This is a genomic window from Microbacterium excoecariae (assembly GCF_011326725.1).
GTDB lineage: Bacteria > Actinomycetota > Actinomycetes > Actinomycetales > Microbacteriaceae > Microbacterium > Microbacterium excoecariae.
This window is the reverse complement of the sequence record NZ_JAANCO010000001.1, coordinates 1,649,115-1,763,610: the sequence shown is the minus strand read 5'-3', so window position 1 is coordinate 1,763,610 and position 114,496 is coordinate 1,649,115. Positions and strand designations below refer to the sequence as shown.

At 72.1% G+C, this 114,496-nt stretch carries 102 protein-coding genes and 6 tRNA genes (1 of these 108 running past the window's edge); 86 read left to right on the top strand and 22 right to left on the bottom strand.

Annotated features, from left to right (window positions below; genetic code table 11):
* On the bottom strand, window positions 1-958 hold the 5' portion of the coding sequence (locus tag G8E01_RS08225; RefSeq protein ID WP_166318336.1) for an HRDC domain-containing protein. Its footprint begins 293 nt before the window's first position; the window shows 958 of its 1,251 coding nt (coding positions 1-958); its start codon is at window positions 956-958; its stop codon lies beyond the left edge, outside the window.
* A gap of 24 nt (window positions 959-982) precedes the next feature.
* Window positions 983-1,558 carry a DUF3000 family protein gene (locus G8E01_RS08220; protein WP_166318333.1) on the bottom strand — a complete coding sequence of 192 codons (576 nt, stop codon included), beginning with the start codon at window positions 1,556-1,558 and terminating at the stop codon, window positions 983-985.
* A gap of 22 nt (window positions 1,559-1,580) precedes the next feature.
* Between G8E01_RS08220 and G8E01_RS08215 the strand changes: the two genes are divergently transcribed.
* Complete coding sequence (locus tag G8E01_RS08215; protein WP_166318329.1) at window positions 1,581-2,780, top strand: alpha/beta fold hydrolase; 1,200 nt, start codon at window positions 1,581-1,583, stop codon at window positions 2,778-2,780.
* Here G8E01_RS08215 and G8E01_RS08210 read toward each other — a convergent pair.
* Window positions 2,777-3,220 carry a SufE family protein gene (locus G8E01_RS08210; protein WP_166318326.1) on the bottom strand — a complete coding sequence of 148 codons (444 nt, stop codon included), beginning with the start codon at window positions 3,218-3,220 and terminating at the stop codon, window positions 2,777-2,779. The two genes, G8E01_RS08215 and G8E01_RS08210, sit on opposite strands and share 4 nt — an antisense overlap.
* A 58-nt stretch (window positions 3,221-3,278) precedes the next feature.
* On the opposite strand from G8E01_RS08210, the gene zapE reads away from it, so the two are divergent.
* The 4 genes from zapE to G8E01_RS08190 all read left to right on the top strand — a co-directional run bounded on the left by zapE (window position 3,279) and on the right by G8E01_RS08190 (window position 6,798).
* Window positions 3,279-4,325, top strand: coding sequence for a cell division protein ZapE (gene zapE / locus G8E01_RS08205; RefSeq protein WP_166318324.1), 1,047 nt, complete (start codon window positions 3,279-3,281; stop codon window positions 4,323-4,325).
* A 208-nt stretch (window positions 4,326-4,533) separates the two neighbouring features.
* On the top strand, window positions 4,534-5,778 hold the full coding sequence (locus tag G8E01_RS08200; RefSeq protein WP_166318321.1) for an ammonium transporter: 1,245 nt from the start codon (window positions 4,534-4,536) through the stop codon (window positions 5,776-5,778).
* Between the two features lie 88 nt (window positions 5,779-5,866).
* Window positions 5,867-6,355 carry a type II toxin-antitoxin system PemK/MazF family toxin gene (locus tag G8E01_RS08195; protein ID WP_166318318.1) on the top strand — a complete coding sequence of 163 codons (489 nt, stop codon included), beginning with the start codon at window positions 5,867-5,869 and terminating at the stop codon, window positions 6,353-6,355.
* Between the two features lie 20 nt (window positions 6,356-6,375).
* Entirely contained in the window at window positions 6,376-6,798 is a 423-nt protein-coding gene (locus G8E01_RS08190) for an A1S_2505 family phage non-structural protein (RefSeq protein ID WP_166318315.1), read from the top strand.
* A gap of 4 nt (window positions 6,799-6,802) precedes the next feature.
* Here the strand turns inward: G8E01_RS08190 and G8E01_RS08185 are convergent, their stop codons facing one another.
* Window positions 6,803-7,639 (bottom strand): hypothetical protein, encoded by an 837-nt coding sequence (locus G8E01_RS08185; RefSeq protein WP_166318312.1) that lies wholly within the window; start codon window positions 7,637-7,639, stop codon window positions 6,803-6,805.
* Window positions 7,640-7,774: 135 nt separating this feature from the next.
* On the opposite strand from G8E01_RS08185, the gene G8E01_RS08180 reads away from it, so the two are divergent.
* Window positions 7,775-8,404, top strand: coding sequence for a hypothetical protein (locus tag G8E01_RS08180; protein ID WP_166318309.1), 630 nt, complete (start codon window positions 7,775-7,777; stop codon window positions 8,402-8,404).
* An 86-nt stretch (window positions 8,405-8,490) separates the two neighbouring features.
* Here G8E01_RS08180 and G8E01_RS08175 read toward each other — a convergent pair whose 3' ends face one another.
* Window positions 8,491-10,359, bottom strand: a complete 1,869-nt coding sequence (locus G8E01_RS08175) for an alkyl/aryl-sulfatase (RefSeq protein ID WP_166318306.1) — start codon at window positions 10,357-10,359, stop codon at window positions 8,491-8,493.
* Window positions 10,360-10,556: 197 nt separating this feature from the next.
* Here G8E01_RS08175 and G8E01_RS13050 point away from each other — a divergent pair, with 197 nt between their 5' ends.
* Window positions 10,557-13,031 carry a winged helix-turn-helix domain-containing protein gene (locus tag G8E01_RS13050; protein WP_166318303.1) on the top strand — a complete coding sequence of 825 codons (2,475 nt, stop codon included), beginning with the start codon at window positions 10,557-10,559 and terminating at the stop codon, window positions 13,029-13,031.
* 28 nt (window positions 13,032-13,059) lie between these two features.
* Here G8E01_RS13050 and G8E01_RS08165 read toward each other — a convergent pair whose 3' ends face one another.
* Window positions 13,060-13,446 (bottom strand): SHOCT domain-containing protein, encoded by a 387-nt coding sequence (locus G8E01_RS08165; RefSeq protein ID WP_166318300.1) that lies wholly within the window; start codon window positions 13,444-13,446, stop codon window positions 13,060-13,062.
* A 222-nt stretch (window positions 13,447-13,668) separates the two neighbouring features.
* On the opposite strand from G8E01_RS08165, the gene G8E01_RS08160 reads away from it, so the two are divergent.
* From G8E01_RS08160 to G8E01_RS08150, 3 genes are read left to right on the top strand one after another with little or no spacing between them, the layout of a single operon-like run.
* Window positions 13,669-15,339, top strand: a complete 1,671-nt coding sequence (locus G8E01_RS08160; RefSeq protein ID WP_166318297.1) for a SulP family inorganic anion transporter — start codon at window positions 13,669-13,671, stop codon at window positions 15,337-15,339.
* A complete protein-coding gene (locus G8E01_RS08155) occupies window positions 15,336-15,767 on the top strand; it encodes a DUF6325 family protein (protein WP_166318294.1) in 432 nt (143 codons plus the stop codon). Before G8E01_RS08160 ends, G8E01_RS08155 begins: the two co-directional genes overlap by 4 nt.
* Window positions 15,768-15,769: 2 nt before the next feature.
* Window positions 15,770-16,084 (top strand): SHOCT domain-containing protein, encoded by a 315-nt coding sequence (locus tag G8E01_RS08150; protein ID WP_166318291.1) that lies wholly within the window; start codon window positions 15,770-15,772, stop codon window positions 16,082-16,084.
* On the opposite strand, the gene G8E01_RS08145 is transcribed toward G8E01_RS08150, so the two are convergent.
* Together G8E01_RS08145 and G8E01_RS08140 are read right to left on the bottom strand one after the other, a co-directional pair.
* Window positions 16,081-17,190 (bottom strand): ATP-binding protein, encoded by a 1,110-nt coding sequence (locus G8E01_RS08145; RefSeq protein WP_166318288.1) that lies wholly within the window; start codon window positions 17,188-17,190, stop codon window positions 16,081-16,083. The genes G8E01_RS08150 and G8E01_RS08145 overlap by 4 nt on opposite strands.
* Before the next feature lie 104 nt (window positions 17,191-17,294).
* Window positions 17,295-17,368: transfer RNA gene (locus tag G8E01_RS08140), tRNA-Val, on the bottom strand.
* Between the two features lie 200 nt (window positions 17,369-17,568).
* Between G8E01_RS08140 and G8E01_RS08135 the strand changes: the two genes are divergently transcribed.
* From G8E01_RS08135 to G8E01_RS08105, 7 genes are all read left to right on the top strand, one after another.
* Window positions 17,569-17,641: transfer RNA gene (locus tag G8E01_RS08135), tRNA-Gly, on the top strand.
* A gap of 53 nt (window positions 17,642-17,694) precedes the next feature.
* Window positions 17,695-17,765: transfer RNA gene (locus G8E01_RS08130), tRNA-Cys, on the top strand.
* A gap of 42 nt (window positions 17,766-17,807) precedes the next feature.
* Window positions 17,808-17,879: transfer RNA gene (locus tag G8E01_RS08125), tRNA-Val, on the top strand.
* Between the two features lie 32 nt (window positions 17,880-17,911).
* Window positions 17,912-17,984: transfer RNA gene (locus tag G8E01_RS08120), tRNA-Gly, on the top strand.
* Between the two features lie 61 nt (window positions 17,985-18,045).
* Complete coding sequence (locus G8E01_RS08115) at window positions 18,046-18,372, top strand: ankyrin repeat domain-containing protein (protein ID WP_166318285.1); 327 nt, start codon at window positions 18,046-18,048, stop codon at window positions 18,370-18,372.
* Between the two features lie 85 nt (window positions 18,373-18,457).
* Window positions 18,458-20,389 (top strand): threonine--tRNA ligase, encoded by a 1,932-nt coding sequence (thrS, locus tag G8E01_RS08110; protein WP_205827489.1) that lies wholly within the window; start codon window positions 18,458-18,460, stop codon window positions 20,387-20,389.
* On the top strand, window positions 20,386-20,958 hold the full coding sequence (locus tag G8E01_RS08105) for an HIT family protein (RefSeq protein ID WP_338100771.1): 573 nt from the start codon (window positions 20,386-20,388) through the stop codon (window positions 20,956-20,958). The genes thrS and G8E01_RS08105 overlap by 4 nt, the downstream gene beginning before the upstream one ends.
* A gap of 21 nt (window positions 20,959-20,979) precedes the next feature.
* On the opposite strand, the gene G8E01_RS08100 is transcribed toward G8E01_RS08105, so the two are convergent.
* Entirely contained in the window at window positions 20,980-22,326 is a 1,347-nt protein-coding gene (locus tag G8E01_RS08100; protein ID WP_166318279.1) for an aminotransferase class I/II-fold pyridoxal phosphate-dependent enzyme, read from the bottom strand.
* A gap of 79 nt (window positions 22,327-22,405) precedes the next feature.
* On the opposite strand from G8E01_RS08100, the gene pdxS reads away from it, so the two are divergent.
* Together pdxS and pdxT are read left to right on the top strand one after the other, a co-directional pair.
* Entirely contained in the window at window positions 22,406-23,299 is an 894-nt protein-coding gene (gene pdxS / locus G8E01_RS12765) for a pyridoxal 5'-phosphate synthase lyase subunit PdxS (protein WP_166318276.1), read from the top strand.
* Entirely contained in the window at window positions 23,289-23,885 is a 597-nt protein-coding gene (gene pdxT, locus G8E01_RS08090) for a pyridoxal 5'-phosphate synthase glutaminase subunit PdxT (RefSeq protein WP_166318273.1), read from the top strand. Before pdxS ends, pdxT begins: the two co-directional genes overlap by 11 nt.
* A 4-nt stretch (window positions 23,886-23,889) precedes the next feature.
* Here pdxT and pdxY read toward each other — a convergent pair whose 3' ends face one another.
* Window positions 23,890-24,741 (bottom strand): pyridoxal kinase PdxY, encoded by an 852-nt coding sequence (pdxY, locus tag G8E01_RS08085; protein ID WP_205827251.1) that lies wholly within the window; start codon window positions 24,739-24,741, stop codon window positions 23,890-23,892.
* 26 nt (window positions 24,742-24,767) lie between these two features.
* Here pdxY and G8E01_RS08080 point away from each other — a divergent pair, with 26 nt between their 5' ends.
* The 9 genes from G8E01_RS08080 (at window position 24,768) to G8E01_RS08040 (ending at window position 34,347) form a co-directional block, all read left to right on the top strand.
* Window positions 24,768-25,658 (top strand): L,D-transpeptidase, encoded by an 891-nt coding sequence (locus G8E01_RS08080; RefSeq protein WP_166318267.1) that lies wholly within the window; start codon window positions 24,768-24,770, stop codon window positions 25,656-25,658.
* A 112-nt stretch (window positions 25,659-25,770) separates the two neighbouring features.
* Window positions 25,771-26,532, top strand: coding sequence for a YebC/PmpR family DNA-binding transcriptional regulator (locus tag G8E01_RS08075; RefSeq protein WP_155048710.1), 762 nt, complete (start codon window positions 25,771-25,773; stop codon window positions 26,530-26,532).
* A 63-nt stretch (window positions 26,533-26,595) separates the two neighbouring features.
* A complete protein-coding gene (gene ruvC, locus G8E01_RS08070) occupies window positions 26,596-27,180 on the top strand; it encodes a crossover junction endodeoxyribonuclease RuvC (RefSeq protein WP_166318264.1) in 585 nt (194 codons plus the stop codon).
* A 9-nt stretch (window positions 27,181-27,189) separates the two neighbouring features.
* Window positions 27,190-27,807 (top strand): Holliday junction branch migration protein RuvA, encoded by a 618-nt coding sequence (gene ruvA, locus G8E01_RS08065; RefSeq protein WP_166318261.1) that lies wholly within the window; start codon window positions 27,190-27,192, stop codon window positions 27,805-27,807.
* Entirely contained in the window at window positions 27,800-28,828 is a 1,029-nt protein-coding gene (ruvB, locus tag G8E01_RS08060) for a Holliday junction branch migration DNA helicase RuvB (RefSeq protein WP_166318258.1), read from the top strand. The genes ruvA and ruvB overlap by 8 nt, the downstream gene beginning before the upstream one ends.
* Window positions 28,829-28,924: 96 nt before the next feature.
* Window positions 28,925-29,302, top strand: coding sequence for a preprotein translocase subunit YajC (locus G8E01_RS08055; RefSeq protein ID WP_166318255.1), 378 nt, complete (start codon window positions 28,925-28,927; stop codon window positions 29,300-29,302).
* Window positions 29,303-29,367: 65 nt separating this feature from the next.
* Window positions 29,368-31,071, top strand: coding sequence for a protein translocase subunit SecD (gene secD, locus G8E01_RS08050; RefSeq protein WP_166318252.1), 1,704 nt, complete (start codon window positions 29,368-29,370; stop codon window positions 31,069-31,071).
* Window positions 31,071-32,051, top strand: a complete 981-nt coding sequence (secF, locus tag G8E01_RS08045; protein ID WP_166318249.1) for a protein translocase subunit SecF — start codon at window positions 31,071-31,073, stop codon at window positions 32,049-32,051. The genes secD and secF overlap by 1 nt, the downstream gene beginning before the upstream one ends.
* Window positions 32,052-32,097: 46 nt before the next feature.
* Complete coding sequence (locus tag G8E01_RS08040) at window positions 32,098-34,347, top strand: RelA/SpoT family protein (protein ID WP_166318246.1); 2,250 nt, start codon at window positions 32,098-32,100, stop codon at window positions 34,345-34,347.
* Here G8E01_RS08040 and G8E01_RS08035 read toward each other — a convergent pair.
* Together G8E01_RS08035 and G8E01_RS08030 are read right to left on the bottom strand one after the other, a co-directional pair.
* On the bottom strand, window positions 34,334-34,888 hold the full coding sequence (locus tag G8E01_RS08035) for a hypothetical protein (protein ID WP_166318243.1): 555 nt from the start codon (window positions 34,886-34,888) through the stop codon (window positions 34,334-34,336). The two genes, G8E01_RS08040 and G8E01_RS08035, sit on opposite strands and share 14 nt — an antisense overlap.
* 53 nt (window positions 34,889-34,941) lie before the next feature.
* Window positions 34,942-36,336: a DUF349 domain-containing protein gene (locus tag G8E01_RS08030; RefSeq protein WP_166318240.1), complete on the bottom strand. Its 1,395-nt coding sequence runs from the start codon at window positions 36,334-36,336 to the stop codon at window positions 34,942-34,944.
* Window positions 36,337-36,470: 134 nt separating this feature from the next.
* Here G8E01_RS08030 and G8E01_RS08025 point away from each other — a divergent pair, with 134 nt between their 5' ends.
* The 25 genes from G8E01_RS08025 (at window position 36,471) to G8E01_RS07905 (ending at window position 63,998) form a co-directional block, all read left to right on the top strand.
* Complete coding sequence (locus tag G8E01_RS08025; protein WP_166318237.1) at window positions 36,471-37,793, top strand: replication-associated recombination protein A; 1,323 nt, start codon at window positions 36,471-36,473, stop codon at window positions 37,791-37,793.
* A 145-nt stretch (window positions 37,794-37,938) separates the two neighbouring features.
* A complete protein-coding gene (gene rpsD / locus G8E01_RS08020) occupies window positions 37,939-38,568 on the top strand; it encodes a 30S ribosomal protein S4 (RefSeq protein WP_155048702.1) in 630 nt (209 codons plus the stop codon).
* Window positions 38,569-38,682: 114 nt separating this feature from the next.
* Window positions 38,683-38,862, top strand: a complete 180-nt coding sequence (locus tag G8E01_RS08015) for a hypothetical protein (protein ID WP_155048701.1) — start codon at window positions 38,683-38,685, stop codon at window positions 38,860-38,862.
* A gap of 72 nt (window positions 38,863-38,934) precedes the next feature.
* Window positions 38,935-41,595 (top strand): alanine--tRNA ligase, encoded by a 2,661-nt coding sequence (gene alaS / locus G8E01_RS08010; protein WP_166318234.1) that lies wholly within the window; start codon window positions 38,935-38,937, stop codon window positions 41,593-41,595.
* 5 nt (window positions 41,596-41,600) lie between these two features.
* Entirely contained in the window at window positions 41,601-42,071 is a 471-nt protein-coding gene (gene ruvX, locus G8E01_RS08005) for a Holliday junction resolvase RuvX (protein WP_166318231.1), read from the top strand.
* Between the two features lie 9 nt (window positions 42,072-42,080).
* A complete protein-coding gene (gene mltG / locus G8E01_RS08000) occupies window positions 42,081-43,676 on the top strand; it encodes an endolytic transglycosylase MltG (protein ID WP_166318228.1) in 1,596 nt (531 codons plus the stop codon).
* The gene (locus G8E01_RS07995; RefSeq protein ID WP_166318225.1) at window positions 43,669-44,472 is read left to right on the top strand and encodes a shikimate dehydrogenase; all 804 of its coding nucleotides are present in this window, start codon (window positions 43,669-43,671) and stop codon (window positions 44,470-44,472) included. Before mltG ends, G8E01_RS07995 begins: the two co-directional genes overlap by 8 nt.
* A 43-nt stretch (window positions 44,473-44,515) precedes the next feature.
* Window positions 44,516-45,724, top strand: a complete 1,209-nt coding sequence (gene aroC, locus G8E01_RS07990; RefSeq protein WP_155048697.1) for a chorismate synthase — start codon at window positions 44,516-44,518, stop codon at window positions 45,722-45,724.
* A complete protein-coding gene (locus G8E01_RS07985) occupies window positions 45,717-46,265 on the top strand; it encodes a shikimate kinase (RefSeq protein WP_166318222.1) in 549 nt (182 codons plus the stop codon). The genes aroC and G8E01_RS07985 overlap by 8 nt, the downstream gene beginning before the upstream one ends.
* Window positions 46,262-47,383, top strand: a complete 1,122-nt coding sequence (gene aroB, locus G8E01_RS07980; RefSeq protein WP_166318219.1) for a 3-dehydroquinate synthase — start codon at window positions 46,262-46,264, stop codon at window positions 47,381-47,383. Before G8E01_RS07985 ends, aroB begins: the two co-directional genes overlap by 4 nt.
* Window positions 47,384-47,447: 64 nt before the next feature.
* On the top strand, window positions 47,448-48,011 hold the full coding sequence (efp, locus tag G8E01_RS07975) for an elongation factor P (RefSeq protein WP_155048695.1): 564 nt from the start codon (window positions 47,448-47,450) through the stop codon (window positions 48,009-48,011).
* A gap of 1 nt (window position 48,012) precedes the next feature.
* Complete coding sequence (gene nusB / locus G8E01_RS07970; protein ID WP_166318216.1) at window positions 48,013-48,423, top strand: transcription antitermination factor NusB; 411 nt, start codon at window positions 48,013-48,015, stop codon at window positions 48,421-48,423.
* A gap of 65 nt (window positions 48,424-48,488) precedes the next feature.
* Window positions 48,489-49,031: a bifunctional pyr operon transcriptional regulator/uracil phosphoribosyltransferase PyrR gene (gene pyrR / locus G8E01_RS07965; protein WP_166318213.1), complete on the top strand. Its 543-nt coding sequence runs from the start codon at window positions 48,489-48,491 to the stop codon at window positions 49,029-49,031.
* Window positions 49,031-50,002, top strand: a complete 972-nt coding sequence (locus G8E01_RS07960; RefSeq protein ID WP_166319806.1) for an aspartate carbamoyltransferase catalytic subunit — start codon at window positions 49,031-49,033, stop codon at window positions 50,000-50,002. The genes pyrR and G8E01_RS07960 overlap by 1 nt, the downstream gene beginning before the upstream one ends.
* A complete protein-coding gene (locus G8E01_RS07955) occupies window positions 49,999-51,300 on the top strand; it encodes a dihydroorotase (RefSeq protein WP_166318210.1) in 1,302 nt (433 codons plus the stop codon). The genes G8E01_RS07960 and G8E01_RS07955 overlap by 4 nt, the downstream gene beginning before the upstream one ends.
* On the top strand, window positions 51,297-51,800 hold the full coding sequence (locus G8E01_RS07950; RefSeq protein WP_166318207.1) for a PH-like domain-containing protein: 504 nt from the start codon (window positions 51,297-51,299) through the stop codon (window positions 51,798-51,800). The genes G8E01_RS07955 and G8E01_RS07950 overlap by 4 nt, the downstream gene beginning before the upstream one ends.
* Window positions 51,797-52,975: a glutamine-hydrolyzing carbamoyl-phosphate synthase small subunit gene (gene carA / locus G8E01_RS07945; RefSeq protein ID WP_166318204.1), complete on the top strand. Its 1,179-nt coding sequence runs from the start codon at window positions 51,797-51,799 to the stop codon at window positions 52,973-52,975. The genes G8E01_RS07950 and carA overlap by 4 nt, the downstream gene beginning before the upstream one ends.
* Window positions 52,968-56,249 carry a carbamoyl-phosphate synthase large subunit gene (carB, locus tag G8E01_RS07940; RefSeq protein WP_166318201.1) on the top strand — a complete coding sequence of 1,094 codons (3,282 nt, stop codon included), beginning with the start codon at window positions 52,968-52,970 and terminating at the stop codon, window positions 56,247-56,249. The genes carA and carB overlap by 8 nt, the downstream gene beginning before the upstream one ends.
* Window positions 56,246-57,127: an orotidine-5'-phosphate decarboxylase gene (pyrF, locus tag G8E01_RS07935; protein WP_338100770.1), complete on the top strand. Its 882-nt coding sequence runs from the start codon at window positions 56,246-56,248 to the stop codon at window positions 57,125-57,127. The genes carB and pyrF overlap by 4 nt, the downstream gene beginning before the upstream one ends.
* Window positions 57,120-58,028, top strand: coding sequence for a guanylate kinase (gmk, locus tag G8E01_RS07930; protein WP_166318198.1), 909 nt, complete (start codon window positions 57,120-57,122; stop codon window positions 58,026-58,028). The genes pyrF and gmk overlap by 8 nt, the downstream gene beginning before the upstream one ends.
* 34 nt (window positions 58,029-58,062) lie before the next feature.
* On the top strand, window positions 58,063-58,320 hold the full coding sequence (gene rpoZ, locus G8E01_RS07925) for a DNA-directed RNA polymerase subunit omega (protein WP_155048687.1): 258 nt from the start codon (window positions 58,063-58,065) through the stop codon (window positions 58,318-58,320).
* A 105-nt stretch (window positions 58,321-58,425) separates the two neighbouring features.
* A complete protein-coding gene (metK, locus tag G8E01_RS07920) occupies window positions 58,426-59,616 on the top strand; it encodes a methionine adenosyltransferase (protein ID WP_166318195.1) in 1,191 nt (396 codons plus the stop codon).
* Between the two features lie 8 nt (window positions 59,617-59,624).
* Complete coding sequence (locus G8E01_RS07915) at window positions 59,625-61,616, top strand: primosomal protein N' family DNA-binding protein (protein ID WP_166318192.1); 1,992 nt, start codon at window positions 59,625-59,627, stop codon at window positions 61,614-61,616.
* A 43-nt stretch (window positions 61,617-61,659) separates the two neighbouring features.
* Complete coding sequence (gene fmt, locus G8E01_RS07910) at window positions 61,660-62,577, top strand: methionyl-tRNA formyltransferase (protein ID WP_166319802.1); 918 nt, start codon at window positions 61,660-61,662, stop codon at window positions 62,575-62,577.
* Entirely contained in the window at window positions 62,574-63,998 is a 1,425-nt protein-coding gene (locus G8E01_RS07905) for an RsmB/NOP family class I SAM-dependent RNA methyltransferase (protein WP_166318189.1), read from the top strand. Before fmt ends, G8E01_RS07905 begins: the two co-directional genes overlap by 4 nt.
* Window positions 63,999-64,005: 7 nt before the next feature.
* Here the strand turns inward: G8E01_RS07905 and G8E01_RS07900 are convergent, their stop codons facing one another.
* Entirely contained in the window at window positions 64,006-65,472 is a 1,467-nt protein-coding gene (locus tag G8E01_RS07900) for a hypothetical protein (protein WP_166318186.1), read from the bottom strand.
* Window positions 65,473-65,534: 62 nt separating this feature from the next.
* Here G8E01_RS07900 and rpe point away from each other — a divergent pair, with 62 nt between their 5' ends.
* From rpe to G8E01_RS07820, 16 genes are all read left to right on the top strand, one after another.
* Entirely contained in the window at window positions 65,535-66,230 is a 696-nt protein-coding gene (gene rpe / locus G8E01_RS07895) for a ribulose-phosphate 3-epimerase (protein WP_338100769.1), read from the top strand.
* Entirely contained in the window at window positions 66,227-66,490 is a 264-nt protein-coding gene (locus G8E01_RS07890) for a phosphoribosyl-ATP diphosphatase (protein ID WP_166318183.1), read from the top strand. Before rpe ends, G8E01_RS07890 begins: the two co-directional genes overlap by 4 nt.
* 46 nt (window positions 66,491-66,536) lie before the next feature.
* Window positions 66,537-67,379, top strand: coding sequence for an ATP phosphoribosyltransferase (gene hisG / locus G8E01_RS07885; protein WP_166318180.1), 843 nt, complete (start codon window positions 66,537-66,539; stop codon window positions 67,377-67,379).
* On the top strand, window positions 67,379-68,176 hold the full coding sequence (hisF, locus tag G8E01_RS07880; RefSeq protein WP_205827249.1) for an imidazole glycerol phosphate synthase subunit HisF: 798 nt from the start codon (window positions 67,379-67,381) through the stop codon (window positions 68,174-68,176). Before hisG ends, hisF begins: the two co-directional genes overlap by 1 nt.
* Entirely contained in the window at window positions 68,173-68,556 is a 384-nt protein-coding gene (hisI, locus tag G8E01_RS07875) for a phosphoribosyl-AMP cyclohydrolase (RefSeq protein WP_166318177.1), read from the top strand. Before hisF ends, hisI begins: the two co-directional genes overlap by 4 nt.
* The gene (locus G8E01_RS07870; protein WP_166318174.1) at window positions 68,553-69,149 is read left to right on the top strand and encodes a Trp biosynthesis-associated membrane protein; all 597 of its coding nucleotides are present in this window, start codon (window positions 68,553-68,555) and stop codon (window positions 69,147-69,149) included. The genes hisI and G8E01_RS07870 overlap by 4 nt, the downstream gene beginning before the upstream one ends.
* A gap of 54 nt (window positions 69,150-69,203) precedes the next feature.
* Window positions 69,204-69,434, top strand: coding sequence for an HGxxPAAW family protein (locus G8E01_RS07865; RefSeq protein ID WP_155048683.1), 231 nt, complete (start codon window positions 69,204-69,206; stop codon window positions 69,432-69,434).
* Window positions 69,434-70,222, top strand: a complete 789-nt coding sequence (gene trpC / locus G8E01_RS07860; protein ID WP_166318171.1) for an indole-3-glycerol phosphate synthase TrpC — start codon at window positions 69,434-69,436, stop codon at window positions 70,220-70,222. The genes G8E01_RS07865 and trpC overlap by 1 nt, the downstream gene beginning before the upstream one ends.
* Window positions 70,222-71,430 carry a tryptophan synthase subunit beta gene (gene trpB / locus G8E01_RS07855; protein ID WP_166318168.1) on the top strand — a complete coding sequence of 403 codons (1,209 nt, stop codon included), beginning with the start codon at window positions 70,222-70,224 and terminating at the stop codon, window positions 71,428-71,430. Before trpC ends, trpB begins: the two co-directional genes overlap by 1 nt.
* On the top strand, window positions 71,427-72,230 hold the full coding sequence (gene trpA / locus G8E01_RS07850; RefSeq protein WP_166318165.1) for a tryptophan synthase subunit alpha: 804 nt from the start codon (window positions 71,427-71,429) through the stop codon (window positions 72,228-72,230). The genes trpB and trpA overlap by 4 nt, the downstream gene beginning before the upstream one ends.
* 46 nt (window positions 72,231-72,276) lie before the next feature.
* Window positions 72,277-73,302 carry a prolipoprotein diacylglyceryl transferase gene (lgt, locus tag G8E01_RS07845; protein ID WP_166318162.1) on the top strand — a complete coding sequence of 342 codons (1,026 nt, stop codon included), beginning with the start codon at window positions 72,277-72,279 and terminating at the stop codon, window positions 73,300-73,302.
* A 108-nt stretch (window positions 73,303-73,410) separates the two neighbouring features.
* The gene (gene gltB / locus G8E01_RS07840) at window positions 73,411-77,985 is read left to right on the top strand and encodes a glutamate synthase large subunit (RefSeq protein WP_166318160.1); all 4,575 of its coding nucleotides are present in this window, start codon (window positions 73,411-73,413) and stop codon (window positions 77,983-77,985) included.
* Window positions 77,978-79,435: a glutamate synthase small subunit gene (locus G8E01_RS07835; protein ID WP_166318157.1), complete on the top strand. Its 1,458-nt coding sequence runs from the start codon at window positions 77,978-77,980 to the stop codon at window positions 79,433-79,435. Before gltB ends, G8E01_RS07835 begins: the two co-directional genes overlap by 8 nt.
* A gap of 173 nt (window positions 79,436-79,608) precedes the next feature.
* A complete protein-coding gene (pyk, locus tag G8E01_RS07830) occupies window positions 79,609-81,051 on the top strand; it encodes a pyruvate kinase (protein WP_166318154.1) in 1,443 nt (480 codons plus the stop codon).
* 38 nt (window positions 81,052-81,089) lie between these two features.
* Window positions 81,090-81,172 (top strand) — tRNA-Leu (locus G8E01_RS07825).
* 64 nt (window positions 81,173-81,236) lie between these two features.
* A complete protein-coding gene (locus G8E01_RS07820) occupies window positions 81,237-81,860 on the top strand; it encodes an ANTAR domain-containing response regulator (protein WP_155048677.1) in 624 nt (207 codons plus the stop codon).
* 52 nt (window positions 81,861-81,912) lie between these two features.
* On the opposite strand, the gene G8E01_RS07815 is transcribed toward G8E01_RS07820, so the two are convergent.
* Entirely contained in the window at window positions 81,913-82,338 is a 426-nt protein-coding gene (locus G8E01_RS07815) for a PaaI family thioesterase (RefSeq protein ID WP_166318148.1), read from the bottom strand.
* Between the two features lie 54 nt (window positions 82,339-82,392).
* Between G8E01_RS07815 and polA the strand changes: the two genes are divergently transcribed.
* The 3 genes from polA to G8E01_RS07800 are packed head-to-tail and all read left to right on the top strand — an operon-like array spanning window position 82,393 to window position 88,090.
* Window positions 82,393-85,017: a DNA polymerase I gene (polA, locus tag G8E01_RS07810; RefSeq protein WP_338100768.1), complete on the top strand. Its 2,625-nt coding sequence runs from the start codon at window positions 82,393-82,395 to the stop codon at window positions 85,015-85,017.
* A gap of 33 nt (window positions 85,018-85,050) precedes the next feature.
* Window positions 85,051-86,724 carry a DUF885 domain-containing protein gene (locus G8E01_RS07805; RefSeq protein WP_166318142.1) on the top strand — a complete coding sequence of 558 codons (1,674 nt, stop codon included), beginning with the start codon at window positions 85,051-85,053 and terminating at the stop codon, window positions 86,722-86,724.
* A gap of 43 nt (window positions 86,725-86,767) precedes the next feature.
* Window positions 86,768-88,090 carry an MFS transporter gene (locus G8E01_RS07800; RefSeq protein WP_166318139.1) on the top strand — a complete coding sequence of 441 codons (1,323 nt, stop codon included), beginning with the start codon at window positions 86,768-86,770 and terminating at the stop codon, window positions 88,088-88,090.
* A gap of 108 nt (window positions 88,091-88,198) precedes the next feature.
* Here G8E01_RS07800 and G8E01_RS07795 read toward each other — a convergent pair whose 3' ends face one another.
* Entirely contained in the window at window positions 88,199-88,489 is a 291-nt protein-coding gene (locus G8E01_RS07795) for a hypothetical protein (RefSeq protein WP_205827248.1), read from the bottom strand.
* A 308-nt stretch (window positions 88,490-88,797) separates the two neighbouring features.
* On the opposite strand from G8E01_RS07795, the gene G8E01_RS07790 reads away from it, so the two are divergent.
* The 3 genes from G8E01_RS07790 to G8E01_RS07780 all read left to right on the top strand — a co-directional run bounded on the left by G8E01_RS07790 (window position 88,798) and on the right by G8E01_RS07780 (window position 91,193).
* Complete coding sequence (locus G8E01_RS07790; RefSeq protein ID WP_166318133.1) at window positions 88,798-89,217, top strand: hypothetical protein; 420 nt, start codon at window positions 88,798-88,800, stop codon at window positions 89,215-89,217.
* A 148-nt stretch (window positions 89,218-89,365) separates the two neighbouring features.
* On the top strand, window positions 89,366-90,136 hold the full coding sequence (locus G8E01_RS07785; protein ID WP_166318130.1) for a GDSL-type esterase/lipase family protein: 771 nt from the start codon (window positions 89,366-89,368) through the stop codon (window positions 90,134-90,136).
* A gap of 34 nt (window positions 90,137-90,170) precedes the next feature.
* Complete coding sequence (locus G8E01_RS07780) at window positions 90,171-91,193, top strand: LLM class flavin-dependent oxidoreductase (RefSeq protein WP_166318127.1); 1,023 nt, start codon at window positions 90,171-90,173, stop codon at window positions 91,191-91,193.
* Window positions 91,194-91,209: 16 nt separating this feature from the next.
* On the opposite strand, the gene G8E01_RS07775 is transcribed toward G8E01_RS07780, so the two are convergent.
* On the bottom strand, window positions 91,210-92,700 hold the full coding sequence (locus G8E01_RS07775; RefSeq protein WP_155048673.1) for a deoxyguanosinetriphosphate triphosphohydrolase family protein: 1,491 nt from the start codon (window positions 92,698-92,700) through the stop codon (window positions 91,210-91,212).
* 79 nt (window positions 92,701-92,779) lie between these two features.
* Between G8E01_RS07775 and helR the strand changes: the two genes are divergently transcribed.
* Window positions 92,780-94,945: an RNA polymerase recycling motor ATPase HelR gene (gene helR / locus G8E01_RS07770; RefSeq protein ID WP_338100767.1), complete on the top strand. Its 2,166-nt coding sequence runs from the start codon at window positions 92,780-92,782 to the stop codon at window positions 94,943-94,945.
* Here helR and G8E01_RS07765 read toward each other — a convergent pair.
* Genes G8E01_RS07765 through hrpB form a run of 3 tightly spaced genes read right to left on the bottom strand, consistent with a single transcriptional unit; the run spans window position 94,932 to window position 99,479 of the window.
* A complete protein-coding gene (locus tag G8E01_RS07765; protein WP_166318124.1) occupies window positions 94,932-95,204 on the bottom strand; it encodes a metal-sensitive transcriptional regulator in 273 nt (90 codons plus the stop codon). The genes helR and G8E01_RS07765 overlap by 14 nt on opposite strands.
* A complete protein-coding gene (locus tag G8E01_RS07760) occupies window positions 95,201-96,901 on the bottom strand; it encodes an FAD-dependent oxidoreductase (RefSeq protein WP_166318121.1) in 1,701 nt (566 codons plus the stop codon). Before G8E01_RS07760 ends, G8E01_RS07765 begins: the two co-directional genes overlap by 4 nt.
* A 52-nt stretch (window positions 96,902-96,953) precedes the next feature.
* Window positions 96,954-99,479, bottom strand: a complete 2,526-nt coding sequence (hrpB, locus tag G8E01_RS07755; RefSeq protein ID WP_166318118.1) for an ATP-dependent helicase HrpB — start codon at window positions 99,477-99,479, stop codon at window positions 96,954-96,956.
* Window positions 99,480-99,708: 229 nt separating this feature from the next.
* Between hrpB and G8E01_RS12975 the strand changes: the two genes are divergently transcribed.
* From G8E01_RS12975 to G8E01_RS07730, 5 genes are all read left to right on the top strand, one after another.
* A complete protein-coding gene (locus tag G8E01_RS12975; RefSeq protein WP_166318115.1) occupies window positions 99,709-100,395 on the top strand; it encodes a LysM peptidoglycan-binding domain-containing protein in 687 nt (228 codons plus the stop codon).
* A 97-nt stretch (window positions 100,396-100,492) separates the two neighbouring features.
* Complete coding sequence (locus tag G8E01_RS07745) at window positions 100,493-103,045, top strand: excinuclease ABC subunit UvrA (protein ID WP_166318112.1); 2,553 nt, start codon at window positions 100,493-100,495, stop codon at window positions 103,043-103,045.
* Window positions 103,042-103,551, top strand: coding sequence for a GNAT family N-acetyltransferase (locus G8E01_RS07740; RefSeq protein ID WP_166318109.1), 510 nt, complete (start codon window positions 103,042-103,044; stop codon window positions 103,549-103,551). The genes G8E01_RS07745 and G8E01_RS07740 overlap by 4 nt, the downstream gene beginning before the upstream one ends.
* Window positions 103,552-103,578: 27 nt before the next feature.
* On the top strand, window positions 103,579-104,802 hold the full coding sequence (locus G8E01_RS07735) for a Fic family protein (RefSeq protein ID WP_166318106.1): 1,224 nt from the start codon (window positions 103,579-103,581) through the stop codon (window positions 104,800-104,802).
* Window positions 104,803-105,035: 233 nt separating this feature from the next.
* Window positions 105,036-105,524, top strand: coding sequence for a hypothetical protein (locus tag G8E01_RS07730; RefSeq protein WP_166318103.1), 489 nt, complete (start codon window positions 105,036-105,038; stop codon window positions 105,522-105,524).
* A gap of 36 nt (window positions 105,525-105,560) precedes the next feature.
* On the opposite strand, the gene G8E01_RS07725 is transcribed toward G8E01_RS07730, so the two are convergent.
* Window positions 105,561-105,881, bottom strand: a complete 321-nt coding sequence (locus G8E01_RS07725; RefSeq protein WP_166318100.1) for a hypothetical protein — start codon at window positions 105,879-105,881, stop codon at window positions 105,561-105,563.
* Window positions 105,882-105,996: 115 nt separating this feature from the next.
* On the opposite strand from G8E01_RS07725, the gene G8E01_RS07720 reads away from it, so the two are divergent.
* Together G8E01_RS07720 and G8E01_RS07715 are read left to right on the top strand one after the other, a co-directional pair.
* Window positions 105,997-107,322, top strand: a complete 1,326-nt coding sequence (locus G8E01_RS07720; RefSeq protein ID WP_166318097.1) for a M20/M25/M40 family metallo-hydrolase — start codon at window positions 105,997-105,999, stop codon at window positions 107,320-107,322.
* Window positions 107,319-108,755, top strand: coding sequence for an MFS transporter (locus tag G8E01_RS07715; RefSeq protein ID WP_166318094.1), 1,437 nt, complete (start codon window positions 107,319-107,321; stop codon window positions 108,753-108,755). Before G8E01_RS07720 ends, G8E01_RS07715 begins: the two co-directional genes overlap by 4 nt.
* Before the next feature lies 1 nt (window position 108,756).
* On the opposite strand, the gene G8E01_RS07710 is transcribed toward G8E01_RS07715, so the two are convergent.
* Entirely contained in the window at window positions 108,757-111,126 is a 2,370-nt protein-coding gene (locus tag G8E01_RS07710) for an ATP-binding cassette domain-containing protein (protein WP_166318091.1), read from the bottom strand.
* A gap of 15 nt (window positions 111,127-111,141) precedes the next feature.
* On the opposite strand from G8E01_RS07710, the gene G8E01_RS07705 reads away from it, so the two are divergent.
* Window positions 111,142-112,131, top strand: a complete 990-nt coding sequence (locus tag G8E01_RS07705) for an AEC family transporter (protein ID WP_166318088.1) — start codon at window positions 111,142-111,144, stop codon at window positions 112,129-112,131.
* 16 nt (window positions 112,132-112,147) lie between these two features.
* Here the strand turns inward: G8E01_RS07705 and G8E01_RS07700 are convergent, their stop codons facing one another.
* Window positions 112,148-112,918: an SDR family oxidoreductase gene (locus tag G8E01_RS07700; protein ID WP_166318085.1), complete on the bottom strand. Its 771-nt coding sequence runs from the start codon at window positions 112,916-112,918 to the stop codon at window positions 112,148-112,150.
* Window positions 112,919-113,048: 130 nt separating this feature from the next.
* Here G8E01_RS07700 and G8E01_RS07695 point away from each other — a divergent pair, with 130 nt between their 5' ends.
* On the top strand, window positions 113,049-113,852 hold the full coding sequence (locus G8E01_RS07695) for a glycerophosphodiester phosphodiesterase family protein (protein WP_166318082.1): 804 nt from the start codon (window positions 113,049-113,051) through the stop codon (window positions 113,850-113,852).
* Window positions 113,853-114,021: 169 nt separating this feature from the next.
* On the top strand, window positions 114,022-114,414 hold the full coding sequence (locus tag G8E01_RS07690; RefSeq protein ID WP_166318079.1) for an RNA polymerase-binding protein RbpA: 393 nt from the start codon (window positions 114,022-114,024) through the stop codon (window positions 114,412-114,414).
* Window positions 114,415-114,496 lie beyond the last annotated feature (82 nt).

Here is a 114,496-nt window from a genome sequence, read left to right as displayed (position 1 = left end):
TGACGGGCGGAAGTGCGTCGCTCGGGACCCGCTCCGCCGGAAGATCGGTCGTGGTCCGCCCCTCCTCGAAGGCCGCCCACCACACGGCCAGATCGGTGCGGCTCGCCCGCCCCGTGAACGCCTTCACGCCGGAGAGCGCGCCCTGCGACGACGGCTGCGCGGCGACAGCCGCGAGAAGGGAGCGGTCGGGGAAGAGGCGTCCCGGCGCCACGTCCCGCTCCCGCGCGACCCGATCCCGCGCGAGCCACAGCGCGCGCGCGATCGCGAGGTTGCGGCGCCCACGCAGGCGGGAGACGCCCGTGACGCGGCGCCACGGCTCGGCGGGCAGCGGCTTCGGGGCCCGGGTGCGGACCTCCTCGAACTCTTCCTCGGCCCACTCGCGCTTGCCGGTCGCGTCGAGCTCCTCGGCCACGATGTCGCGCACGTCCACGAGGTGTTCCACGTCGAGCGCGGCGTACTCCAGCCAGTCCTGCGGCAGGGGCCTGGTCGACCAGTCGGCGGCCGAGTGCTCCTTCTTCAGGACGATCCCGAGCGTGCGTTCGACGACGGCGCCCAGGCCCACCCGCGGCCACCCGAGGAGCCTGGCCGACAGCTCCGTGTCGAAGATGGTGGGAGGCATGAGCCCTAGCTCGTTCAGCGACGGCAGGTCCTGGCTCGCGGCATGAAACACCCACTCGGCGTCCCCGATGGCCCGCTGCAGCGGCGACATGTCGCCGATCGCGGGCGGGTCAAACAGGAAGACGCCCGCCCCGCGCCGAAAGACCTGGACGAGGTACGCCTTGGCGCTGTAGCGGAACCCGGAGGCACGCTCCACGTCCACGGCGACCGGGCCCGTGCCGGACTGCAGAGCGGCGCACGCGGCCTCCAGGCCGGCGACGGTGTCGATGACGCGATAGGCGATGACTGTTCTCCTCGATCGGGCGGTGCGCCTTTGGGCGCTCCGAGTGCTCGGTCCCATCTTCTCAGGACCGCCGCCGCGCGATTATCCGCGGCGGGGGCCCGGGTGCAGGAGCGCGATTCCTTCGGATCCGGGCGGGAGACCCGCAAGCATGCAGACGAACTCCGCCCAAGCGTCGAGGTGCGCCGGCGTGGGCACGACGGGGCTCCAGGAGGCGCGGACCTCGATCTGGGCGCCATCCCCGTCGGCGGCGAGGGAACCAAATCCCCGTGACACGGTCTTCGTCGCCGTGCCCGAACGCTGCCGGTGATCGGCGCCGTGCGCCTGGAGCGCATCGCCGAGCCAGGACCACGCGACGTCCGCGAGGAGCGGATCCGTGCCGATCTCGGTCTCGAGCGGCGCCTGGGCAAAGGCGACGATGCGCCACGGGCCGCCCCAGCCCGGGGGCTCGTCAGGGTCGTGCAGGAGGACGAACCGCCCGGTACCGCCGGAGGAATCGCCGTGAGAGTCCGGCCGGACGTCCGCCGCGAAGGCGATCGCCTCGGGGGCTATGCCGCGCGGCGCGGGGATCTCCGCGACGCTCAGGTCGGCCCGAAACCGTACACGGCGAAGGGACTCCGCGGCGGCGGCGAATGCGCCGCCCGTCTCGTCCTCGTCCACGCGCTCAGACTAGGGTGGGAACGTGGTCAGGGGATCCAGGCACGCCGCGCCGCCACGAGCGCGCGCGCTCGAGGCGCTGAGCATCGCGGCAGCGGGCGCGTTCGGCATCGTCGTCGGCGGCACCGCGGCCGCATTCGCGATCGCGCGGAAGGCCGTCACACCGCTCACGCGCCGCATCGCGGACACGGAGGTCCTCTCGATCGACCGGGGCGCGCAGACGATCACCCTCGGTCGGACACCCGACACGGTGCTCCCCGGGCGATACGGGTTGTTCGTCAACGGCTCTCGCACGTACCTCCAGCTGGGAGCCGTTCTGACGTCCACGCCGACGTCGGTGACGCGAAAGCTCTTGACGCACGTCGCGGAAGGGGACGAGATCGGTCGCGACGCGACGTTCAGCGGCTGGTACTTCACGGTGCCGGAGCAGCTCCACCTCCCGTACGCGGACGTCGTGGTCGACGCGCCCGTCGGCGCGTGCCCCGCGTGGCTGTTCCCCGCGGAGGGCGGGTCGGACACCTGGGTGATCGCCGTGCACGGCCGCGGTACGACGCGCTCCGAGGTGTTGCGCGCCGTGCCGGTCTACCGGGCGGCCGGCCTCACGACGCTCGCGGTGTCGTACCGCAATGACTCCGAGGCGCCGCGCTCCGGATCGGGTCGTTACGGCCTCGGGGCCACCGAATGGCGCGACATCGATGCCGCCATTCGGTTCGCGCTCGCGCGCGGCGCGGAGCGCGTCGTGCTCATGGGGTGGTCGATGGGGGGCGCGATCGTCCTGCAAACCGTCCTGAACTCCCCGCGCGCCGATCGCGTCGCGGGGGTCATCCTCGACTCGCCCGTCGTGGACTGGCGGCTCGTCCTCGACTATCAGGCGCGCGCGCTCCGGCTCCCCGTTCCCCTCACGCACATCGCGCTTCGCCAACTCACCCTGCCCTCGTGGTCGCGGGTCGTGCGATCGGGGAACGCGATCTCCCTCAACGATCTCGACGTCGTGCGCCGCGCCCCCGAGCTGACTCACCCCATCCTCCTGCTGCACAGCGACGACGACGGATTCGTCCCCTCCGGCGCCTCGCGGGCGCTCGCCGACGCGCGGCCCGACCTCGTCGAGCTCGTCTCCTACGAAGAGGCCCGCCACACCAAGCTGTGGAACTTCGACGAGCAGGGTTGGTCCGCGCACATCGCGGACTGGCTGTCGGCCCGCGGTCTCTCGCGGCCGACGGGCTAGGAGCCGAACGCCGCGCGAACCTGTCGCTGGGTGCGCGTGAGCAGCCCCGTCATCCCCGCCAGTCGGAGCGGCGATACCACCCGGTCGAGTCCCAGGGTGCGCGGAAAACCCGCGGGAATCGCCAGCACGTCGGCGGGGCTCGCGCCCGCGACGCCCTGCGCCAGCAGGCTCGCGAAGCCGCGGGTCGTCGGCGCGGATGCGGGCGCGACGGCGTGCAGGATGACGGCTCCCGCGCGATCCGTCTCCACCGCGATGAACACGGGCGACTGGCACTCGGAAACGCGCTCGAGCGCCGCCGGGTCATCGCGGATCCGGGCCGGCACCTTGGGAAGCTCCTCGCCGATCTCGACGAGGAGCGCCAGGCGGTCGGGCTCCTCAAGCGCGAGGAGCTCGTCGCGCAACTCGGCGAGCGCGAGGGGAACGGTGGACGGGGTGGTCATCGCCCCCACGATACGGGGGAGCGAACGCCCGGCGCGCGCCCCGACTATCCTGGGACGGATGACTCCCGCCCCCGCCGCCACGATCGTTCACCTCGCCGAGCGCGACCCGCAGCTCACGGGCGAGGAGATGCTCGCGAGCCTGACACCCCCTCCCCAGTTCGAGGGCGCGACGTTCGAGACGTACCGGGCGGATCCGGCCCATCCGTCTCAGCAGGAATCGAAGGAGCTCCTGCAGCGATTCGCGGCGGGCCAGATCGCCGCGCCGCGCGCGGGCCTGTTCGGCTTCGGACGCAAGAAGCGCCAGCCGGCGGACGAGCCGATGCTCCCGGGGGTGTACCTCGACGGGGGGTTCGGCGTCGGCAAGACCCACCTCCTCGCGGCGATCTATCACGCCGTTCCGGCCCGGCGGAAGCTCTTCGGCTCGTTCATCGAGTACACCGCCCTCGTCGGCGCCCTGGGCTACCAGAACACGGTCGACCTGCTCCGTGGAACGGCGCTCATTTGCATCGATGAGTTCGAGCTCGACGACCCGGGCGACACCATGGTCATGACCCGCCTGCTGGGCGAGCTGGTGCGCACAGGGACCCGGCTCGCGGCCACGAGCAACACCCCACCGAACGCGCTCGGCGAGGGGCGCTTCGCCGCGCAGGACTTTCTCCGCGAGATTCAGTCGATGTCGTCGAGCTTTCAGACGATCCGCATCGATGGCGTCGACTACCGCCAGCGCTCGCTCGAGGAGGGCGCGAAGGCCGAGTCGGAGGCCGACTACGCCGCCGCCCTCGCCTCGGCCTCGCACGGCGGCACGGCATCGGACGACTCCTTTGCGGGGCTCGTCGCGCATCTGGCGCGCGTGCACCCGTCGCGGTACATCCGCCTCATCGAGGGCGTCGAGGCCATCGGGCTGCGCGACGTGCGCACCCTGACGGACCAGTCGGAAGCGCTCCGGTTCGTGGCCTTCGTCGACCGCGTCTACGACGCGCAGCTCCCGCTGGTCGCGACCGGCGTGCCCCTGGATCGCGTGTTCGCGGAGGAGATGCTGGGCGGCGGTTACCGCAAGAAGTACCTGCGCGCCATCTCGCGCCTGGTCGCGTCGACGCACGCCTGACGTACGCCACCTTCATGCGGGACGCATTCCCGCCATTCAGGTCGACGAAACACAGGGTTTACACGAGGGCGGATCCCGCAACCTGTTCGTAACGCGCCGCGGTCGTCGGGCGAAATCCTGCCCGGACACCATGGGGACATCCGGTCGAGCGCACCACATCGACCCGAGCTCACCGGGTTCCCTCGTTACCCGAACCGTTAGGAATCCCATGGATAGCGGCAACCTCGCGTGGCTGATGATCGCCACCGCGCTCGTGCTCTTCATGACGCCCGGCGTCGCCTTCTTCTACGGCGGCCTCGTCAAGGCGAAGAGCGTCGTCAGCATGATGATGATGAGTTTCGGCGCCCTCGGCCTCGTGGCCGTGCTCTGGGTGCTCTACGGCGCCAGCATGAGCGCCGTCGGCAGCACCTGGGGCTTCGCCGGCAACCCCTTCGGCGACTTCGCCCTGTCGAACACGATCGCCGATGACCCGACCGGGGAGGCGACGATCGGCATCGCCTTCGGCGCCACCTTCGCGATCATCACGGTCGCGCTGATCTCCGGCGCCATTGCCGACCGCGCCAAGTTCGGCGCCTGGATGGTCTTCGCCGGTGTGTGGGCCACCCTCGTGTACTTCCCCGTCGCCGCCTGGGTCTGGGGCGGTGGCTGGATCTTCAACCTCGGCAGCACGATGTTCCCGGACGCCGGCGTCGAGGTCATTGACTGGGCCGGTGGAACCGCCGTCCACATCAACGCAGGTGCCGCGGCGCTCGCCCTCGCGCTCGTCCTCGGCAAGCGCGTCGGCTTCCAGAAGGGCATACAAAAGCCCCACAACGTCCCGCTCGTCATGCTCGGCGCGTCGATCCTGTGGTTCGGCTGGTTCGGCTTCAACGCGGGCCTCACCTTCGCGCCGCTCGGCGAGGAGGGCAACCTCCAGACCGGCCTGATCATCGTCAACACCCTCGTCTGCCCGGCTGCGGCGATCCTCGGCTGGATCATCGTGGAGAAGCTGAAGGACGGTAAGGCCACGTCGATCGGTGCCGCTTCGGGCGCCGTCGCCGGTCTCGTTGCCATCACCCCGGCCTGCGCGAACCTCGAGCCGATCTGGGCGATCGTCCTCGGCATCGTCACCGGCGCGCTCTGCGCCCTCGCGATCGAGCTCAAGTGGAAGCTGGGCTACGACGACTCGCTCGACGTGGTTGGCGTCCACCTCGTCGGTGGCCTCATCGGAACGATCTACCTGGGCTTCTTCGCGATGGACACCGGCCTGTTCACGGGCGGCGGCGTGGAGCAGCTCGTCATCCAGGTGATCTCCGCGGTCGCCGTGCTCCTCTACTCGTTCGTCGTCGCGGCGATCCTCGGCTTCGTCATCCAGAAGACCGTCGGCTTCCGCATCAAGAACGAGGACGAGCTCGCCGGCGTCGACACCGCGGTGCACGGCGAAGAGGGCTACGCGCTCACCGAGCAGCGCTAACCCACACCCTCACTCACAGCACCCTTCGGGGCGTCGCCTGCACAAGGCGGCGCCCCGAAGGCGTTGTGCGGGCCCCTAGGCTGATCACATGGCGAATTCCTCCCTCCTCCGGTCGCTTGTTCGCGGGGCGCGCGCGCTCTTCCGCCGGGGTCGTGGGCGCACGACGGAGGTGGATCCGCGCCGCGTGCGGGGCCTGCGGCTCGCGTACGCGCCGCGGGCGGACGGGCGCGCGGACGCGGGCGAGATCGTGTGGACCTGGGTCCCGTACGCCGAGAACGACGGCCGCGGGAAGGACCGCCCCGTCCTGGTGATCGCGCGCGCGGGAGGCGACGCGGTGTATGCCGTCAAGCTCACGAGCCGCGACCGGGACGGCAACCGCGAATTCGTTCCCGTCGGATCCGGAGGATGGGACGCTCGCGGCCGGGCGTCGTGGGTCGACGTCGATCAGCTGTACCGCGTGCCCGATTCCGCGGTGCGCCGGGAGGCGGCGGCGCTCGATCTCGACCGGTTCGTCCTCGTGGCGCGGGAGCTTCAGCGCCGCTACGGGTGGAGCGCGACCGCGGGGCGCGGCCGGTAGGCCCGGGGGAAGGGATACGCATGGACATCTTTTCGGCGATGCTGGCGCGGCTCGACACCGAGGCGCGCGATCGCCTCATGCGCGCCATGCGCACCCCCGCGGTCGTGTCCGGGCTCGAGCCCCACGAGATCCTCGTCTACGGCGCCGGGGAGGACGGCCGCGCGGCCGTCATCGCGCGCGAGCGCTTCGGGGCGGACCCCGAGGTCCTCGCCGGGCGGACGGGCCGCGCGTACGCCCTCGACGCCGGCCACGGCTGGTACGCCCTCGCTGAGAGCGTGCGCGGGCTCCTCGCCCAGGCACGGCGGGAGCCGTCCACCGTCTTTCTGCTTACCCCCGTGGGGCTGGGGGAGCACGCGCCCGGGAGCATCGCGGCGATGTTCGCCCACGCCCCGGCGAACATCGTGCTCCCGGCGCTCTACGCCGACGCCCTCGGGCGCCGCTGAGGGCTCATGTCCCCGGCGTGAACCGGAGCTCCACGGGCTCATCGAGCGCGCTGGGCACCGTGAACTCGAGGTGACTCCCATCGGCGCGCTCCAGCAATGCGTGGTACCAGGTTTCCTGCGACTCGTCGGAGACCAGGTCCCACTCCGCCAGGGAGGAGGGCCACGTTCGAAGTGGTTCGCGCTGCTCGTACCCGATTCCTGCGAGGTACGCCACGGTCGAGATGTCGGCGGTGTTGGTGGAGTACTCGGTGGACCAGTTCTGCACGTATATCCCGTCCATGTCGGGGAGTGGCGCATCGAATTCGTCGGGGAGCTCGCGCGGCTCCGGGGAGCCCATGTTGAGGCCGTTTTCCCAGTACGCCCGCGTGGCCAGGCCGTAGGTGTAGCCCCAGACGCCGTCGTTCACGACGACACGGCGGTCGTAGTCGATCATTCTCGCATCGTCCACTTCGCCCAGCACGACGCCGTCATGCTCAAACACTGACGGTTCCTCGCCGAATTCGTCGCCCACTCCTTCAAGCCACGCACGCACATCCGATCCCGCCGCCGCGCGTGCGGGCCAGAGGACGGTGCTCCGCACATCGCCGAAACTGTCGACTGCGACCCGCGCGTTGACGATATCGCCCGGAGGAACCGGGGCGTCCCAGGTACTCGGGATCCCCTCGCTGTTGGTGGGGAAGGGGAACGCGTCCGGTGATGTCGTGGGCGTCGGGCTGGGAGACGGAGCGGCGGGAGGTGTCGACGTCGCGGCCGCGGGTTGCGGTGTCTCGCCCGACGAAGTGGCGCAGCCCGCAAGCCCGAGAATGACGACGACGGCAGACGCGAGGAAGAAGTTGCGCATGCTCCGACGCTATCGCCCGCGCCCCGCGCCGCGGGCGCGGCGCCGCTCACGATTCGGCAACGGGTTGCGGCGCCGCTCACCCGTGGAGGGTGAGCGGCGCGGCGGGCGCCCGAGCGGGCGCCGGAAGATGTGCCTATGACAGAAGAGACCGCCGCGCGGCGACCCTCCGCCAGCCGCGTGACGGAGATTGCGATCGTCCTCACGCTCTCGATCACCGCGGTGTTAACGGCGTGGTGCGGGTTCGAGGCGTCCAAGTGGGGAGGCGAGATGTCGATCGCCTTCAGCGAAGCCTCCAGCGCGCGGATCCAGGCGTCGGCGGCCGAGTCGCGGGCCGCCGCCGCGCGCCAGTACGACCTGAGCATCTACACGGAGTGGGTGCGCGCCACGGCGGAGGACGACGAGGCGCTGGCGGACTACGTCGAGGACCGATTCTCGCCGGAGCTCGCCACGGCCTTCGCCGCCTGGGACGCCGCGGGCCGGGCCGAGAACGGACCGCTGGTGGTGGCGGAGTACGTCCCGCCGGGGTCCGCCGAGGCCGAATCGCTCTCCGCGCGCGCGGACGAGCGGTTCGCCGACGCGCTGGAGAACAACCAACGCGGCGACAACTACTCGCTGCTCACGGTCCTCTTCGCGCTCGTGCTGTTCTTCGCGGCCCTGTCGCAGGCGCAGCGCGTGGTCTGGCGGCAGCGCACGTTCCTCGCCAGCGCGCTGGTCCTCGCGGCTATCGGCCTCGCGTGGCTCGCGACGTTCCCGATCAAGATCTAGGGCTGGGCCGGCCCGGCGGGCCGAGACAAAGGGAGGCCGGTCCGCGGATGTTCGCGGGCCGGCCCCCCTTTTGTCACGTCGCCGCGTTACGGCGTCACGATCGCGAAGGCGTCGTCGCCCGGGTCCAGGACGCTCACCAGCTCGCGAAGGACGGAGGCGTCGCCGACGACGTCAAGCCCCTCCGAATCCACGTCGCCGCCCACGAGCGCCAGGAAGCGTCCCTTGGTCACGGACACCTCAAGCTCCGCGTCGCCACGCCCGTCCTCGAGGTACACGAGGACACCGTGGCGGATCGACACGCGGAACGCGCGGTCGAGATCCGTGAAGGTGATGCGCATCGTCACGTCCATGTGCCACGCGCGCGGTGCGTCGATGCGGATCGCGATGGAGTCCAGGAGCTGCTCGGGGGAGAGCTGGGCGAGCATCGTGACGGCGTTGGTCTTCGTCGGCGTGCCGAAGATCTCGCCGCGCAGCTCGGCCGCTCCCGAGAGGAAGAAGTTTCGCCAGGTGCCGTTCTCGGATCCGTATCCGAGCTGCTCGAGGGTGTCGGCGTACTGGGCGCGTCCGGCCGCGTGGTGCTCGTCGACGAACACGACGTGGTCGAGGAGCGTCGCGGCCCAGCGGTAGTCGCCCCCGTCGAACGCGGCCTGGGCGAGCTCGACCGTGCGGTCGAGGCCGCCGAGCGCGTCGACGTACCGCGTCGCGAGCGCTGCGGGCGGGTGCGGCCACAGCCGCGCCGGGTTCCCGTCGAACCAGCCGAGATAGCGCTGGACGATCGCCTTGACGTTGTGATTGACGGATCCGTAATAGCCGCGCGCGTGCCAGGCGTTCTCGAGCGCCGGGGGCAGGACAAACGATTCCGCCGCCTCGGCGGCCGTCATGCCGCGGTTGATGAGGCGAAGGGTCTGGTCGTGGAGGTAGGCGTAGAGGTCGCGCTGCAGCGAAAGGAACGCGACGATCTCCTCGGCGCCCCAGGTCGGCCAGTGATGCGAGGCGAACACGACGTCCGTGCGGTCGCCGAAGATCTCGATCGCCTCGGTGAGGTAGTGCGACCAGCCGCGCGGGTCGCGAACCTCGGCACCCCGCAGGGTGAGGAGGTTGTGGAGGGTGTGCGTCGCGTTCTCGGCCATGCACAGCGCCCGGAAGCGCGGGAAGTAGAAGTGCATCTCGGCGGGCGCCTCGGTGCCGGGCGCCATCTGGAACTCAATCTCCACGCCGTCGATCGTGAGGGTCTCGCCCGTCTCGGAGATCAGCGTCGTCGGGCGGATCAGGCCCGCCGCGCCCGTCGACGTCGTCTGGCCGAGCCCCGCGCCGACCTGGCCGCGCGGACCGCGATCGAGCGCCGCGCCGTACATGTACCCCGCGCGCCGGCCCATGGCCGTGCCCGCGTAGACGTTCTCCGATACCGCGTGCTCGAGGAACCCCTCCGGCGCGACCACGTCGACCTCGCCGGCGTCCACGGCCGCCTGGGTGGTGATCCCGAAGATTCCGCCGAAGTGATCGATGTGGCTGTGCGTGTGGACGACGGCGCGCACGGGGCGCTCACCGCGATGCTCCGCGTAGAGCGCGAGCGCCGCGGCCGCCGCCTCGGCCGAGATGAGCGGGTCGATCACGATCACCCCGGTGTCACCCTCGACGATCGTCATGTTCGCCAGGTCGAAGCCGCGGACCTGGTAGATGCCCTCGACGACCTCGAAGAGCCCCGCCATCGCGACGAGCTGCGACTGGCGCCAGAGGCTCGGGTGAACGGTGTCCGGCGCCTCGTCCCGGAGGAAGCTGTAGCTCCCCGCGTCCCAGACGGGGGCGCCCTGGGCGTTCAGGATCGTCGCGTCGTCGGCGCTCACAACGAGCCCGCGTCGCGCGTTGACGAAATCTCGCTCATCGGAGAACGGCAACGTGCGCCGGGCCTCCTCCTGCTGCGCGCGAATTTTGGCCGATGCGGGCTGAGCTTCCATGGTGTGACTCCCGTTCGTTGTGCGAAACATTCGCCTCCCTACGATCGCGCGCGGCGCGCGGCGGCGGTTCCCCCGCTCATCCCTTGAGGGTGAGGTGGGAATGGCGATATGTTCCTTTCATGAGGCGTACCCCGGGCCGCCACACGGCCGCGGTAGCGGCGGCACGGTTCCGACCACCAAGCGCTGCAAGCGGCACTGTGTCGAGGCCGCGTCTCCGCGCGGCGATCGACCACAACCTGAACGCGGGCGGTCTGTGCATCCTCGGCGCGCCGAGCGGCTTTGGGAAGACGACTGTCGTTGCGGAGTGGGCGGGCGGGCGCGACGGGGTCGCCTGGCTCCTTCTCGGCCCGCTGGACCACACCCCCGCCCACCTCCAGCGCGGCCTCGTCCAGGCGCTCGACGTGGCGTACGACCGCGCGGGGGTGTCCTTCCCTCCGATCGACGCCGATCGCGACGCCGCGGAGGTGCACGCGGAGATCTGCGCGAGCGTGGACGCGCACGGCGTCGACCTCGTCCTCGTCGTGGACGACGCGCACCGCGCGGGGGAGACGTGGCGTACGGGCCTCCTCGGGCTGCTGATCGATACGCCTCCGGCGAGGCTGCGCACCGTTCTCATCGGCACGACGCTCCTCGATGTCACGCTGTCGCGCGAGCGGCTCCTCGCTCCGGAGATGTTCATCGGCGCCGACGCGCTGGCATTCACCGTCGACGAGGTTTCTCAACTCGAACCCGCCGGTGCCGCGATCTCGGCCGCGCAGGTCATCGAGGACACGGGCGGATGGCCGATCGCCGCGCGCATGGTGACGATGGCCGGTGCTCCCGCGGAGCCGCGTTCCGCGTCGGGCGCCGCTGTCCTCGTGGATTATGTGCGCGAGCACGTGCTCGGGGCGCTCCCCGCCGGGCTCGCGGACTTCGTGTGCGACGTATCGGTCTGCTCGCGCGTGACCGCCGAGCTGGCGAGCGCGATCTCGGGGCGGCGCGACGCTGCCGAGCTCCTTGAGGAATGCGTGCGGTTGGGGCTATTCCTGGACCGGTACGCCGGCGCGGCCGGGCCCGCGTACCACTGGCACGCCGCGTTCGCCCGGACCTGCGCGAGTATCCGCGCACGCGACGTAGACCGCGATCGCGCCTGTCACGCCCGCGCCGCCCGCTTCCTCCGTGACGTCGACCCGCGCGCCGCCCTCGTCCACGCGCTTCGCGCGGGGGACGTCCCCCTCGCGCGCGCCACACTTCTCGAGTCGTGGGTCGATCTCGCGATCGCTGGCGAGTGCTCGACGCTCGAGGCGATGTCGCTCGACCTGTTGCGCTTGACGCCCCGTGACCCGGCGCTGCTGTTTATCCTTGCTTGCGCAGAGACGGCGCTCGGCGCGTCGCATATCTCCCGCGACACGCTCGCCCGCGCGGAGTCCGCGCTCCGCGCCGCGAATGGCGCCCCGCCCGCGGACGCCCCCCGTGTTCCCGACATCGCGCGGCTCCTGGTCTCCGACGACGCGCGCACCGTCAGCGCGGCCTCCGCGCGCCTCCGCGCCGACGCCGCGGGGGAGCAGGAAGGCGGGCGGCGCCGGGCGGGCCTCCACCTCCTCCTCGCGGGCGCGGAGCTGCGGCGCGCCGCCGAGCCCACCCTCGCGGTCGAATACGCGGCGGCGGCCGCGCGCGCGCTCGCCGCCGTCCCCGGATCCGATGCGCCGCGCCGGGCAATGGCTCAGCTCGCGCTCGCGCAGGCCGCGGCCGGCGACTTCGCGGCGGCGGCCGGTTCCCTCGCGTCGCTCCCGCCGATGCCCTCGGATCCGCGCACTCTGACGGCGGGGGGCGAGCTGCAGCTGGCGGTGCACGCCCTCACCTCCTACTGGCGCGCGGACGTCGACGCCGCGATCTCCGCGTGCGAGATCCTCATAGACAAGGCGACGGAGCGCAGCACGTCGCGGCACCTCGCGCTCGTCCTCCTGGCGTATGCCGCGTCCGAGAGCGGGGAAGTGGGGCGGCTCCGGCGGGCCACCGTTGCGGCGCAGCAGATTCCGTCCGAGACCCTGCAGGGCGTCGAGTGGCGGAGCTTCCGCGAATCGGCGATCGCGTTGCTCGAGGAATCGAGCGGCAATCCTGCCCGGGCGGTGGCGCTGGCGCGATCCGTGATTGCCCACACGCCGCACGCCGGACTGACGGTCGCTATGGCCGGCATTCTTCGCCGGGCGGGAGCGAGTGCTGAGGCCCTCGCCGCGTTGCGGGGCCTGCGCGGGTTCGAGGGCGTGTCGTTCGTGCGCGCGGCCACCCTGCTCACCGCGGCCGTGCTGCGTCGAGAGCGCGGGGACCAGGCGGGAGCGTACGACGTGTGCGAGGCGGCGATGGCGATCGTCGATCGCGAGGAGCTGTTCCTCTTCGCCAGCTCGCGCGAGGTGGGGATCCGGAGAGTGCTCGAGGAGCAGGTGCATCGCGGCACCCGCTTCGAGGCGGTCATCGGGCGCGCCATCGCGGCGGCCGCCGGCCGGAGCGCCGCGGCCGACGCGCTGTCGGATCGCGAGCGAGACGTCTTCCGACACCTGCAGACTGCGCAGTCTCTCGCCGAGATCGCGACCTCGCTGGGTCTGTCCGTCAACACGGTCAAGACCCACCAGCGCTCGATCTACCGCAAGCTCGGCGTTTCGTCGCGTCGCGAGGCCGTGCGCAGCGTGCTGTGACGCCCGACCCCGCGACGCGAGGGGTTTCTCAGGCCAGGGCCCGCGCCTTGATGGCGTCGAACTCGGCTGGCGTGATCGTGCCCGCGTCGCGCAGCTGCGCCGCCTTCGCGATCTCGTCGCTTGGGCTCGCAGCGGCCACCGACTTGATGTAGCTCTCGGTCGCGTCGCGCTGGCGGCCCGCCGCTTCGTGTGCGCGCTCGCTCATGCCCTTACCGCGGGCGATGAGGTACACGAGCGCGGTGAGGAACGGCAGGAAGACGAGGAAGAGCAGCCACACCGCCTTGCCCCACCCGCCCAGTTCGCGGTCGCGGAAGACGTCGGTGATGATGCTGAACAGAGCCATCAGGTACGCGACGAACACGAAGGCCCAGAAGAACCAGCCGAGAATCATCCAGAAGCTTTCCCACAGAGACATAGCCATTCCATTTCTTGAGAGGGTCGTAGCTCCCGCCGATGATCGCACGAGCGGGCGAGGCGGGGGCGACCACGCTCACCCGCCGCGGGCGATCCCGCGCGCGCGGGCGACGCCACGCGGGCGCGGGCTCACCCCGGGTGGGTGAGCGTGCCCCGCGAAGCCCGACGCACCCTGCGAAGCTCGACCGCCACGGCCCCAGAGTGCGACAAGGAGGGAGGCCGCATGCGGATCACTCTCGCCGGTGTGAACCGGCACAACGTCCTGCGCGAGGCGACGTCCGGCGTGACGCTCCTCGCGATCGCGGTCCCCCTGAACATCGGGTACGCGCAGATCGCGGGCCTCCCGGCGACGGCGGGCCTCTACGCGCTCGTCCTCCCGACCGTGCTCTACGCGCTCCTCGCCTCCTCGCGGCAGGTAGTCGCGTCTCCCGACGCGGCGGCCGCGGCCCTCGTGGCGTCGTCGGTTGGGGGGCTGGCGGCCGCCGGGTCGGACAGCTTCACCGCGATGGTGCTCGCGCAGGCGATCCTCAGCGGCGTGATGTTCATTCTTCTCGCGGTGTTCCGGCTCGGATTCCTCGCGAACTTCCTGTCCCGGCCCATCCTCGTCGGCTTCGTGGGGGGTCTCGCCGTCGACATCCTCGTCTCGCAGCTGGCGAAGATGCTGGGCGTGGGAATCGACTCGGGCGGCGAGTTCGTGGACAAGGTCGCGGAGCTCGCGACCTCCCTCGGCAACGCATCGCCGCTGTCCATCGCGATCTCCGGCGCCTCGGTCGCCGTCCTGCTCCTGGGGAAGCGCCTGGGGCGCGCGGTGCCCTGGGCGCTGGTCGTCATGGTCGTCGCGACGACGTGCGTCGTCGTGTTCGCGCTCGACGAGCGCGGCGTCGCGGTACTCGGGGACATCCCCGCGGGACCGCCCCGTCTCACGTGGCCGGTTCTCGCGTGGAACGAATGGCTCCTCCTCATCCCCTCCGCGATGGCGCTCACGATGGTCACCACGGCCGAGGGACTCCTCGTCGCGCGTTCGTATGCCTCGAAGCGAGGTTATGCGGTGCGACCGAACCGTGACCTGTTCGCGTTCGGCATTGCCAACATCGCGTCCGGCGCGCAGGGAAGCTTCGCCGTCGGCTCGTCGACGAGCCGCACCGCGGCGATGGACCAGGCTGGCTCGCGCACACAGCTGCCGTCCGTCGTGCTCGCCGCGGGCACCCTCCTCATGCTGCTGTTCGGCACGGCGCTGCTCCGCGACGTGCCCTCGCCCGCCATCGGCGCGATCGTCGCCATCGCCGTGGCCCCGCTCGTCGGTGTCCGCGAGTTGCGGCAGCTCTGGCGCCTCGATCGCTTCGAGTTCGCGATCGCCGGTGCATGCTTCGTCACCACGCTCCTCGTGGGATCGATCGCGGGGATCCTCGTCGCATTCGTGCTGGCGCTCATTAATATCGCGCGCCGCGCGTCGCGGCCCGCCATCGACGTGCTCGCGGCGGACGATTCGCCGGCGGCGTCGCTCCTCGAGGCCGCGGCGCCGGGGGCGCTCACGGCCCCGGGAATCCTCGTCGTTCGCCTTCAGGCCCCGCTGTTCTTCGCCAACGCGGACGTGTTCGCCGAGGCGGTGCGGCGCGTCGTCGACGCGCGCGACGCGGGCGATGTGCGGCATGTGGTGATCGACATGGAGGCGGTCAGCGACATCGACGTGACCGCCGCCGAGAGCTTCGCGGGGCTGTGCGCCTGGCTGGAGCGCCACGACATCGCGGTGTCGTTTAGCCGCTTCCCCGAGGACACGCATGCGCGCGCGATCGCGCTCGGCCTCGTCGGGAGCCGTCGCATCTTCGAGACCAATCGGGCGGCTGTCCAGTCGCTCGGCCGCCCGGACGACACGCAGGGGAGTCCCGCATCATGAACCCGTTTTCGTATGGTCCCGCCGAGGTCTACCTCGTGGGATTTCCCGGCGCCGTCCCCGACGCGCGCTCCTTCGAGGCGCTCGGCGAGCTCGTGTCCGCGGGCACGATGCGCGTGCTCGATCTCCTGATCATCACACGCGATCCCGACGGCAGCATCGTGATCGCCCCCGCCGTGGATCCGCGCGCGGTCGGCCTGGGAGCCGCGGAGATCGTCGCACCGGGACTCGCGGGCGACGAGGACATCGAGGAGCTGGCGGCGCACGTCGCGCCCGGAGCGTCCGCGGCGATCGTCGTCGTCGAGCTCACCTACGCGATCGGACTCGCGACGCGGTTCCGCGAGGCAGACGGCGAGCTGTTGCGGACGGAGCGGATCCCCGCCCCCGTCGTGAACGCCCTCATGGAAACACTCGAGCAGGAGGAAGACTGATCATGCCGCTACGTCGATTCGGGCGCCCGGGACTCATCGGGCTCGCCGCACGCACCGCCGTCGTCGCCGGGACGGCCCAGGCCGTGCAGGGGGCTGCCGCCCGGCACCAGCAGCGCGGGGTGGCGGCCGCTCACGAGCAGGCGCAGTTCGAGGCGGCGCGCGCGCAGGCGCGGGCGACGCCCCCCGCGCCGCCCGCGCCCGCGCCGGCCGCGACCGGGGACGTCGTCGCCCAGCTCCAGCAGTTGGCCGCGCTCCGCGAGGCGGGCGCGCTCACCGATGAGGAGTTCGCCGCCGCCAAGGCGCGGGTGGTCGGCTAGGGAGACACGCCCTCACCCTCCGGGGCGCGGAGGGGAACGTCCACGTCCCCTCCGCCCTCCTCGGTGAGCCGCTCGCCCATCTGGACGATCGTCGGCTCTCCGATGAAGCCGCCGGCGAACAGCGCCTGGCCCTGGCGGAAGTTCTGCGCCTGCCGGATCATGGCGGCCGGCGCGAACCCGAAGACCTCCTCGAGCTCCGCGAGATCCCGCGGCGCGTTCACGCGCATCAGCCCGAGGTTGTCGCACTGCGAGAGCACGTTCGGGTGGATCTTGGACGGACGCTGCGTGGACAGGAACAGCCACAGGCCAAACTTTCGGCCCTCGGCGGCGATCTGCACGAGCTGCTGCGTGAGCGCGCGCTCGACTTCGGTGCGCGGATTCGGCGGGCAGAGGTTGTGGGCCTCGTCGATGACGATGAGGATCGGCTTACGCTCCGCCCGCCGCGCCCAGAGGCGCTCGAGGACGGCGAGCGCGGCCACCTGCGGCTCGGCCGGATGATCGAAGCCGCCGAGATCGAGCACGGTGGCGCGCGGCCGCTCCTCGATGACATCCACGACGGAGTCGCCGCCGTACGACCACAGGTCCCATTCGAGCACCTGGAGGTTCTCCATGCGGTTGGCCAGCCGCGTCTCGGCGGGCACGCCGCTTGCGCGATACCGCCGGACCACCTCCGCCGTGTCGTCCTGCAGCGCCCGTTCCTCGCTGTGGAGGAGCACGTTGTATTCCTCGGCGTCCGCGATGGGGTCCATCTGCAGGACGGCGGCCTTCGAGGCGGGGGACAGGTCGACGTATCGCGCCTTCAGAGGCGAGGACGCGCCGGGGCCCGACCGGAATACGCGGACGTCGCTGGCCGCAATGCGCGCCGCGGACTCGGGGTGCGCCGCCTGACGCGTCTCCTGCATGCGCACGAAGTCCGCGTTCGGGTCGAGGACCAGAAGCGGCAGCTCGGTCTCGAGCAGGAGTTGCTCGAGCACGACGCCGAGCGCATAGGTCTTGCCGCTCCCGCTCTGCCCGCACCAGAACGTGTGGCGGTTGAACTTCCGGGCGTTCAGGTGCGCGGCGCGGGCCGGCGTCTCGAACTCGGATCCGATGGTGAGCGCCGTCATGGCGTGTCCCCGATATGCATGAGAACAGCTTGCCCGATCGCGGGCCGCTCGCGCACCACGCGAAAAGGCCCCGGCCGGCGGGAGCCGGACGGGGCCTGAATGCGTGGGCGATGCGGGACTCGAACCCACGACCTCTTCCGTGTGAAGGAAGCGCGCTAACCAACTGCGCCAATCGCCCGTATCAACTTCGTGTGCCGGGGCACGAGAAGCGATACTACAGGACGAATGCGACGGGCCACGACTCCGCGCGCTCGCCGGGGGTGTCGCGGCGCCGGCGCGGCACGAAGACACGCCCGGAAGCGGGGACCGGTTTGGCGCGACCTCGGTTCTGGGCTAATGTATTTCAAGTGCCCGGCGCAAGACGCCGGAACACGAAATGCGGATGTAGCGCAGTTGGTAGCGCATCACCTTGCCAAGGTGAGGGTCGCGAGTTCGAGTCTCGTCATCCGCTCGAGTGCAGGGCACACCTTCGGGTGGCTCGGCATGCGGGTTCGAATCCCACACGGTGGCGTGGCCGAGAGGCTAGGCACCGGCCTGCAAAGCCGTTTACACGGGTTCGAATCCCGTCGCCACCTCGACTCCCGGTACTCCAGGAGAAAATTGAATAGCTCTCATGAGCGCGATTGGCGCAGCGGTAGCGCGCTTCCCTGACACGGAAGAGGTCACTGGTTCGATCCCAGTATCGCGCACGAAAACCCCCTGAACGGGGGTTTTCTTGTCGGCGGATGTAGCGCAGTTGGTAGCGCATCACCTTGCCAAGGTGAGGGTCGCGAGTTCGAGTCTCGTCATCCGCTCCGATTCAGAAGGGCCCGTGTTCGCACGGGCCCTTCGTCGTGCGCGCCGCATACTGAGGGGATGGATCTGTTCGAGCTGGCCCGCACGGGCGACACCGCACTCCTCGCGGCGATCGATGAAGGACACGACGCACGCGCGGTAAACGACAGCGGCGACTCTCTCGTGATGCTCGCCGCCTACCACGGGCACGAGGAGCTCGTCAGGGCGCTCATCGCGCGCGGCGCCGACGTGAACCGCGCGAACGACAAGCGCCTCGTGCCGCTCGCGGGCGCGCTGTTCAAGGGCCATGACGGCATCGTGACCGCGCTCGTCGATGCGGGGGCGGATCCGCAGGCGCCGAGCGTGCTGCAGGCGGCACAGATGCTCGGCCGGACGCCGCCCGGCTGACCCGGTCGGCGCACGCTGCGGCGCGAACTAGGATGGTCGGGTGACCACAGGATTCGATCTGTACCCCGACCGAAACGTCGTCGCGATGCGCGTCGACGGCGTCCTCACCGACCTCGCGTCCGAGGTTCTCGAGACGCAGACGACCGAGCCGGTCACGATCGACAGTCCCGACGGCCTCGCGATCCTGCGTCACTCGACGGCTCACGTTCTCGCGCAGGCTGTGCAAGCGATCAACCCGCAGGCGAACCTCGGCATCGGCCCGCCCATCACCGACGGCTTCTACTACGACTTCGGCACCTCCGAGCCCATCACGCCCGAGGCGCTGAAGGCCATCAAGAAGGAAATGCAGCGGATCGTGAAGGCGGGCCAGCGGTTCGTCCGGCGGGTCGTCACCGACGACGAGGCGCGCGAGGAGCTGGCGGACGAGCCGTTCAAGCTCGAGCTGATCGGCCTCAAGGGAGGCCGTAAGGAGGCCGCGGAGGGCGCGAGCGTCGAGGTCGGCGCCGGCGAGCTGACCATCTATGACAACGTCGATGCGAAGACGGGCGAGGTCGTCTGGAAGGACCTCTGCCGCGGGCCGCACCTGCCCTCGACGCGCCTGATCGGGAACGGGTGGGACCTCCTGCGCGTCGCGGGCGCCTACTGGCGCGGGAGCGAGAAGAACCCGCAGCTGCAGCGGGTCTACGGCACCGCCTGGTCCTCGAAGGACGACCTGCGCGCGTACCAGGACCGCCTCGCCGAGGCCGCGCGGCGTGACCACCGCAAGCTGGGCCGCGAGCTGGACCTGTTCTCGTTCCCGGACGAGATCGGATCCGGGCTCTCGGTGTGGCACCCCAAGGGCGGCATCGTGCGCGGGGAGATGGAGCAGCACGCCCGGCGTCGTCACATCGCCGGCGGTTACAGCTACGTCTACACGCCGCATATCGCGAAGTCCGACCTCTTCGCGACGAGCGGTCACCTCGCCACCTACGCGGAGGGAATCTGGCCGCCGATCCGCATGGACGAGGAGCGTGACGACGACGGTCACGTGACGAAGCAGGGCGCTGACTACTACCTCAAGCCCATGAACTGCCCGATGCACATTCTCGTGTACAAGGAGCGGGCCCGCAGCTACCGCGATCTCCCGCTCCGCCTGGCGGAGAACGGCACGGTGTACCGCAACGAGCTGTCGGGCGCGCTGCACGGGCTCACGCGCGTGCGCGGCTTCACACAGGACGACTCGCACCTCTTCGTGACCCCCGATCAGCTCGAGGGCGAGGTGACAGGCGTCCTCGAGTTCATCCTCTCGATGCTGCGCGACTTCGGCCTGACCGACTTCGAGCTCGAGCTGTCGATGCGCGACGACGAGAAGTCGAAGTGGATCGGATCCGACGAGTTCTGGGAGTCCTCGACGAACGCGCTGCGCAACGTGGCGGTGGCGAGCGGGCTGAAGCTGACCGAGGTCCCGGGCGAGGCGGCGTTCTACGGCCCGAAGATCGACCTGAAGACGCGCGACGCGCTGGGCCGGGTGTGGCAGCTGTCGACCGTGCAGGTGGACCCCAACCTGCCCGAGCGGTTCGATCTGGAGTACACCGCGCCGGACGGCTCGAAGCAGCGCCCGATCATGATCCACCGCGCGCTGTTCGGCTCCATCGAGAGGTTCTTCGCGATCCTCCTGGAGCACTACGCCGGCGACTTCCCGCTCTGGCTTGCGCCCGTCCAGGCGGTCGGCATCCCCGTGGCCGACGAGTTCGCCGACTACCTCGGCGGGGTCATGGACACCCTGCGGCGGGCGGGCGTGCGTGCCGAGCTCGACGCGTCCGACGACCGCATGCAGAAGAAGATTCGCACGCACACCACCGCGAAGGTCCCGCTCCTGCTCATCGCGGGGGATCAGGATCGCCAGGCCGGCACGGTGTCCTTCCGATTCCGCGACGGCTCGCAGCGCAACGGGGTTCCGGTCGACGAGGCGGTCGCGCTCATCGGGCGCCTCATCGCCGACAAGTCGGTCGTCATGACCGAGGAGGACGCCGCGTGACGTCCGCCGGCCCGGAGTTCGAGCGGCTCGAGCCCGAGTCGGCGGGCGGCGGCGTGCCCGACGCCTTTCAGCGGCTCTGGACGCCGCACCGGATGGCCTACATCCAGGCCGGATCCGGGGTGAACCGGGGGAGCGGGTGCCCGTTCTGCCAGAATCCGCGCATGTCGGACGAGGACGGGCTCATCGTCTACCGCGGCGAGCACGCCTTCGTGGCCCTCAACCTCTTCCCCTATAACTCCGGCCACCTCCTCGTCTGCCCGTACCGCCACGTCGGGATGTACGACGAGGCGACGGTCCAGGAGACCGCCGAGGTCGCGCACCTCACCAAGGTGGCGATGCGCGTGCTGCGCCACACGTCGCGCTGCGACGGGTTCAACATCGGCATGAACCAGGGCGAGGTCGCGGGCGCGGGGATCGAGGAGCACCTCCACCAGCACATCGTGCCGCGCTGGGCGAGCGACGCGAACTTCTTTCCGATCATCGCCCGGACGAAGGCGCTCCCGCAGCTGCTGGGTGAGGTGCGTCAAGCGCTCGCCGACGCCTGGCCCGAGCATCACCCGCACGTCTAGGCCCGGTCCTCCTCGGCCCGGTTAGCGCTCGCCCCGGGCCTCGCCCGCCGCGGCGGCAACGGCCCGCGCGAGCTCCTCCATTCCCCCCGCGTCGAGCTCGTGTCCCGTGAGGCGCAGGTGCGTGGAGGGCGCGGCGCCGGAAGCGACCCGGAACGCGTCGCCCGAACGGGCCAGCCACCCGCGCCGCGCCAGCGCCTCGGTTGCCGCGTTCGCGGGGGCGGCGACGTCGGCCCACACGCTGAGTCCGTCCGCCGGCGCCGAGCCCACGCCCGCGCGGTCGAGCGCGGCCCGGAGGCGCTCCGCCTGCCGGGCGTAGTGCGTGCTCGCCCGCTCCAGCCCCGCGCGCACCCCGGGGTCCGTGAGGAGCGCGAGCACCACGCGCTGCAGCAGGTGGCTGACCCACGCCGTACCCGTCCGGAGGCGCAGGCCGAGCCGCGCCGCGGTCTCGGCGTCGGATCCGACGAGCGCGACGCCGAGGTCGGGTCCGAGGAACTTCGAGACCGAGCGCACGAGGGCGAACCGCTCGTGTCCGGCGGGGACGATGGGGTGATACGCCCGCGTCGACAGGAGCGAGAAGTGGTCGTCCTCGATCACGAGCGCGTAGGGGTGGTCCGCGAGCACCGCGCGCAGTTCCGCCGCGCGCGCCCGAGAGAGCGCGGCGCCGGTCGGATTCTGCGCGCGCGGCGTGCAGACGATGGCCCGCGCTCCCGCCTCGAGCGCGGCGCGGAGCCCCTCGGCCGTCATGCCCTCATTGTCGATTGGCACGGCGAGCGCGCGATACCCCCCGACACGGACCAGGTGGATCCCCGTGAGGAAGCCGGGCTCCTCGATGGCGACCGCATCGCCGGGGGCGAGACTGGACGCGAGGAGCCGGTCGAGCGCGTCCGCCGCGCCACTCGTGGCGGTCACGCGCACACGTGACGACGCCGGGAGGAGGTCGCCCGAGAGCCACGCGTGCGCCCACGCCTCGAGCTCCGGGTCGATCGCGGGCGCGCCGTAGAGCACGGGGCGACCGGCGACGGCGGCCAGCGCGGGGCGCGGATCCGGGAGGAACCGGGGATCCGGGTTGCCGCTCGCGACGTCCCGCAGGGCGGACGCGGGGGAGAACCCCTCCCGCGGGACCTGGTCGGGCTGCGCGACCCGCGTGCCCCCGCGGCCGTGGCTCGTCACCAGCCCCTGCGCGGCGAGCTGGCGATACGCGGCGACGGCCGTGTTGCGATTGACCCCGATCTCCGCGGCGAGACGCCGCACGGGCGGGAGCGCGTCGCCGGGGGCGAGCGCGCCGCGATCGATCCGGCCGCGAATCTCGGCGGCGATCTCCGCCGCCGTGCGTCCGGCGAATCCCTGCCCGGTGGCGTCCTCTGTCATCGCGTCGATCCTACGGTGCCCGTGCGCTACTCTTTGGCCTAGATCAAACTTCGGAACGGCCGAGGAGACAGGGAGAGTCATGACAGCGACGGCGAACTCGGACACCGCGCGCGTGGGGCGCGGGCTGGCGGAGATGCTCAAGGGAGGTGTGATCATGGACGTGGTCACGGCAGAGCAGGCGCGCATCGCGGAGGATGCGGGCGCGGTCGCGGTGATGGCGCTCGAGCGCGTGCCCGCAGACATCCGCGCCCAGGGCGGCGTCGCGCGCATGAGCGACCCCGACCTCATCGACGAGATCGTCCGGGCCGTCGAGATCCCGGTGATGGCGAAGGCGCGGATCGGGCACTTCGTCGAGGCGCAGGTCCTCCAGGAGCTCGGGGTCGACTACATCGACGAGTCCGAGGTGTTGTCGCCGGCCGACTACCTCCACCACATCGACAAGCGGGCGTTTCAGGTCCCGTTCGTGTGCGGCGCGACGAACCTGGGCGAGGCCCTGCGCCGCATCACCGAGGGCGCCGCGATGATCCGGTCGAAGGGCGAGGCCGGGACGGGCGACGTGTCGGAGGCGACGCGCCACATCCGCCAGATCACGGGAGAGATCCGCGCCCTCGCGGCGAAGAGCGACGACGAGCTGTTCGTCGCGGCGAAGGAGCTGCAGGCGCCCTACGAACTCGTCGCCGAGGTCGCGCGGTCGGGTCGGCTGCCGGTCGTCCTGTTCACCGCTGGCGGCGTCGCCACGCCCGCCGACGCGGCCATGATGATGCAGCTCGGCGCCGACGGCGTGTTTGTCGGATCCGGCATCTTCAAGTCGGGCGACCCGGCCGCCCGCGCGCGCGCGATCGTGGCCGCCACCACCTACTTCGACGACCCCGGTGCGATCGCCCGTGCCTCGCGCGGACTGGGCGAGGCGATGGTCGGGATCAACGTCGCCGACGTCCCCGCGCCGCACCGGCTCGCCGAGCGTGGCTGGTAGGCCCACCGTCGGGATCCTCGCGCTGCAGGGCGACGTGCGCGAGCACGCCGCCCTGCTCGAGGACCTCGGCGCTCGCACGGTGCGGATCCGGCGGGCGGAGGAACTCGCCGAGATCGACGGGCTCGTGCTCCCGGGCGGAGAGTCGAGCACGATCGACAAGCTCGCTCGCGCGTTCGACGTGCGCGACGCCCTGGTCGATCGCCTCGCCGCCGGACTCCCCGCCTACGGCACCTGCGCCGGCCTGATCCTGCTCGCCGACCGCCTGCAGGGCGGCATCGCGGGCCAGCGGACGTTTGGAGGCCTCGACGTCGCGGTGCGCCGCAACGCCTTCGGTCGCCAGCGCGAGTCGTTCGAGGCCGAGCTCGACGTGCCGGAGCTCGGAGCTCCGCCCGTGCGCTGCGCGTTCATCCGCGCGCCCGCCATCGAGGAGATCGGGCCGCGCGCGCGCGAACTCGCCCGGCTCCCGAGCGGCGAGATCGTCGCGGCCGAGCAGGGCGTGATCCTGGGGACGGCGTTTCACCCCGAGCAGACCGGCGAGCGCCGTTTCCACGAGCGCTTTCTCGCGCTCGTGGCGCGGGCGGCCTGACGCCTCAGCGCACGCGGCGCGGCACGAACTCGAGGCGCGGCTGCGCGTAGTGCTCCTGTGCCTCGACGAGGTGCAGCTCCTTCGAACCGGCCGCGTGCGTCATCTCGAGAAGCCCGAAGACGCTTGAGGCGGTGCGCGCGAGCGCGTCGGCGGCATCGCGCGTGCGCGCGTAGTGCGAGGTGAACAGCGCCGCCGTGACGTCGCCGGATCCGTTCGCCTTCATCGGGAGGTAGGGGGTCTCGACGAGCCACGCCCCCGCGTCGTCCACCGCCAGCATTCCGATCGTGCCGTCGGGCCGGTCGGGGCGCTCCACGCTCGTGACGAGCACGGTCCCGGGGCCCATGGCGCGGGCGGCGTCCACGGAGTCCAGCGTGGAATCGATCGTGTCGGGGGTCGTGCCGGTGAGGAAGCCGAGCTCGAACTGGTTCGGCGTGATGATGTCGGCGACGGGCACGACGACGTCGCGGAGCAGGTCCGGGATCGCGGGCGCCACGAAGCAGCCCGAGCGGGCGTTGCCCATGACGGGGTCGCAGGCGTAGAGGGCGTCGGGGTTCGCCGCCTTCACGCGGCGCACCGCGTCGACGATGACGTCCGCGATCCCCTCGGATCCCTGATACCCGCTCAGCACCGCGTCGATTCCCGGGAACGCGCCGCGCTCCTCGACGCCCGTGATGACGTCGGCGACCTCCGCGGGATCCATGACGGGGCCGCGCCAGGATCCGTACCCTGTGTGGTTCGAGAACGCGACCGTGTAGACGGGAAGGACCTCGACCCCGATGCGCTGCATGGGGAACACGGCGGCGGAGTTGCCCGCGTGCCCGAAGGCCACGGCGGACTGAATCGACAGGATCTGCATGCGAACGATCATGCCATTATGTGCGTATGACGCGGCGTGGGTGGGGGCTCCTCGGCGGGATTGCGATCCTCCTCGCGGCGGCGATCGCGGTGGTCGCGGTCGCGTGGCCCGCCGCCGACGAGCCCCGCGCGTCGGCGCCCGTCGCCGCGCGGCCGACTCCCACCGCGACGCCGACGCCGTCTCCCACCCCCACCGCGCCGCCGGAGAACACCGCCGCGTACGCGCAGGGCGCGCTGCCCGCGACCGAGGTCCACGCCGTCATCCCGGCGCTCCCGGTCGACGAGGATCCGACCGCGCTCGGGACCGGGCTCGTGGCGACGGCGGGGGCCGCGGGGGCTCCCGTGTTCGCGAATCCCACGGGCGAGCCGGTCGCCTGGCTCCCCGCCGCGCAGCGCTACGGGGGCACGACGGTGCCCGTCGTGGAGCGCGCGGGGACGTGGCTCCGGGTGCTCGTCGTGGGGCGCCAGGGCGTCCCGGGCGAGGGGGATCCGTCGCAGCTGTCCGGGTGGGTCCGCGCCGCCGACGTCACGACCGCGCGCGAGGAGCGCCGCGTCGAGGTCTCGATCGCGGAGGGCACGATCGAGATCGTGCGCGGGCGCGGGGCCGACGAGGAGCGCGCGCTCATCACGACGGATTTCGCGTGGGGCACGGACGCCACCCCGACGCCCACGGGGCGCGCGTTCATCATGCTGACGGAGACGGTGTCGTTCGCCTACACGCGCGGCCACGCCATGGCCTACCTCTCGGTGCAGTCGCCGACGCTCGCCGGCTTCGGCGGGCAGCCCGTGGCGGTGACGGCGTTTCACTATCACGACGCGCACGCGGGAGCGATCTCGAACGGGTGCCTCCGGCTCGGCGCGGAGGCCATCGACGCGATCGCGGAGCTCCCCGCGGGCACCGTGGTCCACATCCGCTGAACCGCGCGGAATCGGGGCGCGGCGGGGATCCGCGTAGTATGGCACGTGGCTTTTTCACCACGCCGCGCGCGACGGCGCGCCGCGTGGCCCGCAGACACGTTCAAGGAGAGATATGTCCGGGCATTCCAAGTGGGCGACAACCAAGCACAAGAAGGCGGCGATCGACGCCAAGCGCGCGAAGTCGTGGGCGAAGCTCATCAAGAACATCGAGGTCGCGGCGCGCATGGGCGGGCCGGATGAGGCCGGAAACCCGACGCTGTTCGACGCGGTCCTGAAGGCGAAGAAGACCTCGGTTCCGAAGGACAACATCGAGCGCGCCATCAAGCGCGGCGCAGGAATCGGCGGCGAGGCCGTCGAGTACACGACGATCATGTACGAGGCCTACGGCCAGGGCGGCACGGCGATCCTCATCGAGTGCCTCACGGACAACAAGAACCGCGCCGCGGCCGAGGTGCGCACGATCGTCACGCGCAACGGCGGCAACATGGCCGACCCGGGCAGCGTGTCGTTCAACTTCGAGCGCAAGGGCGTCATCATCGTCCCGTCCGAGTCGGCCAGCGAGGACGACGTCATGCTCGCCGCGCTCGACGCGGGCGCCCAGGAGATCGAGCCGCACCCCGAAGGGTTCGAGGTCGTCACCGAGGCGAGCGACATGGTCGCCGTGCGCACGGCGCTCGTCGACGCCGGCATCGAGTACAACTCGGCGGACGCCGAGTTCGTCGCGGGGGTCAAGGTCCCGCTCGACGCGGAGACGGCTCGCAAGGTGCTCAAGCTCATCGACGCGCTCGAGGACAGCGACGACGTGCAGAACGTGTTCACGAACCTCGACCTGAGCGACGAGGTGCAGGCCGAGCTCGCCGACGACGAGGACTGACACCTCGCACGAAACGCCCCGCGGTTGCCTTCCGGCGACCGCGGGGCGTTTAGTTTGGGGAGCATGACGACGCGCGTTCTCGGAATCGATCCCGGCCTCACCCGGTGCGGGATCGGCGTCGTGGACGTCGAGCGCGATCGGCGCGCCCGGCTCGTCCACGTCGGCGTCATCCGGTCCCCGGCGGATGCGGATCCCGGGGTCCGCCTGGCGATGATCGCGGCGGGGATCCGCGTCGTCCTCGACGAGCACGCGCCCGACGTCGCGGCCGTCGAGCGGGTGTTCGCCCAGCACAACGTCGCCTCCGTCATGGGGACCGCGCAGGCCTCGGGCGTCGCGCTGATGCTCGCGGCGGAGCGCGGTCTGCCGACCGCCACCCACACGCCGAGCGAGGTCAAGGCCGCGATCACGGGGTACGGATCCGCCGACAAGGCCCAGGTGCAGCACATGGTCGCACGCGTGCTGGGACTGCCCGAGGCGCCGCAGCCGGCCGACGCCGCGGACGCCCTGGCGATCGCCCTGTGCCACGCGTGGCGGTCGGGCGCCGCCCCCGCCGCCGAGGCGTTGACCGCCACGCCCGCGCAGCGCGCGTGGGCCGCGGCGGAGAAGCGGTCGCGTGTCGCTCGAACATATGTCCGAACGCCCCGCTAGGGTGGAACGATGATCGCCTCAGTCCGCGGAATCGTGCTGTCCGCCCGCGCCGACGACGTCATCATCGAGGCCGCGGGCATCGGATACGCGGTCGCGTGTCCGCCGGACGTGGCGCGCACCGCCCGCGTCGGCGAAGAACTCCTCCTCCACACCCACCTCATCGTGCGCGAGGACGCGATGAGCCTCGTGGGCTTCGCCTCCCGGGAGGAGCTCGACGTGTTCGCGATCCTCCTCAGCGTCACGGGTGTCGGGCCCAAGTCCGCGCTCGGCGTGCTGTCCAGCCTCACGATCGACCAGATCGCCGAGGCGGTCGCCGCCGACGACGACAAGCCGTTCCGCAAGGTCAGCGGGATCGGGCCGAAGACGGCCAAGCTCATCGCCCTGCAGCTCCAGGGGCGGATCGCGCCGCCCGCGGCGCCGGCCTCGGCGGCGCGGACGCCGGTCGCGGCCGACGCGCAGGTTGTCGCGGCGCTCGTCGGCCTTGGCTGGCCTGAGCGCACGGCCGCGGAGGCCGTGGCGGGCGTCGCGGAGGGGGCGTCAGACGCCGACCGCGCCTCGGTCCCGGCGCTCTTGCGCCTGACGCTCGCCGAGCTCGGCCCGGCGCGCCAGGGGGCCGAGCGTGTCTGACGACGTCGTGTCTCCCGAACCTCTCGGCGACTCGGAGCTGGCGGTCGAGGGCGCCCTGCGCCCCCAGAGCCTCGGCGACTTCGTCGGTCAGCAGAAGGTGCGCGGTCAGCTTCAGCTCCTCCTCGATGCGGCCGGCCTCCAGGCGCGAACGCCGGACCACATCCTGCTCGCGGGCCCTCCGGGGCTCGGCAAGACGACGCTCGCCATGATCGTCGCCCACGAGTCGGGGCGTCCCTTGCGAATGTCGAGCGGACCAGCGATTCAGCACGCGGGCGACCTCGCGGCCCTGCTGTCGAGCCTCACGCCGGGGGAGGTGCTGTTCATCGACGAAATTCACCGCATGGCGCGCTCCGCGGAGGAGATGCTGTACCTCGCGATGGAGGACTTCCGTATCGACATCATGGTCGGCAAGGGCGCCGGGGCCACCTCCATTCCCCTCGACCTGGCGCCGTTCACCCTGGTCGGCGCGACAACGCGTTCGGGACTCCTGCCCAACCCGCTGCGCGACCGCTTCGGCTTTACGGCGCACCTCGAGTACTACGACGCGCACGAGCTCGAGCGCGTCGTCGACCGCTCGGCGCGCGTGCTCGGGATCGACCTGACGGCGGACGAACGCCACGAGATCGCGCGTCGCTCGCGCGGGACCCCGCGTATCGCGAACCGGCTCCTCCGGCGCGTGCGGGACTGGGCGCTCGTGCACGCGGGCGACCGCGAGCCGGGACTGGCCGGGGTCCGGGCGGCGCTTGAGCTGTACGACGTCGATGCCATCGGGCTCGACCGGCTGGATCGCGCGGTGCTGGACGCCCTCGTCCGGCGCTTCCGCGGCGGCCCTGTCGGCCTGTCCACCCTCTCGGTCACGGTCGGCGAAGAGTCGGACACCGTGGAGAGCGTCGTCGAGCCCTATCTCGTCCGCATCGGCTTCATGGCGCGCACGCCGCGCGGGCGTGTCGCGACGCCCGAGGCGTATGCGCACCTGGGCGTGCCGCACGGCGAGGATCCGCGACTTGTCGATGGCCTATAATCGTCGGGACGCGCCGGGGCTTCTCCGGCGTCTTCTCTCGTCGCGGACACGCGCCGCATACCCTTAGATCCCCCTACGAAAGGTCCACTGCGCATTATGGACATCCTTCTCCTCGTCGTCGCGGGCGCGCTTCTCATCTTCATGTTCTGGAGCTCCAGCCGCCGCCGCAAGAAGATGCAGGAGGAGGAGCACAAGCGCCAGCAGCAGCTCGTTCCGGGGGCGCCCGTGATGACCCGCTCGGGCCTGTACGGCACGCTCGTGGCCTTCGACGCCGACGACCTCACGAAGCACGCCGTGATCGAGATCGCGCCGGGCGTCAACATCGAGGTGCACGCGCAGACCGTCACGCTCGACCCGGCCACCGACGAGCCCGTGGCGGAGGACGAGCTCGACGAGGAGCCCCTCGCGCAGGACGAGATCGTCGAGCACGACGCGGCCGACGACCGCCGCGACGACGAGACCAAGCGGGACTGAGCGCCGGGGGCCCCGGGCCCCCTCGCCGGCTCCTCCCGACAACCGAACTACGAAGGCGATTCGTCGTGGCGACACCCACTCCCACGCGCCGTGCTTGGCGCGCACTCCTCGGCCTGCTCGCGGTTACCGCGGTGCTCTTCGGCGCGAACGCGCTGGGGGTGCACGTCTTTAAAGAGGGGACCTGGGTCCCCGAGCTCGCGCTCGACCTCCAGGGCGGCACGCAGATCATCATGCAGGCCGACACCGACGGCGAGACGCCCTCGGCGGAGCAGATGCAGCAGGCGGTCGAGATCATCCGGCAGCGCGTCGACGCCTCGGGTGTGGCCGAGGCCCAGGTGACCACGCAGGGGGCGGACAACATCGTCGTCCAGATCCCCGGCAACGCCTCGGAGGAGACGCGCGAGCGGATCGAGGCGAGCGCGCAGATGCAGCTGCGCCCCGTCCTCTACGCGGCCGACCCCGCCACGTCGTTCGTGGGAGAGGACGGCGAGTCGACGCCGTACCCGACGCCCGATCCGTCGCTCAACGCGACGCCGACTGTCGAGCCGACGACCGCGAGCGACACCGCCTGGGTGACGGACGCGCTGTGGGCCGAGATGCTCGCCTACGACTGCACGAGCGAGGACAACGATCCCGCCCACGCGCCGGCGGACGAGCCGCTCATCACCTGCGACACGGCGGGCGCCGCGAAGTACATCCTCGGGCCCGTCGAGCTCGACGGGAGCGCGATCGACGACGCGCAGCCCGCGCTGACGCAGAACGGCGTCTGGGCCGTCCAGATCGACTTCGACTCCGAGGGCACGAGCGTCTTCGGCGATATCAGCCAGCGGCTGTACAACCTCCAGAGCCCCCAGAACCAGTTCGCCTTCGTGCTGGACGGCGCGGTCATTTCGGCGCCCTCCATGGACGCCGTCATCACCAATGGCCAGCCGCAGATTTCGGGGACCGGCATCACCGAGGAATCCGCCAAGGTCCTCGCCGACCAGCTCCGGTTCGGCGCGCTCCCCATGAGCTTCGAGGTTGTCTCGAGCGACACGATCTCCGCGACGCTCGGTTCGCAGCAGCTCCAGATCGGCCTCATCGCCGGCCTCATCGGCCTCGCGCTGGTCGCGCTGTGGGTCGTGCTGGTCAGCTACCGTGCGCTCGGATTCGTGATCATCTCCTCGCTCGTCGTGATGGCCGTGCTCACCTACGTGCTCCTGTGCATCCTGTCGTGGCGCATCGACTACCGGCTCTCGCTGGCCGGCGTCGCGGGACTCATCGTGACGATCGGATTCACGGCCGACTCCTTCATCGTCTATTTCGAGCGGATCCGCGACGAGCTGCGCGACGGCAAGACCGCGACCGCGGCCGTCGAGGACGGCTGGCTCCGTGCCCGCCGCACGATCTTCATCTCGAAGTCGATCAACGTGCTCGCCGCCGTGGTGCTGTACATTCTCGCGGACGCGACCGTGAAGGGCTTCGCGTTCACGCTGGGCCTGACGACGCTCCTCGACATCTTCATTTTCGTCGCGTTCACGCACCCCGTGATGCAGCTCCTCGTGCGCACCCGGTTCTTCGGCGGCGGGCACCCGCTCTCGGGCCTTGACCCCGCGGCGCTCGGCGCCGTCTACCGCGGCCGCGCGCGCTTCCGCACGGCCCCCGCCACGGCGCGCTCGCAGCGCTCCCGCGGCGAGGCGGCGAAGCGCCAGACGATCGCCGAGCGCAAACTGGCGGAACAGCTCCAGGCGCAAGATACGACGACCCCGAGCGGGGAGGGTGAGAAGTAATGCGCTCCATGAATGAGCTCGGAAACGACCTCTACACCGGCAAGACCTCGATCCCGTTCGTGGGGCGGCGCCGGCTGTGGTTCCTCATCGCGATCGTCCTCGTCGTCATCTCCGCGATCGCGCCCTTTGCGCGCGGCGTCGAGTTCTCGATCGAGTTCACGGGCGGATCCCAGTTCACGATCTCCGCGCCGGATTCGACCGAACAGTCGATCGCCACGGAGACAGTCGAGGAGTTCGCGCCGGACGCCGAGTCCAGCGTGACGGTCGTCGGAGACGCGGACGTGCGCGTGCAGACGTCGTCGCTCGGGAACGACGAGACGCGCGAGCTCGCCGCCGCGCTCGCGGACGCCTACGGCGTGCCGGCCGACCAGGTCACCGACTCGTTTATCGGGCCGACGTGGGGCGCGCAGGTCACGAACCAGTCGCTGTGGGGCCTCGAGATCTTCCTGGCGCTGACGTTCCTCATCCTCGCGATCTACTTCCGCACCTGGAAGATGTCGGTGGCGGCCATCGTCGGCCTGGTCGACGTGCTCGTGGTCACGATCGGGATCTACTCGCTCGCGGGCTTCCAGATCTCGCCCTCCGCCGTCATCGGGTTCCTCACGATCCTCGCGTACTCGCTCTACGACACCACCGTCGTGTTCGACAAGATCCGCGAGAACACGCAGGACGAGATGGGCGGGCGCACCTTCGGCGACTCGGTGAACCTGGCGGTCAATCAAACGCTCATCCGCTCGATCAACACCTCCGTCGTCGCGGCGCTTCCGGTCGCCGCGATCCTGTTCATCGGCGTGTTCGGCATGGGGGCCGAGACCCTCAGCGACATCTCGCTGTCGATTTTCGTCGGAATCGTCGTCGCGACCTACTCGACGCTATTCGTCGCGGCGCCTCTGTATTCGTGGCTGCGCGAGCGCGAGCCGGAGATCGCCCAGCGCGACCGCCGGATCCGCGAGCAGGCCGATGCCGACGTGGACGCCTAGGATAGGCGCATGACGGAGGACTTCGGGCCCGGACGGGCGGTACGACGTGGCTGACACGCTCTCGACTCCGCCCTCCGGCCCGAGCCTCCGCTGGCTCGTGCCGCGCATCTTTACGCGCGCGAAGCCGCAAGCCGGCGTCCAGCGCCTCGTCGACACCGTCCGGCAGAACCACCCGCGCGGCGACCTGCAGATCGTCCACAAGGCCTACCGCGTCGCGGAGGAAAAGCACCGCGGCCAGAAGCGGCAGAGCGGCGAGCCCTACATCACGCACCCGCTCGCGGTCGCGCAGATCCTCGCCGAGCTCGGCCTCGGCCCGCGCGCCATTGCGGCCGCGCTGCTCCACGACACGGTCGAGGACACGGGCTACCCGCTCGATGAGCTCACGGCAGAGTTCGGCGACGAGGTCGCGCTGCTCGTGGACGGCGTCACGAAGCTCGACAAGGTGAAGTACGGCGAGAGCGCGCAGGCCGAGACGGTGCGCAAGATGATCGTCGCGATGTCGAAGGACGTCCGGGTCCTCGTCATCAAGCTGGCCGATCGCCTCCACAACGCCCGCACCTGGGGGTTCGTCCCGCCCGAGAAGGCGAAGAAGAAGGCCACCGAGACCCTCGAAATCTACGCGCCGCTCGCGCATCGCCTCGGTATCGCCGCGATCAAGAGCGAGCTCGAGGACCTCTCGTTCGCCGTGCTGTACCCGAAGATCTACAACGAGATCGACAGCCTCGTGAAGCAGCGCACCCCGCAGCGCGAGCAATACGTGCAGAAGGTCATCGACGAGGTCGGTCGCGACCTCGCGGAGCTGCGGATCCGGGGAACCGTGTCCGGCCGCCCCAAGCAGCTCTACTCGGTGTACCAGAAGATGGTCGTGCGCGGCCGCGAGTTCGACGACATCTACGACCTCATCGGGATCCGCACGATCGTGCAGACGGTGCGCGACTGCTACGCCGTCCTCGGCGCGATCCACGCCCGCTGGACGCCGCTGCCCGGGCGATTCAAGGACTACATCGCGACGCCGAAGTTCAACCTCTACCGCTCCCTCCACACGACCGTCATCGGCCCCGGCGGGCGCACGGTCGAGATTCAGATCCGCACCCAGGAGATGCACCAGCAGGCCGAGTACGGCGTCGCGGCGCACTGGATGTACAAGGAGCGCATGCAGGCGGCGGGTGGCAAGCCCGACGAGCGCGCCTCCGGTCAAGACATGGCGTGGATCGCGCGGCTCAGCGACTGGCAGGCCGAGACGAAGGATCCGGGCGAGTTCCTCGATTCTCTCCGGTTCGAGATCGGCGCCAAGGAGGTGTACGTCTTCACCCCGAAGGGCCGCGTCATCGGGCTCCCGACGGGGGCATCGCCCGTGGACTTCGCGTTCGCCGTGCACACCGAGATCGGCTATCGCACGATGGGCGCCAAGGTCAACGGCCGCCTCGTCCCGCTCGAGACCGAGCTGCAGTCGGGCGATGTCGTCGAGGTGTTCACGTCGAAGAACCCCGACGCGGGCCCGAGCCAGGACTGGCTCGGGTTCGTCAAGAGCACCCGCGCCCGCAACAAGATCCGCGCGTGGTTCACCAAGGAGCGCCGCGAGGAGGCGATCGAGCAGGGCAAGGAGGGCATCGCGCGCGCGATGCGCCGCCACAACCTCTCGTTCGCCCGTCTCAAGGAGGCGTTGCCCGAGGTCGCGGCCGACATGCACTACGACGACATCTCGGCGCTCTACGCCGCGGTCGGGGAGGGGCACGTCTCGACGCAGTCCGTGCTCGAGAAGGTGCAGGCGGCCCTCAGCGACGCCGAGCCGGCGTCGGGCGCGCTCGACCTGCCGCCGACCGCGAGCCAACGCCCGCGCGCGGGGGACTCCGGCGTCCTCGTGCGCGGTGCGTCCGACATTCTCGTGAAGCTCGCGAAGTGCTGCACCCCGGTGCCCGGCGACGAGATCGTGGGCTTCGTCACGCGGGGGAGCGGCGTGTCGGTCCACCGCGCGGACTGCACGAACGTCCGGGCGCTGGGCGACGAGCCGGACCGCATGATCGACGTCGAATGGGCGCCGGCCACGAAGGCCGTCTTCCTCGTCCACATCCAGGTCGAGGCGCTCGACCGCGGCGGCCTCCTGAGCGACATCACTCGCGTGCTCAGCGAGCACCACGTGAACATCCTCTCGGCGTCCGTGCAGACCACCAGGAACCGCCTCGCCCTCAGCAGGTACGTGTTCGAGATGGGCGACACGGTGCACCTCGACCGCGTGCTGAACGCCGTGCGCCGGATCGAGGGCGTGTACGACGTCTACCGCGTCACCTCGTCCTGAGCGCCCGCTCGATGTCGCCGCGGAGCCGCGCGGTGAACCGAAGGCCGCGCTTGTCGGCGAGCCACGCGAGCGTCTCTCGGGCGCCCTCGGCGCGGCTCATGCACGCGTCGAACGCTGCGCGGGCCTCGCGCTCGGCCGGATCCCCGTAGGCGCGGCGCGCGAGGTCGTACCAGGTGCGGGGATAAGACGACACGGCGATCCCGCCGAGGCGCACGACGTCCCCTTCGGGGAGCGGCCACTCGTGGACGGTCAGGTCGCCGCGCCACGTGCGCCGCGGCGTGCGCCCCTCGAGCGCCTGCGCGTGATGGCGCGGGGGTTCTCCGGGCAGGAGCCCGTGGATCCAGGCCGCGGTCACCCCGACGGCCGCGCAGCCCGACGGCAACCAGCCCTCGAGCGCACTCGCGCGCACCGCGGGCGAGACCGGAGCTCCGCGGGGCGCATACGCGTCGCGCGCGACCGGGACGAGGTCGCCGTCCAGTCGGCAGGCGCTGATCTCGGCGACCGAGAGCGCCATGCCGGGGCGAAATGCGAGAGGGGGCACGCCACGATTCTGTCGTGGCGCGCCCCCTCGCGGGAATGCCTGTGGAGAACCGGTCAGCCGCCGATGGCGCGCAGCCAGGCGGTGCGCGCGTCGATGGCCTCCTGCGCCTCCGCCGCGGCCTTCTCGTCGCCGGCGGCGCGTGCCGCGTCGCGCTCGGCCTCGAACTCGGCGAGCGACTCGCGCAGCTGCGCGCCCATGTCGTTCGCGCGCGCCTTCGTCTCGGGGTTGTTGCGCTTCCAGTCGACGTCCTCGCGGTCCTTCAGCGCGAGCTCGATGCGGCGCATGCGACCGTCCAGGTCGCGCTCCGTGTCGCGCGGGAAGATGCGCCCGACCTCGTCCCAGCGGCGCTGGATCGACGTCAGGGTCGCGCGGGCCAGCTTCAGATCGGCGACGTCGGCCACGGCCTTCGCCTCCTCCAGCAGCGCCTCGCGCTCCGCGATCCGCGGCGCCGACTCGGCCTCTTCCTCGGCGCTGCGCGACGCGCGCGCCTGGTAGAGCACGTCGCCCGCTGCCTTGAAGCGCGCCCACAGCGCGTCGTCGGCCTTGCGGCCGGCGCGGCCCGCGTTCTTCCACTCGTCGAGCAGGGCACGGTAGGCGGGGATCCCGTCCTCGCCCTGCGACTGCAGCGCCTCGGCGCGCTCGATGATGCGGGTCTTCTGGGTCTTCGCGGCCTTGTGGACCTCGTCGAGGTCCGCGAAGAACGCGCGGCGCGCGCGTTCGACGCTCGAGCGCGCGTCGCGGAAGCGCTTCCAGAGCGCCTGCGCCGTCGACTTGGGGAGGCGGGGGCCGGTCTTCTGGTGCGCCTGCCACGCGGCGAACAGCTCGCCGAGCTCCGCGGTCGCCTGCTTCCACTGGATGGTCTGCGGGTCGCGCGCCGCGAGCGCCTCGACCTTCTCGACGATGACCGTGCGCTCGGCGATCGCCGCGTCGACGAGAGCGCGCTGGCGCGCGGCCTCCTCGGCGCTCGCCTCGGCGAGCTGATCGATCATCGTCGTGAGGCGAGCCTCGAGGGCGGCGAGGTCTCCCACGGCCGCCGCGCCGACGACATCCGCGCGCAGCTGCGCGGCCTGCTGGCGCAGGTCGGCCGCGGACGCGCCGCCGGCCTGGTGGCGCTGCTCGATGGCCGCGACCTTGAACGCGAGGTCCTCGAACTTGCGCACGTAGTACTGCAGCGCCTCGTCGTGGGTGCCGTCGGGGTACTCGCCGACGGGGCGCCAGGCCTCGCCCTCGCGAACTTCCACGACGCCGTTCTCGTCGACGCGACCCCACTCGCTGGCGTTCTGCGCCTCGGGGACCACGGCCGGCACGACGGCGGGCGCATCCTCGGCGGCGATGGGGCGTACGGCCGGCTTCGGCCGCTTCGCGATCGCCGCGGGGCTCGGGACCGGTCCCGGCGTGGGCGCGGCGGGGGTGCTGTCGTTCTCGGGGGTGTGGTCGGGCGTCGACACGGGAGGCTCCTTAGCGCGGTGTCCGCGGGAAGGGGGAAAGGGACGCGCCCAGCCTAGTACGCCGGACGGCGAGCGGAAGGCCCCGCGCGCATCCGCTCTGCGCGCCCTCGCGCGCGCCGCGTAGGCTGGGGCGGATGAACTCCTCCGGCGCGCTCTTCCAGGGGCAGACCCCGCTCGCGGTGCGCATGCGCCCGAACGCGCTCTCGGAGGTCGCCGGGCAGCAGCACCTCCTCCGACCGGGCTCGCCGATCGTGCAGCTCGCGGATCCCGACGCGACCCGCGCGGGCACCGTGTCCGTCATCCTGTGGGGCCCGCCGGGGACGGGCAAGACGACGCTCGCGCAGGCGATCGCCCGATCGTCGGGCCGGCGGTTCGTCGAGCTCAGCGCGATCACCGCCGGCGTGAAGGACGTGCGCGAGGTCATGCAGCAGGCGCTCGACCAGCGCGACCTCTACGGGCAGACGACCATCCTGTTCCTCGACGAGATCCATCGCTTCACCAAGGCGCAGCAGGACGCGCTGCTGCCCGGCGTCGAGAACGGCTGGGTGATCCTCATCGCGGCCACGACGGAGAACCCCTCCTTTTCCGTCATCTCCCCGCTGCTGTCGCGCTCGCTTATGCTGACGCTGCAGCCGCTCACGGACGCCGACCTTCGCCTGCTCCTCGATCGCGCGGTGTCGGACGCGCGGGGCCTCGCGGGCGCCGTGCGGCTCGAGGACGACGCCCGCGCGGCCATCGTGCAGCTCTCCTCCGGCGACGCGCGCCGCGCGCTCACCGCGCTTGAGGCCGCGGCCGCCCTGGCCGCCACGGAGGACGGCGACGATGTCGTCGTCACGCCCGCCCACGTCGAGCAGGCCGTCGACCGGGCCCTGCTGCGATACGACCGGCAGGGCGACCAGCACTACGACGTCATCAGCGCCTTCATCAAGTCGATCCGCGGATCCGACCCGGACGCCGCCGTGCACTACCTCGCGCGGATGATCGAGGCGGGGGAGGACCCGCGATTCATCGCGCGTCGCCTCGTCGTACACGCCGCAGAGGACATCGGCATGGCGGATCCGCGCGCGCTCCAGATCGCCGTCGCGGCCGCGGACACCGTCCAGCTCATCGGGATGCCCGAGGCGCGGATCCCCCTCGCCGAGGCGACGATCTACCTCGCGACGGCGCCCAAGTCGCCCGCGGTGATTCGCGCGATCGACGCCGCGCTCGCGGACGTGCGCGCTGGCCGCATGGGCCCCGTTCCGATCCACCTCCGAGACGCGCACTACGCCGGCGCGAAGCGCCTCGGCCACGGCAAGGGCTATCGCTACCCGCACGACGACGAGCGGGGCGTCGTGACCCAGCAGTACCTCCCCGACGCCCTGCGGGGGACGCGGTACTACACGCCCACGGCGCACGGCAACGAGCGCGCCGTGTCCGAGGCCATCGAGCGCCTCCGCCGAATCGTCGGCGACTGACGGATTCTGGTAGGATTGCGGGGCTCGAAGTCCGAGCACATCCCCTTCACGTTTCCAGCGGGCAGTCCGGCGTACGCCCGCGCGCGGAAGAAGGCGGAATGTACGCCCGTGACGCCGCGATACCGCGGCACGTGAAAGGAACACCATGGTCACCAAGGCACAGGACCGCCGCAAGGTCCGCCTGTCCCGCGCGCTCGGCGTGGCGCTGACGCCCAAGGCGGCGCGTTACCTCGAGAAGCGTCCGTACGGCCCCGGCCAGCACGGTCGCACGAAGCGCAAGGCCGACAGCGACTACGCCGTCCGTCTCCGCGAGAAGCAGCGTCTGCGCGAGCAGTACGGCATCCGCGAGAAGCAGCTGCGCATCGCGTTCAACGAGGCCAACCGCACCGACGGCCTCACGGGTGAGAACCTCGTCGAGCTGCTCGAGATGCGTCTCGACGCGCTCGTGCTGCGCTCGGGCTTCGCCCGCACGACGGCCCAGGCGCGCCAGTTCGTCGTCCACCGCCACATCCTCGTCGACGGCAAGATCGTTGACCGCCCGTCCTTCCGCGTGAAGCCGGGCCAGACGATCGAGGTCAAGGCGAAGAGCGAGGGCATCGAGCCGTTCCAGGTGGCGGCCGCCGGCGGTCACGCCGAGGTCCTGCCCGCCGTTCCGGGCTACCTCGAGGTCCAGCTCGACAAGCTCCAGGCCAAGCTCGTCGCGCGCCCCAAGCGCGCCGAGGTGCCCGTCCAGTGTGACGTGCAGCTCGTCGTCGAGTACTACGCCGCCCGCTAATCGGCGCACCCGGGAGGGCGCCGCGGACCTCGTGTCCGCGGCGCCCTTCGCGTTCCCGCCGCACGGAGCACCTAGGATAAAAAGACCGCCCGCTCGCGACCTGATGGAGATGACATGAAGAACGTGCTGTGGTTCCTGCTCGGCATCGTGGGCGGCTTCGTCGCCGCGCACTTCATGAACAAGGACCCGCGCGGGAACGAGCTGCTCGCCTCGATCGACGCTCGCATCAGCGGCTTCACCGACACGCTGGCGCAGGCGTACCACGCGGAAGTCGCGCGCGAGTCCGCGCACTGACCCTCCCGCTATTTCGACCTCTCGCGCGCCAGCGGGCGCGCGCACGCATCACCCAAGGAACAGCCTCCCCCCATGAAGACCGCGGACATCGCGCAGCGCTACCTCGACTACTTCGCGAAGAACGACCACACGATCGTTCCTTCCGCATCGCTCGTGAGCGACGACCCGTCGATCCTGTTCACGATCGCCGGCATGGTGCCGTTCATCCCGCACTTCACGGGTGTCGTGCCGGCCCCGCACCCCCGGATCGCGGACGTCCAGAAGTGCATTCGCACGAACGACATCGAAGAGGTCGGCAAGACCGCGCGCCACGGCACGTTCTTCCAGATGATGGGGAACTGGTCGTTCGGGGACTACTTCAAGGAGGGCGCGATCACCCACGCCTGGGCGCTGCTCACCACGCCCGAGAGCGAGGGCGGCCTCGGGTTCTCGCCCGATGACCTCTGGGTCACGGTCTACGAGACGGACGACGAGGCGGCCGAGATCTGGCAGCGCGTCGCGGGCCTGCCCGCCGAGCGGATCCAGCGGATGGGGCGCGAGGACAACTACTGGCACACGGGACAGCCGGGGCCGGGCGGCCCCTGCTCGGAGATCTACTACGACCGCGGTCCCGCCTACGGGCCCGATGGCGGCCCGGCGGTCGACGACTCCCGGTTCCTCGAGATCTGGAACCTCGTGTTCATGCAGGACCAGATCGACAACGTGCGGTCGAAGGTCGACTTCGACATCGTGGGGCAGCTGCCGAACAAGAACATCGACACCGGCATGGGCCTCGAGCGCGTGGCCTTCATCAAGCAGGGCGTCGAGAACATGTACGAGACCGATCAGGTGCGCCCCGTGCTCGATGTCGCCAGCCGGCTGAGCGGCCGCGCCTACGGTGATGACCACGAGGACGACGTCCGGTTCCGGATCGTGGCCGATCACGTGCGGTCCGCGCTCATGCTCCTCAGCGACGGCGTGACGCCCTCCAACGAGGGACGCGGCTACATCCTGCGGCGCCTCATGCGGCGCGCGATCCGCTCCATGCGCCTGCTTGGCGTGGAGGGCGCGACGTTCCCCGAGCTGTTCGTCGCGTCGCGGGACGTCATGAAGGACACCTACCCGGTGCTCGTGACCGACTGGGAGCGCATCTCCGCCTACGCCTTCGCCGAGGAGGAGACGTTCCTGCGCACGCTGTCGTCGGGATCCGCGATTCTCGACGAGGCCGTGGCCGAGGCGCGCCGCGAGGGGCGCTCCTCGCTCGAGGGCGACCGCGCGTTCCTGCTGCACGACACGTACGGCTTCCCCATCGATCTCACGCTCGAGATAGCCGAGGAGGCGGGCCTCGGGGTGGATCGCGCCGCCTTCGACACCCTGATGACCGCGCAGCGCCAGCGCGCCCGGGAGGATGCGCGCAGTCGAAAGAGCCGGATCGCCGACGTCGGCGTGTACAGCGAGTTCCGCGCGCTCGGCGAGACGGGCTTCACGGGCTACGACGACCTCGTCACCGAATCGCGCGTCCTCGGCCTCCTGGTCGACGGCGCTCCGGCGCAGCGCGCGACGACCGGGCAGATCGCGGAGGTCATCCTCGCCGAGACCGCGCTCTACGCCGAATCCGGCGGACAGGTCGCCGACAAGGGCACGATCGTCGGCAGCGGCTTCGAGCTGGACGTGCTCGACGTGCAGCGCCCCGTTCCCGGCCTCGTGAGCCACACGGTCGAGGTCACGACGGGCGAGGTGGGCGTCGGCGACGCCGCGACGACGGTCGTCGACGAGGCCAACCGCCGCCGCGCGCAGCAGGCGCACTCCGCGACGCACCTCGTGCACGCCGCGCTGCGCGACACGCTCGGCTCAGGGGCGACGCAGGCAGGCTCGCTCAACCGCGCGGGCTACCTGCGATTCGACTTCACCTGGGGCCAGGCGCTGTCCGCCGAGACCCGCACCGAGATCGAGGAGATCGCCAACACGGCCGTGCGCGACGGGCTCGAGGTCACGACCCGCGTGATGTCCCTCGACGACGCGAAGGCCGCGGGGGCGATGGCGCTGTTCGGGGAGAAGTACGGGAGCCAGGTGCGCATGGTCGACATCGGCGGACCGTGGTCGCGCGAGCTGTGTGGCGGCACGCACGTGAAGACCTCCTCCGAGATCGGCCTCATCTCGCTGACCGGCGAGTCGTCCGTGGGTGCGTCGAACCGCCGCGTCGAGGCGCTTGTGGGCCAGGACGCGTTCCGCGAGCTCACGGCGGAGCGAGCCCTGGTCAGCGAACTGTCCGCGTCGCTGAAGACGCCGCGCGACCAGCTGGCCCAGCGCATCGCGGAGCTCTCGCAGAACCTCCGCGCCGCGGAGAAGCGGATCGCGCAGTTCGAGGCCCAGAAGCTCCAGGAGCGCGTTCCCGAGATCGCGGGGCGCGCGGCGCCCGCCGGACGCCTGACCCTCGTCGCCGAGTCCGTGGGGTCCGTGGGGTCCGCGGACGACGTCCGCTCGCTCGTCCAGCAGGTGCGCGAGCGCCTGGGCGCGGCCGGCGCCGTCGTCGCGCTCGCGGGGGAGGCCGGCGGTCGCCCCGTCGTCGTCGTGGCCGCGAACGAGGCCGCCCGCGCAACCGGCGCGAAGGCCGGGGACCTCGTGCGCCTCGCGTCGGCCGCGCTCGGCGGCGGCGGCGGCGGGAAGCCCGACCTCGCGCAGGGCGGCGGCACCGACGCGGCGGCGATCCCGGCGGCCCTCGACGCCGTGCGCGGCGCGGTCGCGGGCCTCTGAGGCTCGTGAGCGCGTTTCGGCGCGGCGTGCGCCTCGCGGTCGACGTGGGGCGCGCGCGCGTCGGTGTCGCCCGCTGCGACCCCGACGGCATGCTCGCGGTTCCCGTCGAAACGGTGGCGCGGGACGACCGTTCGGTCGCGCGGCTCGCCGAGCTCGCGGGCGAGCACGGCCCGATCGAGATCGTGGTGGGGCTCCCGCTCAACATGCGCGGTGAGGACACGCCATCGACCCAGGACGCGCGCGCCTTCGCGGCGGAGCTCGGCGCGGCCCTGCCCGAGACGCCGATTCGCCTCGTCGACGAGCGTCTCAGCACCGTCAGCGCGCACACCGCGCTGCGCCAGTCCGGTCGCTCTCAGAAGAAATCTCGTAGCATTGTCGACCAGGTTGCGGCGGTGGTCTTCCTGCAGCACGCGATCGACACCGAAAAGCGCCTGGGCACCGCGCCCGGCGAGATACTCGCGCCCGGCGAGGAGTAACAGGCCCGAATGAGCGAATCCGAACCCCGTCCCGACGCGTCCCTGACCCGGCGCGAACTGCGCGCGCGCCGGCTTCGCGAGTCCGGTGACGCCCCGCGCGCGGACACGGAGGCGCCCGGGGCGGGATCCGTGCCCGAGGCATCCGCGACAGATTCGGAGGCACCGGCGACGGGCCCCGCGGAAGCTCCCGGGCCGTTCGTCACGGCCGCGTTGAACGTCGAGGCGGCGCGTCGTCGCCTGCCCGCCGCGGAACCGACTGACGCCTCGGGCCCGCAGCCCAGCCGCGTCGCGTCCGCTCGCCCCGCGCCCTCCGCGCGGCCGGCTTCGGATGCGCCCGCGCCCGCCGCGGGCGCCCGGGAGCCGGCCGCGGCGTCGGCCCCGGCGGGCGAGACGCACCCCGGCGGGGCGCACGACGGCGACGCGCCCCACGACGAGCACGACGGCATCGGGTCGCTCTTCGGACCCGACCACGACGAGGCGCGCGTGCGCGAGGCGAAGGGGCGTCGGCGTCGCCGCGGCGGCTGCTTCGTGGCGCTCGCGGTCGTCCTCGGCCTCCTCGCCGCCGTCGTGGGCGGCGGGTGGTGGGCGCTGTCCACCTTCGCGGACAGCGAGATCGGTCAGCGCGTGCAGCAGGTGCTGGGCATCAACCAGGAGCCGGCCGAGTACGAGTCGGGGATCGCCACCGGCAGCGCGGAGATCCAGATCGTCGCGGGCGACACGGGCTGGGAGATCTCCCAAAAGCTCCACGAGGCGGGCGTCACGCTGACGGAGTCCGCGTTCTACGACATGCTCGTGGGGGCACAGCTCAACCCGGAGTTCCTGCCCGGCGTGTATCAGCTGCAGCAGCAGATGACCTCCGCCGCGGCGCTGACCGCACTCGAGGATCCGGAGAACCGCATCGATAACGCGGTCCTCGTCACGGAGGGCTCCTTCGCGCGCGACGCGCTCGAGACGATCTCGGAGGTCACGGAGATCCCGCTCGAGGAGCTCGAGAACGCGGCGGCCGATTACGCGGCGTTCGGCGTGCCCGAGGAGGCGCCGTCCATCGAGGGCTTCCTGTTCCCGGCGACGTATACCTTCGACCCCGACGCGACCGCGGAGGAGGTCATCCAGACCCTCGTGGACGAGATGTTCGACCGCCTCGACGCGCTCGGCGTCGCCGAGGACGACCGCCTCGAGGTGCTGACGATGGCCGCGCTCGTGCAGCGCGAGGCCGGCGGAGAGGACGACATGCCGAAGATCGCGCGCGTGTTCTTCAACCGCATCGACGAGGGCATGCTCCTGCAGTCGGACGCCACCGTCGCCTACGGGGCCGACAGCACGCACACCGTCTGGACCACGGACGAGCAGCGCGCCGACGCCTCGAACCCCTACAACACCTACGTCCACGAGGGGCTGCCCGTCGGCCCGATCGGGCTCCCGGGCGAGGCGGCCATCCGCGCCGCCATCGATCCGGCCGACGGAAACTGGCTCTACTTCGTTCCCGTGAACCTCTCTACCGGCGAGACGGTGTTCTCCGCCACGCTCGAGGAGCACGAGGCCGCCACGGCTCGGCTCCAGGAGTGGTGCCAGGCGAGCGACGAGAACGCGGCCTACTGTGAGTGACGTCGCGCTCGAGGTGTGGGGGAGCCCCATCTCCCACAGCCGCTCGCCCGAGCTGCACGGCGCGGCCTACGCCGCGCTCGGCCTGGATTGGTCCTTCTCGCGCCGGGAGGTCACGCCGGCGACCTTCGCCGACGAGCTGCGCGGATCCGCCTGCCGCGGTCTCGCGCTGACCTACCCGCTCAAGGACGCCGCCTACGCCGCCGCCAGCTGGCGGGATCCGCGCGCGCGGGCGACGGGGGTCGCAAACACCCTGCTCCTGACCGGAGAGACGCCCCGGGCATTCAACACCGACGTCGCTGGGCTCGCGGCCGCCATCCGCGAGACGGGCGCCGATGTGTCGGCCGTCCGCATCGTCGGCGCCGGCGCCACCGCGACATCGGCGCTGGCGGCGGCGGAGGAGCTGGGCGCCGAGCGGATCGAGGTCGCGGCGCGGCGACCCGAGCGGGCCCGGGCGGTCGTGGACAGGGCCACAGAGCGGCACGCGCGCGCGGCGTCCCTCGCGGACGCGACCGCGCCCGTGACGCTGACGATCTCGACCCTTCCGGGCGGCACGGCCCTCGCGCCCGACGTCACCGCGCGCCTCGCCGCCTCCGGCGGCACCCTGTACGACGTCGCCTACAGCCCCTGGCCGACGCCGCTCGCGGGCGCCGCCTGGGAGGCGGCCCACCACGGCCTCGGGATGCTCCTGCATCAGGCCGTGGCCCAGGTGCGCATCTTCGTCACTGGCGACCCGGACGCCCCGCTTCCGAACGAGGCGGGCGTCGTCGCCGCGATGCGCGCCGCGCTGGCGGGGTAGCGCCGGTTCGGCGTCGCGGCCGGTGTGGCCGTAGGCTGGGGGCATGCTCCGTGTGCTCACGGCCGGCGAATCGCACGGCCCCGAACTCGTCGCCATTGTCGAGGGCCTCCCCTCGGGCGTTCCCGTCTCCCCGCAGGACATCCAGGACGACCTGCAGCGCCGCAAGCTCGGCTACGGCCGCGGTTCGCGCATGAAGTTCGAACAGGACGAGCTCACCATCTCGAGCGGTGTCGTCCACGGCTACACGCTGGGCAGCCCGATCGCCCTGCGCGTCGGCAACACGGAATGGCCGAAGTGGACCGAGGTGATGAGCCCCGAGCCCGTGGAGCTCAGCGACCGCTCCCGCGGGCGCGGCGCGCCGCTGACGCGTCCGCGGCCCGGTCACGCGGACCTCGTCGGGATGCAGAAGTACGCCTTTGACGAGGCGCGTCCGATCCTCGAGCGCGCGAGCGCCCGCGAGACCGCGGCGCGCGTCGCGCTCGGTGCCGTCGCCCGCAAGTTCCTCGGCGAGCTGGGGATCCGCCTCGTCAGTCACACGCTGTCGATCGGGCCCGTGCGCGCCCCCGAGGACGCGCCCGTGCCGACGCCGGACGACGTCGCGGCGCTCGACGCGGATCCGCTGCGCTGCCTCGACGCCGCCACGAGCGAGCGCATGGTCGCGGAGATCGACGACGCGCGCAAGGCCGGTGACACGCTCGGCGGCATCGTCGAGGTGCTCGCGTACGGGCTCCCGCCCGGGCTCGGCTCGCACGTGCAGTGGGACCGCCGCCTCGACGCCAAGCTCGCGCAGGCGCTCATGAGCATCCAGGCCATCAAGGGTGTCGAGGTCGGCGACGGCTTCGAGACGACCCGGCGCCGCGGATCGGCCGCTCACGACGCGCTGTACCCCTCGGACGAGGGCGTGGCACGCGGCAGCGACCGCGCGGGCGGCACCGAGGGCGGGATGTCCACGGGCACGGTGTTGCGGGTGCGCGCGGGGATGAAGCCCATCGCCACCGTGCCGCGCGCGCTCGACACGATCGACACGTCGTCGGGGGAGACCGCCCAGGCGCACCACCAGCGCTCCGACGTCTGCGCCGTCCCGGCCGCGGGCGTCGTGGCCGAGGCCATGGTCGCGCTCACGCTCGCGGACGTCGTGCTGGAGAAGTTCGGCGGCGACTCGGTCGCGGAGACGCGCCGCAACCTCGAGGGCTACCTCGCGGCCATCCCCGACACGCTGCGAACGGCGCCCCACTCGATCCCGCATGAGTGAACGCCCCGCCGTCGTCCTGATCGGGCCGATGGGGGCGGGCAAGTCCAGCATCGGCCGGCGCATCGCCAAGCGCCTCGGCCTGCCGTTCACCGACACCGACGCCATGGTGGTGCGCGAGTACGGCCCCATCGCCGACCTGTTCGCGACGCGCGGGGAGGCCACGTTCCGCGCGATCGAGGCCGACGCTGTGCGGCGCGCCCTCGCGGGCGGCGGGGTCGTCGCGCTCGGCGGCGGCGCCGTGCTCGCGCCCGAGACGCGCTCCGCGCTCGGCGACCACCTGGTCATCCACCTGACCGTCGACGAGAGGACCGTCGCGTCGCGGATCCGCGGAGCCAAGCGCCCGCTTCTGAACGCGGGGGATCCGCTCGCCGAGTGGCGCCGGATCGCGGCCGAGCGCGCCCCCGTGTACGCCGCGCTCGCGCACGTCACGTACGACACGTCCCAGGGTCCGCTCCGGGACGTCGTCGAGCGCGCCGCCGAGTGGGCCGCGCCCCGCCTTCACCCTGCCGAAGAATCTCCCGAAAGCGAGCACCTCCCGTGAGCGACCGCACCGTCATCTCCGTCGCCGGCACGCCGGGCTACGACGTCGTCGTGGGCCGAGGCGTCCGCCACCAGCTACGCGAGGCGCTGCCCCCGGCCGCGCGCAAGGTCCTCATCGTGCACCAGCCCACCCTGGGCGCGATCGTGAACGATCTGCGGGAGGAGCTCCTCGCCGACGGCTCGCTCGAGGTGCTCCTCGCCGAGATCCCCGACGCGGAATCGGCGAAGCGCGTGGAGGTCGCCGCGTTCCTCTGGCAGATCCTCGGCCAGGCCGACTTCACCCGCACGGACGCGATCGTCGGCTTCGGCGGCGGAGCCGCGACCGACCTCGCCGGCTTCGCGGCCGCGACCTGGCTCCGCGGGGTCGAGGTCGTGCAGATGCCCTCCACGGTGCTCGGCATGGTCGACGCCGCCGTCGGCGGCAAGACCGGCATCAACACCGCCGAGGGCAAGAACCTCGTGGGCGCCTTCTGGTCGCCCCGGGCCGTCCTCTGTGATCTCGATCTGCTCGACCCGCTCCCGCGCAACGAGCTCGTCGCGGGGTACGCCGAGGTCGTGAAGGCAGGATTCATTCGCTTCCCCGAGATCCTCGAAATCATCGAGGCCGACCCGGAGCGCGCGGTGGACCCGTCGACGCCCGAGTTCCGCCGCACGGTCGAGCTCGCCATCCGGATGAAGGCCGACGTCGTGGGGGAGGACTTCCGCGAGGCCGGCCTGCGCGAGACGCTCAACTACGGCCACACGCTCGGGCACGCCATCGAGCACGCGGAGCGGTACCAGTGGCGCCACGGCGCCGCGGTGTCCATCGGGATGATGTTCGCGGCCGAGCTGTCGCGCCTCGCGGGGCGTCTCGGCGACGACGCCGTCGAGCGCCACCGCGCGATCCTCACCTCGCTCGGGTTGCCGACGAGCTACCGCGCCGGCGCGTGGAGCCAGCTCCTGGCCACGATGCAGCGCGACAAGAAGGCGCGCGCGGGCCAGCTACGCTTCATCGTGCTCGACGAGATCGGCAAGCCCACCGTGCTGCAGGCACCCGACCAGTCGCTGCTGTTCGCCGCATACCAGGAGATCGCCGAGGAACAGGCGCCCGGCGGCGTGATCCGAGTCGGCGCGCGATAGACTCGTGGATTGCGGCCCTCGCGGCCTCGCACACGTCATCACAACGAAACGGAACACCCCTCCCATGGCATCGACCGCAGACATCCGCAATGGCGTCGTCCTCTCGATCGACGGACAGCTTTGGAACGTCGTGGAGTTCCAGCACGTCAAGCCCGGCAAGGGCGGGGCGTTCGTCCGCACCAAGCTGAAGAACGTCATCTCGGGCAAGGTCGTCGACAAGACGTTCAACGCGGGCGCCAAGGTGGACATCCAGAACGTCGACCGCAGCGACTACCAGTACCTGTACAACGACGGCGACAACTTCGTGTTCATGGACGTGTCGGACTACGACCAGATCAACGTCTCCGCGGCGGTCGTCGGCGACGCCTCGCGTTTCCTGCTCGAGAACATGAGCGTGACGATCGCCATGCACGACGGGCTCCCGCTGTACATCGAGATGCCCGCGTCGGTCGTGCTCGAGATCACCTACACCGAGCCGGGCCTGCAGGGCGACCGCTCGAACGCCGGCACGAAGCCGGCCACGGTCGAGACCGGCGCCGAGATCCAGGTGCCGCTGTTCGTCGGCGAGGGCACCAAGGTCAAGGTCGACACGCGCACGGGCGACTACCTCGGTCGCGTCAACGACTGAGATGAGCGCCCGCTCCAAGGCGCGCCAGCGCGCGCTCAACATGCTGTTCTCCGCGGACGTCCGCGGCGAGAGCGTCGACACGATCCTCGCCGCGGAGGCCCAGCGCGCCGTGGGCGAGCCCGACCGGCAGGCGTCGTGGCTCTATGCGCGCGAGATCGTGGACGGCGTCATCGATCACCGCGACGAGATCGACGAGCAGATCGCGACGCACAGCCGCGACTGGAAGCTCGAGCGGATGCCGGCCGTCGACCGCGCCGCGCTCCGGCTGGCGACGTGGGAGCTCCTCTTCAACGACGAGGTCCCCACGGCGGTCGCCATCGACGAGGCCGTCGAACTCGTGAAGAGCCTCTCGACGGAGGAATCGGGCGCGTTCGTGCACGGCGTGCTCGCGCGCATCGCGCGCGGCAGCTGACTATACTTAAGTCCCGCACCACCACACCTTTAATCCCGTCCTGTGAGGCGGAGAAGGGAGTTGGGATGAGCACGCGCACCGTGCTGCAGGCATCCGACATCTCGCGCGCCTTGACGCGCATCGCCCACGAGATCCTCGAGTCGAACAGGGGCCCCGACGGCCTCGTGCTCCTCGGGATTCCGTCCCGCGGCGCCCCGCTCGCCGAACGCCTCGCGGCGCTCATCGAGCGCGTGAGCGGATCCGCCGTCCCGGTCGGTCAGCTCGACGTCACGATGTATCGCGACGATCTGGCGCAGCACCCCACGCGGTCCCCGCGCCCGACCGAGATCCCGGCCGGCGGCATCGACGGGCGCGTCGTCGTCCTCGTCGATGACGTCCTGTTTTCCGGGCGCTCCATCCGCGCGGCGCTCGACGCCCTCGGCGACATCGGCCGGCCCGCCGCCGTGCGACTCGCGATCCTCGTCGACCGCGGACATCGCGAGCTCCCGATTCGTCCGGACTTCGTCGGGCGCAACCTGCCGTCCGCGCGCTCCGAACGCATCAACGTGCGACTCGAGGAGATCGACGGCGTCGACGAGGTCACGATCCGCGGCGAGGAGGCCCCGTGATGCGACACCTGCTCGATACCCGAACTCTCGACCGCGAGAGCGCGATCCGGATCCTCGACGTCGCCGAGGACATGGCGGCGACGCAGTCGCGTGAAGTGAAGAAGCTTCCCACGCTGCGCGGGAAATCGGTCGTGAACCTGTTCTTCGAGGACTCGACGCGCACGCGCATCTCGTTCGAGGCGGCCGCGAAGCGCCTCTCCGCCGACGTGATCAACTTCTCGGCCAAGGGGTCGAGCGTGTCGAAGGGCGAGAGCCTGAAGGACACCGCCCAGACCCTGGAGGCGATGGGCGCGGACGCGGTCGTCGTGCGGCACGGCGCGTCGGGCGCGCCGCGCACGCTCGCCACGAGCGGCTGGATCTCAGCCGGCGTCGTCAACGCCGGCGACGGCACGCACGAGCACCCCACGCAGGCGCTGCTCGACGCGTTCACCATGCGCCGCCGCCGGTACGGCGCGGGCGGTAGCCGCGGGCGCGATCTCGCGGGCTACCGCGTCGCGATCGTCGGTGACATCCTGCACTCGCGCGTCGCGCGCTCGAACGTCTGGCTCCTCGCCGCGCTGGGCGCCGACGTGACCCTCGTGGGCCCGCCCACGCTGCTCCCGCAGGACGTCAGCGCGTGGCCCGTGAGCGTCGCGTACTCCCTCGACGAGGCGATCGCCTCCGGTCACGACGCGATCATGATGCTCCGGATCCAACTGGAGCGCATGAACGCCGCGTATTTCCCGTCGGAGCGCGAGTACGCGCGCATCTGGGGCCTGGGCAGCGACCGGCTGGCGGCGCTCGGCGAGGATACGATTGTCCTGCACCCGGGGCCGATGAACCGCGGCCTCGAGATCTGCTCGGAGGCGGCCGATTCGCCGCGGGCCACGGTGCGCGAGCAGGTCGCGAACGGCGTGTCCGTGCGCATGGCGGTGCTGTACCTGCTCCTGGCGGGGGAGCGCGAGGGATTCGAGACGAAGGAGAGCCGATGAGCGAGGTGCTCCTCATCCAGGGGGCCACGATCGAGGGCGCGGGTCGCGCCGACATCGTCGTGGAAGACGGTCGGATCGCCGAGGTCGGCTCGGGGCTGTCCCGCCCCGGCGTCCGCACGATCGATGCCGACGGGCTCGTCGCGATCCGCGGACTCGTCGACCTGCACACGCACCTGCGCGAGCCGGGGTACGAGGCGAGCGAGACCATCGAGACCGGAACGCGCGCGGCGGCCGCGGGCGGCTACACCGCGGTCTTCGCGATGCCCAACACGCTGCCGGTCGCCGACACGGCGGGCGTCGTCGAGCAGGAGCTCGCGCTCGGCGAGGCGGCCGGATACGCCACGGTGCAGCCCATCGGCGCCGTCACCGTCGGACAGAAGGGGGAGCGGCTCGCCGAGCTCGGCGCCATGGCCGCCTCCCGCGCCCGCGTCCGCGTCTTCAGCGACGATGGCTTCTGCGTCTTCGACCCGCTTATCATGCGCCGCGCGCTGGAATACGTGAAGTCCTTCGGCGGCGTCATCGCGCAGCACGCGCAGGATCCGCGCCTCACCGAAAGCGCGCAGATGAACGAGGGCGCGGTCTCCTCGGAGCTCGGCCTCGCCGGCTGGCCCGCGGTCGCCGAGGAATCGATCATCGCCCGCGATGTGCTCCTCGCGGAACACGTCGGATCTCGGCTCCATATCTGTCACCTGTCAACGGCTGGCAGCGTCGACATTGTGCGGTGGGCGAAGAAGCGCGGGATCAACGTCACCGCCGAGGTCACGCCCCACCACCTGCTCCTCACGGACGAGCACGTGCGCGGCTACGACCCGCGCTTCAAGGTGAACCCCCCGCTGCGCCGCGAGGAGGACGTCCGAGCAGTCCGCGAGGGGCTCGCGGACGGCACGATCGACATCGTCGCCACCGACCACGCACCACACCCCGACGAGGCGAAGTCCTCCGAGTGGGCGGCCGCGGCCAACGGCATGGTCGGCCTCGAGACGGCCCTGCGGATCGTGCACGACACGATGGTCGACGACGGCCCGTTCGGCTGGGGCGACGTCGCGCGGGTGATGTCGACCGCGCCCGCGCGCATCGGCGGCATCGACGACCGCCACGGCCGCGCGATCGCCCCGGGCGCGCCGGCGGAGTTCACGCTCTACGACCCCGCCGCGCGCGGGGACGTGGCCCTCGACACGCTGCGCGGGCGCAGCCGGAACTCGCCGTACCTCGGTCGCTCGCTCCCGGGATCCGTCCGGTGGACCATCCACCGCGGCAGGCCCACGCTCGCCGACGGCGCTCTGGAGCCGCGCTCGTGACGCGGGAACTCGCGCTGATCGTGATGGTCGCCGTCGCGCTCGTCGGCCTCGCCCTGATGGCGTGGGGCTGGCGACGACGAACCCGACGCGACGCCGGCATCGCCGTGCCGCTCGGGGAGCCGACGGGCGAGCTCGTCGGCGAGTTCGACGGATTCTACGTCGCGACGACCCGTCACGACGCTCCGCTCGACCGCGTCACGGCGCGCCCGCTGGCCTTCCGCTCGTCCGCCGCGATCACGGTCACGCGCGACGGGCTCGGTCTGGGGCTTCCGGGCGAGCGCCCCGTCTTCTTCCCGGCCGCGTCCCTCACGGGCGCGGGCCGGGCGACCTGGACGATCGACCGCGTCGTCGAGCGCGACGGGCTCGTGCTCGTCGCCTGGGCGTCCGGGTCCCAGATCTTCGATACCTACCTCCGCCTGCAGGACTCCGATCCGACCGCGCTCGTCGCGGCGATCGAGAGCATCCTTGCAGCCGAAACCCCCACAGGAGCCACCCGATGACTTCCATCGTCGACATCTCGTCCCTGCTCGACCGGGACCGGGCCGTTCTCGTGCTCGAGGACGGCGCCCGCTACGAGGGATACGCCTACGGCGCCCGGGGCACGACCCTCGGCGAGGTCGTGTTCTCGACCGGCATGACCGGTTACCAGGAGACCCTCACCGACCCGTCGTACGCCGGCCAGATCGTGCTGCAGACCGCGCCGCACATTGGCAACACCGGCGTCAACGACGAGGACCCGGAGTCCCGCCGCATCTGGGTCGCCGGATACATCGTCCGCGACCCGTCGCGCGTCGTCTCGAACTGGCGCGCCGACGAGTCCCTCGACGACGCGCTTCGCCGCGACGGCATCGTCGGGATCTCCGGCATCGACACCCGCGCGATCACGCGGCGGATCCGCTCGCTCGGTTCGATGCGCGGTGGCGTGTTCTCCGGCGACGCCGCCGAGCTGGACGCCGCGGAGCAGCTCCGCATCGTGCGCGAGGCGCCCGAGATGACGGGACGCAACCTGTCGGAGGAGGTCTCGGTGACCGAGCCGCAGGTCACCCCCGCCGTGGGGGAGCGCCTCGGCAACCTCGCCGTGATCGACCTCGGCATCAAGCAGGCGACGGTCCAGAACCTCGCGCGCCGCGGTTTCGAGGTGCACGTCCTGCCGCAGTCGACCACGCCGGATCAGCTGCGCGCGATCGATCCCGTCGCCGTGTTCTACTCCAACGGCCCCGGCGACCCGGCCGCGAGCGACAAGCACGTCGAGCTCCTGCAGGGCGTGCTGCGCGACGGCCTGCCGTTCTTCGGCATCTGCTTCGGCAACCAGCTCCTCGGCCGCGCTCTCGGGCTCGGCACCTACAAGCTCCCCTTCGGGCACCGCGGGATCAACCAGCCGGTGCTCGACAGGGCCACGGGCCGCGTGGAGATCACCTCGCAGAACCACGGGTTCGCCGTTGAGGCGCCGCGCGAGGGCGTCTTCGACAGTCCGGCCGGCTTCGGCCGCGTCGAGGTGAGCCACATCGGCCTCAACGACGACGTCGTCGAGGGGCTGCGCGCCCTCGACATCCCCGCCTTCTCGGTGCAGTACCACCCCGAGGCGGCGGGCGGGCCCCACGACGCCAACTACCTGTTCGACCGTTTCCGGGACCTCGTCATCGAGTCCCTCAGCAAGAAGGGCGCTCATGCCTAAGCGCGACGACATCTCCTCCGTCCTCGTCATCGGATCCGGTCCGATCGTCATCGGCCAGGCGTGCGAGTTCGACTACTCGGGAACGCAGGCCTGCCGCGTCTTGCGCGAGGAGGGCGTCCGCGTCATCCTCGTCAACTCGAACCCCGCGACGATCATGACCGACCCCGACTTCGCGGATGCGACGTACATCGAGCCCATCACCCCCGAGGTGATCGAGACGATCATCGCGAAGGAGCGCCCCGACGCGATCCTCCCGACGCTCGGCGGACAAACGGCGCTCAACGCCGCGATGTCGCTGAACGAGCTCGGCATCCTCGACAAGTACGACGTCGAGCTGATCGGCGCGAACGTCGACGCGATCCGCAAGGGCGAGGACCGGCAGATCTTCAAGGAGCTCGTCGTCGAGTGCGGCGCCGACGTCGCCCAGAGCCGCATCGCTCACACGATGGACGAGGTCATGGCCGCGGCGGACGAGCTCGGCTACCCCATGGTCGTGCGCCCCTCCTTCACGATGGGTGGGCTCGGGTCCGGCTTCGCCTACAACGAGGAGCAGCTGCGCCGCATGGCCGGCCAGGGCCTCCGCGAGTCGACGACCACCGAGGTCCTGCTCGAGGAGTCCATCCTCGGCTGGAAGGAGTACGAGCTCGAGCTCATGCGCGACACGGCCGACAACACGGTCGTCGTCTGCTCGATCGAGAACGTCGACCCCGTCGGCGTCCACACCGGCGACTCGATCACGGTGGCGCCCTCGCTCACCCTCACGGACCGCGAGTATCAGAAGATGCGCGACATCGGCATCGACATCATCCGGGCCGTGGGCGTCGACACGGGCGGGTGCAACATCCAGTTCGCGGTGAACCCGGACACCGGCCGCATCATCGTCATCGAGATGAACCCGCGCGTCTCGCGCTCGTCCGCGCTCGCCTCGAAGGCCACGGGCTTCCCGATCGCGAAGCTCGCCGCGAAGCTCGCGCTGGGCTACCGCCTCGACGAGGTGCCGAACGACATCACCCGCGTCACGCCCGCCTCCTTCGAGCCGACGCTCGACTACGTCGTCGTCAAGGTGCCGCGGTTCGCATTCGAGAAGTTCCCGGCCGCCGACCCCACGCTCACGACGACCATGAAGTCGGTCGGCGAGGCCATGGCGATCGGCCGCAACTACACGACCGCGCTGCAGAAGGCGCTGCGCTCGACCGAGCGCCGCGGGTCCAGCTTCCATTGGGGAGACGAGACGCGCACGGTCGCGGAGCTGCTGGAGTCGATCGTCGTGCCGACCGACGGCCGCATCGTCGACGTGCAGCAGGCGCTGCGCCTCGGCGCGACGGCCGAGCAGGTCTTCGACGCCACGAAGATCGACCCCTGGTTCATCGACCAGATCGTGTTGATCAACGACGTCGCGGCCGCGATCGCTCAGGCGGGTGCCCTCGACGAGCGCGCGATCCGCCTCGCGAAGGAGCACGGCTTCTCGGACGCGCAGATCGCCGAGCTGCGGGGTCTCACGGAGGAGGACGTGCGCCAGACGCGCTACGACCTCGGCCTGCGCCCCGTTTTCAAGACCGTCGACACGTGCGCGGGCGAGTTCCCTGCCCTCACGCCGTACCACTACTCGTCCTACGACGCGGAGACGGAGGTCGCCCCGTCGGATCGCCGCAAGGTGGTCATCATCGGTTCCGGCCCCAACCGCATCGGGCAGGGCGTCGAGTTCGACTACTCGTGCGTGCACGCCTCGTTCGCCCTGAGCGATGCGGGCTTCGAGACGATCATGGTCAACTGCAACCCGGAGACCGTCTCGACCGACTACGACACGTCGGACCGCCTGTACTTCGAGCCGTTGACGCTCGAGGACGTCCTCGAGGTGCTCCACGCCGAGTCGCAGTCCGGCGAGCTCTTCGGGGTCGTCTGCCAGCTGGGCGGACAGACCCCGCTCGGCCTCGCGCAGGGGATCCAGGACGCCGGCTATCGGGTGCTCGGCACGAGCCCCGCGGCGATCGACCTCGCGGAGGACCGCAAGCTCTTCGGCGAGATCCTCGAGCGCGGCCAGCTCGTCGCGCCGCGCAACGGCACGGCGACGAGCGAGGAGGAGGCGGTCGCGATCGCCGAGGACATCGGGTACCCCGTCCTCGTCCGCCCGTCCTTCGTGCTCGGTGGCCGCGGCATGGAGATCGTGTACGACACGCCGAGCCTCCGCGACTACTTCGCGCGGATCGCGGGCGACGCGATCATCCGCGAGGACGCCCCGCTCCTCGTCGACCGGTTCCTGGACGACGCCGTCGAGATCGACGTCGACGCGCTGTACGACGGCGAGGACCTCTACGTCGGTGGCGTCATGGAGCACCTCGAGGAGGCCGGCATCCACTCAGGCGACTCGTCGTGCGCCCTGCCTCCGATGTCGCTCGGGCGTAGCGAGATCGACCGGGTCGTCGCGGCCACGCGCGCGATCGCCGAGGGCGTGGGCGTCCGCGGCCTCCTGAACGTGCAGTTCGCGATCAGCGCGGGCGTGCTCCACGTCATCGAGGCGAACCCGCGCGCGAGCCGGACCGTCCCGTTCGTGTCGAAGGCTCTGGGGATCCAGCTGGCGAAGGCCGCGAGCCGCGTTATGGCAGGCTCGACGATCGCCGAGCTGCGCGCCGAGGGTCTCCTGCCGGAGATCGACGGATCCCGCGTTCCGCTCGATTCCCCCGTCTCCGTCAAGGAGGCCGTCCTGCCGTTCAAGCGCTTCCGCACCGAGACGGGCGAGATCGTCGACTCCGTGCTCGGCCCGGAGATGCGCTCGACCGGGGAGGTCATGGGCATCGACCGCGACTTCCCGACCGCCTTCGCGAAGAGCCAGGCGGCCGCGTACGGCGGTATCCCCACCTCGGGGACCGTGTTTATCTCGGTCGCCGACAGCGACAAGCGCGACGTGATCCTGCCGGCGCACCGCCTGCAGGAGCTCGGCTTCACTCTGCTCGCGACCTCCGGCACCGCCGAGATCCTCGCGCGGAACGGCATCGCGGTCACGGTCGTCGGCAAGTACTCGGCAACGCAGGCCACGGGCGAGGAGAACATCGTCGACCTCATCACCCGCGGCGAGGTCGACATCATCGTGAACACCCCGAGCGGCATGTCGGCGCGCGCCGACGGCTACGAGATCCGGGCGGCCGCGGTCGGCGCGGACAAGGCCCTGTTCACGACGATCGCGACGCTCGGCGCGGCGGTCGCGGCGATGGGGACGATGGGATCCGGGTTCGACGTCAAGAGCCTGCAGGAGTTCCAGGCGGAGCGCGCCGCGTGACGGTGCCCTTCGGAGAGCGGGTGCGCGCCGGCCTGGACCGGCGCGGCCCGCTCTGCGTGGGCATCGATCCGCACCCCGGCCTCCTCGCGGAGTGGGGCCTGCCGGAAAGCGGCGAGGGCGTGCGGGAGTTCGGGCTGCGCGTGGTCGCGGCCGCCGCGGAGCGCGTCGCGGTCGTGAAGCCGCAGGTGTCGTTCTTCGAGCGCTGGGGGTCCGAGGGCCTCCGCGCCCTGGAGGACGTGTCGCGCGAGGCGCGGGCGGCCGGCCTCCTCGTGATCGCGGACGCCAAGCGCGGCGATATCGGATCCACCATGGACGCCTACGCCCAGGCCTGGCTCACGCCCGGCGCGGCGCTCGAGGCGGACGCTCTGACCGTGAGCCCCTACCTGGGGGTTGGATCCCTCGCGGGCACGATCGAGCGGGCGTACGACGCTGGCAAGGGCGTCTTCGTCCTCGCCGCAACGAGCAACCCGGAATCCCGCGGGCTGCAGTCCTCCGTCGATCCGCAGGGCCGGACCGTGTCGCAGCGCGTGATCGACGAGGTCTCGGAGCTCAACGCGCGGCACGTGGCAGGCGGGCAGTGGGCCAGCGCCGGCTTCGTCGTCGGCGCGACCGTGGACTGGCGCGCGGCGGGCATCGCCCGGTCGACGCCTCCGGCCCCCCTCCTCGCGCCCGGCTTCGGCCATCAGGGCGCGCGCCCCGATCAGCTCGGCGCAATCTTCGGGGAGGCGGCACCGACCGTCCTCGTGAGCGAGAGCCGGAGCATTCTCTCGGCCGGGCCTGTGATGATCGACAGCGTGATCGAAGAGCACGCCGACGCGGCACGAGCCGCCAGGACCAGCGCGGGCAGGAGCGTCCCGGAGCGTGATGGCGATGAGTGAGGCGCCGCGCCCGCCGGAGGTCGACCGACTCGCCGCGTCCCGCAAGGCCGTCGAGGCCCGCCGGGCGCGCGCGGGGCTCAAGCGCGACATCGCGATGCGCGTCGTGACGCCGCAGAGCGTGCTCCGGCGCGCCACGGCGGATCCGCGGTCCGCGGCCGGCACGCTGCGCGTTCCGGAGTTCCTCACGGCGATCCCCGCGATCGGCGCGGGCAAGCGGGACCGGATCCTCGCCGATCTCGGGATCTCGCCCGTCAAGCGGCTCGGCGGCCTCGGCGGCCGACAGCGTGACGCGCTGCGAGGGTGGCTGGACCTGCGCTGGCCCGAGCCCGAGCCGCGCCCGGCGCGCTCCAGCCTCGTCGTCCTCGCCGGGCCGACCGCGGTCGGGAAGGGAACGGTGGCCGCGTACATCCGCGAGCATCACCCCGACGTCATGCTGTCCGTCTCGGCCACCACGCGCCAGCCGCGCCCGGGCGAGGTGGACGGAAAGCACTACTTCTTCGTCGACGAGGCGGAGTTCGACCGCATGGTCGCGAATGGCGAGCTCCTCGAGTGGGCGACGGTCCACGGCACGCATCGCTACGGCACGCCGCGCGGTCCCATCGACCGCGCGGTCGCGGCCGGGCGGCCCGTCCTCCTCGAGATCGACATGCAGGGCGCCTTCCAGGTGCGGCAGAGCGAACCGCGGGCGTCGCTGGTGTTCCTGTTGCCGCCGAGCTGGGACGAGCTGGTCAGCCGGCTCGTCGGGCGCGGCACCGAGGACGAGGAGGAGCGGGCCCGCCGGCTCCGCACGGCACGCGACGAGCTGGCCGCGCAGGGAGAGTTCGACTTCCGTGTCGTCAACGAAGATGTGCCGACCGCGGCCCAGCAGGTCGTAGACTTGATGCAGGCGTCCGCGCGCTGAGGCTTTCTCGCGCGCTCATTCACAAGGAGTTTCCATGGCCACGGAGAACAAGGGCATCATCGATCCGCCGATCGACGAGCTGCTGGACCGCGTCGACTCGAAGTACCAGCTCGTGATCTACGGCTCGAAGCGGGCCCGCCAGATCAACGACTACTACACGGATCTGCAGGAGGGCTCGCTCTTCGACAACGTCGGTCCGCTCGTCGATTCGGCCGTCGAGGACAAGCCGCTGTCGATCGCGCTTCGCGAGATCCACCAGGACAAGCTGCGCCTGCGCCCCGCGGGGGAGTGACCCCGCCCCGCACCGTCGTGTGAGGACCCCCGCCATCGCGATGTCGGGGGTCCTCGTCATGATGGTTCTCCCGCCGTTTCTTCCCACCAACCTCGAGGTCATCCCATGAGCCTTCGCCTGTTCACGTCTGAGTCGGTCACCGAGGGGCACCCCGACAAGATCTGCGACCAGATCAGCGACAGCGTGCTCGACGCCCTGCTCGCGCAGGATCCCGGCGCCCGCGTCGCGGTCGAGACGCTCGTCACCACGGGTCTCGTCCACGTGGCCGGCGAGATCCGCACCGACGGGTACGCCGACATCGCCTCGATCGTGCGCGGCGTCATCCGCGACATCGGGTACACCTCGAGCGACATGGGCTTCGACGCCGACTCGTGCGGCGTCACGGTCTCCGTGGGCGAACAATCCCGCGAGATCGGGGACGGCGTGACCACGAGCGAGGAGCACCGCTCCGGCGACGCGGCGGATCCGATCGAGCAGCAGGGCGCGGGCGACCAGGGCATCATGTTCGGGTACGCGACGAACGAGACGCCGGAGCTCATGCCGACGGCGATCTGGACGGCCCACCGCATGGCCGAGCGGCTGACCAAGGTGCGCAAGTCGGGAGAGCTCGCGTTCCTCCGGCCGGACGGCAAGACGCAGGTCACGCTCGGCTACGACGGCCAGGTTCCCCGGACAGTGGAGGCCGTGGTCCTGTCGACGCAGCACAGCCCGGACATCTCGCAGGCCGACCTGGCGGAGGCCGTCGAGCGGCTCGTCGTGCGCCCGGTGCTCGAGTCGACAGGCCTGGACGCCTCGGGCGCCGCGCTCCACATCAATCCCTCCGGGAGCTTCGAGCTCGGCGGTCCTAAGGCGGACGCGGGCCTCACGGGGCGCAAGATCATCATCGACACGTACGGCGGCGCGGCCCGCCACGGCGGGGGCGCGTTCAGCGGCAAGGACCCCTCGAAGGTCGACCGGTCGGCGGCCTACGCGATGCGCTGGGTGGCGAAGAACGCGGTCGCGGCGGGGCTCGCCGAGCGGCTGGAGGTGCAGGTCGCCTACGCCATCGGACGGGCGAATCCCGTCGGCCTGTACGTCGAGACCTTCGGCACGGGCGTCGTCAGCGACGCGGTCATCACCGCCGCCATCCGCGAGGTGTTCGACCTGCGCCCCGGCGCCATCGTGCGCGACCTCGACCTCCTGCGCCCGATCTACGCCCGCACCGCCGCGTACGGCCACTTCGGCCGCGAGCTGCCCGAGTTCACCTGGGAGCGCACCGACCGCGCGGACGATCTGCGAGCCGCCGCGGGCCTGTGACGGGCGCCGTGGGCGGCGCAGAGCGGGCCATCGCCCGCGTCATCGTCGACACGCCGCTGCCGCAGCTGGACCGGCTCTTCGACTACGAGATCCCGGGCGAGCTGTCGGAGCGCGTCCGCGTGGGCGTGCGCGTCAAGGTCCCGCTGCGCTCCGCGGGGCGGATCCTCGAGGCGTTTGTCGTCGAGCGCGCCGTCGAGCCCGACGCGGATCGTCGCCTCGCGCCGATCGAGGAGGTCGTGTCCGACGCCGTGGTCCTCCCGCCCGGGCTCTATCGCCTCGCCCGCGCCGTCGCGGACCGCGCGGCGGGCTCCGCGATCGACGTCCTCCGCCTCGCGATCCCGCGCCGCATGGTGCGCGCGGAGAAGACGTGGCTCGCGGCCCCGCACGACGACGCGGCCGCCGTCGGCGCCGCCGAAATCGACGCCGCGCGCGCGGAGCTCGCCGCCTATCCGGGCCTCGCCGAGGCGCTCGCGGACGGCGCGCGCGTCGCCATCGACGCACCGCCGGGCGTCCTCGACGGCCTGCCGCGCTGGACGCACGTGTGGGCCGCCGCGGCGGTCGATGCGCTCGCGCGGGGGCGATCCGCGATTCTCGCCGTGCCGGACTATCGCGCGCGCGCTCTTCTCGACCGCCGGGTCCGTGAGGTCCTCCCGGCCGGCGCCATCGTGACGCAGGACGCGGGGCGCCCCGGTCCCGAGCGGTACGCGGGGTACCTGCGCACCCTCGAGGAGTCGCCCGTCGTGGTGATTGGCAATCGATCCGCCGTTTACGCGCCGGCGCCCCACCTGGGCGTCGTGGCCCTCTTCGATGACGGGGACCCTTCGTTCGAGGAGCCGCTCGCGCCATACGTGCACGCGCGTGACGCGGCGCTCGTGCGCCAGGGCCTCGACGACACGGCGCTCCTCATCGGCGGTCACACGCGCACGTCCGACACGGAGCGGCTCGTCGAGATCGGTTTCGTCCAGGAGATCGCGCCCGCGCGGCGCGAGTCGCCGCGCGCCGTGCTCGCGCCGCCGCAGGACACCCCGCAGACCGGGCGGATCCCCTCCGCCGCCTTCCGCGCCGCGCGGGAGGGCCTCGAACTCGGGCCCGTCCTCGTCCAGGTGGCCCGCCCCGGGTACGCGCCCTCCCTCGTGTGCGCGGAGTGTCGGTCTCCGGCACGCTGCGTCCCGTGCGGGGGCCCGCTGTACGCGCCCGCGCGCGGCGCCACCCCGACCTGCCGCTGGTGCGGCCGCGGCGCGCACGGGTGGGTGTGCGCGCAGTGCGACTCGACGCGCGTTCGCCTCTCCTCGTCGGGATCCGAGCGCACGGCGGACGAGCTCGGGCGCGCTTTCCCCGGGGTGCGCGTCGTCGTCGCCGACGGCGCGCACCCCGTCGCCGACGTCGACGACGCGCCGGCGCTCGTCGTCGCGACCCGCGGCGCGGAGCCGATCCCGCGATCCGGCTACCGCGCCGTCCTGCTGCTGGACGGCGACCGGATGCTCCAGGCACCGGATCTCCGGATCGGAGAGAGCTGCCTCAGGTGGTGGTCGAACGCGGCCGCCCTCGCCGCGCCGGAGGCGCCCGTGCATCTCGTCGGCGTGACGGGCCCCGCGGCTCGCGCTCTCGCGACGTGGAGCCAGCCCGCCTACGCGCGGGCGGAGCTTGTCGAGCGCGCGCCGTTGGCGATGCCGCCGGCCGCGCGCGTCGCCCGCCTCGAGGGCCTGCCCGACCGCGTCGACGACGCGCTGGCGTCTCTCCGACAGGAGGTCCCCGAGCTCTCGAGCGACGCCATTTTGGGCCCCGTGCCCGCCCCGCAGGCGCCCGAACGGCGCATCGCGCTCGTGCGCTTTCCCTACTCCCTCGGCACGACCGTCGCGGGCACTCTCCGTGCCGCCGTCGTGCAGGCCGCCATGGCTCAACGCGCCCGCGCGCGCCGCCGCGAGCCCGGCGCACCCAAGCCCCGCACCCCGGCGAATACACTCGCCGTGCGGTTCGACATCCCCGATCCCGAGCTGTGATCCGTTCCGGAAGGACCCCGACATGAGCCCGACCCCCGACCCGTTGCGCATCGTCTTTGCGGGCACGCCCGGCGTGGCGGTCCCGACGCTGAACGCGCTCAGCGCATCGGACCACGCGGTCGTGGCCGCCGTGACGCGACCGGCCGCGCCGCAGGGCCGACGCCGCGTGCTGACGCCGTCCCCGGTCGCGGAGTCCGCCGCCGGGCTCGGCATCGACGTCATCGAGGCGGCGCGCCTCGGCGACGACGAGACGGCGCGGATCGCCCGGCTCGAGCCCGACCTCGGCGTCATCGTGGCCTACGGCGGGCTCGTGCGCGCGCCGCTGCTCGCCGTCCCGCGATATGGCTGGATCAACCTCCACTTCTCCGAGCTCCCGCGCTGGCGCGGCGCCGCCCCGGTGCAACACGCCCTCATCGCCGGCGACGACGTCACGGGAGCGACGGTGTTCCGCCTCGTGGAGGCGCTCGACGCCGGGGACGTCCTCGCGACGACCCCGTACGAGCTCGCCGGCGGCGCGACGGCAGGGGAGGTTCTCGCCGCCCTCGCCGAGGTCGGGGCAGACCTCGTCCGCGACACCGTCGACGACATCGCGGGCGGGCGGGCGGTCGCGACCCCGCAGGCCGGGGCGCCGACTCTCGCCCCGAAGCTCGCCCTCGCGGACGGGGCGCTCGACTTTCGCGAGCCCGCGGAACGTGTGTTCGCGCGGTATCGGGGGGTCACGCCCGAACCGGGGGCGCACACGACCCACGACGGCGCGCGCCTGAAGGTCCATCGCCTCGCCACGACGTCCGATCGCGGCGGGCTCGCCCCCGGCGAACTCGCGCCGCACCCGGACGGCGTTCTCGTCGGGACCGCGACGGATCCGCTCCTGCTCGAGCGGGTGCAGCCCGCCGGAAAGCCCCAGATGGCCGCCGCGGACTGGTTCCGCGGCCTGCGCGGCGCCGCGAGGCTCGGCGCATGAGCGGCCGCGAGCGCGCGCCCCGCTCGCGGCGTGGCCCGGACCGGCGCCCGCAGCCCGTCCAGCCCGCGCGCGAGGTCGCCTATCGGGTCCTGCGCGCGGTCGACGAGGACGACGCGTACGCCAACCTCCTCCTCCCGCGCGAGATCGAGCGCGCCGGGCTCGGCCCGGCCGACGCCGGCCTCGCCACCGAGCTCACGTACGGCACCCTGCGCGGGCTCGGCACGTACGACGCGGTCGTCCGCATCGCCGCGGAGCGCGACCCGGCGACGATCGACCCGGCGGTCCTGGACGCCATCCGCCTGGGGGTGCACCAGCTCCTCGCGACCCGCGTTCCGAGTCACGCCGCCGTCAACGAGTCGGTCTCGCTCGCCGAGAGGGCCGCGGGCCGCGGCGCGGCGGGATTCGCGAACGCCGTCCTCCGCCGCGTGTCCCGGGAGGGGGCGGACGCCTGGCGCGAGCGCCTCGCACAGGACGCGCGCAGCGACGACGAGGCGCTGGCGGCCACCTCGTCGCACCCCGTGTGGGTCATCCGCGCGTTCCGGCGCGCGCTGCAGGCGGAGGGCCGGGCGCACGAGCTCGCCGCGCTCCTGGAGGCGGATAACGCTGCGCCGCGCGTGACGATGGCGGCCCTTCCCGGGCTCGCGGATCCGCCCGAGCCGCGGACGACCTATTCGCCGGTCGGGTTCCGCCCGGGCGTGGGGGACCCGGAGCCGATCGTGGCCGGATCCCGCGGGGCGATGCGCGTGCAGGACGAGGGATCCCAGCTCGTCGCGCTGGCGCTCAGCCGCCTGGAGTCCTCGGATTCGGCACAGGGCGAGGCGTGGCTCGACCTGTGCGCGGGCCCCGGGGGCAAGACCGCCCTGCTCGCCGCCGACGCGCGGGCGGCCGGCGCGCGCCTCTCGGCGAACGAGGTGGTGCCCGCGCGCGCGGGCCTCGTGCGGCGCGCCCTGGCGGCGATCCCGGACCCCATCGAGGTGCACGAACGGGACGGCAGGGACCTGACGGCGGCGCGCCCCGGCGCGTTTGACCGGATCCTCGTCGACGCCCCGTGCACGGGCCTCGGGGCGCTCCGACGGCGCCCCGAGGCGCGCTGGCGCAAAAGCCCCGAGGACGTCGCGGAACTCACCCCGCTGCAGGCCGACCTCCTCGACGGGGCGATCGGCGCGACGCGCGCGGGCGGGACCGTCGCGTACGTGACCTGCTCCCCGCACCTCGCCGAGACGGTCGGCGTCGTGCGGGAGGTGCTCGAGCGGCGCGGCGACGCGGTCGATCTCCTCGACGCCCCGGCCGCGCTGCAGGCGGTCGCGCAGCGGGAGCTCGACCTCCCGGCCCGGTCGGACGGGCTCACCGTCGCGCAGCTCTGGCCCCACCGCCACGGCACCGACGCGATGTTCCTCGCGCTCCTGCGCGTGCGGGGCTGAGCACGCCCTACGACCGCCACTCGAGCGAGGCCGCGCCGTCGTCTCCGATGACGACGACGGCGCGGTCGGAGACCTCGTACGCCGTGCACTCGCCGCCGCCCGCGCAGCGGGCGTCGAGGCGGATGGAGAAGTATCCGAACCCCGCGATCGCCTCGGGATCCTCGATATCGACGCGGAGCGGCGCGGCGGTGGCGTCGGCGATCGTGTCGCTCGAGCGCGTGACGGGCCCCTCGACGTCGCCCGCGGCGAAGCCGCGCTCGCTCGCGCACGGCGTGCGGACCGCGTCGGACGCGAGGCAGACCTCGACCGCGTCCGCGAAGGCCTGGCGGGCGGTTCGCTCGGCCTCCGCCGACAGCGCCGCCGTCGGCCACTCGTCCTCCGCGAGCGGCAGCACCAGCGCGTCGGGGCGCTCGGTCCCGTCGGGGGTATCGACGCCCACGACCAGGTGCGGCGCGCCGACCGCGACCTCGTAGGCGCCGGGGAAGAGCATCGTCTCGCGCTCGAGGTCCACGTCGCGCCCGAAGATCGTGACGCCAAACTCGTCGAACGCGGCGTCGTAGAGAGACAGCCCCAGCCCGTAGTCGTCGACCCGCCACGCGCCGTCGTAGCCCTCGGTCATCTCGAGGTCGAGAGCGTGTGGCTCGCCCGCGAGCAGCATCTCGGCGCGCACGCGCCCGGACCACGCGGATCCGTCGAGGCCGGACTCCACGATCGTGACGTCGGTCATCGGGGCCAGGTCCTGCGACGCGTCGAGCATCTCCGCGCTGAGGAACGACGCATCCTGATAGTCGGACGCGAACTCCTCGGCGCCGTAGACCAGCGCGCGCGCCGCGTCGGCGTCGCGCGCCTCGATGGCCGTCAGGAATTCAGACGCGACGGCGGCCATGCCCTCGGCCGCGGCGCGCCGGTCGTCCTCCGAGACGTCCGCGAGCGGATCCGGTTCCCCGAACACGTCGCTCGAGAGCACGGCGGGAATCGCGACCGCCGCGATCACGCCCACGACGACGAGGGCGACGACGATTCCCGTGCCGCGACCGCGGGTGCGCGTCCGCCGCCCGGCCTGTCCCGTGCGGCGCCCCGCCCGCGCGGGCGCTGCGGACGGCTCCGCGCCCGCACGGGATTCCTCCTCCTGGCCCGCCTCCGCCGGCCGCCGCTCGTCGGCGCCCGCGCCGGGCTGCCCGCCCGCGTCGGCACGCGGCTCGGCGCTCGGATCCGGATCCGCCGGCGGCTGCGCGCCCGGTTCCTCGCCGGCGATCGGCTCGGGAGCCAGACGATCGCCGGGCTCATCCGACCCGATCGGCTCGGGCGCGGCGGGCGGATCTGCATCGACCTCCGGCCCCGGCACCTCCTCGGGCGGCTCGGGCGCCGGATCCGCCGCATCGGGAGCGGGGGAGGGCGCATCCGCGCCCCGCTGCCACGGCATGCGCGCGTCCCACGTCGGCGTCTCGCCCCGTTGCCACGGAAAGTCCCCCATGTGCGCCCCCTTCGACCCGTCGCGGATTCAGCGTAGCGACCGGCTCCGCCCATAATGGGCGGGTGAGTCTTCCCGCGGCGCCCCGCATCAACCCCAGCATCCTGTCGGCCGACTTCGTGAACATGGAGCGCGACCTCGGCCGCATCGCCGGCGCCGATCTCGTGCACGTCGACGTCATGGATAACCATTTCGTTCCGAACCTCACGTTCGGCCCGCAGATGGTGCGGCGAATCCAGGACACGAGTCCGCTGCCGCTCGACGTGCACCTGATGATCGCGGATCCCGACCGCTGGGCGCCGGAGTATGCCGAGATCGGCGCGGCGAGCGTCACCTTCCACCTCGAGGCGGCCGCCGACCCCGTGGCGCTCGCGCGCCGCCTGCGCGACATCGGCGCGCGCGCGGGCGTCGCGATCAAGCCGGGCACGGCTGTGGATCCGATCCTCGAGCACCTCGACGCGTTCGACCAGGTGCTCGTGATGACCGTCGAACCGGGCTTCGGCGGCCAAAGCTTCATGCCGGAGACGATGCCCAAGCTGCGCGCCCTCGCCGACGAGGCGAGGCGGCGCGACGCGCGCGTGTGGCTGCAGGTCGACGGCGGCATCTCGATGGACACGATCGGGCAGGCGGCCGAGGCGGGCGCCGACACGTTCGTCGCCGGGTCCGCGGTGTTCGGCGCCGCCGATATCGACGCGCGGATCACGCAGCTGAGAGACCTCGCGCGGCAGCACCGTCACGGAACGGATAGCCTGGAGGAGTGAAAACGTTCGAGGACCTGTTCGCGGAGCTGAGCGCGAAGGCCCAGGCGCGACCCGAGGGATCCGGCACCGTGGCGGAGCTGGACCGGGGCGTGCACTTCATCGGCAAGAAGATCGTCGAGGAAGCCGCCGAGGTGTGGATGGCGTCGGAGTACGAGTCCGACGCCGAGGCCGCCGAGGAGATGTCGCAGCTCCTGTACCACCTCCAGGTGATGATGATCGCCAAGGGACTCACGCTTGAGGACGTCTACCGACATCTCTGATCGGTTTCCTCGCCTCCCGTACGTCCGATCCGAAAGACCCCTCCCCGTGCTCCGTATCGCCATCCCCAATAAGGGATCCCTGTCCGAGACCGCCGTCCAGATGCTCGCGGAGGCGGGCTACGCGACGCGGCGCGACTCGAAGACCCTCCACCTGCTCGACGAGGCCAACGGCGTCGAGTTCTTCTATCTGCGCCCGCGCGACATCGCAACGTACGTCGCCCGCGGCGCGCTCGATGTCGGCCTGACGGGCCGCGACCTCCTGCTCGACGTCCAGATGCCGGCCGCCCGCGAGATCGAGGCGCTCGGATTCGGTGAGTCGACCTTCCGGTTCGCGGCGCCCGCGGGCAGCTTCTCCGCGCTGGCCGACCTCGAGGGCCGCCGCGTGGCGACCTCCTACGCGGGCCTCGTCGAGTCCTTCCTGGCGGAGCACGGCGTGTCCGTCGACGTCGTGGAGCTGAACGGCGCGGTCGAGTCCGCCGTGCAGCTGGGCGTCGCCGACGCCGTCGCCGACGTCGTCTCGACGGGAACCACGCTGCGCCAGGCGGGTCTCGAGATCTTCGGGCCCGTGATGCTCGAGTCCGAGGCCGTCCTCATCCAGGGCCCGAGCACGGCCGCGGGAATCGAGACGCTCCTGCGGCGGCTCCGCGGCGTGCTCGTCGCGCGGCGCTACGTCATGCTCGACTACGACCTGCCGGCGGATCTCCTGCCGAGTGCGACCGCGGTCGCCGAGGGCATGCAGTCGCCGACCGTCTCCCCGCTCACGCGCGAGGGCTGGGTCGCGGTGCGCGTCATGGTCCCGCGCCGCGAGGTGAACCGCATCATGGACGACCTCTACGCGCTCGGCGCGCGCGCCCTGCTCGTGACCGCGATCCACAACGCACGCCTGTGATGGATTCCTCGCCCTCGCACGCCACCGCGGCCGACCTGGGCGTCGCCGCGCGCGTGATCCCGTGCCTCGACGTCGCGGGCGGCGCGGTCGTCAAGGGCGTCAACTTCGAGAACCTCCGCGAGATGGGGGATCCCGTCGAGCTCGCCCGCGAGTACTTCGCGCAGGGGGCCGACGAGATCACCTTCCTCGACGTCGCCGCGACGGTCGAGGGCCGCGGCACGATGTACGACGTCGTGCGGCGCACGGCCGAACAGGTTTTCATCCCCCTCACGGTCGGCGGCGGCGTGCGATCGGTCGACGACGTCGCGCGCCTGCAGGCCGTCGGCGCCGACAAGGTCGGGATCAACTCGGCCGCGATCGCGCGGCCCGACCTGATCGACGAGATCGCCGATCGCTTCGGCGCCCAGCTCGTGGTGCTCTCGCTCGACATCAAGCGGTCGCCCCGCACCCCGAGCGGATTCGTCGTCACGACGCACGGCGGGCGCACGGAAACCGACCTCGACGCCCTGGCGTGGGCGCGCGAGGCGGTCTCGCGCGGCGCGGGCGAACTGCTCGTGAACTCGATCGACGCGGACGGCACGCGGGCGGGCTTCGACCTTGAGCTCACGCGCCTCGTGCGCGAGTGCGCCGACGTGCCCGTGATCGCCTCCGGGGGAGCGGGGGAGGTCGCGCACTTCGCCCCGGCGATCCAGGCGGGGGCGGACGCCGTGCTCGCGGCCACCGTGTTCCACTCCGGCCAGATTCGCATCCCGGACGTCAAGAGCGCGCTCCGCGCGGAAGGGATCCCGACACGATGACCACAGACCCCGCCGACCTGTTCACGGCCGAGGCCGTCGCCGAGCGCATCGCGCGCGTCCGCTTCACCGACGACGGGCTCGTCCCGGCGGTCGTGCAGGACCACACCAGCCGCGCGGTCCTCATGCTCGCGTGGATGGACGCGGAAGCGCTGCGCCGCACGCTCACCGAGGGCCGCGTGACGTACTGGTCGCGCAGCCGGGGCGAGTACTGGCGGAAGGGCGACACCTCCGGCCACGTCCAGGTCGTCCGCGGCGCGCGGCTCGACTGCGACGGCGATGTCGTGCTGCTCGACGTCGATCAGACGGGCGCGGCCTGCCACACGGGCACGACGACCTGCTTCGACGGCGAGGAGCGCGACCTCCACCCGGTGACCGCGTGACCGAGAGCTGGTCCGCGCGCCGCGGCCGTTCCACGAGCGTCCTCGCGATCCTCGCGGGCGGCGCCGGAAGCCTCATCGGATCCACGCAGGTCTGGGCCACGGCGTCGCTCGCGGACGCGGACGTCACCGCAACGGGCGCCGACGGCATCGCGCTCCTGCAGCCGTTGTCGCTCGCGGCGCTCGCCCTGTCCCTCGCCCTCGCCCTGTCGGGCCCCGCGCTGCGCTACGTGCTCGCGGCGCTCGGCGTCGTTATCGGGGCCGCGCTCGTCGCGGTCACGGCGCCCGTCGCCTGGTCGGCTCCCACGAGCGTCGTGCAGACCGCCGTGACGGACCACACGGGCATCAGCGGCGAGGCCGCCGTCGCCGGCCTCGTGTCCGGCATCGCGGTCACGCCCTGGGCGTGGCTCGGCGCCGTTTTCGGCGCCCTCGTTGCGCTCGGCGGCCTGCTCGCCCTCGTCACGGCCCGTTCGTGGCGCCGCGGCGGCCGCCGCTTCGACACGGGTGCCGGCGCCCGGCCCGCCACGGGCCCCCTGGACGCCGTCGACACGTGGGACGACCTGTCCCGCGGCGACGACCCCACCCGCCCGGCCTGAGCCGGCGGATCCCCTAGACTCGTCATCGTTCCGCACCATTTGAGGAGTACCCCCATGAGCAACCCCATCGGCGACCCCGGACACGGACACTCGCCCGCCGCCTGGACGAACGTCATCATCATGCTGGTCGGCCTGGCCGTGGCGACCGTTGCACTGTTCCTGGGGCAGATCTGGCTCGTGTGGGCGGGCGCGGTCATCGTCGTGATCGGCCCGATCGTGGGCCTCATCATGTCGAAGGCCGGCTTCGGCGTGAACGGACCCAAGTACCAGCCCAAGGGTCACTGATGTCGCTCCTTGCCGACCTCACGGCGGGGGCGGTCGAGGACGCGGAGGCACGCCGCGCCCAGCAGCCGCTCGCGGCCGTCGAGGCGCGCGCCGCGGCCGCACCCGCGCCGCGCGACGCGCGCGCCTTCCTTGCGCCCTCCGAGCGCATCAAGGTCATCGCGGAGGTCAAGCGCGCGAGCCCCTCGCGCGGCGACCTCGCGGCGATCCCGAATCCGGCGCACCAGGCGGGCCTCTACGAGACCGGTGGCGCGTCCGCGATCAGCGTGCTCACGGAGGGCCGCCGCTTCAAGGGGTCCCTCGCGGACCTCACCGCCGTGCGCGAGCGCGTGGCCCTGCCGGTCCTGCGCAAGGACTTCCTCGCCACGCCGTATCAAATCGCCGAGGCGCGCGCCGCCGGCGCCGACATGGCGCTGCTCATCGTCGCGGCCCTGGAGCCGGCCACCCTCGCCGAGCTGTACGCACTCGTCATCGAGTGGGGGATGACGCCGCTCGTGGAGGCGCACACCGCCGACGAGGTGCGCGCGGCCGTCGACCTCGGCGCGCCGCTCATCGGGGTGAACGCCCGCGACCTCAGCGACTTCACGCTCGACCGCGACTTGTTCGCCCGGCTGTCGGAGGGGATCCCGTCCGGCACGATCCGCGTTGCGGAGTCCGCCGTCGCCGCGCCCGAGGACGTCGTGCGCTACCGCCGCGATGGGGCGGACGCCGTCCTGATCGGCGAGGCGCTCGTCACGGGCGACCCCGTTCGTACCCTCGGCGCCTTCCTCTCCGCCACAGAAGGGATCTGATGTCTCTGCGCGACCAACCCGGCCCGTTCTTCGGCGACTTCGGCGGGCGCTACATGCCCGAGTCGCTCATCGCCGCGATCGATGAGCTCGCCGAGGCCCACCGCTCCGCCATGGCGGATCCGTCGTTCCGCCAGGAGCTGGCGGGACTGCTCGCCGAGTACGCCGGCCGCCCGTCGCCGCTCACGGAGGTGCCACGCTTCGCGGAGCACGCCGGCGGCGCGCGCGTGTTCCTCAAGCGCGAGGACCTCAACCACACGGGCAGCCACAAGATCAACAACGTGCTCGGGCAGGCGCTCCTGACGCGCCGCCTGGGCAAGACGCGCGTGATCGCCGAGACGGGCGCGGGCCAGCACGGCGTCGCGACCGCGACGGCGGCCGCGCTGTTCGGCCTCGAGTGCACCATCTACATGGGCGAGGTCGACACCGAGCGCCAGGCCCTCAACGTCGCCCGCATGCGCCTGCTGGGCGCCGAGGTCATCGCGGTCACGACCGGCTCGCGCACCCTCAAGGACGCGATCAACGAGGCCTACCGCGACTGGGTCGCCAGCGTCGAGACGACCAACTACATCTTCGGCACGGCCGCGGGGCCGCACCCGTTCCCGGCCATGGTCCGCGATTTCCAGAAGATCATCTCCGAGGAGGCGCGTAGCCAGCTCCTCGAGCACACGGGCGCCCTGCCGGACGCCGTCGTCGCGTGCGTCGGCGGTGGCTCGAACGCGATCGGCATGTTCGACGCGTTCATCGACGACCCCTCCGTCGCGCTGTACGGCGTCGAGGCGGCCGGCGACGGCGTCGACACCGACCGCCACGCCGCGTCCATCGAGCGCGGCCGCGAGGGCGTGCTGCACGGCGCGCGCACGTTCGTCCTCATGGACGACGACGGCCAGACCATCGAGTCGCACTCGATCTCCGCGGGGCTCGACTACCCGGGCGTCGGGCCGGAGCACGCGTGGCTCGCGGCCACCGGCCGCGCCACGTACATCCCCGCCACCGACGACGAAGCGATGCAGGCGCTGCGGCTCCTGACCCGCACCGAGGGCATCATCCCCGCCATCGAGTCGGCGCACGCGCTCGCAGGCGCGATCCGCCTGGGGCGCGAGCTCGGCCACGACGCGACGATCGCGATCTGCCTGTCGGGCCGCGGCGACAAGGACATGGACACGGCCGCGCGCTACTTCGGCCTCTACGACGGGGGAGAGGGCGCATGACCTCCACGGTGGAGCGGGCGATCGACCGCGCCCGAGACGAGGGCCGCGGCGCCTTCGTCGGATACCTCCCGGTCGGCTACCCAGACCTCGCGACCTCCATCGACGCCGCCGTGGCGCTCGCGGAGGCGGGGGCCGACATTCTCGAGCTCGGGCCGCCCTACAGCGACCCGGTCATGGACGGCCCCATCATCCAGGAGGCCACGAAGGCCGCGCTCGAGGCGGGCTTTCGCACGCCCGACCTGTTCACGGCCGTGCGCGAGATCTCGGGCCGCACCGCGGTGCCGATTCTCGTCATGACCTACTGGAACCTCGTCGTGCAGTACGGGGTGGACCGCTACGCGGCCGACCTCGCGGCGGCCGGCGGGGCGGGCCTCATCACCCCCGACATCACGCCCGACGCGGCGGCCGAGTGGGTCGACGCGGCGGAGCGCCATGGGCTCGACCGCGTGTTCCTCGCGGCGCCCACGTCGACGAACGAGCGCCTCGAGATGATCGCCGGCGCGTCCCGGGGCTTTGTGTACACGGTCTCGACGATGGGGATCACGGGCGAGCGCGCCGAGCTCGACCAGGCGGCGCGCGAGCTGGTCGGGCGTCTACGCGCCCACGGCGCCGCGCGCGCCTGCGTCGGCATCGGCATCTCGACCGCCGACCAGATCGCCGACGTGTGCGCGTATGCAGACGGCGCGATCGTGGGAACGGCGCTCGTGCGGGCCCTCCGCGACGGCGGCGTCGACGGCCTCGCCGAGGTCGCCCGCGAGCTCGCCTCCGGCACGCGCCGCCGGGACACGGACGCGGCCTGAGCCGCACCCCGATCCGACTCACCCAAGGACGTAGACTCTCCTCATCATGCTGCCTTCCGCGTCGCTCGTTGCCGCGAGCATCCCCAGCCCTCCGATCTCCTCCTTCACCTTCGGGGGAGAGTGGACGATCGGATCCTTCACGCTCGGACCGTTCACGATCCACTTCTACGCGCTGTGCATCCTCGCGGGGATCATCGTGGCGACGATCATGACGAACACGCGGCTCACGCGCCGCGGCGCCGAGCCGTGGGTCGTGATCGACGTGGGCCTGCCCGCCGTGATCCTCGCGCTCGTGGGGGCGCGCGCGTTCCACGTGCTCACGCACTGGGACTTCTACTTCTCCGCCGGCCGCGCCTGGTGGAACCCGTTCGTGGAGAACGCGGTCTGGAACATCTGGGACGGCGGCATCGCGATCTTCGGGGCGCTGCTGGGCGGCGCGCTCGGCGCGTGGATCGGCTGCCGCTGGACGGGCATCCGGTTCTCGGCGTTCGCCGACGCGCTCGCGCCCGGTCTGCTTCTCGCGCAGGCGCTCGGCCGATTCGGTAACTGGTTCAACCAGGAGCTCTTCGGTCTGCCGACGGACCTGCCGTGGGGCCTGGAGATCGACGCCGACAACGCCGCCATCCCCGCCGGCCTGCCCGCCGACACCCTCTTCCACCCGACCTTCCTCTACGAGGTCCTCTGGAACGGCGCCGGCGTCATCGTGCTGCTCGCGCTCTCGCGCCGCGTGGGCATGCAGTGGGGCCGCCTGTTCGCCGTCTACCTCATCTGGTACGGCGCGGGTCGCGTCGTGTGGGAGTCGATCCGGATCGACCCGAGCGAAATTTTCTTCGGGCTACGCACGAACGTGTGGGCCGCGCTGGTCGCCGTCGCGCTCGGCGTCGTCGTGCTCGCCGTCCAGTCGCGCCACACGGGCCTCGAGCCCTCGGTGTACGTCCCCGGGCGACAGCGGTCCGACCAGAATGCGCTAGCATCGCATGACAGCCCCGACGACTTCGTCGACATCAGCGAACCGCCGTCGTCGGAGATCAGCCCCTCGGCCGCCGCCACAAGCACAGCAGCCGCGAAGTAAGCCGCCCTCGCGCGGCGGAGCACCGCTCGCTTCGCACCCACCCCCACCGGCTTGCCGTCGGGCCGACGTCGTCCCCACAGAGCACGAGATACGAGGACGGAATCGCTTATGGCATTCAGCCTGCGTCCTGGCGCGCCCGGCGCGCTCCCCGCCCGACAGGGCATGTACAACCCCGCGTTCGAGAAGGATGCGTGCGGACTCGCGATGGTCGCCACGCTGCGCGGCGAGCCGGGCCACGACATCGTCGACCTGGCGCTCGAGGCTCTCACGAACCTCGAGCACCGCGGCGCGATCGGATCCGACGCCGGCACGGGCGACGGCGCGGGCATCCTCACGCAGATGCCCGACGCCTTCCTGCGCGCCGTGGCGGGCTTCGAGCTGCCCCCGGTCGGCGAGTACGCCGCCGGAATGGCGTTCCTCCCGACCGACGCGGAGGAGCGGGCCGAGCATAAGCGCGGCATCGAGCACATCGCCGCGACCGAGAACCTGCACGTGCTCGGGTGGCGCGAGGTGCCCGTCGCGCCCGACAACCTCGGCCGCCTCGCGCGCGACGCGCAGCCGGCAATCGAGCAGCTGTTCCTCGCGAGCGCCCAGGCGGGCCACCAGGAGCCCCTGTCCGGGATCGCGCTCGATCGCCGCGCGTACCGGCTGCGCAAGCGCGCCCAGCACGAGCTCGGCGCCTACTTCGTCTCGCTCTCCAGCCGCACCCTCGGTTACAAGGGCATGGTCACGACCCTGCAGCTCGAGCCGTTCTACCTGGACCTGCAGGACGAGCGCTTCGTCACCGAGCTGGCCGTCGTCCACTCGCGCTACTCGACCAACACCTTCCCGTCGTGGCCCCTCGCGCAGCCGCTGCGCATGCTCGCCCACAACGGCGAGATCAACACGGTGGGCGGAAACCGCAACTGGATGCGCGCGCGCCAGTCGCAGCTGTCGAGCGAGCTACTCGGCGACATGAAGCCGCTCCTGCCGATCTGCTCCGACACCGAGAGCGACTCCGCATCCTTCGACGAGACGCTCGAGCTCCTGACGCTGTCGGGCCGCTCGCTGCCGCACGCCATGCTCATGATGGTGCCGGAGGCGCACGAGAAGAAGACGGGCCTCGACCCCGACCTCAAGGCGTTCTACGAGTATCACGCGGGCCTCATGGAGCCGTGGGACGGCCCCGCGGCCCTCCTCGCGACCGACGGCACCCTCGTGTGCGCGACGCTCGACCGCAACGGTCTGCGCCCCGGGCGCTGGACCGTCACGAACGACGGGCTCGTCGTCATCGGCTCGGAGACCGGCGTCCTCGACTTCGCCCCCGAGCGGATCGCGCGCCGCGGTCGCCTGCAGCCGGGCACGATGTTCGTCGTCGACACCGAGAACGGCCGCATTCTCGCGGACGCGGAGGTCAAGGGCCGCCTCGCGAAGAAGGAGCCGTGGCGCGAGTGGCTCGACAAGGGCACGGTCCGGCTCGCCGACCTGCCCGAGCGGGAGCACCTCGTCCACCCCATCGCCTCGATCCGGCGCCGCCAGCGCACGTTCGGGTACACCGAGGAGGAGCTGAAGATCCTGCTCGGCCCGATGGGTCGCACGGGCGCCGAGCCGATCGGCGCGATGGGGTCCGACACCCCGATCGCCGTGCTGAGCAAGCGCCCGCGCCTGCTGTTCGACTACTTCGTGCAGCAGTTCGCGCAGGTGACGAACCCGCCGCTCGACTCGATCCGCGAGGAGGTCGTGACCAGCCTCACGCTGAACCTCGGCCCCGAGGCGAACCTGCTCACGAGCGGGGCCGCCCACGCGCGCGGCGTCGGGCTCGACTTCCCCGTGATCGACAACGACGAGCTCGCGAAGATCCAGCACATCGACAGCGCCCTCCCGGGCCGCACCTCGGTCACCGTGCCGTCGCTGTACCGCGTGTCCGCGGGGGCGAAGGGCATGGAGAAGCGCATCGATCGGATGTGCGCCGAGGTCGACCGGGCGATTGAGGACGGCGCCGAGTTCATCGTCCTCAGCGACCGCGACTCGAACCAGGACCTCGCGCCGATCCCGTCGCTGCTGGCCGTGTCGGCGGTGCACCACCACCTCATCCGCAACGAGACGCGCATGAAGGTCGGCCTCGTCGTCGAGGCGGGCGACGTGCGCGAGGTGCACCACGTGGCGGTGCTCCTCGGCTACGGCGCGAGCGCCGTGAACCCCTACCTGGCGATGGAGTCGGCCGAGCACCTCGTGCGCAGCGGATCCGTCACGGGCGTGAGCCCCGAAAAGGCCGTCAAGAACCTGATCTACGCGCTCGGCAAGGGCGTGCTGAAGATCATGTCGAAGATCGGCATCTCGAGCGTGTCCTCGTACGCGGGCGCGCAGGTGTTCGAGGCCGTCGGGCTCTCCTCGGCGTTCGTCGAGAAGTACTTCACGGGCACCGAGACGAAGATCCAGGGCGTCGGCCTGGACGCCATCGCGCGCGAGACCGCCGCGCGCCACGCGTTCGCGTACCCCGAGGACCGCGCGCCCCGCGCGCACGAGCGGCTCTGGACGGGCGGCGAGTACCAGTGGCGGCGCGACGGGGCTGAGCACCTGTTCAACCCCGAGACGATCTTCCGGCTGCAGCACTCCACGCGCACCGGTCGGTACGACATCTTCCGCGAGTACACGAAGATGGTCGACGACCAGGCCGCGGAGCTGAAGACCCTGCGCGGGCTGTTCCAGCTCACCGCCGGCGACCGTCGCCCCGTGCCGCTCGACGAGGTCGAGCCCGCATCGGCGATCGTGAAGCGCTTCTCGACGGGAGCGATGAGCTACGGATCCATCTCCCGCGAGGCGCACGAGACGCTCGCGATTGCGATGAACCAGCTCGGCGGCAAGTCGAACACGGGCGAGGGCGGCGAGGACGTCGATCGGCTCCTCGACCCGTCGCGCCGTAGCGCCATCAAGCAGGTGGCGTCCGGCCGATTCGGCGTCACGAGCATGTACCTGACGCACGCCGACGACATCCAGATCAAGCTGGCGCAGGGCGCCAAGCCGGGCGAGGGCGGGCAGTTGCCTCCCGGCAAGGTGTACCCGTGGGTCGCGCGGACGCGTCACTCGACGCCGGGCGTGGGGCTCATCTCCCCGCCCCCGCACCACGACATCTACTCGATCGAGGACCTCAAGCAGCTCATCTTCGACCTGAAGCGGGCGAACCCGTCGGCGCGCGTGCACACGAAGCTCGTCAGCCAGTCGGGCATCGGCGCGGTCGCCGCGGGCGTCGCCAAGGCGCTCAGCGACGTGATCCTCGTGTCCGGTCACGATGGCGGCACCGGCGCGAGCCCGCTCAACTCGCTCAAGCACGCGGGGACGCCCTGGGAGCTCGGCCTCGCCGAGACGCAGCAGACCCTGATGCTCAACGGCATGCGGGACCGCGTCGTCGTCCAGGTCGACGGGCAGATGAAGACCGGCCGCGACGTCGTGATCGCGGCGCTACTCGGCGCGGAGGAGTTCGGTTTCGCGACCGCGCCCCTCGTGGTCGAGGGCTGCATCATGATGCGCGTGTGCAACCTCGACACGTGCCCCGTCGGCGTTGCCACGCAGAACCCCGTCCTGCGCTCGCGCTTCACGGGCCAGGCCGAGCACGTCGTGAACTTCATGATGTTCATCGCCGAGGAGGTGCGCGAGTACCTCGCCGAGCTGGGCTTCCGCTCGCTCGAGGAGGCCATCGGGCACGTCGAGGCGCTCGACGTCAACCGCGCGATCGCGCACTGGAAGGCCGACGGTCTCGACCTCGCGCCCATCCTGGACGGTCCCGCCTTCGACGCCGCCGAGCCCCGCGCGCACGCCCGGTCGCAGAACCACGAGCTCGAGGAGCACTTCGACGTCCAGCTCATTGAGCGGGCGCAGGACGTCATCGCCTCGGGCGGCGACCTGACGATCGACCTCCCCGTCCGGAACACGGCGCGCGCCGTGGGGACGATGCTGGGCCACGAGGTCACGAAGGCGCACGGCGAGCACGGGCTCACGAACGGATCCATCACCGTGAACCTCACGGGATCCGCCGGGCAGTCCTTCGGCGCGTTCCTCCCGGGCGGCGTCAGCCTGCACCTCGAGGGCGACTCGAACGACTACGTCGGCAAGGGCCTCTCCGGTGGGCACATCGTCGTGCGCCCCCCGCGCGACGCGACCTTCGATGCGTCCGAGAACGTCATCGCGGGCAACGTCATCGGCTACGGCGCGACGCAGGGCTCGCTGTTCCTCCGCGGCGTCGTGGGCGAGCGCTTCCTCGTCCGCAACTCCGGCGCCTCGGCGGTCGTCGAGGGCGTGGGCGACCACGCGCTCGAGTACATGACCGGCGGGCTCGCCGTGATCCTCGGCGAGACGGGCCGGAACCTTGGCGCCGGCATGTCCGGCGGCACGGCCTACGTGTACCGCCTCGACCGGGACAAGGTCAACACGCAGGCGCTCGACTCGGGAGAGCTCACCCTCGGCGAGCTCGGCTCCGGCGACGTGGAGATCCTGCGGGATCTCCTGGAGCGCCACGTGGCGGAGACCGGATCCGACCTCGCGGAGCGCTTGCTCGGCGATCTCAAGAACGAGGCGGCGAACTTCGTGCGGGTTCTCCCGCGCGACTACGCCGCCGTCCTGAAAACGCGCCAGGACGCCGCCGATGAGGGGCTCGACCCCGACAGCGACGTCGTCTGGACCCGAATCCTGGAGGTGACCGGTGGCTGATCCCAAGGGCTTTATGAAGGTGACCGAGCGGGAGACCCCCGCTCGCCGTCCGGTGCCCGTGCGCATCATGGACTGGAAAGAGGTCTACGAGCCGGGCGACAAGGCGGTCCTGACGCGTCAGGCCGGCCGCTGCATGGACTGCGGCGTGCCGTTCTGCCACCAGGGGTGCCCCCTCGGCAACCTCATCCCGGAGTGGAACGACCTCACGTGGAAGGGGGAGGGGCGCGCGGCGATCGACCGCCTGCACGCCACGAACAACTTCCCCGAGTTCACCGGCCGGCTGTGCCCGGCGCCGTGCGAGTCCGCGTGCGTGCTGGGCATCAACCAGCCCGCCGTCACGATCAAGCAGATCGAGGTCTCGATCATCGACGAGGCCTTCGGCAACGGCTGGGTCGAGCCCAAGCCCCCGACACGCCTGACGGGCAAGACCGTCGCCGTCGTCGGGTCGGGCCCCGCGGGCCTCGCCGCCGCTCAGCAGCTCACGCGCGCGGGTCACACCGTCGCCGTCTACGAGCGCGACGACCGCATCGGCGGCCTGCTGCGGTACGGGATCCCGGACTTCAAGATGGAAAAGCGCCACCTCGACATGCGCCTGCGTCAGATGCGCGACGAGGGCACGCGCTTCCGCGCCGGCGTCGCCATCGGCGTGGACATCACGTGGGACGACCTGCGCGCGCGCTACGACGCCGTCGTGGTGGCCACGGGCGCGACCGTGCCGCGCGACCTGCCGATCCCCGGCCGTGATCTCGCCGGCGTGCACTTCGCCATGGAGTACCTCGTCGAGGCCAACAAGGCCGGCGCGGGGGACACGGTTCCGAACCAGATCACGGCCGAGGGCAAGCACGTCGTCGTCATCGGCGGCGGCGACACGGGCGCCGACTGCATCGGCACGGCGCACCGCCAGGGCGCGCTCAGCGTGACGAACCTCGCGATCGGCCGCAAGCCCGGCGACACGCGCCCCGACCACCAGCCGTGGCCCACGGACCCGACGGTGTTCGAGATCTCGTCGGCTCACGAGGAGGGCGGCGAGCGTCAGTTCCTCGCCTCCACCGTGGAGTTCCTCGGGAACGAGGCGGGCGAGGTGCGCGCCCTGCGCGTGGCCGAGACCGAGTTCGTCGACGGGCGTCGCGTGCCCAAGAGCGGCACCGAGCGGGAGATCCCGGCGGACCTCGTGCTCATCGCCATGGGGTTCACCGGCCCCGAGCGCGAGCACCTGGAGCACCAGCTGGCGACGCAGTTCACCGACCGCGGCGCCATCGTGCGCGACGACTCCTACGAGTCGGCCGACCGCGGCGTCTTCGTCGCCGGCGACGCCGGCCGTGGCCAGTCGCTCATCGTGTGGGCGATCGCGGAGGGGCGCGCGGCGGCCGCGCGCGTCGACGAGCAGCTCATGGGCGAGACGTTCCTGCCCGCGCCCGTGAAGCCCACGGACATCGGCATGCACGTCTAGGAGCGACCGCCGCGCGGCGCGTTCGCGTCGCGAGGGAACCCCGAATGCGCGTAGGGTGAGAAGCGCGTTCGGGGTTCCCGACATTTCAGGCGCGTGCGGCGCCGACAGGCCCAGGACGCGATTCGACAGCCACCGGGCCCCACCGAGGGCCCAGCAGTGCGGAAGGCGATGCAGTGAGACGAGCCAAGATCGTCGCGACCCTCGGGCCGGCGACCTCGACAAAGGAAACGGTCCGGGAGCTGATCGACGCGGGGCTTGATGTCGCGCGCCTGAACCTCAGCCACGGCGACTACTCCGTGCACGACAACAACTTCGAGAACGTGCGGGGAGCCGCGGCAGACGCCGGCCTGCCCGTCGCGATCCTCGTCGACCTGCAGGGCCCCAAGATCCGCCTCGGCACCTTCGCCGACGGCCCCCACACCCTCGCGGTGGGCGACATCTTCCGCATCACGATGGAGGACGTCGAGGGAACGAAGGACCTCGTCGGGACGACGTATAAGGGCCTCGCGGGCGACGTCGCGCCCGGCGACTACCTCCTCATCGACGACGGCAAGGTCCGCGTCCAGGTCGTCGAGACCGACGGCGTCACGGTGACGACCAAGGTCGTCGTCGGCGGCCCCGTGAGCAACAACAAGGGCATCAACCTGCCCGGCGTCGCGGTCAACGTCCCCGCCCTGAGCGAGAAGGACGAGGCCGACCTGCGCTGGGCCCTGCGCAAGGGCGCCGACATCATCGCCCTGTCGTTCGTGCGCAGCGCGAAGGACGTCGAGCGCGCCCACGTGATCATGGCGGAGGAGGGGCGCCGCGTCCCGATCATCGCCAAGATCGAGAAGCCGCAGGCCGTCGACGTGCTCGAGGAGATCGTCGAGGCCTTCGACGGCATCATGGTTGCCCGCGGCGACCTCGGCGTCGAGCTCCCGCTCGAGGCCGTGCCGATCGTCCAGAAGCGCGCGGTCGCGATGGCCCGCCGCCTCGCCAAGCCCGTCATCGTCGCGACGCAGATGCTCGAGTCGATGATCCAGAACCCCGTCCCGACGCGCGCGGAGACGAGCGACGTCGCGAACGCGGTCCTCGACGGCGCGGACGCGGTCATGCTCTCGGGCGAGACGAGCGTCGGCGACTACCCGGTGGTCACGGTCCAGACCATGGCCCGCATCGTCGAGTCCACGGAGGACCACGGCCTCGAGCGCATCGAGCCGCTCACGACGCGCCCGCGCACCCAGGGCGGCGCCATCACGCTCGCCGCCGTCGACGTCGCGGACTTCGTCGACGCGAAGCTGCTGTGCATCTTCACGCAGACGGGCGACTCGGCCCGGCGGATGTCGCGCCTGCGCTCGTCCCGCCGCATGGTCGCGTTCACCCTCGCCGAGGAGACGCGCCGCCGCATGCAGCTGACGTGGGGCATCCGCTCCGCCCTCGTGGACCCGGTCGAGCACACCGACCAGATGTTCATGCAGGTCGACGAGTACGTGCTGGAGAACGGCCTCGCGCGCGTCGGCGACAAGGTCATCGTCATCTCCGGTTCCCCTCCCGGGATCGCTGGCTCGACCAACGACCTGCGCGTCCACCGCGTGGGCGACGCGGTCCACGGCGCGGCCCCTGCCTACCAGGGCTAGGATCGCGCCCGGCGGCGACCCCCGGGTCGCCGCCCCCGGCCGGTGTGGCGGAATGGCAGACGCGGCGCACTCAAAATGCGTTGTCCGCAAGGACGTGAGGGTTCGAGTCCCTCCACCGGCACGACGTTCGCCCTCGTCGGATCCCCGACGAGTCGATCGGCGAACCACCAGACCCGCGTCATAGGATGGAACACGTGAGCGAAGAGCAGAACGAGAACGCAGGAGGCGCGCCCCGTCGCGTGGTCGTCGCCGAGGATGAGTCGCTGATCCGGATGGACATCGTCGAGATCCTTCGCGACAACGGCTACGACGTCGTTGGCGAGGCCGGCGACGGCGAGACCGCGGTCCAGCTCGCGACGGAGCTGCGCCCCGACCTCGTGGTCATGGACGTGAAGATGCCGCAGCTCGACGGCATCTCCGCCGCCGAGCGGCTGAGCCGCGACCACATCGCGCCCGTCGTGCTGCTGACGGCGTTCAGCCAGAAGGAGCTCGTGGAGCGCGCGACGGAGGCCGGCGCGCTCGCCTACGTCGTCAAGCCGTTCACGCCGAACGACCTGCTGCCCGCGATCGAGATCGCGCTGGCCCGCCACGAGCAGATCATCACGCTCGAGGCCGAGGTCGCCGACATGGTCGAGCGCTTCGAGACGCGCAAGCTCGTCGACCGCGCCAAGGGCCTCCTGAACGAGAAGATGGGGCTCAGCGAGCCCGAGGCGTTCCGCTGGATCCAGAAGGCGTCGATGGACCGCCGTCTCACGATGCAGGACGTCGCGAAGGCGATCATCGAGCAGCTCTCGCCCAAGAAGGACTGATCGCGCCCCGCGCGAAGAAGGGGCCCGGCCGACTGGCCGGGCCCCTTCGGCGTTAGCGGGCGTCCTTGATGAGGTTGGTGATGCGGACGGTCGAGCACCGGCGCCCGCGCTCGTCCCGCACGACGATCTCGTGCACGCACACCGAGCCGCCCAGGTGGATCGCGGTGCAGGTGCCGGTCACGAGCCCCGACGTCGCCGAGGCGGTGTGCGTGGCGTTGATGTCGAGACCGACGGCGAGGCGCCCCGGCCCCGCGTGGAGGTTCGCGGCCATGGACCCGAGCGACTCGCCGAGCACGACGTAGGCGCCCCCGTGGAGCAGGCCGACGGGCTGCGTGTTCCCCTCGACCGGCATGGTCGCCACCGCGCGCTCCGCGGAGAACTCCGTGAAGCGGATCCCCATGCGCTCGGCGAGCGCGCCGATCCCGCGCTGCTCGAGCCAGTCCAGACCGTCGGCGGCGGGTTCGGGGGCGGCGCTCATGCGGATTCCTTCCGGCGGAGGGTGGATGTCGGCGGACCCGCATACCCTGGAGGGGTGACGGACCCCACGAAGCCTACTCTGCTCATCGTCGACGGCCACTCGCTGGCCTTCCGCGCATTCTTCGCGCTGCCGGTCGACACCTTCCAGAACAAGGAGGGGCAGCACACGAACGGCATCCACGGCTTCCTGTCGATGTTCATCAACCTCCTCAAGAACGAGCAGCCGACGCACGTCGCCGTCGCGTTCGACGTCTCCGATCACACCTTCCGCAAGGCGGAGTACCCGGAGTACAAGGAGGGCCGGCAGGAGACGCCGTCCGAGTTCCGCGGGCAGATTCCGCTCCTCAAGACCTGCCTCGAGGCGATGAACGTCACGGTGCTGGAGAAGGACGGCTACGAAGCGGACGACATCCTCGCGACGCTCGCCCGGCGCGGCTCCGAGGCCGGCTACGACGTGCTCGTGTGCTCGGGGGACCGCGACGCGATCCAGCTCGTGAACGAGCGCGTGACCCTGCTCTACCCGTCCGTGCAGGGCGTGTCGAAGCTCAAGCGCTACGACCCGCCGGCCGTCGAGGAGCGGTACGGCGTGCCGCCCGAGCAGTACCCCGACATCGCGGCGCTCGTGGGGGAGAAGGCCGACAACCTCCCGGGCGTGCCCAAGGTGGGCGAGAAGACGGCGGTCAAGTGGCTCACCCAGTTCGGGTCGCTCGACGCGATCCTCGAGGGCGCCGAGGGCATCAAGGGCGTCGTGGGCCAGAACCTGCGCGACCACCTCGACGACGTGCGGCGCAACCGCCGTCTCAACCGCCTGCTCGACGACATTGACGTGGCGGTCGAGCTGGAGGCGCTCGAGGTGGGCGCGGCCGACGAGCAGGCCGTGCGCGACATCTTCTCGACGCTGGAGTTCCGCTCGCTCCTCACGCGCGTCCTCGACGCGATGGGCGAATCCGGGTCCGAGCCCGCGCCAGAGCAGCCGGCGGCGCCCGCCGTCGAGGAGCTCGACGCCGCGGGCCTCGCGGGCTGGTTCACGGATCCCGCGCAGGCGGTCGGCGTGACGGTCACGCTGCTCGAGGGCCGGCCCGAGCGCCTGGGCCTCGCTACCGCGGACGCCGCCGTCGAGGCGGCGTGGTCCGAGGAGGCGGCGGACGCCGTGCGGGCGTGGTTCGCCTCCGACGCCCCGAAGGTCATGTGCGACGCGAAGGTGCAGGTGAAGGCGCTCGGCCGCGCGGGCGTCGAGGTCCGAGGGCTCCGCACCGACGCCCTGATCGCGGGATGGATCGCGAAGCCGGCCTTCCCCGACAAGACCCTCGCCCACCTCGTGGACCGCTACCTGGGCGAGCGCCTGCCCGAGGCGGATCCGGACCAGCTCGTGCCGGAGACCGACGGGGCGACGCCGGGCCAGCTCAGCTGGTACACGTTGCGCGCCGCGGAGGCCGTCGTCACCTCTTTGCCCGAGCGCGCCCGCGCCGTACTCGACGACATCGAGATGCCGACGTTGATCGCCCTCGCCGACATGGAGCTCGCGGGCGTGAGCGTCTCGCACGACGCCCTCAGCGCGTTCTCCGCGCAGCTCGGCGAGCGCGCCGCCCAGATCGCCGCCGAGGCCTACGCCGAGATCGGCCACGAGGTGAACCTCGGCTCGCCCAAGCAGCTGCAGCAGGTGCTCTTCGAGGAGCTCGCGCTGCCCACGACGCGCAAGACGAAGACGGGCTACACGACCGACGCGAGCGCCCTGGCCGAGCTGCAGGTCAAGACGGGCCACCCGTTCCTCGGCCAGCTGCTCGCGCACCGCGAGGCGACGAAGCTCAAGCAGATCATCGACGGCCTGGATCAGGCCATCGCGGACGACGGCCGCGTGCACACGACCTACGTGCAGACGGGCAGCCAGACGGGCCGCCTCTCGAGCACGGACCCGAACCTGCAGAACATCCCCGTGCGCTCGGAGGAGTCTCGTCGCATCCGGCAGGCCTTCGTCGTCGGCGAGGGCTACGAGTCGCTCCTGACCGCCGACTACTCGCAGATCGAGATGCGGATCATGGCGCACCTTTCGGAGGATCCGGGCCTCGTCGAGGCGTTCGTCGCGGGGGAGGATCTCCACCGCTACGTCGGCGCCCAGGTGTTCGGCGTCGACCCGTCGGAGGTCACGAGCGCCATGCGCAGCAAGGTCAAGGCGATGTCCTACGGCCTCGTTTACGGCCTGTCGGCATTCGGCCTCGCCAAGCAGCTCGGTATCGAGCAGAAGGAGGCCAAGCAGCTCATGCTCGGCTACTTCGAGCGCTTCGGAGCCGTGCGCGACTACCTGCGCGCCTCGGTCGAGAAGGCCCGCGAGGACGGCTACACCGAGACGATCTTCGGCCGCCGCCGCCCGTTCCCCGACCTGTCCAGCCCCAACCGGGTGCTCCGCGAGAACGCCGAGCGCGCCGCCCTGAATGCGCCCATCCAGGGCAGCGCCGCCGACATCATGAAGATCGCGCTGTTCCGGATCCACGAGCGCCTCCGCGGCATGCGCTCGCGCCTGCTCCTGCAGATCCACGACGAGGTCGTCGTCGAGGTGGCGCCGGGCGAGCGCGAGGCGGTCGAGCAGCTCGTGCGCGACGAGATGGCCGGCGCCGCGGAGCTCACGGTCCCGCTCTCCGTGCAGGTGGGCTTCGGCGGCGACTGGAACGAGGCCGCGCACTGACCGCGCGGGCCTGCCGATAGCCTGGGGGGACCCATGGATGACAATCGACGACCCCAGACACTGATCGATACCCTGGCCGAGGAGTGGGTCGACACCCTCGTCGACCTGCGTCCCACGCTCGGGACGTACATCGGCCGCACGGAGGCGAACGACCGCTTCGGCGACTACGGCCCCGATGGCCACGAGGCGCTCGCCTCCGCGACCCGCGCGACGCTCACGCGTCTCGAGGCGCTCGAGCCCGCCGACGCGACCGACCGCGTCACGCAGGCCGACCTGTCGCGTGAGCTGCGCCTCGACCTCGAGCTGCACGAGTCCCGGTGGCACCTGCGCGACCTGAACGTGCTCGAGAGCCCCTCGCAGGACATTCGCCAGGCGTTCGACCTCATGCCCACCGACACCGCCGAGGACTGGGAGCACTTCGCCACCCGCCTCGCCGCCGTCCCCGACGCGATCGACGGCTACATCGCCACGCTCCGCGAGGGGATCCACGAGGGCGTCGTGCCGGCGGTACGCCAGGTGCGCGAGGTCGCCGAGCAGGCGCGGAGCTACGCCTTCCCCGACGGGTTCTTCGACCAGCTGGTGGCGGGCGCGAGCGCGCAGGGGGATCCGCTTCCCCGCACCCTCGATGCCGCGCTGTCCGACGGCGCCGACGCCGCGCGTTCGGCGTACGGCCGCCTCGCGCGCTTCCTCGACGGCGTCCTGGCGCCGCGCGCCGCGGAGGAGGACGCGGTGGGGCGCGAGCTGTATGGGATCCACTCCCGCCGCTTCCTCGGCGCCGACGTCGACCTGGACGAGACCTACGCGTGGGGGCTCGAGGAGCTCGCGCGCGTGCGCGCCGAGCAGGAGGCGCTCGCGCGCGAGATCCTGCCGGGCGCGAGCGTCGAGGACGCCGTCGCGCACCTCGAACGCGACATGACGCGGAAGCTCATCGGGCAGGAGGCCCTGCGCGCGTGGATGCAGGAGACCGCGGACCGCGCGGTGGCCGAGCTCGGCGAGACGCACTTCGACATCCCGGAGCCCGTGCGCCGCGTCGAGTGCATGATCGCGCCGACGACGTCGGGGGAGATCTACTACACGGCCCCGAGCGACGACTTCTCCCGCCCCGGCCGGATGTGGTGGTCCGTCCCGGACGGCGTGCGCGCGTTCGACACCTGGCGCGAGCTGACCACGGTGTACCACGAGGGCGTGCCCGGCCATCACCTGCAGATCGGGCAGGCCGTGTACAACCGCGCCGAGCTCAACAGCTGGCGGCGCCTCCTCGCGGGGACCTCCGGTCACGCCGAGGGGTGGGCCCTCTACGCCGAGCGCCTCATGGAGGAGCTCGGCTACCTCGACGACCCCGCCGCGCGCCTCGGCATGCTCGACGGGCAGCGCATGCGCGCGGCCCGCGTCGTCCTCGACATCGGCGTGCACCTCGGCAAGCGGCGCCCCGACAGCTACCAGAAGTGGGACGCGGACTACGCGCTCGAGTTCCTCCGCCGCAACGTGAACATGGCCGACCAGTTCGTCACGTTCGAGCTGAACCGGTACCTCGGCTGGCCGGGGCAGGCACCGTCGTACAAGGTCGGTCAGCGCATCTGGACGGACATCCGCGACGCGGTCCGGGAGCGCGAGGGCGAGAGCTTCTCGATGAAGGCGTTCCACAAGCGGGCGCTCGACCTCGGCGGCGTCGGCCTCGACACGCTGCGCGCGGAGCTCGTCGGCTGACCGCGGTTGGCGTGAAGGGTCACCCCGACACTAACCTGTCGGGGTGACCTCCGTTTCGCAGCGCCTCGACGGCGCCCGCTTCTCCCGTTCGCACGGCCGCATCCTCACGGGTTCGGGTCTCGGCTGGGCCCTCGACGCCATGGACGTCGGGCTCATCTCGTTCATCATCGCGGCGCTCGCCGTCGAATGGGACCTCGCGCCCGGCACCGCCGGATGGATCACGTCGGTGGGGTTCATCGGGATGGCGATCGGCGCAAGCCTCGGCGGCCTCCTCGCGGACCGCTTCGGGCGCCGGCAGGTCTTCGCCGTCACGCTGCTCGTCTACGGCCTCGCGACGGGCGCAAGCGCGCTCGTCGGCGGCGTCGGCGCGCTCATCGCGCTGCGCTTCCTCGTCGGCCTGGGGCTCGGATCCGAGCTCCCCGTCGCGTCCACGTACGTGAGCGAGTTTGCGCCCGCGCGGATCCGCGGCCGCCTCGTGGTCATTCTTGAGGCGTTCTGGGCCGTCGGCTGGACGGCCTCGGCGCTGATCGGCTACTTCGTCGTGCCGCTCGAGAACGGGTGGCGCTGGGCCTTCGCGCTCGGGGCGATCCCGGCGGCGTACGCGCTCGTGGTCCGGTGGGGCCTGCCGGAGTCGCCCCGGTGGCTCGCGGCCCGCGGCCGGACGGCCGAGGCCGAGGCCATCACCCGCCGCTTCCTCGGCGACTCGGCCGACGCCGCGGATGGCGCGGCACCGGAGGCGCCCGCCCGGCCCGCCCGCGCGGGCGTGGGGACGCTGTTCCGCGGCGCGCTCGCCCGCAAGACCGCCGCGCTCTGGGTGGTCTGGTTCTGCGTGAACTTCGCCTACTACGGCGCCTTCATCTGGATCCCCTCAATCCTCGTGGCGCAGGGCTTCGACCTCGTCCGCTCGTTCGGCTACACGCTCATCATCACCCTCGCGCAGCTACCGGGCTACGCGGTCGCCGCCTGGCTCATCGAGGTGTGGGGCCGGCGGGCGACGCTGTCGGTCTTCCTCGTCGGATCCGCCCTCTCGGCGATGGCCTTCGGCGCCGCGGGCGAGGTGTGGCAGATCCTCACGTTCGGGTGCCTGCTGTCGTTCTTCAACCTCGGGGCGTGGGGCGCGCTGTATGCCATCAGCCCGGAGGTCTATCCGACCGCGGTACGCGCCACGGGCGCGGGCTGGGCGGCGGGCGTGGGGCGCATCGCCTCGATCGCCGCGCCGCTGTTCACCCCCTGGGCCCTCGCCGCCTCCGGCGCCGGGCTCGTGTTCACGGTGTTCGCGATCGCGTTCGCGATCGCCGCCGCCGCCGCGTGGGCCGTCGGCGATATGCGAGGCGTGCCGCTCGACGAGGCGGTGCCGCGCTCCTAGGCCGCGCTGCTCACTCCGTTCGCGACCGCCTCCCGTGAGTGCCTCGCGAGTGACCCACATTGCCGCGTCCGATCGAGGATGTGGGTCATCTCCTCGGCGCACCGCGACTCACTGCCGACGAATCTCGTCCGCGATCGCGCTCGCATCGAGGCCGTCGGGAAGGCGCATAATGAGTTGCTCGCCGTGTAGAGGCTCCATGACCCGCACGGCGGAAATCACGGCGTCGCCGACCTTCATCAGCAGGCGCGAGCCCTCGCCGGCCTCACTGACCGTGATCGTCGACGTCTCGAGCACCGCGACGCCGTTCTGCGTCAACTCGAGCGTGAGCGTGTTCTCCTGCTCGTCGCCTGGTTCGCTCACCGCCTTCACCTCGACGTCCCGGAAAGCACCGTCAGCCACCAGGACATGCTCCTCATTCACGGCGACGCAGCGGGCTGAAGCGCCCGCTTCGCACGTCTCTGCGACGGCCACCTGGATCACGCCTCCCGAGGGAACCTCCGAGTCTCGCGACGCGCATCCACTGAGCGTAAGAAGCGCGGCAAGAGCGACGACGCAGCTCCTGCGAACGAGGTTTTTCACGGGCCAGAGCCTCCCCGTCGAGTAGATAGAGCGCGCGGATCACGCTCGCCGCGACGCACGCTATCGAGCACCGCGAGCGCCCGCAACACGGCCTCGCCCCGCGCGGGGCGAGGCCATAGAGTTGCCGAATGGATCCGAGCGCTCCGCGCGTCATCTCAGTTCGTCGCGGTCACGTGCAACCCACCCGATCCTCGCTCTACGTGTTGATCGACGTCGATACGCGGGCCATCGCATACATCGGCGGCGCAGGCTTTGACCCCGAGCTTCGCGCATATTTGCACGTCGAGAGCGAGGACCCTCGTCTCGCCCGCGTGCGAGCAACCGTCCCACGCTACGACGAGCGCGACTTCGACGTGCTCGCGTTCGAATTGCCCGCTGGCGCCGATCGGTCGGCTGCGAAGCAGGCGCTCATCCAGCGTCTCGCCGAGAGCGGTGCGCACGCGGGTGAAGCAGCGGCAGAAGACGGTCTCCGCGACGTCACCGACCCGATCGTGCAGGGCATCGCACGCTATGGCGGGGGAGCGCTGCAGGATTCGGCCTCACCCTGACCTCTCGACCCCACGCGATCACTGCATCGCGGATAACCGAGGCGCGCGTAGCGAGCGCAACCACACAGGCGCTCCGGCGGTGGTCGCGGCCCTTATCGGACGAGGCCGCGCCCGCGCCCGCGCCGCGGGAGGTTCCTAGGATGGATCCGTGACGAGTGTGCGATATGTGGCGATCGGCGATTCCTTCACGGAGGGCGTCGGCGACGAGCGCCCGGACGGGACGCCCCGGGGATGGGCCGACCTCGCGGCCGAGGGGTGGGCAACCTCGCGGGGCGAGGCGATCGACTACGCGAACCTCGCGATCCGCGGCAAGCTCGCGTGGCCGGTCGTCGACGAGCAGCTCGAGCCGGCGCTCGCCCTGCGCCCGACGCACCTGTCGTTCAACGGCGGCGGCAACGACATGCTCCGCCCGGGCCGCTCGATCGATCGCGTCGTCGACGCGTTCGTCCATGTCGCGGCGCGGTGCGCCGCCGAAGGGGTCGTGCCCATCCTGCTCGCCGGGGCGGATCCGTCGGGCGGCCTGCCGCTGTCGCGCGTGATCCGGCGCCGCGGCGACGAGCTGACGCGCGCCGTGACCGCCCGCCTGCGCGGGCGCACCGGCATCGTCTGGGCGATCAACTGGACGGACGCCTCCCTCCGCGAGCCGGCGTACTGGTCGCCCGACCGGCTCCACATGAACGTCCGCGGGCACCACCGCGTCGCGGCGCGCGTTCTCGAAGCCGTGGGGGAGCAGGCGCCGCCGGCTTGGTGGTCCCTGCCAGAGGGCGCGGGCGCGCATCTGGACAACCGCGACTACTACCGCGCGCACGTCGTGCCGTGGATCCGCCGGCGCCTGACGGGAACGTCGTCGGGGGACGGCCGCAGCGCGAAGATCCCCGACTGGCTCCGCGTGCCGCCGCACCTCCCGGAGACCGCGTGACCCCAGCCCGAAGTTTATGCGTCAGAATGGATGCATGAAGAAGATCGGGTTCCTGTCCTTCGGGCACTGGACGCCGCACCCGCAGTCGGGGACGCGGTCGGCGAGCGACGTGCTGCACCAGTCCATCGACCTCGCGCAGGCGGCGGAGGATCTGGGCGCCGACGGCGCCTACTTCCGCGTGCACCACTTCGCGCGCCAGCTCGCCTCGCCGTTCCCGCTGCTCGCCGCGGCGGGCGCGAAGACGAGCCGCATCGAGCTCGGCACCGGCGTCATCGACATGCGGTACGAGAATCCGATGTACATGGTCGAGGACGCGGGCGCCGCCGACCTCATCTCGGACGGCCGCCTGCAGCTCGGCGTCTCGCGGGGCTCACCCGAGCAGGTCATCGACGGCTGGAAGTACTTCGGCTACGGCGCGGCCGAGGACGACCCGCAGGGCGAGGCCGCGGCGCGCCAGAAGACCGAGCTCTTCCTGCAGCTCCTCGAGGGCCGCGGCTTCGCGGAGCCGAACCCTCGACCCATGTTCCCGAACCCGCCGGGAATGCTGCGGCTCGAGCCGCACAGCGAGGGCCTGCGCGAGCGCATCTGGTGGGGCGCCGGATCCGACGCCACCGCGCGCTGGGCGGCGCAGCAGGGCATGAATCTCATGAGCTCGACGCTCAAGAACGACGAGACGGGCGAGCCGTTCCACGTCCAGCAGGCGAAGCAGCTGCGCGCCTACGCGGAGGAGTGGGCGACGCACGACCACGGCTTCTCGCCGCGCACCTCCGTGTCGCGCTCGATCTTCGCGATCACGAACGACACCGACCGCCGCTACTTCCTCGGCGGCGACACGGAGGACCAGATCGGCCACATCGACGAGAAGACCCGCGCGATCTTCGGCCGCTCCTACGCCGACGAGCCCGACGCGCTCGTCGAGCAGCTCCGCCACGACGAGGCCATCGCCGAGGCGGACACGCTGCTGCTGACCGTCCCCAACCAGCTCGGCGTCGACTACAACGCGCACGTCATCGAGTCGATCCTCACGCACGTCGCGCCCGCGCTGGGCTGGCGCTAAGCGCGCGGGGCGCCGGTCAGAGGCCCTGGCCGGCGTCCCAGAGGCGTTCCGTCTGGCCGACGAGGAGGCCGTCGAGCGACGTGGCCTGCGCGTCGGTCAGCGAGGCGACGTAGTCGATGACGCCGCGCCCGGTCGCCCGGCGGCGGATCTCCTCCTCGCTCGTGACGTCGATGAGGTCGGGGCTCTCGCGCTTGACGCGCAGGTAGTCCTCCGTCGCGAGGTCGACGAAGTCGATCAGCCGCCGCGGCGCGCGCCGGACGTCGTGCGCGTCGTCGATCCACGCCGCGAACCCGTCCACGAGCCGCTCGAGGACGCTCGCCTGGCCCCGCTGATACACGGCGAGGTCCGGGCGGTCGAGGATGAACCGCTCGTGGAGGAACTTCAGCACCGCCACCTCGTGCCACGCCCTCCGGTCCAGGCTCACGTGGCCCGAGCGTGCGTCGGGCTCGCGCGTGACGAAGACGGACGCCTGGAGGTGCGCGATCCACTCCGACGTGAACCCCGCGAGCGCGCGCTCCGAGGCGAGCGAGCCGTCGAATGGCACGGCGAGGAGCCCGTCGACGACCTCCTCCGTGACCTTCGCGACGGCGCGCTCGAAGGCGTCGGGGTCCGCGATCCACGGATCCCTGGCCTCGAGCCGGCGCCACAGCAGCTCCAGCGCGTGGCCGGGGGAGCGATTCGCGATCGCGAGGGCGGGCGCGTCGAGCGCGCGGAGCTCCGTGAGGTCGCGCCGCCACGCCCGGAACTCCGAGGAGATCGTGGCCTGGTTGAGGAGGCCGGCCCGGTAGAAGTCGTCGAGGTCGTGCAGCGAATAGGCAATGTCGTCGGCAATGTCCATGATCGAGCACTCGATCGTCTGCTGGCCCTCCTCGATCAGGGGGTACGCCGCGAGCGCGCCCCGCATGTCGTCGACGTCGGTGACGTAGGCGGAGAACTTCCGGGACCCGCCGCGCCGCCCGCCGCCGTGCCCGCGCAGCCAGGGGTACTTCAGGACCGCCGCGCGCACGGCCGCCGTGAGGTTCAGGCCGACGCCCGGCTGATCGTGCTCGTCGAGGCGGGTGAGGATCCGGAAGGTCTGCGCGTTGCCCTCGAACCCCTCCGCGAGGCGGAACTTCTCGCGCGCGATGCGGTCGAGGGTCTGCTCCCCGAGGTGCCCGAAGGGCGGGTGGCCGAGGTCGTGCGCGCTGGCGGCGGCCTGGACGACGACGGGGTGGCAGCCGCCGAGGTCCGCGACCGCGCGGCCCGTCTCGCCCTGGTCGGTGGACAGGTGCACCGCGATGGCGCGCGCGACCGCCGCGACCTTGACCGAGTGGGTGAGGCGGTTGTGCACCGCGAGCCCCGCGCCCGTCTGCGAGATCACCTGCGTCACGGCGGACAGCCGGGAGAAGAACGGGGAGAAGCGGATCCGCTCGAGGTCCACACGGTACTCGGGGTGGCGCTCGGCGCTCTGGAACTCGTCGAGCTCCTCGTCGGCGCGGCGGGCGGCGCGCGGGTCGGCGTTGGTCATCCCCCCATCCTGCCCGAGACGCGCGCGGCTCAGCGCGCGGCCAGCCGCGCCGGCCGGCGATGGCGCACAATGGGGGATCGTGACTTCCCCCGGCGCCTCGTTCCACCTGCCCGCCGAGCTCGCCCACAAAACGGGCGCCGCCGACATCGGCCCCGACGAGGAGCACTTCGCGCGCATCGCCCGCGCGCTCGAGGGCCGGCGCCGGGACGCCGAGCGCCGCCTGGCGGCCGCGCGCCGATCGGGCGGGCGCGATGGCCAGAGCGCCATGGACCGCGACATCGAGATCCATCAGCTCTCCGCGCGCCTCGGGGTCCTCGAGCGCTACGGGCGCGACCTCTGCCTCGGGCGCATCGAACCGGAGGGCGGGGATCCGCTCTACATCGGCCGCATTGGCCTGACGGACCCGGACGGGCGGCGCCTCCTCGTCGACTGGCGCGCGCCCGCGGCCGAGCCGTTCTTCGGCGCGACCCACGCGCAGCCGATGGGGCTCGCGGCGCGCCGGCGGTACCGCTGGGCGGGCGGCCGCGTCGTGGACTACTGGGACGAGGTCTTCGCCCCGGACGGCGGCGATGCGCGACCGGCGCTCGACGACCAGAGCGCCTTCATCCGCGCCCTGTCGGCGGCCCGGGGTCCCGCGATGCGCGACGTGCTCGCGACCATCCAGGCCGACCAGGACGCCATCATCCGCGCCCCGGCCGCCGACGCGCTCGTGGTTGACGGCGGCCCCGGCACCGGCAAGACCGTCGTCGCGCTCCACCGCGCCGCCTACCTGCTCTACGCCGACGCCCGCATCTCGTCGTCGGGCGGCGGGGGAGTGCTGTTCGTCGGCCCCGGCGAGTCGTATCTCTCCTACGTCGACGACGTCCTGCCCAGCCTCGGCGAGGACAGCGTGCGGATCGCGACCATGCGGCGCCTCGTCCCCGAGGGCGAGTCCGCCGTGCCGGAGGCGTCCGACGTCGCGCGGCGCGTGAAGGGCGCGGGCGACCTCGAGCGGGCGATCGCGAACGTCGTCCGGCGCTACGAGCGCGCGCCCGACGAGGACGTCGTGATCCAGGCCTCCTGGGCCGATGTCGACATCGAGCCCGAGGACTGGGAGCAGGCGATCTCGGCGTGCGAGGACGGCACGCCGCACAACGAGGCCCGCGATGCGATCTGGGAGGAGCTGCTCGAGTCGCTCGCGATGCGCGTGGGCGAGATGCCGCCGCACCTGGCCCGCCGGGAGCTGTCGAGCCACCCCCAGCTGCGCGCCGCGTTCGACGCCGTGTGGCCCGTCCTGGATCCGCCCGCCCTCGTCGAGGCGCTCTGGGCCGACGAGGACCTCCTCGCGGGCGCGGCCCCCTGGCTCGATCGCGCCGAGCGGGGCGCGCTCCGCCGCCCGCGCGGATCCGGCTGGACCGACGCAGACCTGCCGCTGCTCGACGCGGCGCGCGAGCTCATCGGCGACCCCGGCCTCGCCCAGCGCCGCAGCGCCCAGCGCGCGGCGCTCATGGCGGAACGCGAGCGCATCGAGACGGTCGTGGACTACCTCTCGGACGCGGACGAGGACGGCGAAGGCGTCTCGCTCATGCTCGCCGCCGCCGACATGCAGGAGCGCCTCGTGGACGACGGCGCGATCCCCACCGTCGACCACGACGCGCTCGCGGGCCCGTTCGCGCACGTCGTGGTCGACGAGGCGCAGGAGCTCACCGACGCCGAGTGGCGGATGCTCGTGCGCCGCTGCCCGTCGAAGAGCTTCACGATCGTCGGCGACCGCGCGCAGGCCAGGGACGGGTTCGCCTCGTCGTGGCACGACCGGCTCGGCCGCGTGGGGATCACCCGCATGGCCACCACCGGCCTCTCGATCAACTACCGCACCCCGGCGGAGATCATGTCCGTCGCCGAGCGTGCCATCCGCGAGGCGCTGCCCGACGCGAACGTCCCGCGCTCCGTGCGGGACTCGGGCGAGCCCGTGGCGCGCGGCGCGCGGAGCGACCTCGGGCGCATCGTGAGTGAATGGCTGGACGCCCACGAGGCCGGCGTGCTCGCCGTCATCGGCGCCGACGAGGCCCCCCGCCACCCGCGCGTCCGGGTCATCCGGGCGCGCGAGGCGAAGGGCCTCGAGTTCGACGCGGTCGTGCTGGTGGACCCGGACCGCCTGGGGACGGGGATCGCCGGCGCGGTGGACCGCTACGTCGCCATGACGCGCGCCACCCAGCGGCTGTGGATTCTCGCCTCGGAGGCGGAGCCGGTTCTTACGCCAGCGTGAGGAAGAGCTTCTCGAGCTCGTCGACGGACAGCTCCGGTTCCGTGCCCTCCTCATTCGCGACCATGCAGTCGCGCATGGCCGTCGACACGACGGCGAATCCCGCCCGGTCGAGCGCGTGCGTCACGGCCGACAGCTGCGTGACGACGTCGCGGCAGGGCCGATCCTCTTCGACGGCGGCGATCACGGCGTCGAGCTGGCCGCGGGCGCGCTTGAGGCGCAGCGCGATGCGGCGGCGCGCCTCGGAATCGGTGGTGCTCATGCGGGGATCCCTTCGTCGTTGGTGAGCAGCTCGCGCGACGCGGCGCGCAGGTGGTCGCGGAGCGTGATCGACCCGCCCGACAGCGACGCGGAGTCGAAGCCGGCCTGGGTCAGCACGCGGTGGGCGATCGCGGAGCGCACGCCCGAGGCGCACATCACGCGGACGGGCCGGCCCGCGGCCTGGGCGCGCACCTCGTCGAGGCGATCGCGCAGCTCGGTGTGGGGGACGTGCAGCGCCCCGGGGAGGTGCCCCGTGACCCACTCGTCCGCGCGCCGAACGTCGAGCACGAGCGCGCTCTCGAGCACCTCGTCGACCTCGTCGGCGTACCAGAGGCGGAGCGTGCCGTCGGCGACGTTCTGCGCGACGAGGCCCGTGTGGTTCACGGCATCCTTCGCCTGGCCGTAGGGCGGCGAGTAGGCCAGGTCGAGGTCGATGAGGTCCTCGGCCGCGAATCCCGCGCGCAGCGCGGTGGCGAGCACATCGATCCGCTTGTCCACGCCGTCGGTTCCCACCGCCTGCGCCCCGAGGAGACGGCCTCCCTCGCGCGCGATGTGCACGAGGAGATGGATCTGCTCGGCGCCGGGGAAGTAGCCGGCGTGCTGGGCGGGGTGCAGGTGCAGCGTGCGGTAGGCGATCCCCGCGGTATCGAGCGCCTGGCGGTTGGCGCCGGTCAGCGCCGCAGTCAGGGATCCCACGCGGACGATCGCGGTGCCGACGGGCTGGGGAATCGCGCGGGCCTTCTCGGGGCGCAGCATGTTGTCGGCCACGAGGCGGCCGGCCCGGTTGGCGGGCCCCGCCAGCGCGACGGGACGGCGCGCGCCCGTGGCGGCGTCGACGCTGAGGGTCGCGTCTCCGACGGCCCAGACGTGCGCGGCCGACGTGCGGCCCCGCTCGTCGACGACGATCGCGCCGCGCTCGGCGGCGACGCCCGCCTCCTCGGCGAAGCCCGTGTCGGGCCGCACGCCGATCGAGAGGACCACGAGGTCGGCGTCGATGCGCTCGCCGGTGGCGAGCTCGACCTGATCCGCCTCGGCGCCGTGGCGCACGGCGGACGCCCCGGCGCCCGTGACGACACGGATCCCGAGCGCCTCCAGTTCGTCCGTCACCCGCACCGCGAGCTCGGATTCGAGCGGGGGAAGCACGTGCGCCGCCAGCTCGACGAGCGTGACGTCCAGTCCGGCGTGCGCCAGGGCCTCGGCCGCCTCGACCCCGATGAAGCCGGCACCCAGGACGACCGCGCGCCGGGCGCCGCCCTCGACCCAGCCGCGGAGGCGGATGGCGTCGGGAACGGTGCGCAGCGTGCTCACGCGCGGCGAGTCGAGCCCGGGGATCGGCGGGCGGGCCGCGAGGGCACCCGGGGCGAGGACGAGCTCGTCGTACGACAGCTCGACGCGGCCGTCCGGCCCTTCGGCCGTCAAAGATCGCGCCGCGACGTCGAGGGAGACGACCTCGTGGCGGGGGCGCACGTCGAGCGCGAGCGCGGCACGCAGGCTCTCCGGCGTCTGCACGATCAGGGCGCCGCGGTCGGCGATCTCGCCGCCGACGTAGTAGGGAAGGCCGCAGTTCGCGTACGACACGTCCTCTCCCCGCTCGAGCACGATGATGTGGGCGTTCTCGTCCAGGCGCCGGGCCCGCGCGGCAAAGCTCATGCCGCCCGCGACGCCGCCGACGACGACGACGGTCTTGGTGGTGGTCATGTCTCTACTATACCCCCGGGGGTATTGAGAGACGGGCATTCCGACCGAATCGTCACTCGCCCGCGCGCAGCGCGCGGTTCGTGCGGCGCGTCGCCTCGGCGGTCCACGGGTCTTCCGGCCACGGGTGCTTCGGATAGCGTCCGCGCATCTGGCGCCGCACGTCGCCGTACGGGCCGTTCCAGAACGAGGCGAGGTCGGCCGTCACCGCGAGCGGGTGACCGCCGGGGGAGAGCAGGTGAAACAGCACCGGCACCCGGCCACCCACAAGGCGCGGCGTGTCGGCGAGGCCAAAGAGCTCCTGCAGCTTGACGGCCACCACCGGGGGCGCGGTGGGATCCTCCGGGTTCGGATAGGCGATCCGGACCGCGCGACCCGAGGGCACCTCCAGCCGCTCGGGCGCGAGCTCGTCGAGGCGGGCCGCGTCCGGCCAGGGGAGCAGCGCGCGCAGCCCGTCGCGGACGTCGCCCGCGGTGGGCAGGCGCGGCGCCGGAGCCGCGAGCAGCCACCCGCCGAGGTCGGCCGCGAGCGCCGCGTCCGACACGTCGGGCCACGGCGCCCCGAGCGCGCGCCGCAGGAGCGCCATCCGCGCGCGGAGCGCACGGGCGCCGTCGTCCCACGCGAGCGCGGCGATTCCGGCGCTCGCGACCAGGTCGAGGGTGGCCGCGCGCGCGTCCTCCGGCGTCGCGGCGGCCGGCGTCGCGCCGAGCTCGATCGCGCCGAGGGCGCGGACAGCGCGCACGCGGATCCGCCCGTCCACGACGCTCACGTCGCGGCGCGTCTCGACGAGCGGCGCGCCGACGGCGAGGGCGTCCTCCTCGGTGAGGGCCGCACCCAGGCGCACGACCGCCCCGGTCTCGCGCGCGGCGCCGCCCGCCGCGCGCTGGGCGTCGTGGACCGCGATCCATTCCGCGCCCGCCAGGCCGCTGCGAGGCGGGAGGCTCGCCCGCGTCCCGCGCGCTAGCAGGTACGCGCGCTCGCCGACGCGGCGGGCAATTCCCTCGGGGCGCGCGAGCGCGACCACCACCCCGTCCGCGCGCTCCGTCCGCTCCGCCGCGGGCGCGGCGGCGTAGCGCGCGAGCCGATCCGCCTCCCGCGCCCACTCGCGCGCGCCGCGACCACCCCCGCGGAGCTCCGCGAGAATCCGCGCGAGGTCTCCGCCCGCGTCGCGGTGATCGCCCTCGAGCGCCGCCACGATCTCGCCCGCCTCGCGCGGAACGACGCCCCACTCCGCGGCCGCCAGGAGCGCGCGCGCCGCGCGCGGATCCGCGGGCAACCGCGCCGCCCGGGCCCCGTCGGCGGTGAGACGCCCGTCCGGCCCCACGAGCCCGAGGTCCGCGAGCGCGCGCCGCGCGCTCCGAGAGGCCCCCTCCGGCGGCGGTGTCAGGAAGCGCATCCCCGCGCCGCCGGGAGCACCCCAGGCCGCGAGCATGAGCATCGCCGAGACGAGGTCGGCGTGGGCGATCTCGGGGTCGTCGGCGCGGCGGAAGGCTCCGAAATCGGCCTCCGAATAGGCGCGAATGGCCCGCCCCGGCCCCTGCCGCGCTGCGCGGCCCGCCCGCTGGTCGGCGCTCGCGCGCGAGGCCGATCGCGTCACGAGCCCCGCCATGTCCCGCACGGTGTCGCGCCGCAGCACGCGGGCGAGGCCCGAATCGATCACGAGCCGCACGCCCGGGACGGTCAGCGAGCTCTCGGCGAGCGATGTGCTCACGACGAAGCGCGGCGGGTCGCCCGGCGCGCGGCCGGCGGTCGCCCGGTCCTGCTCGGCGCGGGGGAGCCGTCCGTGCAGCGTGAGGACCTCGGCGCGGGGCGCGTGCCGGCGGAGCGCGGCGGCGACCGCCTCCACATCCCGCACGGCGGGGGCGAAGACGAGGGCGTCGCCGTCGCCGTCGTGGGCGTGGGCGTCCGCGGCGACGGCCGCGAGGTGGTCGACGAACGCGCCGGTGACGCCGCGGTCGTCGCTGCGCGGCCCGGCACCGGGGGCGTACGAGATGTCGAGCGGGTACAGCGCGGCTGGCGCGTCGACGATCGGCGCGGGGGAGTCGCCTCCGATCTGGGCCGCGACCTGGCCCGCGTCGATCGTCGCCGACATCGCCGCGACGGTGAGGTCGTCCCGCAGCTGCCGCACGTCGGCGAGCATCGCGAGGAGCAGGTCGCCGTCGAGCGAGCGCTCGTGCACCTCGTCGACGACGACCGCGGCGACCCCGTCGAGGCCCGGATCCGCGAGGAGCCGCCGCAGGAGGAGACCCGGGGTGACGAACTCGACCAGCGCGTCGGCCGCCGTCACCCGATCCCCGCGCACGGCATACCCCACGCGCTCGCCGAGGGCCGCGCCGTCGAGCTCGGCGAGGCGCCGGGCGGCCGCCCGCACCGCGACGCGGCGGGGCTGGGTGACGAGGACGCGCCCTCCGGTGACGGCGGCGGCGAGCGGGGGAACGTACGTCGTCTTGCCGGACCCCGGCGGCGCGACGACGACCGCGGATCCGCCCGCGAGAGCCGCGCGCAGCGCCCCGTCCGCCTCGGCCACGGGGAGCCCGCGACCGATGCGCTGAAGGTCGAAGGGCCGGGGCTCGCGAGTCACGGATCCATTGTGCCAGCGCCCGTGAGCCGGCCTGAAGGTCGTCGATGACCCGCCTGACAAGGTCCTGGGCGCAATTGTTATCGGTTCGTGATGTATGCGTATCCTGTTCGGACTCAATCGCGAGGGGCCGCCGTCCACCCCCACCCGAGAGCCCCTCGCGCCCTGTCATCGAGAGATTCCTCCGGCCGGGTGGGGGCGCGCTCCGGCGTCGCGGGACGGGACCGCGGAGATGAGTGTGTTCCAGAAGAAGAACTCCCCCCAGACCCCGTCCGGCCGCCGCGGAGCGCTCGCGAAGGGCGGGCTCGTCGCGGCGGGCGTCGCGACCGTCGCCGGCGCAGTCCTCTTGCCCACGGCGGCCAACGCGGCCGACGGCGCCACCTGGGACGCGCTCGCGCAGTGCGAGTCCGGCGGCAACTGGGCGATCGACACCGGCAACGGCTACTACGGCGGGCTGCAGTTCTCGCTCTCCACGTGGGAGGCGAACGGCGGGTCGGGCAACCCCGCCGACGCCTCGCGCGAGGAGCAGATCCGCGTCGCCGAGAACGTCCTCGCCACCCAGGGCTGGGGCGCGTGGCCGACCTGCTCGGCGCAGATCGGCGCGAGCGGCACGGCCGACACGAGCGCGTCCGCCGAGGTCGCGGCCCCGGCCGAGGAGACCGCGCCCGTGGAGGAGACCGCCCCCGCCGAGACTCCGGCGGCTCCCGCCGCCGAGGCCGCGCCCGCCGAGGTGCAGCTGCCCGACGTCGAGGCGTCGGACGAGACCTACACCGTCGAGTCCGGCGACACGCTCTTCGAGATCGCCGAGGCGCTCGAGATCGAGTCGGGGTGGGCCGGCATCTTCGCCGTCAACCAGGACCTCCTCGACGACCCCGACCTCATCGGGGTGGGGCAGGACCTCGTGCTCCCCGCGAGCTGACGCCCGATAGGCGCGGGGCCGGTCCGCGAAGGGCCGGCCCCGCGCCCGCGCGAGCTGGCAGGCTGGAGGCACCGCAGACCGACACGAGGAGCGACGAGTGAGCGTCCCCGACTCCGCCGCGACGGGCAGCATCCGCGTCCGCGGCGCCCGCGAGCACAACCTTCGAAACGTCGACCTCGACGTTCCCCGGAATCGGATCGTCGCGTTCACCGGCGTCTCCGGGTCCGGCAAGAGCTCGCTGGCCTTCGCCACGATCTACGCGGAGGCGCAACGGCGATTCTTCGCCTCCGTGGCGCCGTACGCCCGTCGTCTCATCCAGCAGGTCGGCGCGCCCGACGTCGACGAGGTGTCGGGGCTTCCGCCCGCCGTCGCGCTCGAGCAGCAGCGCGGATCCGGCGGCTCGCGCTCGACCGTGGGGACGGTCACGACGATCTCGGACGTCGTGCGCATGCTGTTCTCGCGCGTGGGCGACTACCCGGACGGGGCGGACCCGCTCCTCGCCGAGAACTTCTCGCCCCACACGGTCGAGGGCGCGTGCCCGGCCTGCCACGGGATCGGCCGCGTCCACGACGCCACCGAGGAGCGCATGGTGCCGGACGCCTCGCTCTCGATCCGCGAGGGCGCCATCGCCGCGTGGCCGCGGGCGTGGCACGGGACCCAGCTCCGAGACAGCCTCGTCTCCCTGGGCTACGACGTCGACCGGCCGTGGCGCGACCTGCCGGCCGACGCACGCGAGTGGATCCTCTTCACGGACGAGACCCCGCGCGTGCCGGTGTACGCCAAGCGCGCGCCGGCCGAGGCGCGGCGGGCGCGCGAGGCGGGGGAGAAGCCCTCCTACATGTCGCGGTTCGTCGGGGCGCGCCGCCTCCTCCTGGACACGCTGTCGTCCTCCCAGAGCCGGGCGATGCGCGAGCGCGCCGCGACCTTCCTCGACACCGTCGACTGCTGTGCGTGCGGGGGGCGACGCCTCCGCCCCGAGGCGCTCGCGGTGCGGGTCGAGGGGCTCGACGTGACCGCGTTCGGCGCGCTGCCACTGGATGAGGTCGCGCAGATCGCGGATCGCATCCGCGCGGACGCGTGGCGCCCGGAGCTCGCGCCCGAGCGCCGGCTCGCCGCCAAGAGCCTCGCGACCGAGCTCGCCCAGCGCCTCGAGCCCGTCCTCGCGCTGGGTCTCGGCTACCTCGGCCTCGACCGCGAGACGCCGACCCTGTCCGCCGGGGAGCTCCAGCGCATGCGGCTCGCGACGCAGGTGCTGTCGAAGCTGTTCGGCGTGGTCTTCGTCCTCGACGAGCCCTCCGCCGGCCTGCACCCGTCGGACGCGGAGGCGCTCGGCGCGATCCTGACCGGCCTTCGCGACGCCGGCAACAGCGTCCTCATCGTGGAGCACGCGCCGCGGGTGATCCAGCGCGCCGACTGGATCGTGGACATGGGCCCCGCGGCGGGCGCGGAAGGCGGCGAGGTCGTCTACAGCGGACCGGTCGCCGGGATCCGCGATGCGGCCGCCTCCGCGACGGCCCCCTATCTCGACCCGGACCCCCGGGCGCGGCCTGACGCGCCCGGGCGACGCCCGATCGACCAGACCCTCCGCCTCGAGGGCGTCACCCGCCACAACCTCGCCGGCCTCGACGTCGAGGTGCCGCTCGGCGCGCTCGTCGCCGTGACCGGTGTGTCCGGTTCCGGCAAGACGACGCTCGCGAGCGACGCGCTGCCCGCGCTCGCGGGGCGCGCGATCGGCGCGGATGCTTCGGACCCGACCCCGAGCGGGGACGACGACACCGGCGCCGACGAGGGCGGCCTGTCGCTCGAGCCACGCGCGCCCGAGACGCGCGGCGCCGCCCACGCCCCGCCCGGCGCGTTCTCGCGCATCGTGCGGGTCGACCAGCGCCCAATCGGGCGCACGTCCCGCTCGAACGTCGCGACCTACACGGGCGCGTTCGACCGGATCCGCGCCCTCTTCGCCCGCACCCCGGTCGCGCGCGAGCGCCGCTTCGGCGCCTCGCGCTTCTCCTTCAACACCCCGGCCGGCCGGTGCCCGACCTGCCGGGGCGAGGGCTCCGTCGAGGTCGAGCTCCTCTTCCTCCCGACCGTCAGCGCCCCGTGCTCCGCGTGCGGCGGCGCCCGGTACAACCCGGAAACCCTCGCCGTCACGCGAGACGGGCGCTCGATCGCGGACGTGCTCGCCCTCCGCGTACACGAGGCCCGCGCGGCCTTCGCGGACGACGCGATCGTCACCCGCCACCTCGACGCGCTCATCGAGGTGGGGCTCGGCTACCTCGCGCTCGGGCAGGCGGCGCCGACGCTCTCGGGCGGCGAGGCGCAGCGGGTCAAGCTCGCCGCGGAGCTGCAGCGGGCCGAGCGCGGCGACACACTGTACGTCCTCGACGAGCCCACCTCCGGGCTCCACCCCGCGGACGCGGACCGCCTCGTCGGGCACCTGCAGAGCCTCGTGAACGCGGGCAACTCCGTCGTGGTCGTCGAGCACAACATGCGCGTCGTCGCCGAGGCCGACTGGGTGATCGAGCTCGGCCCCGGCGCGGGGGAGGGCGGGGGGAGCGTCGTCGCCGCGGGCACACCCGAGCACGTCGCCGAGCGCGACGACGTGCCGTCGGCGCGCTACCTGCGGGCGGCGCTGCGGGGAGAGGTCGCGTGACGGGCGTGCGGGTGCGCGCCATGCGCGCCGACGAGCACGAGGCCTTTCGCGCGATCCGGCTGCGCATGCTCGCCGACGCCCCGACCGCGTTTGGGGAGCGCCTGGCGGACGCCGAGCGCGTCCCGGACGCCGAGTGGCGGATCCGCGCGACGCGCATGACCCGCCTCGGGCGCGCCGCGGTCATCGCGGAGGACGACGACGGCTGGTGCGGCATCATGCGCGGGCACTACAGCCCCGTGCGCGGGCCCGAGCTCGTGGGCGTCTACGTCGACCCGCGGGCGCGGGGCCGCGCGGCTGGGGTCGCCGATCGCCTCCTCGCGGAGATCGTGGCGTGGGCGATCGATATGGGCGGCGACACCCTGACGCTCGACGTGCACGAGCACAACGCCCGCGCGATCGCCTTCTACCGCGGCCGCGGGTTCGTCCCCACGGGCCACACCCAGCCGTACCCGCTGGATCCGACCACGCGAGAGGTCGAGATGCGGCGCGCTCTTACGACACCTTAAGGTCATAAAGTGGCGTAAGATCGGCTCATGGCGACACCTTCCGACACGTTCGCCGTCTCGTGGGAGACGGTGCCGTGGGAGCGCGACGCCACCCTTCCCGCCTCCCGACGCCAGCGACTCGCCGCCCGCGGGCCGTACGCGGCCGCCATCCCGGCGCGGATCCGAGACGCCGCCGGCGACATTGCGCCGGACCTCGCCGCCGAGGCCGAGGACGCGATTCGCGAGATCGCGCGCTTCGACGCCGAGCTGACGGCGCGCGCCGGGGGAGCGGGCGACGAGATCGCGCCGCTCGCGTCCGTGCTGCTGCGCACCGAGTCCGCCTCCTCGTCGCAGATCGAGGGGGTCACCGCGGGCGCCCGAGCGCTCGCCCTGGCCGGGATCTCCCAGCCGACCGGCCGAAACGCGGAGCTGGTCGCGCAGAACGTCGCGGCCATGACGCGCGCGATCGCGCTGTCGGACGAGATGGCCGAGGGCGCGATCCTGCAGGCGCACGCGGCGCTCATGGCGGGGGAGCGGCACGCCTCGCCCGGCCAGTTCCGCACCGAACAGGTGTGGATCGGCGGGGGGCCGTCGCCGCACACGGCCGAGTTCGTCCCACCGCGCGCGGAGCGGATCCCCGACGCGATGGCGGACCTCCTGGCCTTCGCGGGGCGCGCCGACGTCCCGCTCCTCGCGCACGCCGCCATCGCGCACGCGCAGTTCGAGACGATCCACCCGTTCGCCGACGGCAACGGCCGCGTCGGGCGCGCGCTCGTGCACGCGATGCTGCGCCGGGCGGGGGCCACCACGCGCATGACCGTGCCCGTCTCCGCGGGCCTCCTCGCCGACACGCGCGGGTACACGGCGGCGCTCATGGACTTCCGTCGGGGCGATGTGGAACCCATCGTGCGCGCATTCGTGAACGCCGCCTTCCGCGGGGCCGCCAACGGACGCGTGCTCGCGGGGGAGCTTGCCCGGATCCGCGCGGGCTGGGAGGAGCGCCTGCCGTCGCGCCGCGGATCCGCCGCGCGTCGGCTCCTGGACGTCCTCGTGCGCCAGCCCGCGCTCACGACGCCGCTCGTCGTGGGCGAGCTCGGCGTCGCCTCGTCCGCCGCGCAGCGCGCGATCGCGCAGCTGACGGCCGCGGGCATCATCGAGCCGCGTTCCGCGAACGCGCGCCGCAACCGCGTATGGCTCGCGCCCGAGATCCTCGACGCGCTCGACGCCTTCGCCGCCCGCGCCGGGCGACGCGACCCGCTCGCGCCCCGGTGAGCGCGGGTCCGACATTCGCGTGGCTGAGAAGCAGTGGATTTCTGTACCCTACATCGAGCGGGATTTATTCGCCGGGTATTGTCAGTGGGGTTTCCCATGCAGATAGAACCTGTACAGGTGAGCCTAGTTTGACAAGTAGATGTGGACCTCGAGTGGATCGTCGATCCCTTTAGGCGGTACATCGCAGGCGGAAAAAATAACCCGTGCTATCCGAGTCATTGACATGGAGAACGATGAGCGGAACATACGAGCCGATCACCCCAGAACGCGGTGCTCACCGCAGCGTATACGATGCCCAACTCATGGTCTCAGAGCCTGTGTCGGTCGTTTCTCTCGGTGTCGTATGCCACCTCGACAGTCTCACTCCCGGATCGATTTCATGCGCGCTCGAAGAGTTTGCGCGACTGGACAATGGGACAGTCATCACAATCCGCATGGACCGCGGCGTAGGTGTCTCACTTGACACGAAGTCCTATCACGACGTCCTCACTGAGGATGAGCTGCGCGATCAGGTTGCCATTGCTCTACTGCCGGACGAGGGTGTTAAAGAAGACGAAGGAGAGCCTCTGCCTTGGCATGAGTTTGCCGAGCTGTTGGCTGCGCGGGGCGTCCTCGTTGCGCCAGACGAACTCCGGGCTTTGCCATTCGAGTTTCAACTCCAGCCGCAGATGCAAGAGGTGGTTACCTCAGCGGGGCGTGAGGAACGATTCGGTGACAACTGATCGTTTGTGCCGGGAGGCGCTGACGTGAGAATGTCATCATGCCTGCGCCCTATCCGAGAAATTTCCGCGAGGACGTTGCCGTGGAGCGATCTGCGCTGCGGACGTGTGCGAGATAGTCGAGTGCAACGGTGGTGGATTGCTTCGCGGCCAGGGGTCGCCCTTGCTCAAGCAGCCGGCGTCGGCGAGCCGCTGCAGTCTGTCGAGATGGACCCAGCGGGCGTGTTGCTTGATCAGGCGGGCGTCGGCGGGGTGCGCGACGGTAAGTGTGCCGTCGAGCCAGGGGCGGTCGGTGAACGTCGCGTGCACGAGGGGGACCACGTCGTGAGCGAGGGGCCGGAACAGCTTCGCATCAGACATGAAGATGTCGTCTTTGATCTGACATAATGTGCATTATCGGCTATTGCGCATCCGGTGCGCCGCGCCCGTCCACGCGCATCCTTCCGGAGCCACGGCCGCGCGTTACTCTCGGCTCATGAGCCCACGAGACGGGATCGCCGAACGCCTGGCGCGGATGATCCGCCTTCCCACGGTCAGCGCCGAGATCCCGGAGCGCGGCCTCGGACCGTTCGAGGAATTCGTCGACCTCCTCGAGGAGCTCTATCCACTCACGCACGCGCACCTCACGCGCGAGCGGATTACGGACCTCGGCCTGCTGTTCCGGTGGCGCGGCGCCACGGATGAGGATCCCGTGGTTCTCATGGCGCACTACGACGTCGTGCCCGCACGGCTCGAGGACGGCTGGTCCGAGGATCCGTTCGCCGGAACGGTCCGCGACGGCTGGGTCCACGGCCGCGGCGCGCTCGACGACAAGGGGCCGCTCATCGTCATCCTGGAGGCCGTCGAGACGCTCCTCGCCGACGGCTTCGTGCCCGCGCGTGACGTCTACCTCTCGTTCGGCGGCAATGAGGAATCCTTCGGCGCGGCCGCGCGGGCGATCTCGGACGAGATGCGGGCGCGCGGCATCGTCCCCTGGCTCGTGCTCGACGAGGGCGGCGCCGTCGTCGGCTCGCCCCTGCCGTTCGTCCAGGGCCCGACGGCGATGATCGGCGTCGGCGAAAAGGGCGCCCTCACGGTGCGCGCGACGGTGCGCAGCGCGGGCGGGCACGCCTCGGCGCCGCGGCGCGGGACGGCGATCTCGCGGGTGGCGCGCGCCGTTGCGCGCCTGGGGCCACGCACCTTCCGGCCGCGCACCCCCGAGGCCATCACGCGCATGCTCGGCGCGTTTGCCGCGCGCGCGACGGGACCGACGCGCGCCGGGCTGCGCCTCCTCGCGCGCAACCGCTTCCTCACCGGCCAGGTCTTCGCCGCGGCGGGCGGCGAACCCGCCGCGCTCGTGCGCACGACGATCGCCGCCACGATGCAATCCGGCGGATCCGCCGCGAACGTGCTCCCGTCCGACGCGAGCGCGACGTTCAACCTCCGCATCGTTCCCGGCGAAACCGTCGCCGGAGTCCTCGCCCGCCTCCGGCGCCGCATCGCGGACCCCGCGGTCGAGCTCGAGGTGCTGGAAGGATCCGATCCCTCCCCCCTCTCCCCCGCCGACGGCCCCGCGTTCGGTGCGGTCGCCGCGGCCGCCGGCGCCGCCTACCCGGGCGCCCTCGTCGCGCCGTACCTCATGATGCAGGCGAGCGACGCGCGGCATTTCCACCGATTCTCCCCCGCGGTATATCGATTCGCGCCGCTCGAGATGTCCGCCGCCCAGCGCGCCTCGATCCACGGGGTCGACGAGCGTGTCGAGGTGGCCTCCCTCGAGCGGGGGCGCTCGTTTCACATCGCGCTCCTGAAGGGCCTGACATGACGCGCCTGGGCGCCCTTCTGGGCGTGGTCGGATTCCTCGCGGCGGTCGAGTTCACGAGCGGCATCCTCCAGGGCTACTACACGCCCATGCTCACGGACATCGCGCGCCACCTCGGGATCCACGACGCGGACGTCAACTGGCTCGAGGGCACGCAGCTCATGCTGTCCGCGCTCGTCGTCCCGGCCTTCGCGAAGCTCGGGGACATGGTCGGGCACCGGCGCATGCTCCTCGTGTCCACGGCGCTGACCGCGGCGGCCTCGCTCGCGCTGCCGTTCGCCGACTCGTTCGCGGTGTTCCTCGTCGCCTGGACCCTGCAGGGCTTTTACGTCGTGTGGCTCCCGCTCGAGATCGCGCTCATCTGGGGGCGCGCCCGCGCCGGCGGCCAGCCGCCGTCGGTCACCGCCCGCGCCGCGGGAATCCTCGTCGCCGCGCTCGAAGCCGGCGCGATCGTGGGCGCGCTCGCGGGCGGCGCGCTCGTCGATGCCCTCCCGCTCCAGTTCGTGCTCGTCATCCCCGGCGTCGCCGTTCTCGCGTGCTTCTTCGTGATCCTGTTCGGCGTCCCTGAGTCTCCCGAGGTCGCGGGCGGGCGCCTCGACACGGTCGGGCTGACGTTCCTCTCCCTCGCGCTCATCGCGTTCACGGGCGGGCTGAGCCTCCTGCGCCTCGGCGGGCTCGGAGAGCCGCTCGCGTGGGCGATCGTCGCGCTCGGGCTCGCGCTCCTCGTCCCGTTCGTCCTCTGGGAGCTGCGCCACGCGGATCCGCTCGTCGACGTCCGCCTGTTCCGCTCGGCCGCGCTCTGGCCCGTGTTCCTGACGGCCGGGTTGTTCGGCATGAGCGTGCTGGGCGCCCAGGCGCCGCTGTCCACGTTCGCGCGCACCGATCCGGCCGTCGCCGGCTACGGGCTCGGCACGGCCGGGTTCGCCACCTCACTGCTCATCGGGGTGTACCTCATCGCCATGATCGCGGGCGCGCTGTCGTACTCCCGCGCGGCCCGGATCCTCTCCCCGCGCCTCGCGCTCGTCGCCGCCGCGGGGCTGGTCAGCGCCGGCTTCTTCCTCTTCCTCCCGTTCCACGACACCTACGCGCAGGTCGTCGCGAATATGGCCGTCGTCGGCGTCGGCTCCGGCGCCCTCGTCGCCGCCCTGCCCGCGACCGCCGCGGCCGCGGCCCCGGCGGGCCAGACGGGCGTCGCGACCGGGCTGACGAACTCGGTGAAGACGGTCGGCGGGGCGATCGCCTCCTGCGTGTTCGGCATTGCGCTCGCGACGGGCGCAACGGGGGTCGGCACCGCGGGGTCGCTCAGCGGCTACGTCACCGTCTGGGTCGTGTGCGGCGGTGCCGCCCTCGTCGCCGCGCTCGCGCTGCTCGCGGTCCCTCGCGACGCGTTCGCGGACCACCCGTCCGCCGCCGAGGCGGCCGCGGGAAGGCTCTAACTCACGCGCCCACGTACGCCGCGAGGTGCTCCCCCGTGAGCGTGCCGCGCGCGCTCACGAGGTCCGCCGGCGTCCCCTCGAACACCACCCGACCGCCGTCGTGCCCGGCGCCGGGCCCCATGTCGACGATCCAGTCGGCGTGCGCCATGACGGCCTGGTGGTGCTCGATGACGATGACCGAGGTGCCCGCGTCGACCAGCTGGTCGAGCATCTCCAACAGGGCCGCGACGTCCGCGAGGTGCAGCCCCGTCGTGGGCTCGTCGAGCACGTAGACCTCCGCTCCCTCGGCCATCTGCATGGCGAGCTTGAGGCGCTGGCGCTCGCCACCCGACAGCGTCGTCAGCGGCTGGCCGAGGGTGATGTACCCGAGCCCGGTCTCCTCGAGGCGGCCGAGGATCTTGCCGGCGGCCGGCACGCGCGACTCCTTCTCCGCGAAGAACGCCCGGGCGTCGGCGACGGGCATGTCGAGGACCTCCGCGATGTTCTTGCCGCCCAGGCGGTACTCGAGCACCTCGGCCGTGAACCGGCGCCCGCCGCAGTCCTCGCACGGGGACGTCACGCCCTGCATGAAGCCGAACTCCGTCGTGATCGTGCCGCTGCCCTTGCAGGTCGGGCAGGCGCCCGCGCTGTTCGCGCTGAACAGCGCCGGAGCGACCCCGTTGGCCTTGGCGAACGCCTTGCGCACCGGATCCAGCACGCCCGTGTACGTGGCCGGGTTGCTGCGGCTGGATCCTTTCACGGGCTGCTGGTCGACGAACACCACCCCGTCGCGGCCCGCGACCTGCTCGGCAACGAGCGAGCTCTTCCCGGATCCGGCGACGCCCGTGAGCGCGACGAGCACGCCCGTCGGGATGTCCACGTCGACGTCGCGGAGGTTGTGCCTGCGGGCACCGCGCACCTCGATCGCCCCGGTCGGGGTGCGCACCGCGTCCTTGAGCGCGACGCGATCGGCCAGGTGGCGCCCCGTGACCGTGTCCGAATCCCGCAGCTCGGCCACAGTGCCCTCGAACGTGACGGTGCCGCCCGCGGATCCGGCGCCCGGACCAATGTCGACGACGCGATCGGCGATCGCGATCGTCTCCGGCTTGTGCTCGACGACCAGAACCGTGTTGCCCTTGTCGCGCAGCTGCAGCAGCAGCGCGTTCATGCGCTCGATGTCGTGCGGGTGCAGTCCCGCGGTGGGCTCGTCGAAGACGTACGTCACGTCGGTGAGCGGCGAGCCGAGGTGCGTGATCATCTTCAGCCGCTGCGCCTCGCCGCCCGACAGCGTGCTCGCGGCGCGGTCGAGGGAGAGATAGCCGAGCCCGATGTCGACGAAGGAGGCCAGGAGGGCGTCGAGCGCGCCGAGGAGCGTCGCGGCCCCCGGCTCGTCGAGGCCGCGCACCCACGCGCGCAGATCGCTCACCTGCAGGGCGCACGCATCGGCGATCGAGATCCCCGCGATGCGCGAGGAGCGCGCGGGCTCCGCGAGGCGGGTCCCGTCGCAGTCCGGGCAGGGGGCGAAGGCGACCGCGCGGTCGACGAAGGCGCGGATGTGCGGCTGCATCTGCTCGCGGTCCTTCGTGAGCATGGACTTGCGCACCTGCGGCACCAGGCCCTGGTAGGTCATGTTGACGCCGCCGATCTTCACCTTCGTCGCCCCGCGGTGCAGGAAGTCGTCGAGCTCGGCGTCCGTGAACCGGGAGACGGGCGTGTCCGGGTCGAAGAAGCCCGACTCGGCGTAAAAGCGCACGCTCCATCCGCCGACCTTGTATCCGGGCACGAGGATCGCGCCGTCATTGATGGACAGCGACGGGTCGTACAGCTGGCGGAGGTCGAGGTCGCTGACCCGTCCCGTCCCCTCGCACCCCGGGCACATGCCGCCCAGCACGTGGTACTCCGCGCGCTGGCGCTTCGCGGCGCCCGACCGCTCGACGAGGATGGCGCCGGCGGCCGTCACCGACGGCGTGTTGAACGAGAACGCGTTGGGCGGCCCGATCTGCGGGTCCCCGACGCGGCTGAAGAGGGTGCGCAGGAGCGCGTTGGCGTCGCTCGCGGTGCCGACGGTCGAGCGGATGTTCGCGGCAAGGCGCTCCTGGCCGACGAGGATCGCCGTCGTGAGCCCCTCGAGCGCGTCGACGTCGGGCCGGGCGAGCTGCGGCATGAACCCCTGCACGAACGCGCTGTAGGTCTCGTTGATCATCCGCTGGGATTCCGCCGCGATCGTGTCGAACGCGAGCGAGCTCTTGCCGGATCCGGATACCCCCGTGAAGACGGTCAGGCGGCGCTTGGGGAGGTCGACATCGACCCCGCGGAGGTTGTTCTCGCGCGCACCGCGCACGCGGATCGTGTCGTGACGGTCGGCGGGGTGAGGCGCGGGATCGTGCGGCATGACCCCGATCGTGCCATGAGTGCGCGGCGCGCGGCGATAGGTTGGAGGGGTGAGACCCGCCGCCCCGCCGACCCCGTCGCTGCCGTGATCGGGGTGCTCACGGGCTTCGCCGTCGTCGGCGTCGCCATCATCACGGGGTACATCATCGGGCGCATCGACCTGCTCGGCGAGCACGGCGGCGCCGTGCTCGGGCGGTTGACCTTCTTCGTCCTCAACCCCTTCCTCATGTTCGTCGTCCTCTCCGACGCCGACGTCGCGATGCTGTTCTCGTCGCTGCTGCCCGTCTCGGCGGCCGCCGCCGCGGTGGTCTTCCTGGCGTACGGCCTCGTGGCCAAGCTCTGGTGGCGACGCGGCTGGGGCGACACCGTCATGGGCGCGCTGTCCTCGGGCCAGGTCAACGGCAACAACGTCGGCCTTCCGATTTCGACCTATCTCTTGGGCAACGCGGCCTATTCGGCGCCGATCATTCTCATGCAGCAGATCGCCTTCACGCCCATCACCCTCGCCATCCTGGACGCGATCTCCAGCGGCGAGACGCGGGTGTGGCGCGCCATCCTGCGCGTGTTCCGGAACCCCATGGTCCTCGGGTCCCTGGCGGGCATGACCGTCGCGCTCCTCGGGATCGATCTCCCGCCGATCGTCCACGAGCCGCTGCAGCTCGTCGCGAACGCGGCGGTGCCCGTCATCCTCATCAGCTTCGGGATGTCGCTCAACGGGCAGCGGATCCTCACCCATCGCGGGCGCCGCCGCGACGTCATCCTCGCGACGGCGCTGAAGATCGTCCTTATGCCGGTCGCGGCATATCTCCTCGGTCGATTCGCGTTCGGCCTGGAGGGCCAGGCGCTCTACGTCGTCGTCGTGCTCGCGGCGCTCCCCACGGCGCAGAACGTCTTCAACTATGCCCAGCGATACGGCGTCGGACTCGTCCTCACCCGCGACGTCGTGTTCCTCACGACGCTGGGGTGCGTGCCCGTCCTGTTCGCCACCGCCCTCCTGCTGGGGTGAGCGGTGGCGGCCCGGCTCAGTCCGTGCCGTGGAAGCTGGAGACGTCGCCGCAGATCCGCTCGTTGTCCGCCGGGATCTCGTCTACCGCGGCGCGCGCGATCTCGCGGGCGAACTCGGCGACGTTCAGGAGCGACCCCGCCTCCTCGCGACGCTGGTCGATCGCGCCGGGGTTCAGGCGGTTGAGCAGCGTCGCCGTGATCGTCCCCTCGATCATGTCGGCCGAGACGACGACGAAATCGATGCCGCGCTCCGCGAGGTCCGGGATCCGCTCGCGCAGCGCGTCCTCGCCCGCGCGCTTGGACAGCGCGACGGGCTCGTACTCGGGCATGGTCGGGGTCGTGCGGATGAAGTGCGCCTGGTGGCTCGTGACGAACACGACGCGGCCGCCCCGCGGCATGATCGGGAGCGCCTGCTCGAGGACGTTCACCTGAGCGTCGCGATTCAGGCGCATGGCGTAGTTCTCGCCGAGGTCCTGCTCCATGCCGCCCGACGCGTTCAGAACGAGCAGATCGAGGCCGCCGAACACGTCGTTCACGGCGCCCATCATCGAGCCGACCGATTCCGGATCCGTCAGGTCGGCGCCAACGACGAGGGTCTGGACGCCGTACTTCTCGTTGACCTCGCGTGCGAGCTTCTCGGCGCGCGGCGCCTTGTTGCGGAAGTTGATGACAACGTTCGCGCCGGCGGCGGCCAGGTCGCGCACGGTGTCGGCCCCGACACCACGCGAGGACCCCGTCACAAGGGCGGTCTTGCCGTCGAGGGATCCGGCGGGGAGGGGCTCAGTCACAGTGACTCCTGGGGTGGTGCGGGGCGCCCGCGCCAGGCGGGCCGATGACCCCTCGAGCCTATCGCGGCGGATCCGCCCTCCCCGTGAGCGGATCCACGGACCGGACGGGCGCGAGTGGTACGTTCCCGACATGACGGCAGGCCACCCGTACTTCGCCGCGCAGGAGGACCCCCGCATCCTCGCCCATCGCGGGCTCGTCACCGCGGAGATGGCCGGAGACGGCATCGCGGAGAACTCGGTCGCGGCGATCGCCGCGGCGCACGCTGCGGGCGCCACCTACGTCGAATCCGACTGCCATCTCACTGCCGACGGCGTCGTCGTGCTCTTTCACGACCCGCGTCTCACGCGCGTGACGGGCGACGACCGCGCGGTCGCCGAGGTCACCCACGAGGAGCTCGAGGGGCTCATGGCGGCGCGCGGCGGCCTCGCGACGATGGCGGACGCGCTCGAGGCGTTCCCCGAGGTGCGCTTCAACATCGACGTGAAGGCCGACGCCGCGGCGGATCCGGCGGGCCGCATCGCCAGCGCGCACGCGGAGCGCGTCCTCCTCACCAGCTTCGACGACCGCCGGCGCGAGCGCGCGCTCGCCGCCGCGCGCCGGGCGGGCGGCGGCCCCGCCACCTCCGGCGGACGCGGGGTCGTCGCGCGCGCGGTGTGGGGCGCGCTTCCCGGAGTCGGCGGCCGCGGCGCGCGCGGCGCGCTCGCGGGCGTCGACGCCCTGCAGGTCCCCGAGCGCGCGGGGCGCGTCCGGGTCGTGACCCCCCGGCTGATCGACCTCGCGCACCGCCACGGCGCGGAGGTGCACGTGTGGACTGTGAACGAGCCGGACGACATGCGCCGCCTCCTCCGGATGGGCGTCGACGGGCTCGTCACGGACCGCGCCGACATCGCGCTCGAAATCGCTCAGGAGACGGGTTTCGCGCGGGGGCGTTGACCCCGCGGATCCGCCGCGCTAGCTTTCGCCGTGACGGGCGGACCCGCCGAAACTCCGGGCGCGACGGGGCGACTGGGGATCCGCTGAGAAACCCGGAGTTCATCGAACGTTTCGGATGAAGCGCACAGGGCCGGGCGTTAGACCTGGTACCCGACGAGAGGACACGAACATGGCAGATCGCAGCCTCCGCGGCATCCGGCTTGGCGCCCAGAGCCTTCAGAGCGAAGAGGGCGTCGTCTTCATGGAGCGCAAGGAGCACACCTACGTGTGCGGGACCTGCGGCCGTGAGACGCAGCTGATGTTCGCGGCCGACGCCGAGGCACCTGTCTCCTGGGAGTGCCGCACGTGCGGCGCCGAGGCCGTGCTGCAGACCCCCAAGGGCGCAGCCGAGGTGGATCACTCGGGCGACAAGACTCCGCGCACGCACTGGGACATGCTCCTGGAGCGCCGCTCGATCCCGGAGCTCGAGGAGCTCCTGGCCGAGCGCCTCGCCTTCATCCGCGAGCGCCGCGGCGAGGGCCAGGACCCGACCAAGGAGAAGGTCACCCGCAAGACGGCGTGACCCCTCCCGGCGGGGGGGGGGGGGGCCCCCCCCCGGGATGAGGCGGCCCCCCCCCGGTTGGGCGGGCGCCGGGCACGGAGGG

What these genes read in the sequence shown, in the direction of transcription:
- G8E01_RS08150 (WP_166318291.1), top strand. Translation starts at nt 15,770, where the DNA reads ATGCCGCTACGTCGATTCGGGCGCCCGGGACTCATCGGGCTCGCCGCA.
- G8E01_RS08100 (WP_166318279.1), bottom strand. Translation starts at nt 22,326, where the DNA reads ATGACAGAGGACGCCACCGGGCAGGGATTCGCCGGACGCACGGCGGCG.
- G8E01_RS07865 (WP_155048683.1), top strand. Translation starts at nt 69,204, where the DNA reads ATGAGCAACCCCATCGGCGACCCCGGACACGGACACTCGCCCGCCGCC.
- trpA (WP_166318165.1), top strand. Translation starts at nt 71,427, where the DNA reads ATGACCTCCACGGTGGAGCGGGCGATCGACCGCGCCCGAGACGAGGGC.
- G8E01_RS08200 (WP_166318321.1), top strand. Translation starts at nt 4,534, where the DNA reads ATGGATAGCGGCAACCTCGCGTGGCTGATGATCGCCACCGCGCTCGTG.
- G8E01_RS08185 (WP_166318312.1), bottom strand. Translation starts at nt 7,639, where the DNA reads ATGCGCAACTTCTTCCTCGCGTCTGCCGTCGTCGTCATTCTCGGGCTT.
- zapE (WP_166318324.1), top strand. Translation starts at nt 3,279, where the DNA reads ATGACTCCCGCCCCCGCCGCCACGATCGTTCACCTCGCCGAGCGCGAC.
- G8E01_RS07720 (WP_166318097.1), top strand. Translation starts at nt 105,997, where the DNA reads ATGAGCCCACGAGACGGGATCGCCGAACGCCTGGCGCGGATGATCCGC.
- thrS (WP_205827489.1), top strand. Translation starts at nt 18,458, where the DNA reads ATGCGCGTCGACGGCGTCCTCACCGACCTCGCGTCCGAGGTTCTCGAG.
- G8E01_RS07760 (WP_166318121.1), bottom strand. Translation starts at nt 96,901, where the DNA reads ATGACCACCACCAAGACCGTCGTCGTCGTCGGCGGCGTCGCGGGCGGC.
- G8E01_RS08195 (WP_166318318.1), top strand. Translation starts at nt 5,867, where the DNA reads ATGGCGAATTCCTCCCTCCTCCGGTCGCTTGTTCGCGGGGCGCGCGCG.
- G8E01_RS07715 (WP_166318094.1), top strand. Translation starts at nt 107,319, where the DNA reads ATGACGCGCCTGGGCGCCCTTCTGGGCGTGGTCGGATTCCTCGCGGCG.
- G8E01_RS07985 (WP_166318222.1), top strand. Translation starts at nt 45,717, where the DNA reads ATGAGTGAACGCCCCGCCGTCGTCCTGATCGGGCCGATGGGGGCGGGC.
- G8E01_RS07900 (WP_166318186.1), bottom strand. Translation starts at nt 65,472, where the DNA reads ATGGGGGACTTTCCGTGGCAACGGGGCGAGACGCCGACGTGGGACGCG.
- G8E01_RS07780 (WP_166318127.1), top strand. Translation starts at nt 90,171, where the DNA reads ATGAAGAAGATCGGGTTCCTGTCCTTCGGGCACTGGACGCCGCACCCG.
- aroC (WP_155048697.1), top strand. Translation starts at nt 44,516, where the DNA reads ATGCTCCGTGTGCTCACGGCCGGCGAATCGCACGGCCCCGAACTCGTC.
- G8E01_RS07960 (WP_166319806.1), top strand. Translation starts at nt 49,031, where the DNA reads ATGCGACACCTGCTCGATACCCGAACTCTCGACCGCGAGAGCGCGATC.
- G8E01_RS08075 (WP_155048710.1), top strand. Translation starts at nt 25,771, where the DNA reads ATGTCCGGGCATTCCAAGTGGGCGACAACCAAGCACAAGAAGGCGGCG.
- hisI (WP_166318177.1), top strand. Translation starts at nt 68,173, where the DNA reads ATGACCACAGACCCCGCCGACCTGTTCACGGCCGAGGCCGTCGCCGAG.
- G8E01_RS08190 (WP_166318315.1), top strand. Translation starts at nt 6,376, where the DNA reads ATGGACATCTTTTCGGCGATGCTGGCGCGGCTCGACACCGAGGCGCGC.
- trpB (WP_166318168.1), top strand. Translation starts at nt 70,222, where the DNA reads ATGTCTCTGCGCGACCAACCCGGCCCGTTCTTCGGCGACTTCGGCGGG.
- G8E01_RS07905 (WP_166318189.1), top strand. Translation starts at nt 62,574, where the DNA reads ATGAGCGGCCGCGAGCGCGCGCCCCGCTCGCGGCGTGGCCCGGACCGG.
- G8E01_RS07815 (WP_166318148.1), bottom strand. Translation starts at nt 82,338, where the DNA reads ATGAGCGCCGCCCCCGAACCCGCCGCCGACGGTCTGGACTGGCTCGAG.
- gmk (WP_166318198.1), top strand. Translation starts at nt 57,120, where the DNA reads ATGAGTGAGGCGCCGCGCCCGCCGGAGGTCGACCGACTCGCCGCGTCC.
- carB (WP_166318201.1), top strand. Translation starts at nt 52,968, where the DNA reads ATGCCTAAGCGCGACGACATCTCCTCCGTCCTCGTCATCGGATCCGGT.
- pdxS (WP_166318276.1), top strand. Translation starts at nt 22,406, where the DNA reads ATGACAGCGACGGCGAACTCGGACACCGCGCGCGTGGGGCGCGGGCTG.
- G8E01_RS08115 (WP_166318285.1), top strand. Translation starts at nt 18,046, where the DNA reads ATGGATCTGTTCGAGCTGGCCCGCACGGGCGACACCGCACTCCTCGCG.
- ruvC (WP_166318264.1), top strand. Translation starts at nt 26,596, where the DNA reads ATGACGACGCGCGTTCTCGGAATCGATCCCGGCCTCACCCGGTGCGGG.
- G8E01_RS08160 (WP_166318297.1), top strand. Translation starts at nt 13,669, where the DNA reads ATGCGGATCACTCTCGCCGGTGTGAACCGGCACAACGTCCTGCGCGAG.
- G8E01_RS08180 (WP_166318309.1), top strand. Translation starts at nt 7,775, where the DNA reads ATGACAGAAGAGACCGCCGCGCGGCGACCCTCCGCCAGCCGCGTGACG.
- secF (WP_166318249.1), top strand. Translation starts at nt 31,071, where the DNA reads ATGCGCTCCATGAATGAGCTCGGAAACGACCTCTACACCGGCAAGACC.
- G8E01_RS08080 (WP_166318267.1), top strand. Translation starts at nt 24,768, where the DNA reads ATGACGCGGCGTGGGTGGGGGCTCCTCGGCGGGATTGCGATCCTCCTC.
- lgt (WP_166318162.1), top strand. Translation starts at nt 72,277, where the DNA reads ATGCTGCCTTCCGCGTCGCTCGTTGCCGCGAGCATCCCCAGCCCTCCG.
- G8E01_RS07705 (WP_166318088.1), top strand. Translation starts at nt 111,142, where the DNA reads ATGAGTGCGCGGCGCGCGGCGATAGGTTGGAGGGGTGAGACCCGCCGC.
- hisF (WP_205827249.1), top strand. Translation starts at nt 67,379, where the DNA reads ATGGATTCCTCGCCCTCGCACGCCACCGCGGCCGACCTGGGCGTCGCC.
- carA (WP_166318204.1), top strand. Translation starts at nt 51,797, where the DNA reads ATGACTTCCATCGTCGACATCTCGTCCCTGCTCGACCGGGACCGGGCC.
- mltG (WP_166318228.1), top strand. Translation starts at nt 42,081, where the DNA reads ATGAGCGAATCCGAACCCCGTCCCGACGCGTCCCTGACCCGGCGCGAA.
- rpoZ (WP_155048687.1), top strand. Translation starts at nt 58,063, where the DNA reads ATGGCCACGGAGAACAAGGGCATCATCGATCCGCCGATCGACGAGCTG.
- G8E01_RS07710 (WP_166318091.1), bottom strand. Translation starts at nt 111,126, where the DNA reads ATGCCGCACGATCCCGCGCCTCACCCCGCCGACCGTCACGACACGATC.
- G8E01_RS07730 (WP_166318103.1), top strand. Translation starts at nt 105,036, where the DNA reads ATGAGCGGAACATACGAGCCGATCACCCCAGAACGCGGTGCTCACCGC.
- pyrR (WP_166318213.1), top strand. Translation starts at nt 48,489, where the DNA reads ATGAGCACGCGCACCGTGCTGCAGGCATCCGACATCTCGCGCGCCTTG.
- G8E01_RS08210 (WP_166318326.1), bottom strand. Translation starts at nt 3,220, where the DNA reads ATGACCACCCCGTCCACCGTTCCCCTCGCGCTCGCCGAGTTGCGCGAC.
- trpC (WP_166318171.1), top strand. Translation starts at nt 69,434, where the DNA reads ATGTCGCTCCTTGCCGACCTCACGGCGGGGGCGGTCGAGGACGCGGAG.
- metK (WP_166318195.1), top strand. Translation starts at nt 58,426, where the DNA reads ATGAGCCTTCGCCTGTTCACGTCTGAGTCGGTCACCGAGGGGCACCCC.
- efp (WP_155048695.1), top strand. Translation starts at nt 47,448, where the DNA reads ATGGCATCGACCGCAGACATCCGCAATGGCGTCGTCCTCTCGATCGAC.
- G8E01_RS12975 (WP_166318115.1), top strand. Translation starts at nt 99,709, where the DNA reads ATGAGTGTGTTCCAGAAGAAGAACTCCCCCCAGACCCCGTCCGGCCGC.
- ruvA (WP_166318261.1), top strand. Translation starts at nt 27,190, where the DNA reads ATGATCGCCTCAGTCCGCGGAATCGTGCTGTCCGCCCGCGCCGACGAC.
- G8E01_RS07955 (WP_166318210.1), top strand. Translation starts at nt 49,999, where the DNA reads ATGAGCGAGGTGCTCCTCATCCAGGGGGCCACGATCGAGGGCGCGGGT.
- G8E01_RS08055 (WP_166318255.1), top strand. Translation starts at nt 28,925, where the DNA reads ATGGACATCCTTCTCCTCGTCGTCGCGGGCGCGCTTCTCATCTTCATG.
- G8E01_RS08025 (WP_166318237.1), top strand. Translation starts at nt 36,471, where the DNA reads ATGAACTCCTCCGGCGCGCTCTTCCAGGGGCAGACCCCGCTCGCGGTG.
- G8E01_RS08155 (WP_166318294.1), top strand. Translation starts at nt 15,336, where the DNA reads ATGAACCCGTTTTCGTATGGTCCCGCCGAGGTCTACCTCGTGGGATTT.
- G8E01_RS07690 (WP_166318079.1), top strand. Translation starts at nt 114,022, where the DNA reads ATGGCAGATCGCAGCCTCCGCGGCATCCGGCTTGGCGCCCAGAGCCTT.
- G8E01_RS08165 (WP_166318300.1), bottom strand. Translation starts at nt 13,446, where the DNA reads ATGTCTCTGTGGGAAAGCTTCTGGATGATTCTCGGCTGGTTCTTCTGG.
- G8E01_RS07725 (WP_166318100.1), bottom strand. Translation starts at nt 105,881, where the DNA reads ATGTCTGATGCGAAGCTGTTCCGGCCCCTCGCTCACGACGTGGTCCCC.
- G8E01_RS08145 (WP_166318288.1), bottom strand. Translation starts at nt 17,190, where the DNA reads ATGACGGCGCTCACCATCGGATCCGAGTTCGAGACGCCGGCCCGCGCC.
- G8E01_RS07735 (WP_166318106.1), top strand. Translation starts at nt 103,579, where the DNA reads ATGGCGACACCTTCCGACACGTTCGCCGTCTCGTGGGAGACGGTGCCG.
- G8E01_RS07695 (WP_166318082.1), top strand. Translation starts at nt 113,049, where the DNA reads ATGACGGCAGGCCACCCGTACTTCGCCGCGCAGGAGGACCCCCGCATC.
- G8E01_RS08015 (WP_155048701.1), top strand. Translation starts at nt 38,683, where the DNA reads ATGAAGAACGTGCTGTGGTTCCTGCTCGGCATCGTGGGCGGCTTCGTC.
- gltB (WP_166318160.1), top strand. Translation starts at nt 73,411, where the DNA reads ATGGCATTCAGCCTGCGTCCTGGCGCGCCCGGCGCGCTCCCCGCCCGA.
- G8E01_RS07775 (WP_155048673.1), bottom strand. Translation starts at nt 92,700, where the DNA reads ATGACCAACGCCGACCCGCGCGCCGCCCGCCGCGCCGACGAGGAGCTC.
- nusB (WP_166318216.1), top strand. Translation starts at nt 48,013, where the DNA reads ATGAGCGCCCGCTCCAAGGCGCGCCAGCGCGCGCTCAACATGCTGTTC.
- G8E01_RS07765 (WP_166318124.1), bottom strand. Translation starts at nt 95,204, where the DNA reads ATGAGCACCACCGATTCCGAGGCGCGCCGCCGCATCGCGCTGCGCCTC.
- G8E01_RS07805 (WP_166318142.1), top strand. Translation starts at nt 85,051, where the DNA reads ATGGATGACAATCGACGACCCCAGACACTGATCGATACCCTGGCCGAG.
- rpsD (WP_155048702.1), top strand. Translation starts at nt 37,939, where the DNA reads ATGGTCACCAAGGCACAGGACCGCCGCAAGGTCCGCCTGTCCCGCGCG.
- G8E01_RS07790 (WP_166318133.1), top strand. Translation starts at nt 88,798, where the DNA reads ATGGATCCGAGCGCTCCGCGCGTCATCTCAGTTCGTCGCGGTCACGTG.
- G8E01_RS07820 (WP_155048677.1), top strand. Translation starts at nt 81,237, where the DNA reads ATGGAACACGTGAGCGAAGAGCAGAACGAGAACGCAGGAGGCGCGCCC.
- pdxY (WP_205827251.1), bottom strand. Translation starts at nt 24,741, where the DNA reads ATGCAGATCCTGTCGATTCAGTCCGCCGTGGCCTTCGGGCACGCGGGC.
- G8E01_RS08175 (WP_166318306.1), bottom strand. Translation starts at nt 10,359, where the DNA reads ATGGAAGCTCAGCCCGCATCGGCCAAAATTCGCGCGCAGCAGGAGGAG.
- alaS (WP_166318234.1), top strand. Translation starts at nt 38,935, where the DNA reads ATGAAGACCGCGGACATCGCGCAGCGCTACCTCGACTACTTCGCGAAG.